The 115,343-nt window shown below is 29.7% G+C and carries 108 protein-coding genes and 2 tRNA genes; 43 read left to right on the top strand and 67 right to left on the bottom strand.

The features are described 5' to 3' along the window. The first annotated feature begins 154 nt into the window (after positions 1–154). Positions 155–484 carry a DUF1456 family protein gene (locus tag Q0997_RS12525; protein ID WP_299889367.1) on the top strand — a complete coding sequence of 110 codons (330 nt, stop codon included), beginning with the start codon at positions 155–157 and terminating at the stop codon, positions 482–484. A gap of 70 nt (positions 485–554) precedes the next feature. On the opposite strand, the gene Q0997_RS12520 is transcribed toward Q0997_RS12525, so the two are convergent. From Q0997_RS12520 to sucC, 3 genes are all read right to left on the bottom strand, one after another. Continuing rightward, positions 555–2,252, bottom strand: a complete 1,698-nt coding sequence (locus tag Q0997_RS12520; protein WP_299889365.1) for a M56 family metallopeptidase — start codon at positions 2,250–2,252, stop codon at positions 555–557. Then, positions 2,252–2,620: a BlaI/MecI/CopY family transcriptional regulator gene (locus tag Q0997_RS12515; protein ID WP_299889363.1), complete on the bottom strand. Its 369-nt coding sequence runs from the start codon at positions 2,618–2,620 to the stop codon at positions 2,252–2,254. Before Q0997_RS12515 ends, Q0997_RS12520 begins: the two co-directional genes overlap by 1 nt. A 195-nt stretch (positions 2,621–2,815) precedes the next feature. After that, positions 2,816–4,009 carry an ADP-forming succinate--CoA ligase subunit beta gene (sucC, locus tag Q0997_RS12510; protein WP_299889361.1) on the bottom strand — a complete coding sequence of 398 codons (1,194 nt, stop codon included), beginning with the start codon at positions 4,007–4,009 and terminating at the stop codon, positions 2,816–2,818. A gap of 202 nt (positions 4,010–4,211) precedes the next feature. On the opposite strand from sucC, the gene lysA reads away from it, so the two are divergent. Together lysA and Q0997_RS12500 are read left to right on the top strand one after the other, a co-directional pair. Beyond that, a complete protein-coding gene (gene lysA / locus Q0997_RS12505) occupies positions 4,212–5,444 on the top strand; it encodes a diaminopimelate decarboxylase (protein ID WP_299889359.1) in 1,233 nt (410 codons plus the stop codon). 217 nt (positions 5,445–5,661) lie between these two features. Continuing rightward, positions 5,662–6,234 carry a nuclear transport factor 2 family protein gene (locus Q0997_RS12500; protein WP_299889357.1) on the top strand — a complete coding sequence of 191 codons (573 nt, stop codon included), beginning with the start codon at positions 5,662–5,664 and terminating at the stop codon, positions 6,232–6,234. A gap of 136 nt (positions 6,235–6,370) precedes the next feature. On the opposite strand, the gene Q0997_RS12495 is transcribed toward Q0997_RS12500, so the two are convergent. The 9 genes from Q0997_RS12495 to Q0997_RS12455 form a co-directional block, all read right to left on the bottom strand. After that, a complete protein-coding gene (locus tag Q0997_RS12495; RefSeq protein WP_299889355.1) occupies positions 6,371–7,924 on the bottom strand; it encodes a carboxypeptidase-like regulatory domain-containing protein in 1,554 nt (517 codons plus the stop codon). After that, a complete protein-coding gene (locus Q0997_RS12490) occupies positions 7,925–10,411 on the bottom strand; it encodes a hypothetical protein (RefSeq protein WP_299889352.1) in 2,487 nt (828 codons plus the stop codon). Positions 10,412–10,413: 2 nt separating this feature from the next. After that, the gene (locus Q0997_RS12485; protein WP_299889350.1) at positions 10,414–12,933 is read right to left on the bottom strand and encodes a hypothetical protein; all 2,520 of its coding nucleotides are present in this window, start codon (positions 12,931–12,933) and stop codon (positions 10,414–10,416) included. Between the two features lie 2 nt (positions 12,934–12,935). Continuing rightward, complete coding sequence (locus Q0997_RS12480; RefSeq protein WP_299889348.1) at positions 12,936–15,332, bottom strand: hypothetical protein; 2,397 nt, start codon at positions 15,330–15,332, stop codon at positions 12,936–12,938. A gap of 242 nt (positions 15,333–15,574) precedes the next feature. Beyond that, positions 15,575–15,952, bottom strand: coding sequence for a VOC family protein (locus Q0997_RS12475; RefSeq protein WP_299889346.1), 378 nt, complete (start codon positions 15,950–15,952; stop codon positions 15,575–15,577). Beyond that, positions 15,952–16,518 carry a hypothetical protein gene (locus Q0997_RS12470; RefSeq protein ID WP_299889345.1) on the bottom strand — a complete coding sequence of 189 codons (567 nt, stop codon included), beginning with the start codon at positions 16,516–16,518 and terminating at the stop codon, positions 15,952–15,954. The genes Q0997_RS12475 and Q0997_RS12470 overlap by 1 nt, the downstream gene beginning before the upstream one ends. A gap of 11 nt (positions 16,519–16,529) precedes the next feature. Further along, on the bottom strand, positions 16,530–17,258 hold the full coding sequence (locus Q0997_RS12465; protein ID WP_299889343.1) for a T9SS type A sorting domain-containing protein: 729 nt from the start codon (positions 17,256–17,258) through the stop codon (positions 16,530–16,532). 124 nt (positions 17,259–17,382) lie between these two features. Then, positions 17,383–18,783: a M20/M25/M40 family metallo-hydrolase gene (locus tag Q0997_RS12460; RefSeq protein WP_299889341.1), complete on the bottom strand. Its 1,401-nt coding sequence runs from the start codon at positions 18,781–18,783 to the stop codon at positions 17,383–17,385. A 203-nt stretch (positions 18,784–18,986) separates the two neighbouring features. Further along, positions 18,987–19,865, bottom strand: a complete 879-nt coding sequence (locus Q0997_RS12455; RefSeq protein WP_299889339.1) for a PPK2 family polyphosphate kinase — start codon at positions 19,863–19,865, stop codon at positions 18,987–18,989. A gap of 448 nt (positions 19,866–20,313) precedes the next feature. On the opposite strand from Q0997_RS12455, the gene Q0997_RS12450 reads away from it, so the two are divergent. Next, the gene (locus tag Q0997_RS12450) at positions 20,314–20,817 is read left to right on the top strand and encodes a hypothetical protein (RefSeq protein WP_299889337.1); all 504 of its coding nucleotides are present in this window, start codon (positions 20,314–20,316) and stop codon (positions 20,815–20,817) included. Between the two features lie 241 nt (positions 20,818–21,058). After that, positions 21,059–21,811: a hypothetical protein gene (locus Q0997_RS12445; RefSeq protein ID WP_299889335.1), complete on the top strand. Its 753-nt coding sequence runs from the start codon at positions 21,059–21,061 to the stop codon at positions 21,809–21,811. 41 nt (positions 21,812–21,852) lie between these two features. Here the strand turns inward: Q0997_RS12445 and Q0997_RS12440 are convergent, their stop codons facing one another. The 7 genes from Q0997_RS12440 to Q0997_RS12410 all read right to left on the bottom strand — a co-directional run bounded on the left by Q0997_RS12440 (position 21,853) and on the right by Q0997_RS12410 (position 29,168). Then, entirely contained in the window at positions 21,853–23,016 is a 1,164-nt protein-coding gene (locus Q0997_RS12440; RefSeq protein ID WP_299889333.1) for a sigma-54 dependent transcriptional regulator, read from the bottom strand. After that, positions 23,017–23,901: a DUF6268 family outer membrane beta-barrel protein gene (locus Q0997_RS12435; protein WP_299889331.1), complete on the bottom strand. Its 885-nt coding sequence runs from the start codon at positions 23,899–23,901 to the stop codon at positions 23,017–23,019. It abuts the gene before it with no gap. Positions 23,902–23,915: 14 nt separating this feature from the next. Next, the gene (locus Q0997_RS12430) at positions 23,916–24,845 is read right to left on the bottom strand and encodes a mechanosensitive ion channel domain-containing protein (RefSeq protein WP_299889329.1); all 930 of its coding nucleotides are present in this window, start codon (positions 24,843–24,845) and stop codon (positions 23,916–23,918) included. A 1-nt stretch (position 24,846) separates the two neighbouring features. Next, entirely contained in the window at positions 24,847–26,163 is a 1,317-nt protein-coding gene (locus tag Q0997_RS12425; protein WP_299889327.1) for an ABC transporter permease, read from the bottom strand. 5 nt (positions 26,164–26,168) lie between these two features. Beyond that, positions 26,169–27,095, bottom strand: coding sequence for an ABC transporter ATP-binding protein (locus Q0997_RS12420; RefSeq protein ID WP_299889325.1), 927 nt, complete (start codon positions 27,093–27,095; stop codon positions 26,169–26,171). Positions 27,096–27,483: 388 nt separating this feature from the next. Continuing rightward, complete coding sequence (dnaJ, locus tag Q0997_RS12415; protein WP_299889323.1) at positions 27,484–28,602, bottom strand: molecular chaperone DnaJ; 1,119 nt, start codon at positions 28,600–28,602, stop codon at positions 27,484–27,486. A gap of 26 nt (positions 28,603–28,628) precedes the next feature. After that, positions 28,629–29,168: a nucleotide exchange factor GrpE gene (locus Q0997_RS12410; RefSeq protein ID WP_299889322.1), complete on the bottom strand. Its 540-nt coding sequence runs from the start codon at positions 29,166–29,168 to the stop codon at positions 28,629–28,631. Positions 29,169–29,327: 159 nt separating this feature from the next. On the opposite strand from Q0997_RS12410, the gene Q0997_RS12405 reads away from it, so the two are divergent. Together Q0997_RS12405 and Q0997_RS12400 are read left to right on the top strand one after the other, a co-directional pair. Then, entirely contained in the window at positions 29,328–29,969 is a 642-nt protein-coding gene (locus tag Q0997_RS12405) for a YceI family protein (RefSeq protein WP_299889320.1), read from the top strand. A 175-nt stretch (positions 29,970–30,144) separates the two neighbouring features. Then, on the top strand, positions 30,145–30,624 hold the full coding sequence (locus tag Q0997_RS12400; protein WP_299889318.1) for a hypothetical protein: 480 nt from the start codon (positions 30,145–30,147) through the stop codon (positions 30,622–30,624). 126 nt (positions 30,625–30,750) lie between these two features. Here Q0997_RS12400 and Q0997_RS12395 read toward each other — a convergent pair whose 3' ends face one another. The 3 genes from Q0997_RS12395 to Q0997_RS12385 form a co-directional block, all read right to left on the bottom strand. Then, complete coding sequence (locus Q0997_RS12395; protein WP_299889316.1) at positions 30,751–31,653, bottom strand: TIGR01777 family oxidoreductase; 903 nt, start codon at positions 31,651–31,653, stop codon at positions 30,751–30,753. A gap of 84 nt (positions 31,654–31,737) precedes the next feature. Then, a complete protein-coding gene (mnmD, locus tag Q0997_RS12390) occupies positions 31,738–32,412 on the bottom strand; it encodes a tRNA (5-methylaminomethyl-2-thiouridine)(34)-methyltransferase MnmD (RefSeq protein ID WP_299889314.1) in 675 nt (224 codons plus the stop codon). Between the two features lies 1 nt (position 32,413). Next, on the bottom strand, positions 32,414–32,911 hold the full coding sequence (locus tag Q0997_RS12385) for a DUF4920 domain-containing protein (protein WP_299889313.1): 498 nt from the start codon (positions 32,909–32,911) through the stop codon (positions 32,414–32,416). A gap of 116 nt (positions 32,912–33,027) precedes the next feature. Here Q0997_RS12385 and Q0997_RS12380 point away from each other — a divergent pair, with 116 nt between their 5' ends. After that, a complete protein-coding gene (locus tag Q0997_RS12380; RefSeq protein WP_299889311.1) occupies positions 33,028–34,095 on the top strand; it encodes a branched-chain amino acid aminotransferase in 1,068 nt (355 codons plus the stop codon). Between the two features lie 60 nt (positions 34,096–34,155). Here the strand turns inward: Q0997_RS12380 and Q0997_RS12375 are convergent, their stop codons facing one another. Beyond that, positions 34,156–34,542, bottom strand: coding sequence for a nucleoside triphosphate pyrophosphohydrolase family protein (locus Q0997_RS12375; protein WP_299889309.1), 387 nt, complete (start codon positions 34,540–34,542; stop codon positions 34,156–34,158). An 18-nt stretch (positions 34,543–34,560) separates the two neighbouring features. After that, positions 34,561–35,283 (bottom strand): SDR family NAD(P)-dependent oxidoreductase, encoded by a 723-nt coding sequence (locus Q0997_RS12370; protein ID WP_299889307.1) that lies wholly within the window; start codon positions 35,281–35,283, stop codon positions 34,561–34,563. 60 nt (positions 35,284–35,343) lie between these two features. Between Q0997_RS12370 and Q0997_RS12365 the strand changes: the two genes are divergently transcribed. The 7 genes from Q0997_RS12365 to Q0997_RS12335 all read left to right on the top strand — a co-directional run bounded on the left by Q0997_RS12365 (position 35,344) and on the right by Q0997_RS12335 (position 40,886). Continuing rightward, a complete protein-coding gene (locus Q0997_RS12365) occupies positions 35,344–35,529 on the top strand; it encodes a hypothetical protein (protein ID WP_299889305.1) in 186 nt (61 codons plus the stop codon). 140 nt (positions 35,530–35,669) lie between these two features. Further along, positions 35,670–36,056: a hypothetical protein gene (locus Q0997_RS12360; RefSeq protein ID WP_299889303.1), complete on the top strand. Its 387-nt coding sequence runs from the start codon at positions 35,670–35,672 to the stop codon at positions 36,054–36,056. Then, the gene (locus Q0997_RS12355; protein ID WP_299889301.1) at positions 36,056–37,228 is read left to right on the top strand and encodes a trypsin-like serine protease; all 1,173 of its coding nucleotides are present in this window, start codon (positions 36,056–36,058) and stop codon (positions 37,226–37,228) included. Before Q0997_RS12360 ends, Q0997_RS12355 begins: the two co-directional genes overlap by 1 nt. 2 nt (positions 37,229–37,230) lie before the next feature. Next, positions 37,231–37,671 (top strand): hypothetical protein, encoded by a 441-nt coding sequence (locus Q0997_RS12350; protein ID WP_299889299.1) that lies wholly within the window; start codon positions 37,231–37,233, stop codon positions 37,669–37,671. Between the two features lie 10 nt (positions 37,672–37,681). Next, a complete protein-coding gene (locus Q0997_RS12345) occupies positions 37,682–39,469 on the top strand; it encodes a sensor histidine kinase (protein ID WP_299889297.1) in 1,788 nt (595 codons plus the stop codon). Beyond that, positions 39,466–40,089 carry a response regulator transcription factor gene (locus Q0997_RS12340; RefSeq protein WP_299889295.1) on the top strand — a complete coding sequence of 208 codons (624 nt, stop codon included), beginning with the start codon at positions 39,466–39,468 and terminating at the stop codon, positions 40,087–40,089. The genes Q0997_RS12345 and Q0997_RS12340 overlap by 4 nt, the downstream gene beginning before the upstream one ends. A gap of 77 nt (positions 40,090–40,166) precedes the next feature. Then, on the top strand, positions 40,167–40,886 hold the full coding sequence (locus Q0997_RS12335; RefSeq protein WP_299889293.1) for a hypothetical protein: 720 nt from the start codon (positions 40,167–40,169) through the stop codon (positions 40,884–40,886). 92 nt (positions 40,887–40,978) lie between these two features. Here Q0997_RS12335 and Q0997_RS12330 read toward each other — a convergent pair whose 3' ends face one another. Continuing rightward, positions 40,979–43,021 (bottom strand): dihydrofolate reductase, encoded by a 2,043-nt coding sequence (locus Q0997_RS12330; RefSeq protein ID WP_299889292.1) that lies wholly within the window; start codon positions 43,019–43,021, stop codon positions 40,979–40,981. A gap of 97 nt (positions 43,022–43,118) precedes the next feature. Between Q0997_RS12330 and Q0997_RS12325 the strand changes: the two genes are divergently transcribed. Then, positions 43,119–44,141, top strand: a complete 1,023-nt coding sequence (locus Q0997_RS12325; RefSeq protein ID WP_299889290.1) for an SRPBCC family protein — start codon at positions 43,119–43,121, stop codon at positions 44,139–44,141. A 74-nt stretch (positions 44,142–44,215) separates the two neighbouring features. Here Q0997_RS12325 and Q0997_RS12320 read toward each other — a convergent pair whose 3' ends face one another. After that, positions 44,216–46,282 (bottom strand): hypothetical protein, encoded by a 2,067-nt coding sequence (locus Q0997_RS12320; protein ID WP_299889288.1) that lies wholly within the window; start codon positions 46,280–46,282, stop codon positions 44,216–44,218. A 220-nt stretch (positions 46,283–46,502) separates the two neighbouring features. Here Q0997_RS12320 and crcB point away from each other — a divergent pair, with 220 nt between their 5' ends. Then, positions 46,503–46,868 (top strand): fluoride efflux transporter CrcB, encoded by a 366-nt coding sequence (gene crcB, locus Q0997_RS12315; protein WP_299889286.1) that lies wholly within the window; start codon positions 46,503–46,505, stop codon positions 46,866–46,868. Between the two features lies 1 nt (position 46,869). Here crcB and Q0997_RS12310 read toward each other — a convergent pair whose 3' ends face one another. Together Q0997_RS12310 and Q0997_RS12305 are read right to left on the bottom strand one after the other, a co-directional pair. Next, complete coding sequence (locus tag Q0997_RS12310; RefSeq protein WP_299889284.1) at positions 46,870–47,475, bottom strand: DUF1684 domain-containing protein; 606 nt, start codon at positions 47,473–47,475, stop codon at positions 46,870–46,872. Positions 47,476–47,504: 29 nt separating this feature from the next. After that, the gene (locus Q0997_RS12305; RefSeq protein ID WP_299889282.1) at positions 47,505–48,920 is read right to left on the bottom strand and encodes a cytochrome P450; all 1,416 of its coding nucleotides are present in this window, start codon (positions 48,918–48,920) and stop codon (positions 47,505–47,507) included. A gap of 320 nt (positions 48,921–49,240) precedes the next feature. On the opposite strand from Q0997_RS12305, the gene Q0997_RS12300 reads away from it, so the two are divergent. Further along, a complete protein-coding gene (locus Q0997_RS12300; RefSeq protein WP_299889280.1) occupies positions 49,241–50,446 on the top strand; it encodes an MFS transporter in 1,206 nt (401 codons plus the stop codon). Beyond that, complete coding sequence (locus Q0997_RS12295; RefSeq protein WP_299889278.1) at positions 50,447–50,824, top strand: VOC family protein; 378 nt, start codon at positions 50,447–50,449, stop codon at positions 50,822–50,824. Here Q0997_RS12295 and Q0997_RS12290 read toward each other — a convergent pair whose 3' ends face one another. After that, positions 50,825–52,753, bottom strand: a complete 1,929-nt coding sequence (locus tag Q0997_RS12290; protein WP_299889276.1) for a CocE/NonD family hydrolase — start codon at positions 52,751–52,753, stop codon at positions 50,825–50,827. 150 nt (positions 52,754–52,903) lie between these two features. On the opposite strand from Q0997_RS12290, the gene Q0997_RS12285 reads away from it, so the two are divergent. Together Q0997_RS12285 and Q0997_RS12280 are read left to right on the top strand one after the other, a co-directional pair. Next, positions 52,904–53,527 (top strand): hypothetical protein, encoded by a 624-nt coding sequence (locus Q0997_RS12285; RefSeq protein ID WP_299889274.1) that lies wholly within the window; start codon positions 52,904–52,906, stop codon positions 53,525–53,527. A 2-nt stretch (positions 53,528–53,529) separates the two neighbouring features. Beyond that, positions 53,530–54,288, top strand: coding sequence for a DJ-1/PfpI family protein (locus tag Q0997_RS12280; RefSeq protein ID WP_299889272.1), 759 nt, complete (start codon positions 53,530–53,532; stop codon positions 54,286–54,288). Positions 54,289–54,372: 84 nt separating this feature from the next. On the opposite strand, the gene Q0997_RS12275 is transcribed toward Q0997_RS12280, so the two are convergent. The 4 genes from Q0997_RS12275 to Q0997_RS12260 all read right to left on the bottom strand — a co-directional run bounded on the left by Q0997_RS12275 (position 54,373) and on the right by Q0997_RS12260 (position 57,583). Continuing rightward, on the bottom strand, positions 54,373–54,912 hold the full coding sequence (locus tag Q0997_RS12275; RefSeq protein ID WP_299889270.1) for a sigma-70 family RNA polymerase sigma factor: 540 nt from the start codon (positions 54,910–54,912) through the stop codon (positions 54,373–54,375). A 282-nt stretch (positions 54,913–55,194) separates the two neighbouring features. Next, positions 55,195–55,659 (bottom strand): RES family NAD+ phosphorylase, encoded by a 465-nt coding sequence (locus tag Q0997_RS12270; RefSeq protein WP_299889268.1) that lies wholly within the window; start codon positions 55,657–55,659, stop codon positions 55,195–55,197. 3 nt (positions 55,660–55,662) lie between these two features. Beyond that, positions 55,663–56,166 (bottom strand): antitoxin Xre-like helix-turn-helix domain-containing protein, encoded by a 504-nt coding sequence (locus Q0997_RS12265; RefSeq protein ID WP_299889266.1) that lies wholly within the window; start codon positions 56,164–56,166, stop codon positions 55,663–55,665. Between the two features lie 136 nt (positions 56,167–56,302). Then, a complete protein-coding gene (locus Q0997_RS12260) occupies positions 56,303–57,583 on the bottom strand; it encodes a hypothetical protein (RefSeq protein WP_299889264.1) in 1,281 nt (426 codons plus the stop codon). 645 nt (positions 57,584–58,228) lie between these two features. Here Q0997_RS12260 and Q0997_RS12255 point away from each other — a divergent pair. Further along, positions 58,229–59,338: an AraC family transcriptional regulator gene (locus Q0997_RS12255; RefSeq protein WP_299889262.1), complete on the top strand. Its 1,110-nt coding sequence runs from the start codon at positions 58,229–58,231 to the stop codon at positions 59,336–59,338. Positions 59,339–59,423: 85 nt separating this feature from the next. Further along, positions 59,424–60,557 (top strand): T9SS type A sorting domain-containing protein, encoded by a 1,134-nt coding sequence (locus Q0997_RS12250; RefSeq protein WP_299889260.1) that lies wholly within the window; start codon positions 59,424–59,426, stop codon positions 60,555–60,557. Between the two features lie 142 nt (positions 60,558–60,699). Here Q0997_RS12250 and Q0997_RS12245 read toward each other — a convergent pair whose 3' ends face one another. Continuing rightward, positions 60,700–64,113, bottom strand: a complete 3,414-nt coding sequence (locus Q0997_RS12245; RefSeq protein ID WP_299889258.1) for a methylmalonyl-CoA mutase family protein — start codon at positions 64,111–64,113, stop codon at positions 60,700–60,702. 145 nt (positions 64,114–64,258) lie between these two features. Here Q0997_RS12245 and purU point away from each other — a divergent pair, with 145 nt between their 5' ends. Continuing rightward, positions 64,259–65,107, top strand: a complete 849-nt coding sequence (gene purU / locus Q0997_RS12240) for a formyltetrahydrofolate deformylase (RefSeq protein WP_299889256.1) — start codon at positions 64,259–64,261, stop codon at positions 65,105–65,107. Here purU and Q0997_RS12235 read toward each other — a convergent pair. Continuing rightward, on the bottom strand, positions 65,102–66,046 hold the full coding sequence (locus Q0997_RS12235) for an MBL fold metallo-hydrolase (RefSeq protein WP_299889254.1): 945 nt from the start codon (positions 66,044–66,046) through the stop codon (positions 65,102–65,104). The genes purU and Q0997_RS12235 overlap by 6 nt on opposite strands. Positions 66,047–66,086: 40 nt before the next feature. Between Q0997_RS12235 and Q0997_RS12230 the strand changes: the two genes are divergently transcribed. After that, entirely contained in the window at positions 66,087–66,797 is a 711-nt protein-coding gene (locus tag Q0997_RS12230; protein WP_299889253.1) for a DUF4197 domain-containing protein, read from the top strand. Positions 66,798–66,867: 70 nt separating this feature from the next. Here the strand turns inward: Q0997_RS12230 and Q0997_RS12225 are convergent, their stop codons facing one another. Then, positions 66,868–67,371 (bottom strand): hypothetical protein, encoded by a 504-nt coding sequence (locus Q0997_RS12225; RefSeq protein ID WP_299889251.1) that lies wholly within the window; start codon positions 67,369–67,371, stop codon positions 66,868–66,870. A 376-nt stretch (positions 67,372–67,747) separates the two neighbouring features. On the opposite strand from Q0997_RS12225, the gene Q0997_RS12220 reads away from it, so the two are divergent. Next, positions 67,748–67,945 (top strand): Lacal_2735 family protein, encoded by a 198-nt coding sequence (locus Q0997_RS12220; protein WP_299889249.1) that lies wholly within the window; start codon positions 67,748–67,750, stop codon positions 67,943–67,945. On the opposite strand, the gene Q0997_RS12215 is transcribed toward Q0997_RS12220, so the two are convergent. The 15 genes from Q0997_RS12215 to Q0997_RS12145 all read right to left on the bottom strand — a co-directional run bounded on the left by Q0997_RS12215 (position 67,928) and on the right by Q0997_RS12145 (position 85,044). Beyond that, positions 67,928–68,719, bottom strand: a complete 792-nt coding sequence (locus Q0997_RS12215; RefSeq protein ID WP_299889247.1) for an ABC transporter substrate-binding protein — start codon at positions 68,717–68,719, stop codon at positions 67,928–67,930. The two genes, Q0997_RS12220 and Q0997_RS12215, sit on opposite strands and share 18 nt — an antisense overlap. 38 nt (positions 68,720–68,757) lie before the next feature. After that, positions 68,758–69,573, bottom strand: a complete 816-nt coding sequence (gene pyrF, locus Q0997_RS12210; protein ID WP_299889245.1) for an orotidine-5'-phosphate decarboxylase — start codon at positions 69,571–69,573, stop codon at positions 68,758–68,760. A gap of 13 nt (positions 69,574–69,586) precedes the next feature. Further along, a complete protein-coding gene (locus Q0997_RS12205; protein ID WP_299889243.1) occupies positions 69,587–70,174 on the bottom strand; it encodes a hypothetical protein in 588 nt (195 codons plus the stop codon). Between the two features lie 84 nt (positions 70,175–70,258). Then, complete coding sequence (gene prfA / locus Q0997_RS12200) at positions 70,259–71,335, bottom strand: peptide chain release factor 1 (RefSeq protein ID WP_299889241.1); 1,077 nt, start codon at positions 71,333–71,335, stop codon at positions 70,259–70,261. 413 nt (positions 71,336–71,748) lie between these two features. Continuing rightward, the gene (locus tag Q0997_RS12195) at positions 71,749–72,456 is read right to left on the bottom strand and encodes a hypothetical protein (RefSeq protein ID WP_299889240.1); all 708 of its coding nucleotides are present in this window, start codon (positions 72,454–72,456) and stop codon (positions 71,749–71,751) included. Between the two features lie 44 nt (positions 72,457–72,500). Next, positions 72,501–73,196 (bottom strand): hypothetical protein, encoded by a 696-nt coding sequence (locus Q0997_RS12190; protein ID WP_299889238.1) that lies wholly within the window; start codon positions 73,194–73,196, stop codon positions 72,501–72,503. Between the two features lie 45 nt (positions 73,197–73,241). After that, on the bottom strand, positions 73,242–74,420 hold the full coding sequence (locus Q0997_RS12185; protein WP_299889237.1) for an AIR synthase related protein: 1,179 nt from the start codon (positions 74,418–74,420) through the stop codon (positions 73,242–73,244). An 88-nt stretch (positions 74,421–74,508) separates the two neighbouring features. Beyond that, positions 74,509–76,035, bottom strand: coding sequence for a carboxypeptidase regulatory-like domain-containing protein (locus tag Q0997_RS12180; RefSeq protein ID WP_299889235.1), 1,527 nt, complete (start codon positions 76,033–76,035; stop codon positions 74,509–74,511). A 16-nt stretch (positions 76,036–76,051) separates the two neighbouring features. Further along, positions 76,052–77,557 (bottom strand): CsgG/HfaB family protein, encoded by a 1,506-nt coding sequence (locus Q0997_RS12175; protein WP_299889234.1) that lies wholly within the window; start codon positions 77,555–77,557, stop codon positions 76,052–76,054. Between the two features lie 9 nt (positions 77,558–77,566). After that, positions 77,567–77,983, bottom strand: a complete 417-nt coding sequence (locus tag Q0997_RS12170; RefSeq protein ID WP_299889232.1) for a curli production assembly/transport component CsgF — start codon at positions 77,981–77,983, stop codon at positions 77,567–77,569. Positions 77,984–77,985: 2 nt separating this feature from the next. Further along, positions 77,986–78,792 (bottom strand): CsgE family curli-type amyloid fiber assembly protein, encoded by an 807-nt coding sequence (locus Q0997_RS12165; RefSeq protein ID WP_299889230.1) that lies wholly within the window; start codon positions 78,790–78,792, stop codon positions 77,986–77,988. Between the two features lie 2 nt (positions 78,793–78,794). After that, positions 78,795–79,325 carry a hypothetical protein gene (locus Q0997_RS12160; RefSeq protein ID WP_299889228.1) on the bottom strand — a complete coding sequence of 177 codons (531 nt, stop codon included), beginning with the start codon at positions 79,323–79,325 and terminating at the stop codon, positions 78,795–78,797. A gap of 178 nt (positions 79,326–79,503) precedes the next feature. Continuing rightward, positions 79,504–80,772, bottom strand: a complete 1,269-nt coding sequence (locus tag Q0997_RS12155) for a hypothetical protein (RefSeq protein WP_299889226.1) — start codon at positions 80,770–80,772, stop codon at positions 79,504–79,506. A gap of 647 nt (positions 80,773–81,419) precedes the next feature. Continuing rightward, positions 81,420–82,661 (bottom strand): hypothetical protein, encoded by a 1,242-nt coding sequence (locus tag Q0997_RS12150; protein WP_299889224.1) that lies wholly within the window; start codon positions 82,659–82,661, stop codon positions 81,420–81,422. Between the two features lie 196 nt (positions 82,662–82,857). After that, positions 82,858–85,044 carry a glutamine synthetase III gene (locus tag Q0997_RS12145; RefSeq protein WP_299889222.1) on the bottom strand — a complete coding sequence of 729 codons (2,187 nt, stop codon included), beginning with the start codon at positions 85,042–85,044 and terminating at the stop codon, positions 82,858–82,860. A gap of 192 nt (positions 85,045–85,236) precedes the next feature. Between Q0997_RS12145 and Q0997_RS12140 the strand changes: the two genes are divergently transcribed. Further along, the gene (locus Q0997_RS12140; protein ID WP_299889220.1) at positions 85,237–86,250 is read left to right on the top strand and encodes a glutamine synthetase beta-grasp domain-containing protein; all 1,014 of its coding nucleotides are present in this window, start codon (positions 85,237–85,239) and stop codon (positions 86,248–86,250) included. A 72-nt stretch (positions 86,251–86,322) separates the two neighbouring features. On the opposite strand, the gene Q0997_RS12135 is transcribed toward Q0997_RS12140, so the two are convergent. Next, complete coding sequence (locus tag Q0997_RS12135; RefSeq protein WP_299889218.1) at positions 86,323–87,261, bottom strand: calcium/sodium antiporter; 939 nt, start codon at positions 87,259–87,261, stop codon at positions 86,323–86,325. A gap of 156 nt (positions 87,262–87,417) precedes the next feature. On the opposite strand from Q0997_RS12135, the gene Q0997_RS12130 reads away from it, so the two are divergent. The 3 genes from Q0997_RS12130 to Q0997_RS12120 are packed head-to-tail and all read left to right on the top strand — an operon-like array spanning position 87,418 to position 89,578. Beyond that, entirely contained in the window at positions 87,418–87,777 is a 360-nt protein-coding gene (locus Q0997_RS12130; RefSeq protein WP_299889216.1) for a BlaI/MecI/CopY family transcriptional regulator, read from the top strand. Positions 87,778–87,779: 2 nt separating this feature from the next. Then, positions 87,780–88,595, top strand: coding sequence for a M56 family metallopeptidase (locus Q0997_RS12125; protein WP_299889214.1), 816 nt, complete (start codon positions 87,780–87,782; stop codon positions 88,593–88,595). Beyond that, entirely contained in the window at positions 88,595–89,578 is a 984-nt protein-coding gene (locus Q0997_RS12120) for a hypothetical protein (RefSeq protein ID WP_299889212.1), read from the top strand. Before Q0997_RS12125 ends, Q0997_RS12120 begins: the two co-directional genes overlap by 1 nt. A 58-nt stretch (positions 89,579–89,636) precedes the next feature. Here Q0997_RS12120 and Q0997_RS12115 read toward each other — a convergent pair whose 3' ends face one another. Next, on the bottom strand, positions 89,637–91,619 hold the full coding sequence (locus tag Q0997_RS12115; protein WP_299889210.1) for an endonuclease: 1,983 nt from the start codon (positions 91,617–91,619) through the stop codon (positions 89,637–89,639). Positions 91,620–92,206: 587 nt separating this feature from the next. On the opposite strand from Q0997_RS12115, the gene Q0997_RS12110 reads away from it, so the two are divergent. The 3 genes from Q0997_RS12110 to Q0997_RS12100 all read left to right on the top strand — a co-directional run bounded on the left by Q0997_RS12110 (position 92,207) and on the right by Q0997_RS12100 (position 93,601). After that, positions 92,207–92,359 carry an SsrA-binding protein gene (locus Q0997_RS12110; RefSeq protein ID WP_299889209.1) on the top strand — a complete coding sequence of 51 codons (153 nt, stop codon included), beginning with the start codon at positions 92,207–92,209 and terminating at the stop codon, positions 92,357–92,359. A 68-nt stretch (positions 92,360–92,427) separates the two neighbouring features. Continuing rightward, positions 92,428–92,501 (top strand) — tRNA-Arg (locus tag Q0997_RS12105). A 167-nt stretch (positions 92,502–92,668) separates the two neighbouring features. Then, positions 92,669–93,601, top strand: a complete 933-nt coding sequence (locus tag Q0997_RS12100) for an ROK family protein (protein ID WP_299889207.1) — start codon at positions 92,669–92,671, stop codon at positions 93,599–93,601. Positions 93,602–93,604: 3 nt separating this feature from the next. Here the strand turns inward: Q0997_RS12100 and Q0997_RS12095 are convergent, their stop codons facing one another. Further along, on the bottom strand, positions 93,605–93,880 hold the full coding sequence (locus Q0997_RS12095; protein ID WP_299889205.1) for an ATP-dependent Clp protease adaptor ClpS: 276 nt from the start codon (positions 93,878–93,880) through the stop codon (positions 93,605–93,607). A 266-nt stretch (positions 93,881–94,146) separates the two neighbouring features. Then, complete coding sequence (locus tag Q0997_RS12090) at positions 94,147–95,181, bottom strand: M57 family metalloprotease (protein WP_299889203.1); 1,035 nt, start codon at positions 95,179–95,181, stop codon at positions 94,147–94,149. 539 nt (positions 95,182–95,720) lie between these two features. Here Q0997_RS12090 and Q0997_RS12085 point away from each other — a divergent pair. Together Q0997_RS12085 and Q0997_RS12080 are read left to right on the top strand one after the other, a co-directional pair. Beyond that, positions 95,721–96,227: a hypothetical protein gene (locus tag Q0997_RS12085; protein ID WP_299889201.1), complete on the top strand. Its 507-nt coding sequence runs from the start codon at positions 95,721–95,723 to the stop codon at positions 96,225–96,227. Between the two features lie 4 nt (positions 96,228–96,231). Then, positions 96,232–96,888 carry a hypothetical protein gene (locus tag Q0997_RS12080; RefSeq protein ID WP_299889200.1) on the top strand — a complete coding sequence of 219 codons (657 nt, stop codon included), beginning with the start codon at positions 96,232–96,234 and terminating at the stop codon, positions 96,886–96,888. Between the two features lie 18 nt (positions 96,889–96,906). On the opposite strand, the gene prmA is transcribed toward Q0997_RS12080, so the two are convergent. The 6 genes from prmA to Q0997_RS12050 are packed head-to-tail and all read right to left on the bottom strand — an operon-like array spanning position 96,907 to position 101,955. Further along, complete coding sequence (gene prmA / locus Q0997_RS12075; protein WP_299889199.1) at positions 96,907–97,743, bottom strand: 50S ribosomal protein L11 methyltransferase; 837 nt, start codon at positions 97,741–97,743, stop codon at positions 96,907–96,909. 18 nt (positions 97,744–97,761) lie between these two features. Next, positions 97,762–98,511: a triose-phosphate isomerase gene (gene tpiA, locus Q0997_RS12070; RefSeq protein ID WP_299889198.1), complete on the bottom strand. Its 750-nt coding sequence runs from the start codon at positions 98,509–98,511 to the stop codon at positions 97,762–97,764. Further along, positions 98,508–98,999, bottom strand: coding sequence for a thioredoxin-like domain-containing protein (locus Q0997_RS12065; RefSeq protein WP_299889197.1), 492 nt, complete (start codon positions 98,997–98,999; stop codon positions 98,508–98,510). The genes tpiA and Q0997_RS12065 overlap by 4 nt, the downstream gene beginning before the upstream one ends. 19 nt (positions 99,000–99,018) lie before the next feature. Continuing rightward, positions 99,019–100,095, bottom strand: coding sequence for an ABC transporter permease (locus Q0997_RS12060; protein ID WP_299889379.1), 1,077 nt, complete (start codon positions 100,093–100,095; stop codon positions 99,019–99,021). A gap of 6 nt (positions 100,096–100,101) precedes the next feature. Beyond that, positions 100,102–101,409, bottom strand: a complete 1,308-nt coding sequence (locus tag Q0997_RS12055; RefSeq protein ID WP_367180217.1) for a BT_3928 family protein — start codon at positions 101,407–101,409, stop codon at positions 100,102–100,104. A 6-nt stretch (positions 101,410–101,415) separates the two neighbouring features. After that, on the bottom strand, positions 101,416–101,955 hold the full coding sequence (locus Q0997_RS12050) for a DUF1599 domain-containing protein (RefSeq protein ID WP_299889378.1): 540 nt from the start codon (positions 101,953–101,955) through the stop codon (positions 101,416–101,418). Between the two features lie 106 nt (positions 101,956–102,061). Here Q0997_RS12050 and folP point away from each other — a divergent pair, with 106 nt between their 5' ends. The 3 genes from folP to Q0997_RS12035 are packed head-to-tail and all read left to right on the top strand — an operon-like array spanning position 102,062 to position 104,536. Continuing rightward, positions 102,062–102,886: a dihydropteroate synthase gene (gene folP, locus Q0997_RS12045; RefSeq protein WP_299889196.1), complete on the top strand. Its 825-nt coding sequence runs from the start codon at positions 102,062–102,064 to the stop codon at positions 102,884–102,886. Between the two features lie 38 nt (positions 102,887–102,924). Further along, positions 102,925–103,716 (top strand): diadenylate cyclase CdaA, encoded by a 792-nt coding sequence (gene cdaA / locus Q0997_RS12040; RefSeq protein ID WP_299889194.1) that lies wholly within the window; start codon positions 102,925–102,927, stop codon positions 103,714–103,716. 1 nt (position 103,717) lies between these two features. Next, positions 103,718–104,536 carry a DUF3667 domain-containing protein gene (locus Q0997_RS12035; RefSeq protein WP_299889192.1) on the top strand — a complete coding sequence of 273 codons (819 nt, stop codon included), beginning with the start codon at positions 103,718–103,720 and terminating at the stop codon, positions 104,534–104,536. Here the strand turns inward: Q0997_RS12035 and Q0997_RS12030 are convergent. Together Q0997_RS12030 and truA are read right to left on the bottom strand one after the other, a co-directional pair. Further along, positions 104,533–106,299, bottom strand: a complete 1,767-nt coding sequence (locus Q0997_RS12030; RefSeq protein ID WP_299889190.1) for an ABC transporter ATP-binding protein — start codon at positions 106,297–106,299, stop codon at positions 104,533–104,535. The two genes, Q0997_RS12035 and Q0997_RS12030, sit on opposite strands and share 4 nt — an antisense overlap. Next, positions 106,289–107,050 carry a tRNA pseudouridine(38-40) synthase TruA gene (gene truA / locus Q0997_RS12025; protein WP_299889188.1) on the bottom strand — a complete coding sequence of 254 codons (762 nt, stop codon included), beginning with the start codon at positions 107,048–107,050 and terminating at the stop codon, positions 106,289–106,291. Before truA ends, Q0997_RS12030 begins: the two co-directional genes overlap by 11 nt. Before the next feature lie 135 nt (positions 107,051–107,185). On the opposite strand from truA, the gene Q0997_RS12020 reads away from it, so the two are divergent. Further along, the gene (locus Q0997_RS12020) at positions 107,186–107,683 is read left to right on the top strand and encodes a metallophosphoesterase family protein (protein WP_299889187.1); all 498 of its coding nucleotides are present in this window, start codon (positions 107,186–107,188) and stop codon (positions 107,681–107,683) included. 60 nt (positions 107,684–107,743) lie between these two features. Here Q0997_RS12020 and Q0997_RS12015 read toward each other — a convergent pair whose 3' ends face one another. Continuing rightward, a complete protein-coding gene (locus Q0997_RS12015) occupies positions 107,744–108,154 on the bottom strand; it encodes a DUF4293 domain-containing protein (protein ID WP_299889184.1) in 411 nt (136 codons plus the stop codon). Positions 108,155–108,358: 204 nt separating this feature from the next. On the opposite strand from Q0997_RS12015, the gene rho reads away from it, so the two are divergent. Continuing rightward, the gene (rho, locus tag Q0997_RS12010) at positions 108,359–110,029 is read left to right on the top strand and encodes a transcription termination factor Rho (protein WP_299889183.1); all 1,671 of its coding nucleotides are present in this window, start codon (positions 108,359–108,361) and stop codon (positions 110,027–110,029) included. A 208-nt stretch (positions 110,030–110,237) separates the two neighbouring features. On the opposite strand, the gene rpsT is transcribed toward rho, so the two are convergent. The 3 genes from rpsT to proS form a co-directional block, all read right to left on the bottom strand. Continuing rightward, entirely contained in the window at positions 110,238–110,489 is a 252-nt protein-coding gene (gene rpsT / locus Q0997_RS12005; protein WP_299889181.1) for a 30S ribosomal protein S20, read from the bottom strand. Positions 110,490–110,518: 29 nt separating this feature from the next. Then, positions 110,519–110,590, bottom strand: a tRNA-Glu gene (locus tag Q0997_RS12000). A 150-nt stretch (positions 110,591–110,740) separates the two neighbouring features. Then, on the bottom strand, positions 110,741–112,219 hold the full coding sequence (gene proS / locus Q0997_RS11995) for a proline--tRNA ligase (protein WP_299889179.1): 1,479 nt from the start codon (positions 112,217–112,219) through the stop codon (positions 110,741–110,743). A 100-nt stretch (positions 112,220–112,319) separates the two neighbouring features. Between proS and Q0997_RS11990 the strand changes: the two genes are divergently transcribed. The 3 genes from Q0997_RS11990 to Q0997_RS11980 all read left to right on the top strand — a co-directional run bounded on the left by Q0997_RS11990 (position 112,320) and on the right by Q0997_RS11980 (position 115,220). Beyond that, a complete protein-coding gene (locus Q0997_RS11990; protein WP_299889178.1) occupies positions 112,320–113,288 on the top strand; it encodes a hypothetical protein in 969 nt (322 codons plus the stop codon). A gap of 25 nt (positions 113,289–113,313) precedes the next feature. Continuing rightward, positions 113,314–114,849, top strand: a complete 1,536-nt coding sequence (locus tag Q0997_RS11985; RefSeq protein ID WP_299889176.1) for an OmpP1/FadL family transporter — start codon at positions 113,314–113,316, stop codon at positions 114,847–114,849. Between the two features lie 185 nt (positions 114,850–115,034). Beyond that, entirely contained in the window at positions 115,035–115,220 is a 186-nt protein-coding gene (locus Q0997_RS11980) for a dodecin family protein (protein WP_299889175.1), read from the top strand. Positions 115,221–115,343 lie beyond the last annotated feature (123 nt).

Below are 115,343 nucleotides of genomic sequence, written 5' to 3'. Positions count from 1 at the left end.
AATTAAGGATAAATGTTAATTAATAATCGTAGAAAGCACGTCACTTGTCGAAAAATGACTAGTTTTACATCGATTTTAAGTGCTCTTTATCAATACTTTAGCCTTATAAAAAGCAATAAACACAGTTAAAAAACTAATTTTCAACATATTACACATGACTAATAACGATATATTTAAAAAACTAAGAGTTGCTCATAAGCTTCGTGACGATGATATTATTAAAATATTAATGCTTGTAGATTTTAGAGTTTCTAAAAGCGAATTAAATGCTTTTTTTAGACGAGAAGATCATCCCAATTATGTAGAATGTGGAGATCAGATTTTACGTAATTTTTTAAATGGTTTAATTATTCATCTTAGAGGTCCAATGCCTAAAAAAGGTGAAGAACCCCAAAAAAAGGCTTCAAGAAAAGTAAAACCTAATCCTTACGGTAATAAAAAGAATTTTAATAAACCTAAAAACAATAAAAAGAGCAACGATTAAAGTTGCTCTTTTTATTTAGGGCTATTCAGATAAGTAATTAAACTTTATCTCCGATTTTTAGACTTCTTATTTATTTTCCAGCTATAAAAACCGATTTTGGTGCTTCTTTTCCAATCGAAATATATTCTTCTTTCTTTAAATCACTAAAATCTTTACCATATAATTCCTGAGCACGAACTTTATACACAGTCTCAAAACCTTGATATACTTCAGCTAGATTAGTTAAATAGTTTTTAAAGTTATCTGTATCATTATATTCTACTCTTATTAAATAAGCTGTAGATTGTCTGGCAATATGATTTTTTACAAAATTATAAACAGTCTCTCTATAATTTCCTCCCTCACTTATATTAATATTAAGGTATTCTATACCATCTAGTGTCGCTACATTTCCATTATGCGTTGCTTTACTTAAATCTGGTTTTACAGGAATAGAATCATCATGAGAAGGATTAGCCCAATGCATTGGTGGCACTAGAAACGGCTGAATCATTTGTTTTCCAGAGTCTGTCTCTCCATTATATAACACTTTCCTCCTATCTATATTTCTCAACTCTGCTTGTACTTCACTTAGTGTTCTCATACTCTGGTTTCCTTCTATTTTAAATCGCACTAAATAATGTCTCCCTATACCAACTTCTGTAAGAATAGGTTCAATATCCTTGATATTGATAGTTTTGCCATTTACAGATATTATATTATTTGATATGGAAAACACAAGTTCTGCTTGCCTCCTTAATTGTTCTTTTGATTCTTTAGATAAGTTATTATAATTATTCTTAGCCATTTCTCTTAGTTCATCAGAAATATCATCTGTTTTTTCCGAATTACATTGAAATAGTACTAGACTAAATAATACTGTACATGTTACTGTTAGTGCCATTTTTACTTTGCCACTAAATCCTGATTTATTGTTTGTCATCATGGTTATTCTCTTTTTTATAAATGATAAATTAAAATTGTTTACCAACCCGTATGAGTTGTTGCTGACTAACTCGCTTAAAAGTAAGGTTTGGTAATCTACTAAGGAATAACCCGTATTTATTATTTTTTGATCTACTATATATTCATGTGTTGTCTTTAAAGATTTTATAAGCGTCCATAGTAATGGATTAAACCACAAAAATGAAGCTATGAATTGTACAAAAATTAAGTCTATTGAATGTCGTTGCTCTATATGAACTTTTTCATGAGCAACAATTTGATTCAGTTCTGGAGTATCAATTTTTCCTTCATAAATGAAAGCATATCCAAAAAATGAAAATGAAGCGATTTCACTTGGTAATTTTACTACCGTTACATCATTAATTTTAGTTTTGGGATATAAAAAAACCATTCGTTTTAATCGCCAAAGTGCCCAAAGTAACTTAGATAAACAGACACAAACACCAATACCATATATACCTAATAATAACTTGATCAAAACAGAGCTCCAATCTACTGGTACTCCAGCTATTTCTTTAGAGTTTGCAGATACTTCTTTAGATATTGGTACACTAAAAGCGTTCGATTCCCAATCCTGTATAGCATCATAATAAGACATTCTAAAATCGTTAAACTCTTCAATAGAATGATCTACTGCTGCTATTTTACCTTTGCTAAAATTAAAACTCATTAAAGGCAACAACAATGAAAAAACAACTATTCCTATAAGGTAAAACCTATTAAAATTAAAGCATGTTTCTTTTTTCATAATAAATTCATAAAGCAAGTAGAATACTAAAAAGATAATACTAGACTCTAATAAATATATTCCGAATTTTATCATTACCTCTTAGTTTTTAGTTCTTCTAGCATTCTCATAGCTTCATCCAATTCACTCTGTTTTAACTGTTTACTTTCTGTAAAAAAACTAACAACTTGAGATAACGAATTATTATAATAATCGGTAACAAGTCGCTTCATTTGCCCCTTACTATACTCTTCTTTACTAATTAACGGATAATATTGATGAGACTTACCATATGCTTTATAGCCTATAATTTCTTTCTGCACCAATACTCTCACAATTGTAGAGACTGAATTATAAGGAGGTTTCGGGTTAGGATATTCTTCGATTATATCTTTGATAAACCCTTTTTCTATATCCCAAAGAATCTTCATTATCTTCTCTTCTACCTTAGTTAGCGTTACCATTACTTTATGAGTTTTATTAATCAGCAATACAAACATATAACTTATTTTTAAGTTACACAACTTATTAATAAGTTATAGAACTTAAAAATAAGTTAATATATTATCCTTAGAGTTAAAAGCACAAAATATAACGCACAAAAAAGAGCAGTGTTAAAAACACTGCTCTTTCAATATAGTTTAAAATAAATTTATTGCTTACGCTAAAACAGCTTGCACTTTATCTGCTGCTTCTTGAAATTCTGTTGCACTCATTACATCTAAACCAGAACTATCTATAAGTTCTTTGGCAATGTCTGCGTTTGTTCCTTGTAAACGTACAATAATTGGTACATTAATAGCGTCTCCCATATTCTTATAGGCATCTACAACACCTTGTGCTACACGATCACAACGTACAATTCCTCCAAAAATATTAATTAATATCGCTTTTACTGCTGGATCTTTTAATATAATTCTAAATGCAGCTTCTACACGTTTAGCATCTGCAGTACCACCAACATCTAAAAAGTTAGCTGGCTCACCACCTGCTTGCTTTATTAAATCCATAGTTGCCATTGCTAAACCAGCACCATTTACCATACAACCAACGTTTCCATCAAGATCAACATAGTTTAATCCTAATTCACCAGCTTCAACTTCTATAGGGCTTTCTTCACGTAAATCACGCAATGCAGCTAAATCTTTATGACGGTATAGTGCATTATCATCTAAAGATACTTTTGCATCAACAGCCATTATTTTATCGTCACTCGTTTTTAAAACTGGATTGATTTCAAATAAAGAAGAATCAGACTTTACATAGGCAGTATATAAAGACGTTACAAATTTTGTCATATCTTTAAATGCTGCACCAGATAAACCTAAATTAAAAGCTACTTTTCTAGCTTGAAAAGGTAAAATTCCTGTTGCAGGATCTATTTCTTCAGTAAATATTAAATGAGGAGTCTCTTCTGCTACTGTTTCTATATCCATTCCACCTTCTGTAGAATACATAATCATGTTGCGACCATTACCTCTATTTAAAAGTACTGACATATAATATTCTTCAGGTTCAGAATCCCCAGGATAATAAACATCTTCTGCAACTAAAACTTGATGTACACGCTTTCCTTCTGCAGAAGTTTGAGGTGTAACCAAATCCATTCCAATAATCTGTCCTGCAATAGTTTGTACTTCGTCTAAGCTTTTAGCTAGCTTAACTCCACCACCTTTTCCACGACCACCTGCGTGAACTTGTGCTTTAATAACATGCCACCCAGTACCTGTATCTTCAGTTAATTTCTTAGCTGCAGCAACTGCTTCATCAGCATTTTGAGCAACAATACCACGTTGGATACGTACGCCAAAGCTGCTTAATAATTCTTTTCCTTGATATTCGTGTAAATTCATCTTTTTTGAAAGTAAAATTTTAGAGTCACAAAAGTAAATAATCACAATAACTTACCCTAATATTTAATTATGAAAAAAAAGCATAGCAAAATAGACTTATTTAAATTGTTAAATAATTAACAAAATGTTTAAAATGTGTAATATTAAGTGATATAAATTTTTTTAACCTTCAGAAAAAATAACTTTGAAAAAAAATTAACTCATGCATAATAATCAATTATTAAAAATAGCTAAAGATTTTGGGAGTCCAGTTTATATATATAACTCTGAAACGATTATAAAACAATATAAACGTTTAAATACTGCTTTTAACAAAGTTAAAAAAGTGAAAATTAATTATGCAGTAAAAGCACTCTCAAATATTTCTATTTTAAAATTGATGGATTCTTTAGGAGCTGGCTTAGATACTGTTTCAATTCAAGAAGTAAAACTTGGTATAATTGCAGGGTTTCCTGCTGAGCGTATTATTTTCACTCCAAACGGAGTGTCTTTAGAAGAAATTGAAGCTGTTGCAAAACTCGGTTGTCAAATTAATATAGATAATCTATCAATTTTAGAACAATTTGGAACCAAATACCCAGATATTCCAGTTTGTATTCGTATTAACCCACATGTCATGGCTGGTGGTAATACAAATATTTCTGTGGGGCATATTGACAGTAAATTTGGAATTTCAATACATCAAATCCCACATATTCTTCGTATTGTAAACAATACAAAGATGACTATTAACGGTATTCATATGCATACAGGAAGTGATATTTTAGACATTGATGTTTTTCTTTATGCGAGTGAAATATTATTTGAAACAGCTAAAAATTTTAAAACTCTAGAGTTTATAGATTTTGGATCTGGTTTTAAAGTACCATACAAACCTGGAGATATAGAGACCAATATTGAAGAGTTTGGAGAAAAATTAAGTGCAAGATTTAATGAATTTTGTAAAGATTATGGAAAACAATTAACATTAGCATTCGAGCCTGGAAAATTTTTAGTGAGTGAAGCTGGTCAATTTTTGGCGAAGGTTAATGTAGTTAAACAAACAACTTCTACAGTTTTTGCACAGATAGATTCTGGATTTAACCATCTTATTCGTCCAATGCTTTATGGAGCTCAACATGAAATAGAAAACATCTCTAATCCAAAAGGCAAAGAACGCTTTTATAGCGTTGTTGGTTATATATGTGAGACCGATACTTTTGCAAACAATAGACGCATTAATGAAATAAATGAAGGCGATATTTTAGCTTTTAAAAATGCTGGCGCCTATTGTTATTCTATGGCTAGTAATTATAATTCTCGTTATCGTCCAGCAGAAGTTTTATGGCATGAAGGCAAGGCTCATTTAATTAGAAAGCGAGAAACTTTTGATGATATCTTGAAAAATCAAATAGAAATAGATTTGAAACCAAAAATAAAAGCTGTCAAAGTATAACTTAAAAAGCACTTCAATTGAAGTGCTTTTTTTTATTTACATTTTTAAAATCTCCTTTTTTTTAACTACCTTTAATAATACGCTAAAAAACAGAGTTTTAACTGTTTTATTTATGCAAATTAATTTTTGCCCTACTTTCTCTATCTAGACTACACTTATAATATAAAAACAGCCTATTTATATAGGTTCCAATTATATATTAACTAAAACCACAATTATGAAAAAACTTATTGTATTTCTAAGTATTGTAGTCTTATTTACAAATTGCAAAAACAATTCTCATCGCTACACACAAAATTCTAAAGAAATTGAAACTGTAAAAACTACCATTAATTATTACGACTATCACCAATGGGATAGTTTAGCATTTAGCTATGCGGATACAGCTAAAATTTATTATAATTCTAGAAAACATATTTTAGCTCCTAGTGATTTAAAAACATATTTCACAAGAAATAGTGAAAGTTTTTCCACTCGTGCTTTTGAAGATGAAAGCCGCGAATATGAAATGATTGAAGATAATAATGGTAAAAGATGGGTGAATTTCTGGGGCCTATGGAAAGGACATTTAAAAGCTAACAATAAAGAAATTATAATTCCCGTACATATTACTTATCAATTTGAAAAAGGTAAAATAGTTACTGAATTTGGTTATTGGAATACCGGAGAACTTGAGGAAGAATTAAAAATTATAGCTTCTCAAAAAAAAGTGGTTGAAGACACTAAAGAAGATGTAAATAAAGTTATTGAAGAAATTGAAAAGATAGAAGATATAGAAGAAACAGATTAAAATACTGTCTTCTTAGATACACCAATTTAAAAGTCAATGTATTTTTATAAAATCAAAAAAAGCACACTAATCACATAGATTAGTGTGCTTTTACACATAGATATAATATAAGTTCCTCAGTAAGCATTTATACTAACTAATCCTTAGTACTTTTTAAGGGTGTGTTAATCCAGTATGCTGAAGCATCTGTAAAATTTTCATTAATTATAGATTCGCTCAAAACATCTCTTTTGTTTACAAAAACAACGTGCTCTGTACTTGGTCTTTGTTTACTTTCAAACACTTCTTGAACAAACAACTCTCTATATTGATTAGCTTTTACATATGTAACTTTCCCTAATTTTCTACCTACAGCATCTTGTACACGTTTTATTTTATATGTTAAATCTTTCATAGAATCTTCATCAAAATCCCCTCCATTTTTCAATGTTCCTTTTACCAAAGTTATCTTAACTATATTGTCTTTTGTAGCAGTAATTTTATTAATTTTTAGCTTTTTCTTTTTATAAATAAATCTAAAATTCTTCTTATTCTCTATTGTTTTTTTATTTAGCTTATTATTAAATGTTACAAAAAAAGCATTTTCAGATTTATCAAAAGTAACATCATCTATTTTAAAATTATCTTCACTTTTAACATCAAAACGATTATTAAATGATATATAATTTAGATACATTTTATCTCCTTTAGGTTTATACTCTATCTTCACAGAGTAAAACGGAGATAAATCATTAGCTTCATACCCATAGTATTCTAATTTATGAATAGCAAAAGTATTATAGTTAATATATATTATTCCATCTGCAGTATTTTTAACACCTGTAACTTTTTCCTTAGCAAAAAACTTAATTTCATAAATAGGTTCATCATTTAGATATAATTTTTTTGACAATCTAAACTCATGATTTAATAAAAAGTTTTGCTTAAAAACATCTATAAAAGAAAATGATTGCTTTGCATAATTTCTAATCACATTATGGATATTTAAAATACTAAGTTCGTTTCCACCAGATCCTCCAATTGTAGCACCTTTAATAAACTTCTGTCCTTTTTCACTATAAGCTATCGCTAATAAAGAATCTCTAGGAAACTCAAGATTACTCTTAAAATCACAGAGCACTGTTTGGTTATCTTTATAGAGTAGAGCATTTGTATGAAACCCAGCATCAAAGACTTCCATAATTCCTTCATTTAAATTAAAAAACTTTTTATTCAAAATTTGATAATCTCTATAATAGGCTATATAAGAGTGTGGTATCTTAGGATAGTTATCATTAATTTTTTTTATTGCCCTATCTACAATTTTACGAGCAGGAATAAACTCTTTTTTCTTTTTTGATCCTTGAATAACAACATTGTCTAAGGATTCTGTTTTTGATTCTAATCCTATAATATTTACAATATTATCTTCTAAGGTGTTTACTTCTATTTCTAATGTCGCATAACCAATAGATGAGATAATTAATACATCATTTGACGCCTTATATATGTACGGTAATCTAAAATAGCCATCTTCATCTGCAACAACACCTTTATCTTTACCCTTAATACTTACAGTAGCATACACAACACCTTCTTGGGTGACTTCGTTTATTATTTGTCCTAATATTTCTTTGTTTTCTTGAGCGATTATTACATTGGTTGATACAAGCGAAAAATATGTAATAAAAATTAATAAGCGTAATTTCATTTAGTTGATTTTTATGTCTTTGATTTCTGAGATAAATGTTTTGTTATTTGTAGCGCCTTCAATAAATAATTTAATGTCTTTTAATTCACTACTTGGTATTTTAATATTTAAATTCCCTTTAGAATCTATAGTTAGATTAGTGTGCCAGCTAATCGTACCGTATTTATTAAAAAAGTCATTTTGTTTTGAAACGTAATTAGGAATATAGAATGACTTAGTAACACTAAATTTTAAAGGAATATCGTACTTAATATATACATCTTCTTTTTCTACTATTTCTTCTTCAACGAGATAATCTACTTTTGTCTTTATTCTTATTAAACCAGCTGTACCTGCTCTCATTCCTCCACCAATACCGGCTTTATTAATTTCTATATATTCAATTTGATTCATTCTTAAATTTGCTAAAACTTCTAAATTTTGATGTAGAAGCATTCCATTAAAATAAACCAATGGAATTGAGCTTGAGTTTTGTTCATAAGTGCTATGCTCATCCAATCGAGATAATGAACTATGTTTACCTCCGCTTTGAACTACAGAGGAAACTCCATTATTATTATCATCTATTGTTCGTACAGAATTATCTCTATGATGATTAACACTATTATTCGTAATAATAAATTTCCCAGGAGAGTCATTTACAGTAAAGCCTTTATCTCTTAGGTAACGTACTAATGTTTGATATTTAGTACTTGTTGTTTCATCTATAGCCTCAACTTTACCTAAACTTCTATTTTGTAACTTTTCTAATTTAGTATATGCTTTCTTTTTTTCTATGAACACCTCTTCTAAATCTTCGACTCTTTTCCATGTTATAATATTGTTTGATAAATCTTCAGTAACAGATAAGAAACCTACATCTAGAGGCTTAATAACACTCTGTATTCCTGGTATTTTAGATGGACTAAAACTTAATTTCAATTTTGGTTTTAATATCTGCCCTGTTGCAGTAATTTCACCTATTTGTATTTGCTCGTCATTTACCGGAAACAATTCAGATTTAACAAAAGATCTATTTTGAGAATCCAATCTTGCAAATTCTAAAGGGCTATTTAATATTGGATATAAAATTAATCTCGCATTATTTTCTGTTAAAGCAGCTGCTGTATAACTAACACCTATTTCAGAATCAAAATCGTATTCTGGAGGATTTTCAAAGATTGCTTCCCAATCATAACTACTCCAACCTTGTGTAATTAATAAATTATCTAAATCATATTTTTTTTGATTAGAAATATTTGAAAAATAGTAATGGGCTTGTTCTACATATCCTTTTACATAAGGTTGCAATAAAACATATGAAGCTATATTATGGTGTCTAGAATTTGACACTGTTTTTGAAGGTAAAACCGAAACACTAAAACGATTTAAATCATTGACTTTAATACCTTGGTAGGGTATTTTAATTAATGTTGAGTCATTTCTACTTTCTGTTTTTACAGTTTCAGAATTTAGAAAATTAAGTCCATTGTAGTTAAAATATTGACGCTCTAATATTGGAGTATTGTCTTTATCAAAAACAGTTAATATATTAATACCACTATATAAATCTTTTTTAGGTAATTCTACTCTTAAATCTTTTTTACCCTTAAAAGCGAAAAAAGTTTCTTTTAACTCTGTACCATTATGTATTGCCAATTTATATACTTGTTTACTAATATTTGGCAAGGTTTTAAGATTAGTTTTAAGGTTTAAAACTAATTTGCCATTTGCATCTTGTAGGCTTAAAACAATACCTAAATTTTTAATATTATCAATGGCAATATTATAATCTTTGTTTTCGTAATTGAATATTGCTTTATATGTTTTGTTTGCCTCAGGTTTAAAAATAAATTTACCTATACCCAATTGATTTACTTTAAATGTTGATACTGTTATATTACTAGCATCAACAATTTTTCCTTCTATAAACGGTACCCCAAAACCTAATTTATTTTTAATAATAACACCTACTGTATTATCAACAGCAGCTAATACATGTCCACTTTCACCTAAAAACTGTGCGTCTAAATCAGTTTCTACAACATTACTATCTTCTTTATTATCTACTTTAGGGTCTAGAATTTTTACTGTTTCTGTAAAGAAGTTTTGCTCTTCAAAATTACGCATCCAATTAGTATAAACTTTTACTATATAATTACCAGAAGTAAATGAGTCATTAATTTCGAAATCACTAATTGCAATACCATTATTAGTCATTACAAGTTTACTATTAATGATTTTTCCTTTAGCGTCTGAAATAGTAAAGTATGCATTAGATGTTTCTGTTGATAATTCTTTTGTTGTTTTATCAAAAAAGTAAGCTTGAAGCCCTATAGATTCACCTTTTATAAAAGTAGATTTATTAATATGTGTATAGACTAGCTCTCTATCCATCTCTGCATAATCACTATATGATTCTATTAAATCATAATCTGCATAAGGAGATTGAGCATTTATATTTTGATTAAAAAAAACTAATACTAATACTAAAATAACTTTTCTCATATCTAATTTATTTTAATGTTTTTAATTTCTGAAACAAATGTGCTATTGTTAGTTACGCCTTCTATAAATAACTTTACACTAGAAAGTCCTTTACTAGGTATTTTTATAATTAATTCGCCATTAGCATCTAATGTTAAATTTGTATACCAACCAATAGTTCCAAACTCATTAAAAAAATCATTTTGCTTTGACACATAATTAGGAATATAAAAGGACTTAGCAACACTAAATTTTAAAGGAATATTATATTTAGTTGAGATTTCTTTCTTTTCTATTTCTTTAGTTATTTCTGAAGGTATTTTAGTTTTAATCCTTATCAATCCAGCACCGGCTCCTCCACGCATTCCTGTACCTGCTCCAGTTTTATTAATTTCTATATATTCAATTTGATTCATTCTTAAGTTTGCCAACACTTCTAAATTTTGATGTAACATCATACCATTAAAATATACAATTGGAATTGAGCTTGCGTTTTGTGCATAATCAACATATTCTCCATTTCTTCCAGCCAATCTTGAATTATTATTATCTCTTAGAGAACTATGTTGATCTAATTGAATAGCTTGCTGTCCTCCTGTAGCAACAGGAGTATAGTTTGTTAACCTAACAGACTTATCTCTATGATCATTAACCAAATTGTTAGTTATAATAAATCTCCCAGGAGAATCATTTACTGCAAACCCTTTTTCTCTTAAATATCGCACCAATGTTTGGTACTTAGTACTCTTTGCTTCATCAATAGCTTCTACTTTACCTAAGCTTCTATTTTGCAACTTTTCTATTTTTGTATATTCTTTTTTCTTTTCAACAAAGACCTCTTCTAAACTCTCTACTGCTTTCCATGCTAAAATATTATTAGATATATTTTTTTCATCAGTTACATTTACCAAAACATTTCCTGGTTTTATTATATTATCTATTTCGGGTACCGAAGAAGGATTAAAACTTAATTTTAATTTTGGTTTTAATATTTGTCCTGTAGCAGTAATTTCTCCAATTTGTATTTGCTCATCATTTACTGGAAATAACCCAGATTTAATAAATGATCTATTTTCTGAATCTATTTTTGCAAATTCCATTTGACTATTAAGTATAGGATATAACATCAACCGTGCATTACTATCTGTTAAAGAAGTTGCTGTATATGCAATCCCTTTTTCTGCATCATAATCATATTCTGGAGCGTCTTCAAAAATAGTTTTCCAATCATAACTACTCCAACCTTGAGTAATTAAAAGGTTATCTAGATCATATTTTTTTTTGTTAGATATGTTTGAAAAATAATAATTAGCTTCTTCTATATATCCTTTAACATATGGTTGTAATAGCGTATACGAAGCTAAATTATGATGCCTTGAATTAGCCTTTGTTTTAGCAGGTAATACAGATATACTAAATTGATTTAAAACCTCAGAATCTATAGCATTATATGGAATTTTAACTGTAGTAGTATCTTGGCTAGTTATTACTTTAGGCTCTAGAGAATTTGTAAAACTCAAACCATCATAGTTAAAATACTGACGCTCTAATATTGGGTTATTATCTTTATCAAAAACTGTAAAAATATTAATACCTGTATATAGGTCCTTTTTTGGCAACTCTATTCTTATATCCTTTTTATTTTTAAATGAGAAAAAAGATTCTTTTAACTCACTACCATTATGAATTACTAGTTTATATACATATTTACTAATAGCGGGTAACGTTTTTGAATTAGTTTTAAAATTTAAAACCAAATTTTCACTTGCATCTTTAACATTTAATACAATACCTGTATTTTGTATTGTACTTATAGCTACTTCATAGTCTTTATTTTCGTAATTATATTTTGCCTTGTACGATTTATTTAATTCTGGTTTAAAAATAAATTTACCTATTCCAAATTGATTGACTTTAAAAGTTGCAACTGTGGCATTATTTGATTCTACTATTTCTCCTTTAACAAAAGGTACACCTATACCATATTCATTTTTTAAGACAACACCAATGGTATTATCAACATCTATTAATATATGCCCGCTTTCTCCCAAAAATTGAGCATCTATTTCTGGTTTATTTACTATATCTTTATTTACATTATCTAATACAGGATCTAATATTCTAATAGTTTCGGTAAAAAAGTTTTGCTCATTAAAATTTCGCATCCAGTTGGTAAAAACCTTAACGTTATAATTTCCAGAAGTAAACAAACTATCTATTTGAAAATCACTAACCGCTATACCTGCATTTGCCATTACTAATTTACTCTTAATTACTTTTCCTTTATCATTAGAAATAGTAAAGTAAGCATTAGACGTTTCGGTTGATAGTTGCTTCGTTTCTTTATTAAAAAAATAGGCCTGAAGACCAATAGCTTCTCCCTTTACAAAAACAGATTTATTAATATGAGCATAAGCAACCTCTCGTTCCATTTCAACATACTCCATATAGGACTCCAATACATCTAAATCAACATAATCTGTTTGCGCAATGTTATTTTTTGAATAAAAAATAACGACTAATAGTAAAATAATTTTTTTCATAACTAATCTATTTTAATAGTTTTTACTTCAGAAATAAAAGTGCCATCGTTAGATACGCCTTCTATATATAAATTAATATTTGAGGATTTATTATTGAAAACTTTAAGGTTAAGAGTTCCGTTTTCATCTGTACTTACATTAGAGAACCAATCGATAATACCATATTCATTAAAAAACGGACTATCGTATGTACTATACTTGGGGATATAAAATCGTTTGGCTACATCAAACTTTAAAGGAATCTCAAAAGCTCTAGATACTATTTTTTTAGGTTTTTTCTTTGTTGTTTTAAAAGGGTTAGTTTTTATCTTAATAACACCTGCTCCACCGCGCATTCCTGCTCCAATTCCAGCTTTATTAATTTCAATATAATCTATCTCTCTCATACTAAAATCTCTTAAAACACTTAAGTCTCCATGTAGTATAATCCCATCTAAATATATTACAGGAATATTATCAGGCGCCGTTACTCCTCTATGTGATGCAGCTCTACGGTTATAAATTTGAAAACCTCCAAATGAACCTGCTTTGTTTTCTAAAACCACAAATCCTTTGTTGCTTAAGTACCTTCCTAATGTTTGATATTTGATTTTCTTCTCTTCATCAAAAAATTCAACCTTACCTATTGTTCTCTTTCTTATTTTTTCAACTTCTGTATATTTCTTTTTGCCGCTAATTTCTACTTCCTCTAATTGCTCTACCTTTTTCCATCCTTTTAAATTAAAATCTTTAAAAACATTATTTGTAGTTGTATTAAAATTATTAACACTTAAAAGAGTTTCTTTTTTATCTATAATTAAATCTGGAATTTTATCTGGACTAAATTTTATAAATACCTTTGGCTGTGTAGGTTTACCTCTAGAGTTTACTGCTCCTATTTCGATTTTCTCATTACTTATTGGTAAGAATCCAGATTTTTCAAAGGATTTATCCTCTTCTTCAATTGTTACAATCTCTAAAGGGCTATTTAATGTTGGATAAATTATTAATTGCTTATTATCATCATTACTAAAATTAGCCACATAACTTACTCCATCTTCAAAATCATAAACATAATCTGGTGGATTATTAAATATGTTTTCCCAATCATAACTACTCCAACCTTGTGTGAGTAGTAAATTATCTAAATCATATGCCTTTCGTTCGTCTACTTCTGTAAAATAATAATGAGCTTTTTCTATAGTGTTTTTAACATAGGGTTTTAATAAATTATAAGATGCTATATTGTGATGGTGATTATATGCTTTAGTATTTTCTGGCAAAACAGAAATACTTAAACTATTAAATAACGACTTATTTATATTAGAAATAGGAATTGAAACTTTAATAGAATCTTTTATTTTATCAACTATTGGCTCTTCTAACCTAGCGACTTTAATTCCTTCATAATTAAATATTAACCTTTCGAGGATTGGTTTATTATTTTCGTTAAAAACTGTAATAATATTTATACCTGAATATAAATTTCTAAATGGTATGGCTTTAACCAATTCATTTTTATCTGTAAATGCTATAGTAGTTTCCTTTACATTTTTACCATTATGTATAATTAGCTTGTATGGCTTGTTTTTTATTTTAGATAACGTTTTCTCATTAGTTTTAAATGTGATTGATAAATTATCTTTTAATTTATTGGTAGTAAAAATGACTCCTTCTTTTTCAATACCTTCGATATTGAAACTATAATCTTTATCTTCATTATTTATTTTAACTCTATAACTTTCATTTTCTAATGGTGTAAAGCTCATTTTACCAATTCCAAATTGATTTAGTTTAAAAGTTGTAACCACATTATTGCTTTTATCTAAAAGACTTCCTTCTAATGATGTTACACCTAATCCTAAATTATTTTTTGCGATTACACCTATAGTGTTATTTACTCCTAATAATAAATGACCTCCTTCTGGTAAAAGCTGAAGATCTAATGTCCCATCTGCTTCTTTTGGTTTTATTTTATTCTCTATTTCTGGATCTATTACTTTTATTTTTTGAGCATAGAAATTTTGTTCTTCAAAATTTCGCATCCAATTTGTATAAGCCTTAATAGTATATTCTCCAGAAGTATATACATCATCCAAAATAAAATCATTAATGGCAGTACCATTACCTACCATAACCATTTTTTTTGCAATTACTTTATCATCCTTATCACTAATCGTACAATACAAATTAGTTGTCTCATTAACCAAAAGTTTGGTGTTTTTATCTAACACGTAAGCCTTAAAACCTATAGATTCTCCTTTTATATAGGTTGATTTGTTAAGATGTAGATAGACTATTTCTCTATCCATCTCTGCATAATCATCGAAAGCAGAAATAAGATCTTCTTGATATGAGTTTTTTTGAGAAAATGATAATTGGAAACAAATAAGTAATACTAGAAAGAAGTAGTTTTTCATGTGTGAGTTTTTTGATTGTTAGCATTAAGTCTTGGTCAAAGACAAATTTTTCACGAAATAGAAAGCCTAATTAAAACCTTGTTTTCTAAATTCAATTCTTATTTAAGTACTATAAATTGACTTAAATAAAAAGTAAATATTTCATAAAAAATTCACATAATAAATCACAAAAATCACACCAAAAACTACTTTATGTTAAATTTTTCTAAAAAAAAAGCTAAATAAAATTAGATAGTGATTTTTTATAAATCCTGATAAAAAGTTAATCCATTATTATACAGGTCATAAAATGCAAACTCTCTAGTTTGCCATTCTGTATCTCTAACTTTAGTATCCTTATGAAACACATCTCTATCTTTAAGTTCATTAAATAAACTCTCAACATTTTGAGTTACTATACGTAACATTGGAGTATTAAAACCTAACTCCCATTCTTTAGAATCATGCCATTGTAAATGTATCTCTATATGATCTCGGCGTATACCTGCGTATGTTGGTTTTTTAGAATCGTCTGCAAATGCAATTTTAAAACCTAACTTATTTACATAATATTTTAAAGCTTCCACTACATCTTGCACTGGCAGTATTGGATGAATTTGATGTAATAATGGTTTTTGCATTATTTCTTAACTGTTCCCGTAAAGTGATTTACTTTTGGGTTAATAGGATTTCCTGTTATACGTCTGTATGAAGCTAACTGTCCGCAATGCCATATTGCATCACTTATTGGTCCATTAATATTATTCCAATAAGGAATTTTATTATCACCAAAAATAATCTTGTATTGAGAAATATCTGTACTTGTCCTTAAAATATTTGCAGCTTGTTTTAAATTTAAAAGTGTTTGTTTTCTTAATTCCTGAAAATTCATTTCAATTTTCTCGTTTCTAGAATTTGCCTTTTTTAAAGTTGAATTTAAAACAATTAGTGATAAATCATATATATGCTTAACAGTTTCCATTGATGTTCTAACAGAATCGGTTGGCCTATAAGCTAAATCTTTATCACTTAAACCTTCACTAGCCCAATAAAAACGAAAACCAAGAGCATCTACTTGTTTAGCTGCAACAGTTCCTGCTGTAAATTTTTCTGCATTTTCTGGAAGTTGGTAATATGGTAATTTTTCTTCTTGAGCAGCAACAACTGTTGTTAATATAATAGCGAAAATAAAAAAGTATTTTTTCATGAATTTTTAATTTAATTTTTAGTCTTAATTATTCTTTTAATTTCAACATTACCTTTCTTAGTTTCAAAAATAAAAAAATAAGCCCCTGGTTTAAAATCTTCTATATCTACAATAGTTATAGCAACTGTATCAATCTTTTTTGACTTTATTAATTTTCCATTTAAATCGTAAATATGGAGTTTTAGATTACTTTCCTGCCTTTTATTATTAATATAAACCTTGCTTACTGTAGGATTTGGGTATAGTTTAACTTCAAAATCCTCATATTCTTGAACACTTAAAACAGCACTTCCATATATAACTTGATCTCCATTCGCAGCAGTAACTATTAATGTCTTACTATTTACGTTTTGGATAATAGAATAAGTAAATGGAGTGCCTTGATTATCAAAATAAAATGAAAAATAAATGCTTTCGAAATTAATATTCTCTATAAAACTACAACCACCACCAAGTGTTGCGTTTAATTCTGTAAATGAAAAATTAGACAAAGTATCGTCAAAAGTTAAAACACCTCCTAGAGAGTCACAAATAGTAGACCCAAAATTAATAAAGCTATTAAAATCTGTAAACTCTAACGACCTTGATATATTCTCATTAACTGAATTTGGCGGAGTTGTACTTACGCCAGAGATAACAATATCTTCTATATACCATACATTATCAAATAGTTGAGAATCTTGTGCATTAATATTAATTGAAAATATAACAGTAATTATAAATAGTAGTACTTTTTTCATTTTTTATTTTTTTCTAACAAACTTAATGAAATAACAGTATTTTTTTTATAGTCATTTCATATTTGAATGAAGACGATTCATATTCGTGATTTTATTAAATTTTCAGCAATTCATTAGATAATTATTAATCTTTAATTTCTTTAATATCTGCAATATTTGATGTTCCATATTTATCGAACAAATACACTAAACTTGTCATAGTTGCAGCTCCTAATTCTAATTCTCTTTTATTTACTGCATCAAAAGTATCATTACTTGCATGGTGATAATCAAAGTAGCGTTGAGAATCTGGACGCAAACCAACCAATACAATATTATCATTCTTTAACGGACCGATATCAGCACCACTATAACCTTTCTCAAAATAGTGTATTAAATAAGGCTTAAATAAGGCTTCCCAGCTTAACACTTTATTTAAATTGGCTTCACTACAATCAAAGCTAAAGCCTCTTGGTGTAAATCCGCCAGAGTCACTTTCTAAAGCAAAGACATGATTTTCATTTTTTCTTTTAGCTTCTTCAGCATACTTTTTCCCTCCTCTTAACCCATTCTCTTCATTCATAAATAATACTACTCTAATAGTTCTTTTGGGTTTAATTCCACTTTGCTTTAATAATCTAACAACGTCCATAGATTGTACCACTCCAGCACCATCATCATGCGAGCCATCACCTAAATCCCAAGAATCAAGATGACCTCCAACAATCATATATTCATTAGGAAACTCACTACCAGTAATTTCTCCTATAACATTATACGACTTAACATCTTCGAACTGTTTACAATTTTGCTTGAAATAGAATTTTAAATTTTTATCATTCTTTAACGCTTCAGATAATTTATTAGCATCATTAGTACTTATAGCTGCAGAAGGAATACGCTGCTCATTCGGTAAATCAAGATAACTCATACTTCCTGTATGTGGAAAATCGTCTTGACGCAGATTTAAAGAACGCACAATAACTCCAACAGCTCCTAGTTTCACAGCTTCGTAAGCTCCAGCATAACGCTGTTTTGAACATCCTCCATAGGCTTCAAATGTGTGAATTAAATCAGGTTGCATAGCTCCATTAAAAAATACTATTTTACCTTTTATGTTATTTTCTCCCAATACTTTTAATTCTTCAAAACCACTAACTTCTATAATATTTGCTATTAATCCAGATTTTGCTGTCGCTATAGAACCGCCTAAAGCACAAATATTGACATTGGTTTTTTTATTGTTTGTTTCATAATATGCTACTTCTTTATCTCCTCTTTCCCATTTAGGAACCATAACATCCTGAAGCCACACTTTATCTAAACCTAATTTCTCTAATTCAGCTTTAGTATATTTTACAGCTTTTTCTGCATTAATTGAACCAGACAATCTTCCGCCAATTTGGTTTGACAAATAATCTAACCAGCTATAAGCCTGACCATTAGTTAAGGACTGTGTATATATTGTTTTTAATACAGCTTCATCAGATTGAGAAAAAATTAATGAACTAAAAAGAAGAGAAAATGCTACGAATATTGTTTTCATTATTTACTATAATTTTAAAAGATAAATATACTATATAATAATTTTAAAAGTAGTAGCATTAACACAATATAAAGATCAAACTAAACTCTAATGTATTAGGTATTACTATATAATTTATATTGAGTAAGATTACCTACTTAAAACATACTAATAAAAAAGCGAAAGTGTTACTTTCGCTTTACTTTAAATTATTTAGATATAATTTACTCATTATTTAGCTCTTGCTTATACAAATCTAAATTTGCCTTTGTTTTATCATCTAATTCTGGTTCATCTATATCTTTATAACCTTTTAGAGTTTGATATAAAATATTAGCTACAATTAAACGTGCTATTGGCTTATTATCTGCAGGAATATTATACCATGGTGCATGTTCTTTAGAAGTACGATTTATTGCATCTTCATAACACTCCATATATTTACCCCATAATTTTCGTTCCTTTAAATCGCCAGAAGAGAACTTCCAATTCTTTTCTTTTAAATCCAAACGTCTTAACAATCTATACTTTTGCTCTTCTTTAGAAAGATTCAAAAAGAACTTAAAAATAATTGTACCATTTTCGGTTAAATGCTTTTCGAAATTATTTATTTGATTAAAACGCTTATCCCAAAAGGCTTCATTTACGTCTTCTACATTATTTACTCCTGGGATATTTTCACCCATTATATAATAAGGATGTACCCTTGTTACCAATACATTTTCATAATGCGTTCTATTATGTACACCAAATTTACCTCGAGATGGTAATTTTAAATAATGCCTCCATAAATAATCGTGTTTTAACTCTAATTCTGTTGGTACTTTAAAACTTTCTACTTCAACACCGCGAACGTTAAAATCTTTAAACACTTCTCGAATCAAACTATCCTTACCAGAAGTATCCATACCTTGTAAACATACTAAAACAGAATATTTACCATGTGCATACATAGTATCCTGAAGCTTACCTAGTTTTCGTCTTACTTTTTTTAACTCATCCTTTACATCATTATCATCTACTCCTGAATCTACTCTAGTATTAAGGTTAGAAATTTCTATTCTAGAAGTTATTTTGTAGTCTTTAATCTTTATTTCTTTCATAATATTATATAATAACTAAATATACATAATGTTACTTTAATATTTACTTTCAAAAAACGTGAAACTTAAAATTCATTAATTCATGAAACGTTATTCTACTTTTTTATTTACATAAAAACAGTAGACTGATTTAGAGCCTTTTATTATAAATAACATATTAAAATACAAACAAATCATACATTTTTACTAATCGACAAAATGCAAAAAATAACGATATTTTGCATTTTTAATGATTTTATAAAAAATCAAAAAATAGTATACAACAAAACCCGAAAACCCCTATTAAACATACAATAAACGAGCATTTTCCTTATTAAAAACTAATTAATAATTAAATATAAAATCATTCAACAGCATGTATTTCATCGATTAAGTGCAAAAAATTACGATATAATGTATTTACTTTTATTATATTAGTCCTAGCTAATTAATAATTAACTCTCAAGTCATGAAAAAAAGCAACCTACTATTATTCGTATTTATTGTATTTATACAATTTCATATACAAGGACAATCTAACGATGTTTATGCTAATGTATCAGATGTAAATTCTAATACTGTGACTAATAATGATGCCACAGAATCATCTGCAGTACAAGATAATGGAGAAGCTACTTCGACTTCGGCTAAATCTGGAAGTACTTTATCTGCAAAAGAACAGGAGGAAAAAGAACAATTAGAAAGAGAAGCTAGATTATATGCAGCAGAGCAAGCGCTTCAAAGAAAATTAGCTTTTATAGATTTAAATAAAGCAGCGGTTGTTTCTAAAATAGCAACTTATAACGAATCATTAGAAGCTTGTAGATGTGGAAAAGCTATTACTGATGACACAGATGATGAAAGTATAGAGTTTAAAGCACTATCTATGGTGCAAATACGAGCGCATTTTATAGACAAGAATATTAGCTTTGCAAAAAAATACATGGAAAGTCTAAATAATTGCAAAAAATAAATTATAAATCTTATAATAAAAAAACCTCAAATTAAAATTTGAGGTTTTTTTATGGTTGATAAAATAATCTACTATTATACTCAACTTATTACAAATTCCGTCTACCTCCACCCTTTTTAAATCTAAAAATATAAAATCACTCAAATCACAACATTTCATCGATTAAATGTATTTTTACTTCGTTTAAATGTTTCTTTTTAATATTTTTGAAGCACCTACTTAACTTTTTCACTCCCCAATTATGAAAAAAAACTACTTCTTATTTTTTCTATTTATTTTCCTTATTATTAATATTACTTTCGGTCAACATTCTAATGCTAAAGATGTAAGCTTAAACTTAAGTAAGGTTAGCAAAAATGTAACTGAAGGTATTAAGTCTTACAACTTAGAAGACTTAAAATATCACGCAAAAATTTCAAAAAAAGCAATACATATTGTTGAAAGACTATTAGAAAAAGAACAATGCTACAATGCAGCCGATCTTTCTAATAGTATCTCAATTTACTTAGAGACCGCAATATTAGCTGAAGAATTAGTAAATGCCAGAACATATTTAACTAAAACTGAAGATTTAATTATTAAAGCTTTTTACGAATATGATATCTGTAGCACTGAAGAAAGTGATAATAATAATAATAATAATAATAATAACACCACTGCTTTAAGTGACTTAGAACAACAACAGTTAGATTTAAAAACACAGCAAGCTGCATTAGAGCAAAAAGCAAAAGAGATTAAACTTCAATTAGCAAACCAAGAAGTTAAAAAGAAAGACCTGTTTATAGCAGAAAACACAAAAGCAATTTCGGAAAACATAAAAGCCTATAATAACTTATTAAAATCATGTAATTGTGAAGAATCTATATCTACAGTTGGAATTAATAAGGCTAATTTAATTACAAAAAGCCTAGAACAAATTAGAACATATTATTTAGATGAGATTATAAATATATCGGAAATCTACTTAACAAAATTAAAATCATGTAAACAGTAAAATAAAAAAGCCTTAAATTAAAATTTAAGGCTTTTTTATTTCTATTTACTTGCAAATAGCTTCACATCTTGTTCACTAACTTCAATGTCTCCAAGTATAATTAATCGCTCAATTACATTTCGTAATTCACGAATATTTCCTGTCCAATCATATTCTTGTAACAATTTGATAGCTTTTGCTGAAAAACTTTTTTCGGCAGTACCTTGTTCTGCAGAGATTTTCTTGGCAAAATGATTTATTAATAGCGGAATATCTTCTCGACGTTCATTCAAAGCAGGTACTTTTACTAAGATTACAGCCAATCTATGATATAAATCTTCTCGAAATTTACCATCTTCAATTTCCTTTTTTAAATTTTTATTAGTAGCTGCTACAACACGAACATCTACTTTAATATCCTTATCACTACCAACACGTTGAATACGACTTTCTTGTAAAGCTCGTAACACTTTTGCCTGCGCAGACAAGCTCATGTCTCCAATTTCATCAAGAAAAATAGTTCCTCCATTTGCGGCCTCAAATTTTCCTGCTCTATCTTTAGCTGCACTAGTAAAAGCTCCTTTTACGTGACCAAAAAGCTCACTCTCAATTAACTCGCTAGGTATTGCAGCACAATTAACCTCTATCATTGGACCTTTAGCTCTTTCACTTTTTTCATGTAACCAATGCGCAACCAATTCTTTTCCTGTTCCATTTGGGCCAGTAATTAATACTCTAGCATCTGTAGGTGCAACTTTATCTATCATTTCTTTGATTTTAGAAATGGCATCACTTTCACCTATCATTTCATATTTTTTACTTACCTTTTTCTTAAGAATTTTATTCTCAACTACAAGCTCTTTTCTATCTAAGGCATTACGTACTGTATTTAGTAATCGATTTAAATCTGGTGGCTTAGAAATATAATCGAAAGCACCTAAACGCATAGTATTAACAGCTGTATCTAGATCACCATGACCAGATATCATTACCATTGGTATTTCTGGTTTAATTTTCCTGACAGCTTCAAGTACTTCAACACCATCCATTTTTGGCATCTTAATATCACAAAGTACAAGATCGTAGTCTTCTTTTTTAATTTTTTCTATTCCTACTAATCCATCTTCAGCTTCTTCAACTTGGTATTTATCATTCTCTTCAGAAAGAATTTTTATTAAAACTCTTCTAATCGCTGCTTCGTCTTCTATTACTAATATTTTTGACATTTATATCTTGAATTTAATTCCTGTTCTTATGTAAAAAGCGTTTACATTATCTAATTTATATACTTCATTTCTATTACTATCCCTCAACATATTATTCATTCTCAATGTATGACCTACGTAACCGTAATATACCAAATGTTTTGTAAAATAATATTCATATCCTAATCCTGCTAAAACAACTGAAAGAGACACACTTTCTGCTTGTCTATTCTCAATAACAATAGAATCTTGAATATTAGCAAAATATCCATCAATTCCAACAAAACTTTGTATAATACTGTGTTCATTAAAAAAATATTTCACATTCGTTTTTGGTATGCCCAGATTATAAGACCAGTTTTTATTTACTCTTCGGTAATAACTTATAAAAGGCAAAGGTAATGGTATTCCAGTAGTACTATTATATGTTAATCCTAAAACTAAACGATATGGCCGATTTAAAGATTTATCTTTAGTTCTGTCTTTTATAGCATATATACCTCCATTTAAAAAAAGATCATCATTGCTTAATTTCCGACCTAATGTTGATGCTATTCTAGGTGAGATTTTTGCTCCCAAACGCCATTTATCTGAAACTTTAAACGTATAGCCTAAATTAAAATCAATAACTTGTAATGTATTTAACTTAGAAACTTCAAAAGGGTTTCTATCATCTAAAGTTAATGCTATTCGACTATATTCTGCGCCAAGAATTAAATAACAATCTTCTTTTGTTTTTAATGGTACATTTATAAGGGCACGAAATCTTTCAAACCGTTCGTCTGATTGGCTTTTTGGTATTGTTGAATATTCTATACGTGCTAAATCTGTTAATTGTGCTTGTACATCTATAGCTATAAAAAAGAAAAGTAAAGGTGCAATAATTTTGAATAGCGTATAGTTCAAATTAATATGTGTTTTTAATCTTGTTTTGATACAATATGGATATCGCGTTGAGGAAATGGAATACTAATATTATGTTCTCTAAACAATCTATCAATCTCAAACCTCAAATCACTTTTGGGTATAGATTCAATAAAACTATCGTTTAAAGTAAATATTAGTTTAAACTCTAACGCACTATCTCCAAAATTATTGAATAAGACTAAAGGTTCAGGCTTTTTTATTATCGACTCATGATTATTTGCAGCTTGTAATAGTAGTTTTTTCACTAACTGTACATCACTACCATAAGCAACACCTATACTAATATTTTCTCGTGTTGTTGTACCATTTTGAGTCCAATTATATAAACTTTTAGTTAAATATAAATGGTTTGGTATAATAAGTACTTTATTATCAATTGTTACTGCTCGAGTTGTTCTAAGTTTTATTTCTTCAACACGCCCTACTTTTCCTTCTATTTCTATTATATCACCAACATGCACAGATTGGTCTATAAGAATAAAAACACCCGAAATAATATCTTGAAATAAGGTTTGCAACGCTAAACCTATACCTATTAACAAAGCTGCAGAAGCTGCAAAAATAGCCGTAACATTTATACCTATTAAATCGAAAACTACGAGTAATACTATAGCATATATTATCCATTTAGCAAATGAAAAAACAGTATTAAATTTTGCTTTATCATCAGCTGGCATGTGCTTGGTCACAAGTTTTTTTACCCATCTTAAAATATAAGTAGTAGCTATAACAATAGCAATAACTAATAAAACATATTTAACTTTTAGCACTATAGTATGAGCATCTTCTCCTTGACCATAATTAAAGTCAATAAGCTTAAATTCTAAAAAGTTCATTAGTTTTTCCCAAATAGAGCTTTCGGAAATTACATCCCCAACTTTTTCTACCTCTTTCTCTATTTTATCAGTTACTTTTTCTTGCATTCTAATATTTAACCCATTTAATTAATTCTTTATAACTAGGTTTTTTGCCATACATTAAAATACCTATACGATATATTTTTGCTGCAAACCAAACTGTTCCCATAAATGTACCTATTAATATTAACAATGATAATATTTGTTGCCATATAGGCACACCAAATGGTATTCGCATTAACATGACTACAGGTGAAGTAAACGGTATAAATGAAAATATTGTTGAAATTGTTCCATGAGGATCTTCAATTACAGTAAATCCACCAACATAAACTGCTAATATTAAAGGCAAAATAATTGGCATCATAAATTGTTGCGTATCTGTTTCGTTATCTACGGCAGCTCCAATTGCGGCATATAAAGAACTATATAACAAATAACCACTAATAAAAAACAAAATAAATGCTATGATCAAATTAGTTAAGGGAAGTTTAAAAAAAGCATTCATAAATCCCTGTATATCTTTCATTTTATCACCTGAACCTTGTATAGCATGTTGTATTGTTTCTTGCTGAGACATGTTCATTTGCGTTATATCTATGTCAAAAATTAAAGATACTACTACAATTAACACACTTCCTAAAATAATCCAAATAACAAACTGAGTAATACCAACAAGTGAGGTCCCTATAATTTTACCTAACATTAATTGGACTGGTTTTACAGAAGAAATAATAACTTCAATAATACGGCTAGTTTTTTCTTCAATTACCGATCTCATAATCATATTACCATAAATAATAATAAACATAAATAACAAGTAACCAGCTATAACTCCAAAAACAATCTTTGCTCCACTATCAATTTCGGATGTTTTCTCTCCATCAAAGCTCTCTTGAGCTATATCTATATTAATTTTTGAAGATTCTATAATTTCTGGATTAACATCCATCCTATACATATTAATATTGGTGAGCTCTTTTTCAATTTTATCATCTAAACTAGAAATTAAAGATATTGAAGGAGAATCTTCAGAATAAAACCGGATACTTTTTGAAGCTTCATTGAGGTTATCTATTTTTAATATATGAAGTAAGCCATAATCTCCTTTTTCTTTAACTATTTCTTTAGCATTTTCTAGCGATATGCCATCTAAAATATTATACTTTGTGTTTTCCGTATCCTTAAAAATTTGTTTGACCAAACCAGATTCATCTAAAATTGAAATTTGACGCACTTTACTGGTATTCATTTGTATTAAATAAACAACAATCGAAATTAATGCAATCATAATTAATGGACTTAAAAAAGTCATTAAGATAAAAGCCTTATTTTTCACTTTAGTTAAATACTCTCTTTTTATAATAAGTGGTAAATGGTTCATAATTCTTAATTATTCTTTACAGTTTGAATAAAAATATCATTTGCGCTTGGCACAACTTCTACAAAATGAGATAACTGCCCTTTAGTGGTTAAATAATTTAACAAATCGTTAGCGGTGTCTTTTTCTGAAAGCTTAATATTTAATTTTAATTCATCTCCTAATGATTTAAAATTTGCTGCTGATACATGAAAACGTTCATTTAATTGTTGCTCTACATCTTTAGCATTAGAAACATTAATCCCAATTTCAAACGTATTTGTTTTATACTCTCTTTTTATAGCATTTAAGTTTCCATCTAACACTTTATTAGATTTATGAATAAGCGCAATATGATCACACAATTCTTCAACAGATTCCATTCTATGTGTTGAGAAAATAACCGTAGCTCCTTCTTCTCGTAATCTTAAAATTTCATTTTTAATAATATTAGCATTAATAGGATCAAAACCTGAGAATGGCTCATCGAAAATAAGTAATTTAGGTTGATGTAAAACAGTTACTACAAATTGTATTTTTTGAGCCATTCCTTTAGACAGCTCTTGAATTTTTTTATTCCACCAATCTCCAATTTCTAGCCTTTCAAACCAATCTAACAAACGTTTTTTTGCTTCTGTTTTGTGCATTCCTTTTAACTTTGCTAAATATAAAGCTTGCTCTCCAACTTTCATTGATTTATACAACCCTCTTTCTTCAGGTAAATAACCAATATTTTGAATATGATGCCTCTGCAATGGTTCTCCATCAAGTAATACATGACCTGTATCTGGCATTGTTATTTGATTAATAACACGTATTAATGTTGTCTTTCCTGCACCATTAGGACCAAGCAGTCCAAATATGCTTCCTTTTGGCACAGCAATAGATACATTATTTAAAGCTGTAAAATTTCCGAAGTTTTTAGAAACTGAATGTGCTTCTAATAAATTGTTCATATATGAGTTTTGGCTATTAGTAGCGTAAATATAAAAAATGTAACACGAGCAGCTTAATGCTTTATATTAATTTTAATACAACCCATAGTAAATCCTTTTATTTACATTAACATCTTTAATAAAATTATCTCCTTAGCCTATATAAACTAGGCATATTTATACAACTCAAAAAATAAAATCCCTCTTAAAAAACAAAACCCACCCTTAGTAAACTAAGGATGGGAAAAAATTGCTATGAAAAAGAAAAATTACCACCAGCTTACGCCAGTGATAAATCAAATATACTATTTTTTGCTTAACTATTACTTAAATGAACGAATTAGTTACATTTTTAACTAAAAAAACCGCAACTAACATTGCGGTTCTTGTATATAATAAACTGTGAGTTCTATGAAAACATATCTTTCACTTTTTCAAAAAAGGACTTATCTGACTGTTCTGGTTTAGGCGAAAAGTGTTCGTCATCTTTCATATTTTCGAAAAATTCTTTTTGCTGTTTACTTAGTGTTTTTGGTGTCCATACATTTACATGCACTAGTAAATCTCCTTTTCCATAGCCATTAATACTTGGTATTCCTTTTCCACGTAGACGTAAAATTTTACCTGATTGTAAACCTGCTTCAATTTTAATACGCACCTTACCAGTTACAGTATCTATTTCTTTAGAAGTACCTAAAACTGCATCGCTAATACTTACGTATAGATCATAATGTAGGTTATCGCCTTCACGCTGCAGCGTATCATGGTTTTGTTCTTCAATGGCAACTAGTAAATCTCCAGCAATACCATTTCCTGGTGCGTCATTACCTTTTCCAGAAACTTTAAGTTGCATACCATCTACAACTCCAGCAGGAATTTTAACAGATATTGTTTCTTCGCTAACTTTTAGACCTTGGTTATCTGCCCCAGATGGTTTTTTATCGATTGTTTCTCCAGCACCACCACAAGTTGTACATGGTGAAGCCGTTTGCATACGACCTAAAATTGTATTTGTAACTCGCGTTACTTGACCAGATCCATTACATGTACTGCAGGTTTTATAAGTAGTGCCTTCAGCTTGAATTTTACGTTTTACCTTAATTTTCTTTTCAACACCATTAGCAATTTCTTCTAGAGTTAATTTAACACGAATACGTAAATTACTACCTTTTACACGACGTTGTCTTTGACCGCCACCAAAACCAGAAAAACCGCCGCCGCCAAAACCGCCGCCAAAAATATCTCCAAACTGGCTGAATATGTCATCCATATTCATTCCGCCGCCGCCAAAACCGCCGCCACCTTCAAAGGCTTGATGACCAAATTGATCGTAACGTGCTTTTTTATTCTCGTCGCTTAATACTTCGTAAGCTTCAGCAGCTTCCTTAAATTTTGCTTCGGCAGTTGCATCATCTGGATTTTTATCTGGATGAAATTCTATTGCTTTTTTTCTATAAGCTTTTTTAATTTCACTCGCAGATGCGCCTTTGCTAAGTCCTAGCGTTTCGTAATAATCTTTTTTTGCCATAATATCTTAAATAAATCGAACTAAAATTATTGTCCGATAACCACTTTTGGGAAACGAATTACAGTTTCTCCTAATGTATATCCTTTCTCTACTACGTCTATAATTTTACCTTTTAAATCATCACTTGGTGCTGGCACTTGGGTGATGGCTTGATGCACTTCAGAATCGAAAGTATCACCTTGCTTTACTTCCATAGCGACTAAGCCTTTTTGCCCTAATGTTGTTAATAGTTTTTGATAAATTAAAACAACCCCTTTTCTTAATTCTTCGGCTTCTTTGTCGTCTTCAATGTGCATTAAGGCACGTTCAAAATCGTCTAAAACGGGCAACATAGACACCATGACATCTTTACTTGCTGTTTTAAATAATTCTACTCGTTCTTTAGACGTTCTTTTTTTATAGTTTTCAAATTCTGCAAACAAACGCAGAAACTTATCTTTTTCTTGACCAAGCTCTTCTTGCAACTTCTCTTCTACCGTTAACTCTTCTGTTTCAACGGTTTCAGTTTGAGTCTCTTCTACTTGTTGGTCTTCTATTTCTTCTTTTATATCTTTTGCTTTACTCATTTTGTATTCTAAATTTTAAACACAGTTTAAGGTTGGCAAAAGTACTGCCAATATTATAAAAATGCCATAATGTCATCAAATACTTTTTAAGAAAAAATTAAGTATATACCATGGAATCTTTTTTATCTTTGCGCCTTAACCATGATAAAAAACATAAAAATGAAAAAACAAGTATTAAATATTTTTACAATAGCTGCTTTAGGCCTTGCTATTGTAGGTTGTAAAAACGAAAAAGAAGCTCAAACTACAGAAGCTAAAGAAGTAGAAAAAGTAGTAGCAGAAGCAACTTTTAAAGCCGTTCCTGCAGAATCTATGATTATGTGGAAAGCTAACAAAGTTGTTGGTGGTCATGAAGGTACTATTAACGTATCTAATGGCGTTGCAAAAATGAAAGGTGATGCTTTAGTTGGTGGAAATTTTGTTTTTGATATTGCAACATTAAAGAACACAGATATTGAAGATGCAGAAGGTAATGGTAAATTAGTTGGGCATTTAAAAAGTGCTGACTTTTTTGATGCTGAAAAATTCCCTAGTGCTGCCTTTGAAATTACTGCGGTAGAAGGTAACAAAGTAAGTGGAAACTTGATGATGAAAGGTATTAAGAAAAATGTAACTTTTGATGCTACAGTATCTACTACTGGTAACGAAATGACAATTACAAGTGATACATTTACTATTGACAGAACAGAATGGAATATTATGTACAACTCTGGTAAAGTGATGGATGCAGCTAAACTTGGTGACTACATGATTAATGATAATGTAGAAATTAAAATTTCTGTAAAAGCGAATAAAGCTTAAGACACATTTTAAATATAAATTATAGTAAAGCCATATCGAAAGATGTGGCTTTTTTGTTTTATTTATAATTATTGGTTTAAAAAAAAATTCAATTTACTACGTTTAATACTATATAAAACATTAAAACGTTTTTTATCAACAAATCATAGTAAACAATTTAAATCAAAATAATAAAATGAATCTACAAAAAATATTATTTGTAATATTTACCCTTTTTGTTTTTAATATATCTTTTTGCCAAAACAATAATAATTATCAGGAAAAGCTAAAAACTATTGAAACCCTTGGATTTAATATTACAGTTCCTGAAACATGGAAATACAATAGATTAATTGGTCTTGATAGTTTTGTTGGCGAATTTATAGGAACAAATATTCACTTAAAATTTGACATGAGTACTAATGGCTATGCCAGTAATTTGAATGGTTATAAAAAAGATTTAAAAAATTACACTGTTGAATTTGATACAATAGGAGATTATGCTCGCAAAATAATTATCCCAAAAAATAATAATTCTAAAAATATTATTGGCATGTATATATCAAATATTACATCTAAATTTGACTTCAAAATAAGTGGATATAATTTAGACATTAATCAAGTAAAAACTATTATAACAGCATTTAAATCTATTGAAATCACCATAGACCAATAATAACTTTTATAGATAATTTACAGTGTTTTTTTGGATACTTTAAAAACCCTACTCTTTCCTCTAACTAAGTTTATTTTACAAAAAAACAGTTCTTCTCTAATTATGAATACGCTAAATGAAACTTATCTAAATCAAATCATCTAAAGCCATTTCTAAATTATTATACTGAAAGTAAAAACCTGTATTTTCTATTTTCTTAGCACTTACGCGTTGGCTTTCGAATAAGATAATATGCATCTCTCCTAACACTATTTTCATCGCAAACTTTGGAATATTTGGTAGAATTAAAGGACTATTTAGATGTTTCGCTATAGCCCTTGTAATCGTTTTATTGGTTTCAGAATTAGGAGCTACGGCATTGTAAATGCCTTCTAATTTATTATTAATGATATGCATAAAAATAGAAGTCAAATCATGTAAATGAATCCATGACATCCATTGTTCTCCAGATCCCATTATTGCACCTACTCCATATTTAATTGGTTTTAACAACTCAACAAATGCGCCTCCTTTTTTAGAAAACACAACTCCAATACGTACTTTAGAAACTTTAATATTTAAAGCTTTAAAAGCATCTATTGCTTCTTCCCAAGCATTTACCACTTTACCCAAGAACGAGGCATTTACTTGCAGCTCTTCTTCGGTATAGTAATTAGTTTTAGAATCTGGGTAAATACCAATCGCACTTGCAGATACTATTTGCGTAATGTTATTGGGATTGCTTTCTAAAGTTTTATAAAGTAAAGCTGTTGTTTTTAATCGGCTATCTAAGATAGCTTGTTTTTGTGCTCTTGTCCAACGTTTAGAAATACTTGCTCCAACTAAATGTATAATAATATCAACATTTTCAATACAATTTACATCTATAGCATCTGCATCAGGATTCCAATAAAAACCTTTATAATCTGGAGTATTTACTATTTTAGATTTACGCGTTGTTAAATAATTAATTGCAATGTTATTTTCCTGACATTGCTTAACAATATCGTTTCCAATTAATCCTGTTGCTCCTGTAATTAAAACACGCATTAGCTTTTTTTATAAAAATACAATTTCATTATTACTATAATCTTGAGTTTAAGCTCGATTTAACAGTATTAACTTTTTTTAACTCTATCCTTTAATGGCTCTAAGCATATGTCGTTTTCCAGGTGGACCTTCAACTTTACTAACTGTAAATCCAACGGCCATCATAGCACGTCTTGCATCACCTTGCGCACAATAAGTAACAAGAACTCCTTTAGACTTCAACGCATCATACATAATTTTAAATATAGACTCTATCCATAATTCTGGTTGGACTCTGGGGCCAAAAGCATCAAAATAGATAACATCAAAAGTATTTATAGTCTGTATTTTAGAAAATTGTTTTTCTTCTTTTTTAAGCTGAAATCTTTTAGAGACATTAGTTTTTTCTTCCCATAGAGTATTATGAATTGCTTTAAACAAATCTCTATTTTTTAATACTTCAGAATAATTAAGTGCTTCGATTTCCGCTTTAGTTACAGGAAAACCTTCTACTCCAACGTAATTACAATTAACATTTAATTTTTCAGCTTCTATAGCAGTTAAAAAAGCATTTAAGCCTGTGCCAAATCCTATTTCTAGAATTGAAACTTCTGAAGCTTTAGAATACATTTCAGAAGCTAAAAAAAAAGCTAAACCGTGTTTAATATACACATGTTTAGCTTCTTGTATTGCACCATGTATAGAATGATATTGCTCATTCCATTCTGGTATATGAATGGTTTTAGAACCATCATTAGTTATAATAATCTCACGCTTCAAACTACTCTATCAAAAGTACGCCGTCTGCTTCAAAAGAATAAGTACGTTTTGGTTCTGTAATTGCTGCTATAGCTTCTTTAGTTTCTCCACCATCTTCAGCATAGTGCCTTTGCTCATCTACAGAGACTTCTTTTACATAAGCTTTTCCATTTATTATGACTTCTTTACCCTTAATATCTTTTGGCATAAAGAATCCGTAATCTTTAAACTTAACCATTACTTGTTCGCCATTGTCTAAATTAAGTTTCATCCAACAACCTTTTGCTTGACATACCTCATCAACTTTAGCAATCATCTTACTATTTATACTATCGCCTAAATTCATGGTTTTGTATTGCGTAGCCATTGATTTTGCTGCAATAGCATCATCTGCAATAATCTCTTTTCCAAAAGATTTATAGGCAATTTCAACTTTAGGCTCTTCGATTACTGTCTTTTTTTCTTTTTTACAAGAAACTGCAGCAAAAAATAACATAATTACTATTAAAGCATTTTTCATTTTGTTGTTTTTTATTATTTTAATAATTACTTCGTCAAAGATACTATTTTAAGCTTAATTTGTAATTTCTTAATTCTTTATTCTCTATTTTTGCAGTATAAAATTAACCATAAGTAATGGCAAGTATTACCAAAAATGTAATTGATATAACTAAAGTAAAAACGTCTAAAATTGAGAGTATTGATTTTAACAATTTAGCTTTTGGACAAGTGTTTTCTGATCACATGTTAACATGTGACTATAAAGACGGCAAATGGCATATGCCAAAAATTGAGCCTTTTGCTCCTATTAGTTTAATCCCTTCTGCAAAGATTTTTCATTACGGGCAGTCTATTTTTGAAGGAATGAAAGCTTACAAAGACTGTGATGACAATGTGTTTTTATTTCGCCCTATGGAGAATATTAAACGCATGAATATTTCTGCAAAGCGTTTATCTATACCTGAACTTCCTGAAGATTATTTTCAAGATGGTTTAAATGCTCTTTTAAATCTTGAAAAAGACTGGATTCCTACAAGCGAAGGCAGTTCTCTATATATTAGACCATTTATTTTTGCTTCTGGAGAAGGTTTTCGTGCCACGCCAGCAGACGAATACAAGTTTATAATTGCCTGTGCGCCTTCTGGATCTTATTTTGCTGGAGAAGTAAAAGTATTAATTGAAGAAAAATATTCGCGCTCTGCAAATGGTGGTGTTGGCTATGCTAAAGCTGGTGGTAATTACGCAGGACAATTTTATCCTACGCAGTTAGCTAAAGACAAAGGTTACCAGCAAGTTATTTGGACAGACGATACATCTCATGAATATATTGAGGAAGCTGGTGCTATGAATATTTTTGCTCGTATAAACGACACTTTAATTACTGCTCCTGTAAGCGATCGTATTTTAGACGGTATTACAAGAAAAAGTATTATAGATATAGCTAAAGCTGAAGGTATAAATACTGAAGTAAGAAAGGTAAAAGTGAGTGAGCTTATTGAAGCTTCAAAAAACGGAAGTTTAAAAGAATTATTTGGAGCAGGAACTGCAGCAGTAATTTCACCAATTGCTGGTTTTGGTTTTAGAGGTGAGGATTTTGATTTACCCGAAATAGAAAATCCTTTTGCTACTCGATTAAAAAAACGTATTGTAGATATACAAACAAATAAAGCAGACGATCCATTTGGATGGAGAGTTAAAGTATAGAAAATATAAAAGCAGCCAGTAAGGCTGCTTTTTTTTTATTAATAGTATTAACAAAGTAATCTATTTATTTAATATCTCTGCAATATTTGGTTTAAAATAATTAGGTCCTTTTAAAACTTTGCCATCTTCCCTATAAATAGGCTCTCCATTCTCACCTAATTTACTCATATTACTACGTTGTATCTCATTAAAAACTTCTTCAATTTTATGTTGCATACCATGTTCTATAATTGTACCGCATAATATATATAGCATATCTCCTAGTGCATCTGCAACTTCAACTAAATCATTATTATTTGCTGCTTCAAAATACTCTTCATTTTCCTCTTTCATTAAATTAAAACGTAGTGTGTTTTTGTCTATGCCTAAATCTGCTTTTGGAGCTTCTAAATGTCCTATTTTAAATGCTGTGTGAAATGCTTTTACAGCTTCAATTTTGTTTTTCATTAGTTAGTTTTATTTATTTTACATTACTTTTTTCATGAGCCATGAAGGCACTACTTTTAATACCCAAGCAATTACATTCCAGCGTCTAGAAATATACACTCGTCTTTTCTTTCTTTTAATCGCTCTGTAAATTTGCTTGGTTGCTTTTTCTAATGGAGCCATCCAGAATATGCCGTCTCCAAGTGCCATTTTAGTATCTATAAAGCCAGGACGAATGTCTGTAATATATATTTTTCCTCCTTTAATTTCTTTGGTTTTCAAATATAAGGATTCCAGATAGTTTACTTGAAAGGCTTTTGATGCGAAATATGCTGGAGCACCACGATTACCACGAAGCGAAGCTATAGAAGAAATAGCAGCTAGATGTCCAAATTTTTGTTTTATAAATTGATTAAATACTAAATCGTAAATTTTAGTTGCACCAATTACATTAGTTTTCAAGGTATCGTACTCTTTTTCCCATTCCAAGTTAGGGTTTTCATAGCCAACACCAGAACTATGCACTACTAAATCGATTGTTTTAAATTGCTTTAAAATAGTTTTAAATACAACATCTGACGCTTCAATATCTTGCACATCATGTTGGTATATAAATATCTTATCTGGATGTTTGGTTTTAATCTCTTGTAATAACTGTAATCGTCTTCCCGTAATTGCTAATGTATAACCATCTTTTATAAGATGATGTATTAGTGTTTTTCCAATCCCAGAAGTGGCACCAAAAATTATGGCATTTGGCATATTAGTCGTATTTTTGAAATGTTAATTCTTCAACAGTTTTTAAAATTTAAAAATAAGTATATGTTTAGTACAGGACAATTAATTTTTGCTATTTGTTTTGCTATGGTGTTTATCTCATCATTAATCTATACTTATAGAAAAGATATTAATATTCACAAACAACATTACAGAGGTACGCTATGGGTATTATTAGCCTTTATAGGCTTTATAGGATTAATTGCTGCCATAAAGTTTATTTTTAAGTAAGTAAACAGCTTCAAATAAGAGTTTTTTCTTAACTTCATATAAAAATTACAACATTTTATCAAGAATACCTTGTATTGGGTATTTTTCTACTTTGCTATTTTGTTGAATTTTACGCTAATAATTCTTAATTAAACTCTATTATGAGAAAAACAGTACCTCCTTTGGCTATGTTTATTGTAGCTGTAGTTGCTTTTGGAATATCTGCAATTTACTTAAACTCATTAACAACTAATGAAACATTCGATCCTGACAATCAAAAATTTATTCTTTGGTTTTTTAGAGTTATAACCGCGTTAGCTGCTAGTGCTGTTAGTATATCTATACCGGGTATGCTAAAAATTGAATACAATAAAGAAGGTCAACCTCTAGAAAATTCTATCAAAACTTTTAATGCTGATGGTAAACCTATAGACAAACCTGTAAGTGCGCCAATGTCTTTAGCAGAAAAAGAATCTACTATTACTGCTGGTGGTGCTTTAGCTGTTTTTGTTTTAGTGTATTTATTTAACCCTATAAATGGATTGTGATGACAGAGCAAGAAGCTAATGAATATTTAAAAACCCATCATGATGAAATTTTTATAGAGCAAATTCACGGGAAAGCAGTTTATGCTGCTGTTATACTTCATCCCAATAATCCATTTAAATATGCTATTGAAGTAGGCCTTTTAAGAAAAACAGACCACACCAGATTAATTGAAGGCTTTTTAAAATCTAGAAAAATTAAATACTTAAAAAAAATTCTAAAAAACAATTTATTAATTGAAAAGCTAAAAAACATAGATATCAATGCTATTGAAAATAGTAGTTTATATAGTAAGAAACAAAATAATTTTGGTTTATCAAATTCGGAATTAGAAGAATTGAAGCTTAATAATTATTCTATAAATGAGTTTAAAAAAGATACATTATTAAATTTAGGTTATTCGCTAGAAGATTCAAAAATAATAAAAGAAAAAGAGTTGAATCTTAAAATATCTGGGGAAATAAAACTACTATGCTGTGGAAATACTAATAATGCTTCATATAGTAGTCAAAAATTCTTAGAAGGAGGAATCAGTATTTCTAGCAAAAAACTTTCAGGATTATCTGGAACTTTAGGAGCTGTTTTTAAAATGCGTAATGATAAAAACAAATATATTATTACAAATAAACATGTTCTCAGAGGAGGTATATGTAAAAATAATAAAAAAAATATAGTAACACATCCCTCTAGAGAAGACAATTCTATAATTAGAGATATAGGAACAATACATTGGGAACTGGAAAATGAAGAAGTAGACGCAGCTATTGTCAAGCTATATGAAAAACAAGAAATAGGAAATCATACAAGGTGTAATAATATTTCTTTTCAACTTCCTATTCCTGCTGCAATTGGGATGTTTGTAAAAAAATGTGGAAAGAGTACAGGATATACAGAAGGAATAGTTAGATCTATTAATTCAACTTTATATATCCATGAAGAAGACAAATATTTCAAAAACCAAATACTAACTTCTTGTATGGCTAGTCCAGGAGACTCTGGCTCTCTATTAGTTAGTAAATCTAATCACGCTTTAGGTTTAATTTTTGCAAAAAATGATAACAATACTGCTACCTTCTCCAATCATTTTCAAAAAATATTCAATCAAAAGGTAGACGAAACTGAATGTTTACCTAAAATCACTTTTAAAGAATTTATCACTTTTAAAAACATCTAATTATGAAAACATCTAGCGAAGAACCTGTAGAAATAGGTAATCCAAAAAAGGAATATTTTTTATTCCATAACAAAGCTAATAACACCTACATTAAAGGAAAATTCACTAAATGGCAAGGAAGAATAGCGACAGAATTAACTATAACTAATAATAATATAAATGGCTATCAAATAGGTAGCATTGAAGCCATAACTGGAAAAAACTGTGACGATTCAAATAATTGTCACGAACTACAAATTAAAGGATTTGACAACTCTACAACAACAAATATTCCCTTTCCAATAAAAAATGGTTGTGATTTTAAAAAAGTTCAAGTTTCTAGAATTATTTTTTTCCCTGACGAACTTTTTAAAGGAGAACATCTTAAGGAAGTATGCTCTGATTGTTATGACACCGCAACAATTCCAGACGTAAAAAAAGGAAACATTTTAGTAGGAGGTTAATATAAATTTAGTGAATAAACTCAAGCAATATAATTTATTAATACAAGTAAGCATATTTATGCTTACTTGTTCCTGTTTTTCTCAAAACATAAATTTAGATAAAGTTTATAGTGAATTAAATAATTACAAAGCTAATAAAGCCATAAGCCTTTTAGAAAAAATAGACACACTTAAAGCTACAACTTATGATAAAGCTTTAGTCTATTATTTTTTAGGAGAAGCACATTTGATGAATGATAATCATGGAATTGCCTACAAACAAACGCTCAAAGCAAAAGTACTTTTTATTAAAACAGATAGTATTAAAAATGTAGCCAATTGTAATATTAATATTCTAAAGATCTTAAGTCATCAAAATGATATTAAAATTGAAACTGAGTCCATTTTAGATGAGTTAAAACAATATGCTTCTTTAAAAAATGATTATAAAGCTTTAAGATCAATTTATTATAGAATTGCATCTAATTATATGGATGAAGAAAAAGGCAACTTAGCGAATGAGTATTTTGACAGGTACATTAAACTTTCTCAAAAGAACAAAGACACTTTGTACATCGCTTATGGACTTATGAATAAAGGAAGTGTATTTAATGATTATATAAAAAACCCTGATTCTGCGCTTTATTATTTTAAAAAATCTTTACCTGTCTTTTTTAAATATAATGACACGCAAACCATTGCATATAACTATAATAATCAAGGTAAAGCTCATTATAATTTAAAAGATTATAATAATGCCTTGAAGTATTATCTAAAAGCAGATTCTATTCAAATAAAAAAAAACATTCCTAAATCTGAATTAGTTTTTTCTAAAAACTTATATGAAGCATACAAAGGAAAAAAAGATTATAGAAACTTTAGCAAATATTTAGAACGCTATATTCAACTTAAAGACAGTATTAATGATATCAATCAAAATATAGCTATTTCAGAAATAAAAGAACAATATGATAATGCAACATTACGTGCTGAAAAAGCAGAAGATGAAAAACAAATTTTAATTGAACAAAGAAAAAAAGAAAAGAATAAAAATGTAGCTTTATTATTAGGTACTTTATTACTTTTTGGGACCATACTATTTTTTCTACTTCAAAAAAACACTAAACGAAAACAAAAACTAGCTGAGCAAGAAAAAGAATTAGAAACTCAAAAGTTAGCAACTATTCTTAAGGAACAGGAACTAAGTGCCATTGATGCCATGATTGAAGGTCAAGAAAAAGAACGACAACGTATTGCTAATGACTTACATGATGATTTAGGCGGGCTTATGGCTACTGTTAAACTCCATTTTAATACGCTAAAAGAAAAACAAACACCTGAACTATATGCAAAAACCAACCAATTAATAGACGAAGCTTATAATAAAATAAGAACTGTTGCCCATGCAAAAAACTCTGGTGTAATAGCCAAACAAGGCCTTTTAAAAGCTATAAACGAAATGGCTAATAAAATTTCAATAGCAAATAAAATCACCATTGATGTTATAGATCATGGTTTAGAAAAGCGATTAGAAAACAGCCTAGAGCTTACTATTTTTAGAATTATACAAGAACTCATTGCGAATATTGTTAAACATGCTAAAGCTTCTGAAGCTACTATTAATATAACCAATCATGAAGACAGTTTAAATATTATGATAGAAGATAATGGTAAAGGTTTTGATACTAGTAAGATTCTAAAAAATAACGGCATGGGATTGCATAGTATAGAGAAAAGAATAGAGCATTTAGAAGGCGACATTAAAATAGAATCTCAAATTAACCAAGGTACTACCATAATAATAGATATCCCATTATGATACGATTAGCTATTGCAGAAGATCATCAATCGTTAATTGACGGTATTAAACTCCTTCTTGAATATGAAGATAATTTATCTATAGTTGGTACTGCAAATAATGGCGAAGAGTTATTAGATATTGTTAGACTTAAACGTCCAAATATTGTAATTACTGATATTAGAATGCCAAAAATGGATGGTATTACAGCTACAAAACAGATAAAAAAAGAATTCCCTGAAATAAAAGTATTAGCGTTTACTATGTTTGACCAGTTAGATGCTATTGAACAAATGGTTGCCGCAGGTGCTTCTGGGTATTTATTAAAAAACTCATCTCTAAATGAAGTTAAAGATGCCATTGAAGCCATAAAAAGAGGAGAAACCTATTACGACGCTAATATTGATACAAATTCATTACAGTCTAATGCTAAATCTTCTAAAAAAGGAGTCTTAACGAAACGCCAAATCCAAATTCTAGAATTGATTGCCCAAGGTAAAACTTCTCGTGAAATTGGTGAGTTACTTTTTATAGGAATACATACCGTGGATACGCATAGAAAAAACATGGTTCGTATACTTGGTCTTAAAGGCAAAGGTGAATTAATGCGTTATGCTTTAGAAAAAAAATATAAGTTTTAGATATACCTTTTATTGGGTATGTTATTACATACACTAGATTTCTATGTTTGAATCACTAATAATCAAAACTAGAAATCATGAAAAAATATTATTTATTTTTAGTATTATTTACTGTTCATACAACTTTTTTTGCTCAAGAATTAAAAGGAAGCTACAGATTTAATACTCTTTACGAAGATGAAAGTAATCTCCAATTTAAAGAAGGATACGCTATAAGAGTAATTGATACAACAAATACTGGAAAGGTTATTTTTAGAGTATACCCATTTGGAAACAACGATTTAAATAAAAAATTTGTAGAAAAAGACAGTACTTTACTAACCCATTCAATTGAAAAATCAAAATTTAATAAATATACAACTCAAGTTTATTCTAATTTTAAAGGAGTAAGAGCTGGATTTTATACTATCCCATTCAAAATTAGAATTGATGATTTTGATTTTGAACAAAACATAAATTTTGGGATGAACATTGGTTTTCAATTTAGATTCAATAGAGAAATCAAAGAAAAATGGCTATATGAACCAGCAATTGGAATAGGGCTCTCAACCATTAATTTAAACAATAAAAATAGTGATGTTGAAAAAGATAGAACCGCTAGTGCCTTTTCTATATCAAGTGGTGTAATACTGCATTTTGACAAAAACATAAATCTTGGACTTTTTTATGGTTTAGATTTATTAGGAAACAATGATAAAGAAACCAATTGGAAATATAATAAAAAACCGTGGTTAGGTATAGGCATTAATATTGGATTTTCTATTTCAGAAAGCAAAGGGACAGAATTAAAAAACTAATTACAAGTTAAATGTCGTTGATGAATTATTTATATAACAAAAAGCCTTAATCTTATGGATTAAGGCTTTTTAAATACAAGATATATTCTATACTAGTTCACTTCAGGCAAGAAACTATAGTTCTTACTATACTCTAACATTTGCCCATCAAACGTATCTGGTTGCGTGACGTTAATTTTAGTAATTTCTCCAGCATCATTAGTTTCTGGCACTAAAACTGGGTTTACAAAACCACTGTAAGGTGGCGATGGAAACTGTTCATTACGTTTTAATACCTCTTCATGTATAGCCTGATCTACTTTTACACCATAACCTTCTACCAAGGCTTCTACTGCTTTGTAATCACCTTCAGATTTTATACGTTGTGTTTCTCGTAATAATTGTCCGAATAACTCATGTAACTTATCATAATCGTTAATATTAAAATACGTTTTCCCGTCTTTAGTTACTTTTTCAATAACATTATCTGCTAAGCCTTTTTCGAATACCCAAGCAGAAACCCATTGTCTGTTAACCATATGAGCTTCTTCTACATCATCTCCTAATTTTAATCTAATAAGCTGTGTTATTAAACCGTTTCTAATGTAACCATCGTAAGCAGCCATTCCAACCGCTTTCCAATCTTTTACTAGACCTAACTCTTGTAATTTAGAATCGTATAAATAATACAGTCCAACTAAATCTGCACGACCTTCTTCTAAAGTTGATGCGTACTTTTTAAGCGTTTCTTTAGTTTCTCCAACACCAGGATTTAATTGTCCAGAAGCATGCCCAATAACTTCATGTAATGCTGTATGTAATTTATCTGCCAACTGTCCATGTTTTTCTTCTAATTTTAATTCCTCTTCATCATGCACAAACTCTTTTAAGCGTCCACTACTTCCTGCATTGTTATAAGCATGAATAATATTTCCTAAAGACACTGATTTACTTCCAACAGCTGCACGAATCCAATTTGCATTAGGTAAATTTACACCTATTGGTGTACTTGGTGAAGCATCACCGGCTTCTCCTGCAACATTAACAACTTTATAGGTTACACCTACAACATTTTTCTTTTTATGCGCATCCATTAAAGGTGAATTATCTTCAAACCATTGCGCATTTGCAGAAAGAACAGACATTTTTTCAGACATGTCAAAATCCTTTATTTGTACAATCGTTTCATAAGATCCTCTATAACCTGCTGGATCATTATATACTTCAATAAAACTATTAATATAGTCTATGTTTCCATCTGTTGCTGCAGTCCAAGCAACATTATAATCATCCCAAGTTTGTAAGTCTCCTGTCTTATAATAATTAATTAATAAACCTAGTGCATTAACTTGTTCTTGATTTTCACCAACTCCTTTTGCTAACTCCAGCCATTTTACAATCTCATCAATAGCAGCACCATATAATCCTCCAGATTTATAAACACGCTCTTTAAGAACACCATTTTCTTTTATTAATTGAGAGTTTAAACCAAATGACAATGGCTTATCTGCATTAGGTGATATCTTAGTTTTATAAAAATTTTCAACATCTTTAGTAGTTACATCCGGCCCATAAAAATTAACTGCAGATAATAATACGTTATCGACATCTTTTGTTAGATTAACTTTTTTTGGATCTTTATCATTAAAGATCACATCAAAAGCCTCGCCTTCTAATGTAACATTAGTAGCTGTCAATAATTCTTTTAAATAATCTGAAGAAAACTCTGGTTTTATTTTATCATTAGAATAATGATGGTGAATACCATTAGAGAACCAAACACGCTTTAAATAAATAGTAAAGGCATTCCAATTATCAGACTTTTTATCACCTTTATAATTCTTATAAATAGCTTCTAAGGCTTTTCTAATTTTTAGGTTATGCCTGTAATTTTGATCCCACATAATATCTCGTCCGGCTAAACCTGCCTGTGTAAGATAATATACTAGTTTCTGCTCTTTCAAGCTTAAATTTTCCCAACCAGGTATTTTATAACGTAATACTTTAATATCTGCAAATTCTTCTACATTAAAATTAAAGTCCTTAACTACTGTTGGTTCTTTTTTACTTTCAACTTCAGCTTTATTAGTATCATTTCCACAAGAAAATAAAAAGGCTGTTACTAAAGCAATTCCAATTATGGGTCTAAATTTCATTATTATACATTTTAATTAGTTTCTAACAAAAGTAAGGTTATTTATAAAAACATTAAAAAATTGTATTTTTGGTAATACCTAATCAAAAACACCACTTATGAAAGCATTAAAATATATTTTCTTCTTGTTACTTATTGCTATTATAGCGTTAGCTATATATATAGCAGTGCAACCTAATGAGTTTAAAGTTACAAGAACCAAAACAATACAAGCACCCGCAGCCGTAGTATACAATAATGTTGTAGATTTTAAAAACTGGTCTACTTGGTCTTCTTGGGTTGAAAAAGATCCGAATATGACCATAACTCTTCCTGAAAAAACTGAAGGTATTGGTGGCTCTTATTCTTGGGAAGACAAAGATGGCATTGGTACTATGAAAACTATAAAAACTACTCCTAATAAGTCTATAACTCAAGAAATGCAATTTGCTGAATTCCCAAAGTCTGATGTATCATGGACCTTTAAACCTAATACTGATGGTTCTACAGAAGTCACTTGGGATATAGCAGGTAAAGATTTACCATTTGCTTTTAAAGCTTTTTCGGCTTTAATGGGTGGCATGGAAAAACAAATTGGACCAGAATATGAACGCAGTCTTGAAAAACTAGATAGCATAGTACAAGTTAATATGAAAAAATATAGTATTGTAGTAGATAAAGAAACAACACAACATAGTGGAGGTTTTTATATTTACAATACTACAGCAACAAACTTTCAAGATTTTCAAAATAAAATGGGGCAAATGTATCAAGAAGTAATTGGTTATGCTCAAAAAAACAACATTACTAAAGCTGGAGCTCCTTATGTTTTATATCATAAATGGGATGAAACAAATAACTCAGTTATGTTTTCTTGTTGTGTTCCTACGACTGCAAAAGTTATAACTACAGACAGTAATATACTTACTGGTCAACTTGAACCGTTTAAAGCAGTTAAAACAACTCTAAATGGAAGTTATGATAATCTAAAAGAAGCATGGGAAACTGCTACTAAAAAAATAAAGGATAGTGGACTAGAACAAATTGAAACTGGTCCAAATTTGGAATCTTATCTTAATTCTCCAATGAATACTCCTAATCCTGCAGATTTAAAAACTGAAATTTATATAGCTGTAAAATAAGTTATATACAGTTACTTAATAAAAAAAGCAGTTCTAAATTTAGAACTGCTTTTTGTTTCCTCTAGAAAGAGATATTAACTAGGATCTTTTAAACATATAATCCTTCTTTTTGGTACTGAAGAGTGCATGCTAACACTATTAACAACTGTTCTAGGTCTAGCAGACAATACAATATCACCGCAATTTTTAGAAGACGATGTAACAATTGAGAAGTTTCCAGCATTTGAAGCTACACCACTAGCAACAATTAAATTTGCAGGATCTGCTACTGTTGTACTTAATGTAAAAGCATCTAAGTATGTTTCTTCAACTTCATAATTTCCAGTAATAATACTTCCTTTTACAAAATGCGAGCAGTCTCCATAATTATCTATATTAAGTGTTAATTTTGGAGAGATATTATCCATTTGAATAACCTTACTATAAGATGTTAAGTCTGAATGTTCAATAGTAACTCTAATTCTATTGTTTGCATATCTTGGTCTAAATCTTGCTACAATATTGAGTGAATTATTTGTAGCGTCTCCATAATAAGTATATTCTTTAGTAACTGGATCTGCATAAGACCAATCAAAAATATCATCTTTTCTAAATGCAGTATCTTCATAATAACTTTCTCCAGTATCTAAATTATCTACTCTTATTTTATAAGATTGTCCATCAAATTTGTTAGTCTCAGCTTCTACTACTACAACTCCAGCAAAAGCGCTATCTAGAGTAACTGGTAATCCTGAATATCTAAAGTGAGCATTTAACATAGAGAATCCCATGTTATTAATATAATCTACATGAATACCACCTATCGCTTTCATTTCTGGACCTACGCCAATCGAAACTTCTTCTGGTTGTAATTGCACATAAGACTCTAAAATATCTCCCCATCTTGGGCATCCCATATCTTCTGGGGCAACGTTCCATGATAAAACTGCTTTTACCTTAAGCACCTGAGGTTGTTGACAGTCTTTTTTAAGACCGTTAAATTTATAAGGTAATACAGCTGAATAAAACAGTCCATCATCTGGCACATCTGGAATATCGTAAACATTTACAGAGGTCGTTCCTGCATGTACCCATTCGCAATTTTCTTCGGTTTGCACCCAGAAAGATACGTACTCTTTACTTCCGTCACTACATAAATCACCACTGTATCCTGAGCTTTTTTTAACTTTAAATGTCCCTACTAAAGCTTCACGATTATAATCTGCTCCAACGCAAACCAATTCTTCATATTCATTATTACATTCTATATTATACAATTGTTCTAAACTTTCTGCTAAACTCCAATTGTTAAGTTCAAATAAATTTGAAATGCTAGCAATATCTGATGAATATGGTGTATTTATTACTTTTTGTAATTCTTTATACCCAAAACGATGTGGCTCAATTTTCTCATTATTATATAGTAATGATAGCTCATTAAAATTTAATGCTTTTGGTGTAATTGTGGTCTTTACTTTATCAAGTTCAAGTTTTTTTTCAGGTTGACCTAAAGTTAATTGGTTTAAAGACAAATTAGGATTTAAAATAGCTGTATTTAGTATGTCGTCTATTTCAAATACTGTAAAATCTGGGATAAAAAATTTGTATGGCTCAATTTGAATTTGAGCATCTTTAGTATCACTCCATACATAAGTCCCTAAAGCTAAATCTGGATCATTAGGTTCTGGTATAGAATTCCATGATAAAACAGCTCTTACAATAGGTAAATTAGGAACAGAGCAATATTTCCTTTTAGAACTTATATCTAATCTAGCAACATAAGTAATAGGTTTTTCATCTTTCTGTACACAATCTTTCTCGGTAGGAATATCATGTACATTTACACCAACTACTCCCATATCTTCCCAACCATTACCATCTTGGTAGTCCATATAAAACCTTACATATTCGTAAGATCCATTTGTACACAATCCACCTAAATAGCCTGTTTCACGTTTAATATTAATGGTAGCAGTTAGTTGTTGTTTAGCCGAATTATAGCCCACACAACCTAAAGACTCGAAAGTGGTATTCAATTTTTGACTAAAAAAGTTCATTTCTGTGTTTAACTTAAGCTTTGATAGCTTTTTTTCTCCTAAAGACAAGTAAGGTTTATACTCCTGTCTCGCAACTATTAGTTGCTTTTCGTTTAATTTTTTCATAATAATTATAGAAATTAAATAGCGTACCTACTCTATTTTGGCTTTTCGGTTTTCGCCAAAGTGAGACTAATAATCAAGTATTCACTCAACCACTTTATAGTCTATTTGTAAAAAGATTAACATCTTAAATGTTAAAATTTTAAAAATGATTTATTTTAGGTAATAATAGAATAAGACTAAAAAAAAAGATAATATTGTAGACTTAACAGTATAAACAACTATGAAAAACCTTTTACTTGTTTTTGTTGGCGGTGGATTTGGTAGTGTATTACGTTATCTTATAGGTAAATATTTAAATAGCACTGAAACTGGAATTCCATATGGCACTTTCGCTGCTAATATTTTAGGCAGTTTTCTAATAGGAATTATATTAGGGTTAGCCTTAAAAAATAATACGCTAACAGAGAACCATACGCTACTTTTAGCTACAGGTTTTTGTGGAGGTTTTACAACCTTTTCTACTTTTGCTTATGAAAATCATGCTTTTCTAAAGACTGGCGATTTTACAAGCTTTGCTATCTATACTATAGCTAGTTTCGCTATAGGTTTTTTAGCTGTTTTTGCAGGCATGCATTTAGTAAAATAAATTAATGCTTGTCGTATTTTTTCACACCTGCTTCTACTCTAACATCTAATGAATTTTCTAAAGGAACAATAGGACAGGAATATTTTGGGTTATAGGCGCAATATGGATTATACGCTTTATTAAAATCTAATTCTATGGTATCTACATTAGGTATTCTTAAATCCATATATCTTCCACCTCCATATGTTTCTTCACCATTTGTAGCATCAGAAAAAGGTAAAAACAAATAATCTTCATATCCTTCAGTCTTCATTAAATCTTCCCCTTGATATACGTTAAGGCTAAAAGTTTCTCCTACTAATTCGAAAGATAAGACGCCATATATACGCTCCATAGAAACTCTATTTGTAGTTGTCTCCATGGGATGAAAATCTGAATCTGGTGTTCTCTTAAGCTTAGCTACAACCACAAAAGTAGAATCAAATTTAAAAAAATCTAACCCATTGAAATTTTTTAAATCTTTAGCTAATAAAGGTGACTTGGTAGCATCTTTATACTCTGCATTTAATTCTTTTTGAAAGTCAGTTTCACCTAATAAAGGCTTTTTCTCTTGCGCACAACTTAATAACGAAACACTAAGACATAATAGACAGAAAATATTTTTCATTTTACTTTTTATTTAATTCAAAAATACAACTAAATCTTGTTAGCTGGCTTAAGGGTTACTTTTAAGTTTTCTGGATACATTGTAAACTCAAATCGCTCTCTTATATCTTCCAATTTAGATTCTAATTTAAAATCAAAATGTTTACACAGTGCAGAAACTAAAACAACCATTTCACTTTTTGCTAGAAACATTCCTGGACAAAAACGAGCGCCGCCACCAAAAGCCCTCATTATATTAGGCGAATGGTTTTTATGCATTGGACATTCACTAACAATCCACCTTTGGGGCTCAAAAGCATTAGCATTAGAGAAGTATTCGTCTTGATTTTGTGCCACTTTATTCTGAAGAATAATACTTGTCCCTTTGGGAAAAGACACATTATTAATAATAACATCTTCATTAGACTCAAGATACAATTGAGGTGTTGTTGGCTTTAAACGCATTGCTTCTTGAACTACTGCATTGGCATATTTTAATGATTCAATGGTCTCATATTTACTTGGTATGTCTAGATTATTATATTCAGTAAAAGCTTCTTCTCTAACTTTATTTACAATTTCTGGATGCTGTGCTAAATAAAAAACAGCCCATGACAATGAGTTTGATGTAGTATCTTCTCCTGCCAATAGCATTGTAAAAATGTTTCCATAAATTTCTTTATCGTTAAATTTCTCTTCATCACTTTCTACTAATAAAGCTTCTAAAAAATTAGTTGGTTGTGCTTTTAATTTAGGATTATCTACTATTCTACTTTTTGCTTCTTCAATAAACTCAAAAATTATTTTCTCTATAGATTTTAAAGAATAATCTAGTGTTTTACCTTTTTCCTTCTTAAAATATCGCCATATTGGTATCGGCGCTGTGATTCTAGAATTAATCATTGGAAAGATAACTTCTAAATGTTTTTGAAAGCCATCAGACTTGTTATTTATAGTATCTAATTTGTGACCAAAAGCTATTTCTGTCGTAATATCTATTGTAAAAGCCATGAATTCTTTTTGAACATCTACAATGCTTTTTTTAGTTGCATATGCTTTAAATTTTTTAAGAATTTCATTGGTCTTGTCTAAAATGATAGGGTAATATGCTTTTACATTTTTCACATTTAAAGCTTCTGCTATTGGCTTTCTATGTCGTTTCCATGACGCTCCTTCGGCATTAAAAACACCATCAACACCCATTTCTTTTAAAATTTCATCAATCTTAGAAAAGCGTTTAAATTGTTCTGGTCTTTGTCTTAGCATTTTATTATTAATATCTGGATTAGCAGATACTACAAATTCCTTTCCTACAAAATGTATTTTAAATAAATCACCAGATTCTTCTACCCAACGTTCAAGCACTTGATGTTTATTATAAGTATTAAATTGTGGCAAATGGCCAAGTAAAAAAGTGCCTTTTGGAGATTTTAAATCTTTTATTGTAATTAGCTTGTCATCATGCATAAACTATATAATAATTGCCTTTTAAAAGGCTTATATTTTAAATTAGTTTTAAAAATATTTACTAATCAAAAATACAACTTAATACTTTTTTGTTTAGCTTTGAACCATCAAAAGATAAAAAAATGTATTTAGTCATTAAAAATTATAAGCAACAATGGACCTCTTGTAGAGATACAGGTTGGGCTTCTTATATTTTATGATGATGTAAATATCAATTAATACAATATTAAAAGTCCAACTTCGTAGTTGGACTTTTTTATTTTAGGTCTATCAACGAATTAAACTTTTAGCAAATGACATAAACCAAAACAACCAAACCAATGAAAACGCTATTTAAAAATTACATGGATTCTTTTAGTGGATTATCAAAAGAAATATGGTGGCTCGCTCTTATTACATTAATTAATAGAGCTGGCACTATGGTTATCCCTTTTTTATCAATTTACTTAACAGAGGATTTAGATATATCTAAATCTAATGTAGGTTGGATTATGACATGTTTTGGTTTAGGTTCTTTAGTTGGAACATGGTTTGGAGGTAAACTTACAGATATAATAGGGTACTATAAAATCATGGTATTTAGTCTTCTTGCTACTGGCTTTCTTTTTATAGGCCTGCAGTATTTAACTACGTTTAAATCACTTTGTATTGGTATATTCTTTACCATGTGTGTTGCAGACATGTTTAGACCTGCATCTTTTGTTGCTATGAGTGCTTATAGTAAACCTGAAAACAAAACACGTAGTGTTACACTAATTCGTTTAGCCATTAATCTAGGTTTCTCTGCTGGACCTGCAGTTGGAGGATTAATAATTACTCATTTAAGTTACGGTGGGTTATTTTGGGTTGATGGTATTACTTGTATTTTAGCAACTTTGGTGTTGTTTAATGTACTAAACCCTAAAACTGCAAAAATTCAAGACGATATAATTGTAAAGAACCCTAAATCTGCATATAGAGATATTCCTTTTCTAATATTTTTTGGAGCAATGGTATTATTTGCAATTGTATTTTTTCAATATTTTTCTGCCATGCCAATTTACTATAGAGAAGCACATGAGTTAAGTGAATTACAAGTTGGTCTACTTTTAGGAGCTAATGGTTTATTTATTTTTCTATTTGAAATGCCACTAATTAAATGGTTAGAAAAAACTAAAAACACAAAAGTTGGACTCATTTTATTTGGAGCTTTTCTAACTGGTTTAAGTTTAATTGTACTAAACATTACTGAATGGTCTGGAATATTGATAATAGGGATGCTACTAATGACTATAGGAGAAATGATTGCCTTTCCTTTTGCAAACGGATTTGCTTTAGATAGAGCAAAACGTGGAAATCAAGGAGAATTTATGGCTATGTACGCTATGGCCTTTTCTGTTGGAAGTATTTTTGGTCATAATGTTGGTCTACAACTAGCTGAAAAATTAGGTTTTGACAACACATGGTATATTATGACAGTTTTAGCCATATTATGTGTGTTATTATTATTTATTTTAAAATTATATATGAAGAAAAAAACCGCATAAATGAATTTAAATCAAGTCACTATAACCACAGAAAACACAAGACCATTAGTGTCTTTTTATAAAAAACTAGGTTTAAAGTTAATTGTAGATGCTTTGCCTCGTTATGCTAGACTAGAATGTCCAGATGGTGAGGCAACTCTATCTATTCATTATACAGATGATGTTTTACTAAAAAACAATACGACACTATATTTTGAAGATGATAATTTAGATATTTTGGTTAAAGAATTACAATTAAAAGGAATTACTTTTATACAACTACCCAAAGATGAATCTTGGCTTTGGCGCGAGGCTAAAGTTCAAGATCCTGATGGTAATATCGTTATATTATTTAAAGCTGGAGAGAATAGAAAAAATCCACCATGGCGTATTAAATAATTATTTTAATATTGAAAATTCTATACTAGAATCACTAAACACAGTATGCGTTTGGTTTTTAAAATCTGCTTCTTTTGCTTTATAAATATTGGGCACAAAAGTTTGCGGATTTAAATCTATTAATGGAAACCATGTGCTTTGTACTTGTATTTGTAATTTATGCCCCGCTTTGATAGTATGAAATACATCTTGTAATTTAATAGTTACATTGGTTTTCTCGTTAGGAGTAAATGGTTCGGGATTCTCAAAACTATTTCTAAAACGACCTCTCATAACTTCGCTACGAACCATCATATGGTAATTACTTAATTTTAAATGGTCTTGCATACCTTCTTCTTGCTCTTCAATATCTGATGGATGTACATCTATAACTTTAACTATCCAATCGGCATCTGTTCCTGTAGTTGCTACTTTTAAATGCGCAAAAATATCTCCAGCTAAAGTTAAATCTTCTTCTAAAGCATCTGTTTCATATACCAATACATCTGGACGTCTTGCAGTAAACCGCTGATCGTCTGTCATATATTTTCTTGGTGTAAAAACCGTTTTAATATCTTCAGAATATGGTACAGGTCTTTTTAAATCACTAATAAATACTTCTTTAGTTATTCCTCTTTTAGACACAGATAATTCCTGATTTTCATTCAAAAACATTTTTTGTTTTACAATAGATTTTGGAGGCCAGGCATCAAAACTACTCCATGTTTTCTTTCCCGAATCAAAAACATAAGCTTCTGGCAATCCAGATTTTCCATTACCTTCGCCTTTTAAAAAGTGATTAAAAAATTTAGTTTCTACATCTTTTTGAAATCTTAAAGAAATAGAGTCTCCAAAAAAGTAATTCCCTACATAGTTTTTTTCTTCAGATTTTGCCCATCGCCCATGATCCCATGGTCCAAACACTATCGTATTATAATTATTAGGGTTATATTTTTCAATTGTTTTATATGTTTCTAAAGGCCCATATAAATCTTCGGCATCAAAAAAACCGCCGACTACCATTGTTGCTACAGACGACTTTATAGTTTTTAAATTCTGAATCAACCCTTTAGGTTTCCATACACTATCGTAATTGGGATGATCTATTATTTCTTTCCAAAATACATCATCAATTTTATCTGATTTAGAAACAGAGTTATCATCCGGTTTTTCATATTGAAAATAACTATTCAAATTACTTAATGGTCCAGCATCTAAAAAGAATTGGTATTGATCTTCTGTTCCTAATTCTGGCAATTTATACCAAGTCGAATCTGTAGGTTTACTTTTTTCTGTTCCAAATAGAGAAACTGCTCTAAAATAGCTCAATAAAAAGGCGCCGTTATGATGAAAATCATCAAAAAAGAAATCACCAATACATGCTTGAGGCGAAGCCGCTTTTAATGCTGGATGAGCATCTATTGTTGAATAGGTTGCGTAAAACCCTGGATAACTAATTCCCCAAGTGCCAACACGACCATTATTATTTTCTACATTATTAACTAACCAGTCAATTGTATCATACGTATCTGAAGATTCATCAATATCTTTTTCATTTTTTTTATTAGGAATATAAGCTCTCATATTGTCATAAACACCTTCGCTCATCCAACGACCGCGAACATCTTGATAGACTATTATATTCCCTTCTTTCATTAAATGACTATTTGGCCCTATTTTTTCTTTAAACTCATTATCACCATAGGGCTTGCAACTGTATGGTGTTCTCATCATTAAAATTGGGTATGCTTTGCTTTTATCTTTTGGAGAATAAATAGTAGTATGCAATTTTATGCCATCACGCATAACTATGTTTACCTCTTGTTTATTATAATGGTCCTGAACATATGTATCAACCTCTTCTATTACAGTTATTTCAGCTTTTTTGCCTTTTTTACATCCAGAAAAAAGTAATAGCATAATTAATAATAATTTATAAAGAAGTTTCATATGGGTAGTTAATAATTTTGATTGTCTAAATTACAAAAACAATTGTCTTATTTATTATTATAAGAATTATTATATCTATATAAAAAAAACAATTACAACCGTTTTTCGCTGTAATTCTTCATTATATTTGAACTAAAATAAAATTATTACATGAGATTATTACTGACAATTTTATTAATAACTGCTAGTTATACATTTGCTTTTGCTCAACATATTAAAATTAATAAAGAGCAACTTTTATTTTTAAAAAATGAAGATTCTATTCAAGTCATTTTTAATTATGAAAAGCAAGAAAGAGGAGGAAAAAGAATTTCTGAAGCTAAGTATATTGATAATAGAAAAAAGAAAATTCAATCTAAAAAAAAGGATACTATTGTTTGGTTAAAAGATTATAAAAACTCCAAACACTTGCTTTGGCCTAAAGCTTATATCTCTAAATTTAATGAAAGACTATCGAAGTATAAATCACCCGAATTAATAATAAATAACACGACTAAAACTAATTATACAATGCAGGTAAATGTGCTTTGGATATATTCTGGTTATGAATTTGCTGGTTCAACTTCTCCTTCTAAAGTAAAATTAGACATACTGCTTATTAATAATAAAACTAAAAAAATTGCGGCTACATTAAATATAGACGAGTCTAGAGCTAACAATAGTGATGATGATAATGACAGTACTTGGCCAAATTTAAGACGTGTAGAAAATGCTTTTGCAAATTCTGGCTATAAACTTGCAATTGCTCTAAAAAGAATATTTGACAAAAATTAATTATGAAACATATAGTATCACTTATAATCGTTATCCTTTTATTTAGTTGTAAAACAGATAAAGAAAAACAAATAGAGACATGGGAAAACAAAATAGAAGAACGCAAGAGTGAAAAAACATTCCCTAAACTAGAACCAAACCGTTATAATGTAGCGTTTTTAATAATGGATGGCACTTTTAATACTGAATTGACTGCCCCTTTCGATATTTTCCAACATACTATTTTTAGAGAGAACATAAAGGCAATGAATGTTTTTACTGTAGCTAATACAGATGCTGCTATTACTTCTTTTGAAGGTATGCGTATTCTACCTGACTATAATTATTTAAAAGATGAATTACCAAAAATTGATATTCTAGTTGTGCCTAGTGCAGAACACCATTTAGATAGTGATCTTAATGATACAGCAATGATTGATTTTGTAAAAAAAATAGATAAAGAAGCACTATTTGTAACATCTCATTGTGATGGTGCTTTTGTACTTGCTAAAGCTGGCTTATTAGATAATTCTGTTTCTACAACATTTCCTAGCGATATAGATTTTATGCGAGAAATGTTCCCCGAATTAGATATTAGAAAAAATGTCTTATTTGTACACGATGGGAAATATATTACTTCTGCTGGTGGTGCAAAAAGCTTTGAAGCTGCTTTATATTTATGCGAACATCTTTACGGAAAAGAAATTACTAAATCTCTTGCAGGCGGATTAGTAATTGATTGGGACATAGAAACAGTAGACCATTTAATTATTAAAAAGTAACTTTTAATTTATTAGGAAACATAAAAAACCTATCTCCTTTTTCTGTATGGCAAAACCGTTTTATAAATAATATCATACATTATATTAACTACAGACTTTACATTCTTCTTTAGCTTTTACTTCTCCTACTAAAACTCCTTTTTCATTTATAGTATAACCACAGCAATCTATAAATCCTTGAGCTACCATTTTTCTAGCTCTCTGTATTTGAGATTTTACAGTTGGAAGACTAATCTTTAACTGCTTAGAAACCTCAGCTTGCTTTAACCCTTTTATATCTGATAGAAAGAGTGGTTCTCTATATTTTTTAGGCAAACCTTTTAGAATACCTCTTAAACATTCTTTTTCTGTATGAATAGTCTCTTCTATTTTAACTTCTGTTTCAAAATCAGCAATTTCAAAAATTTGATTTTTTGTTTTAAAATAATCTATTATAGAATATCTAGCTATAGAAAAGATCCAAGCTTTTATTTTAGATACATCTTTTAGGGTGTCCAGTTTTGTATGGATTTTAATAAAAGTATCTTGCAAAATATCATCTGTAATAGTATTATCTTTTACTTTACTATTGATAAAGCGTTTTAAATCTCCAGAATAACTTTGCCAAACTTGTTTTGTAGTCATAATAAAAAAAGTTAGTTCGAGTAATTAGTAATTACTCGAACTGTTTTTAGTTTAACAATTACAATTAGTACAATTACAATTCTCACATGTACAAGAAGTACATTGTCCTTTGTTACAGTTTTCGCAGTTACAAGTGCATTCTATATTTTTCATAATATCTAAATTTTAAATTCATATAATAGACTTAGAATTTATAAAAAAGATGCATTATTTGCAGTTTATTTTTTTAACCTTTCTTCTTTACATAATTTCAAAGATAAAAAAGGTCTGTGTACTTATTATTTAATTATTACTAAGTACTCTATCGTCAACATCTAAAATTTCAGATGTAATAATCTTAATTGATGACGCTAATTTATGTCTTGGATTTATTAATATATTATTATTAATTGGTAAAATAGCAGAAGGTACTTGCATTGCAAGACTTTTCTCAGATTTTAACCAATTTGTCCCCAAAGATTTTGTGTAAGTGTGTGGTGGATTATCTCTCCAATGTGCATCTAATTTAGATGCTTTTAATATAGGTTTTATTAATTCATCAGGGATTTCAATTTCTAAATAACCATAATCTTCCGGTAAATATTTAAAATCTAAATGTACAAGAATCTCTAAAAGACATAGTGATAGGCTTTCTGAAAAATAAAGCATACTATATCCCTTTTTGTTCCAACGTCCTCCATATAATCGTGCGCCTTCACCACTTAAGTCTTCTAAATACTGCTTTCTAGCAATTCTAAATGCTCTCATAAATTAAGAATAGATACCAAATTCTATTCTACCTAAAACATCTAACACTAGAGACGTACCAAAACTAGTATCTAATAGACTAATAGGTTTACTGTAATTTAAAACGCGAATATCACTATGTAACCAAGATGTAAAATTATCTATACTACCTAATACTTCTATTCCTCGAGAAACAACTTGAGCAATTTCAAGAATTTGCTCTGTGCTATATATATTTAATAAATCACTATCACTTTTACGCTGTATAGTTCTATGCGATATATGAATTAAATCGCTCATTTTCTCCATAGAAACACCCAACAAACTACTTAAAGTTGACACTACAGACTTAGGTAAACCTCTACGCGTAATTTGAATTAAATCAAAATCGCTATTTATAGTTTGATCAAATGTTAAACTCCCACCTAGGACACTAATAATCCTATCGTATTTATTATCTAGATTATAAAATGCTTCAGGTTCATTCACTAAATTTTTAATGTGATGCTCTTGCTTGTGCTGCTTCATAATAGCGTCATTTTTCACAAATATACGTACTTTTGTCGTGAAATCAAATTAACTATTCGTTTTATTTTTATGTTTTACACAAATAAAATACTGTTAATTAATTGTTTATCAATAATCTAATTAATATAGGACAAATCTAATTTCCTACTATATTTTTCATATCATTTTCAAAACTTATATGTCTAAAATCTGGAGAATATTTCAAATCTGGATTAATAAAAAAATCTTCAATCTTATCATCTGTTATTTTCACTCTATTTAATATGTAGTTATATTTTATATCTAAATCCATTATTTCATCTTTAAAATTAGTACTAAAATCATTTTTACAATGACTTATCCTAACATTATTTAGCGCTATAACTTCTTCAAATTCTTCTATAATTAATACATCATCTACAACAACAAAATCCCTAAAACCATATACAACACTATTATTCAGAATTAAATAGCTGTCTTTTTTTAAATTAATAGCTTCTTTTACTAAGCCTTGCTCATTATCTTCAACATTAACTAAAGTTATATTATTAGCTTTTACAATGGTTTTATCTTTTGAAGGGTCAAAATTTTCAATTTTATCATAGGTATCAATTTCAATACTTCTAGAAGTCTTAACCCCTGAAGAATAAGGATTTCTAATAGCTATACTATTATTGATGATAGATTGTGTCCCTTTGGTAAAATCAAAATCATTACCTATTGCTCTATATGAAATTAAATTATTCATTTTTAAATTACCACCAATAAACTCAAAAGAATTATCATTAGAATAACTTACTTGAACATTTTCTATTATTGTTTTATCACCTACTCCAGCAAATGAAATTGCATTTAATTCTTTTGCAGAACTTAATTTCCCTCCTGAATATTCTATTCTTATATACTTTAAAATACCTGATGAACTCTGTATATTGTCTCCTCCATAAGTTGAAAACCTCGATTCTAAATCAAAACCTATACTACTAACACCTCCAAAAGTATTTACTGGAGCGTCTCCTAAAATTATAATTCCTCCCCAATCTCCTGGTTTTCTAGCAGAACGTTTTTTATTAGATGTAAAAACAATTGGGTTTAACGCTGTTCCTTCTGCAATTATTTTTGCTCCTTTTGTTACAACTAATGTTCCATTAGACTCATGATCACCTCTTATAATTGTTCCTGGTTCTATGGTCAAGGTCGCATTATCTGTTACGTAAACTACTCCTTGTAATAAGTATGTATATCTATTTGACAATGTAGTATCATCTGTTATCAAACCTATAATTGATTTGTTCGTTTTTTTATACTCTTGGTCTATAGGCTTAAAATTAGTCCAGTTTTCAAGCCAGTTATCTATTCCCAGTATTCCTGAATCTATCTGAGAATAACCGAAAAAACTTACAAGGACAACGCTAAATAATAAAATACTTTTTTTCATAATTATTAATTTAATTTGTTAGTAGAATAATATTTTAATTTATAGATTAATCTTCTTTTTAAATAGAAGGTTATACTATAATTATTAGATGTTTGATTAAAAATCAACATCTAACAAACACTCTTTGTGCTCTATGTAAATCGAATATAGATTGACATAAAACCTCTTAATTATATTTTCGTAATATATAATTGAGTAAAATAAGAATAGTGTAGATTGAGGGATTCTTATTTTTTAATTACTGTATCGCTTTAGGTATATACTAAAACTATAATTAGTAGCAACTTAACTTTATTTGCTATGTATTATTTAATTACACAAAATCAATTCTGCTTAAAAAGTAGAATTTATATTATGCTTAAATGAAAAAGTAAGAAAATAGCGGAGTTTGGACTTTAATAAGATAGGATTAATCATAATTTAAGGGCTTTTGATTACAATAAATATACGAAATCAATAATTACTTCGGATCTTTTTAAGAAAAAAAATACATTTTTTTATAAACTTATTTAATTCTACATAAAACAAAAACAATTTATATTTTCAATTCATCAAAAATCAATCTAAAAGATTATTAATTAGTCCTAATGTACCCAAAACGCCCCTAGAGATTATTCTTTATATTTACTTTAGCTAAAAAAAGAAATGCCATTAAGTTTAGTAGATATAATATTAGTTATAGGTATGAGTCAAGGTCTCTTTCTTGCTCTGGCAATCCAACTACTTCCTAATAAAAATAAAAAAGCAAATAGAACTTTATCTATTATTTTACTAATTGCATCTTTAACTCTTTTTGTTAGAGCTGTCCCTTTTATTATTACTGGTAATATAAAACTAGGTATCATTGCAGATACTACAATTTATATCTTTGGACCTCTTCTATATAGCTACATAAGACAACTTACTTTTAATGAAAAGCCAGCTTTTAGACTTAATTGGTACCACTATACTCCAATATTCTTAAACATTATTTATTTTATTTGGTCTTTATTTTATAGTGTAACAGAGCTAAATGAACTAATAAAGCTAGGAAAATTAAACATCATGTTTTTTATAGTCGAATTAGGAGGCTTATTGTCTATAGCATTCTACTGGATTCAATCTTTTTTAATTCTTAAAAAGTTTAAACAGATTCAAAAAAACCAGTTATCATTTAATCAAAATATAATACGTTATTTAACTTTTGTATTAAGCGCTTTGGCCTTTTTTCTTATTTTATGGTTGTTGACTTTTGTATGCTTGTATAGTTTTGGTTACTATTCAAATTATATAAACTATACAACAATGTGGCTTTCTGCTCCGGTATTTATATATTTTATTGGTTTTTTTAGCTTAACACAACCTAACATTTTTAGATTACCATTAGAAAATAAATTAGCAGCTAAAAAAACGATTGTAAGATTAAAACCTGAAGAAATAGAACTTTTAAAAAATAGACTTAACGAGCTAATAACTGAAGATAATATACATACAACACCGCATTTAAGTTTGAAATCTTTATCTGAAGCATTAAACACTTCTTCTAATAATTTATCTTGGTTACTTAATCAAGTTTACAAGAAAACATTTTACGAGTATATAAATCACTTTAGAATTGAAGATTTTTTACAAAAAATACAAGAAAACCAGCACCAATCTAAAACATTATTAGCCATAGCTATGGATTCTGGTTTTAACTCTAAATCAACGTTTAATAAAGCTTTTAAAGCTATAATGAACGATACACCTAGTAATTATATAAAACAAAATCTATAACTAAAAGGAACGAACGTATACACACGGTCGATTAACATGTTTTACAAATATATTTTTGGCTTATAATTTTTAAATCCAAAATATCATGTTAAAAACTATTACTTTTTTATTTCTTCAATTATTAATTACAAACATATACGCCCAAACAGTTTCTACTATAATTGAAGGGTCTTTTTCTGATGGTTTAGCCATAGACTCTCAAGGTAATATTTACGGTTCTGATTGGAATGGAAATACAGTATATAAATACGATACTACAGGGAATGTTTCGATTTTTAAAAATGGTTTCTCAAATCCTAATGGAATCGCTGCTAATTCCTTAGATGAAATATACATATGTGACCATACAGCAAATTCAATTTACAAATACGATACTAATGCAAATTTATTGGCAAGCTATACTGCAGGACTAATAACTCCTGCTGGTATAAAACGTATTCCAAATACTGAAGATTTCATAATAGTTGAGTATGGCACTTTTACATCTTCTAGTAAAATAAAAAAATTAGAATCTAACGGTACAATAACTACGCTATATGATGGTGCTCCATTAAATGGACCTGCAGGAATAGCTTTTATAAATAACATACCATACATAGCCAATTTTAATGATAGAAAAATATTTAAGTTTGAAAATAACACACTTACGCTAATTGCCCAATTATCTGCAAATGGACCTTCAAATTCAAATTTTTTAGGTTTTTTAAGTACTATAGGAAATCAACTTATTGCCACTCAAATTGGAGAAAATAAAATATATACTATAAACCCTAATAATGGAACGATAACATTATATGCAGGATCTATAATTGGAGATAGTGATGGAAATATTAATGATGCAACTTTTAGTGCTCCAAATGGTATTCTTGGTGATGATATAAATAATAAAATCTATATTTCTGATGCCACCACTAAAAACCTAAGAATTATTGATAATGCCTTTTTAAGTGTTGACGAATTTGAAAATACTATATCTAATATAAAGCTATTTCCAAATCCAACCGCAGATAGTTTACATATTAAAATTGATACATTAAAAGAAAAAAAAGTATCCATTAGTATTATTGACATTAATGGAAAAGAAGTTTTTAATAAAAACTTCTATACTGAAAACTCAACATTCAATACCAAAATAAACACTAAAAACTATCCTTCGGGACTATATACTGTTTTAATTACTAGTAATAAACAACGTGTTTCAAAAAAAATTCTTTTTTAAACAGAAGCTAAAAAGGAAACTATCTTATATAAATAAGCGAGAGCATCCATATAGATGCTCTCGCTTTTATTAACAAAAATTAAACTATTTTAAATATATAGTTTTCGATGAAATAGATTGTTAATCTATTTAAATTTTCATTTTACATGTTTCTTCGATATTGACCTCCAACCTCAAATAAAGAGCTTGTAATTTCTCCTAAAGAACAGACCTTACAAACTTCCATTAATTCTTCAAATATATTTTCATTATTGATTGCTTTTTTCTGAAGCATTTTTAACAACGCTTTTGTGTCATTAGCTTTATGTAAATTCTCTAACGTTTTTATTTGAAATTGTTTTTCTTCTTCAGTAGCTCTAATCACCTCTGCTGGTACTACAGTTGGAGAACCTTTAGAACTTAAGAATGTATTTACACCAATTATTGGAAATTTACCATTGTGTTTTAATGTCTCATAGTATAAACTTTCTTCTTGAATTTTACTACGTTGATACATAGTTTCCATGGCTCCTAAAACACCGCCTCGTTCTGTTATTCTATCAAATTCCTGAAGTACAGCTTCTTCAACTAAATCGGTTAGCTCTTCAATAATAAAAGAGCCTTGAATTGGATTCTCATTTTTAGCTAATCCTAATTCTTTATTTATAATTAACTGTATTGCCATTGCACGACGAACAGATTCTTCTGTTGGCGTGGTAATAGCTTCATCATATGCATTTGTATGCAATGAATTACAATTATCGTAAATAGCATATAATGCTTGTAATGTAGTACGAATGTCGTTGAAATCTATTTCTTGAGCATGTAAACTACGTCCTGAAGTTTGAATATGATACTTTAACATTTGCGCACGAGCATTAGCTCCATATTTATGCTTTAATGCTTTAGACCATATTTTACGAGCAACACGACCAATAACAGAATATTCTGGATCAATTCCATTTGAAAAAAAGAACGATAAGTTTGGACCAAACTTATTAATATCCATGCCTCGAGATAAGTAATATTCTACATAAGTAAATCCATTAGATAATGTTAGAGCCAATTGCGTAATTGGATTTGCTCCAGCTTCTGCAATATGATATCCAGAAATAGATACCGAATAGAAGTTACGTACATTGTTTTCAATAAAATACTCCTGAACATCACCCATTAAACGTAATGCAAATTCTGTAGAAAAAATACATGTATTTTGAGCCTGATCTTCTTTTAATATATCTGCTTGAACTGTTCCTCTTACCTGAGCTATGGTATTCTTTTTTATTTCTGCATAAATATCTGCTGGTAACACTTGATCACCAGTTACACCTAATAAAAATAAACCTAATCCATTATTACCTTCTGGTAATTCTCCATTATAACTAGGTCTTTCTTTTCCTTTATATAGTTTAGCAATTTTTGCTTCTACTTCTTTTTCTAATCCATTTTCTTTTATGTAAAACTCACACTGCTGATCAATTGCAGCATTCATAAAGAAACCTAACAACATTGGAGCCGGACCATTAATGGTCATACTTACCGAAGTCATAACATTTGCTAAATCAAAACCAGAGTATAATTTTTTAGCATCATCCAAACAACAAATGCTAACACCTGCATTTCCAATTTTCCCATAAATATCTGGGCGTAAATCTGGATCGTTACCATAAAGCGTTACACTATCAAAAGCCGTAGATAAACGTTTAGCTGGTAAACCTGCACTTACATAATGAAAACGTCTATTAGTACGTTCTGGTCCGCCTTCTCCAGCAAACATACGTGCTGGATCTTCACCTGTTCTTTTAAAAGGATATAATCCAGATGTATAAGGAAATTCACCAGGAACATTCTCTTGTAAACACCATCTTAAAATATCTCCCCAAGCTTGATACTTTGGCAAAGCAACTTTTGCTATTTGCAAATGAGATAACGACTCTGTATGCGTTTCTATTTTTATTTCTTTATCTCTTACCTTAAAAGTATATATAGGATTTTTATATTTATTTACTTTTTCGTCCCAACCAATAATAACTTCCCAATTGTAAGGATTTAAATTTAATTTTACGCGATCAAATTCTGATATCAATAATCTAACAAAATCTTTATTTTCTTCGTTAGTTTCAATCGATTCTAAATCTATACCAGATTTATCTAATTTAGGAGTAGTTTCAATTACCGACTCTATAGTTTTATAAATACCATATAATTTTTGAGCAACTTCAACTTGAGTATTTGCTGTTTTATCGTATGCGCGATTATTTTCTGCAATTTCAGATAGATAACGTGTTCTATTTGGTGGAATTACAAAAATCTTTTCACTCATCTCTTCAGATATTTCAAAAGAAGATTTTAAATCACTATCTGTCTTTTCAACAAGTTTATCCATTATCGCTTTATAAAGCGTATTCATTCCTGGATCATTAAATTGAGATGCTATTGTACCGTAAACTGGTAATTTATCTTGCGGCGTATCCCATAAATTATTATTACGCATGTATTGTTTTTTCACATCGCGTAAAGCATCTAAAGAACCTCTTTTATCAAATTTGTTAATCGCTACTAGATCTGCAAAATCAAGCATATCAATTTTTTCTAATTGAGTTGCCGCTCCAAATTCAGGCGTCATAACATACAAAGCAACATCACTGTGCTCCATAATTTCTGTATCACTTTGTCCAATACCAGAAGTTTCTAAAATAATTATATCGTATTCAGCCGCTTTTAAAACTTCTACAGCCTCATTAACGTATTTTGATAATGCTAAATTAGACTGACGTGTAGCTAAACTACGCATATAAACTCTTGGCGAGTTAATAGCATTCATTCTAATTCTATCTCCTAATAAAGCACCTCCAGTTTTTCGTTTTGACGGATCTACAGACACCAAACCAATCGTTTTTTCTGGAAAATCTATTAAAAAACGACGAACCAACTCATCAACTAATGACGATTTCCCTGCTCCACCGGTACCGGTTATTCCTAAAACTGGTGTTTTAGATTTTTTATTTTTAGCATGAATTTTATCTAAAGCTTGCTTAGCTACTTCAGGAAAATTTTCTGCTGAAGATATGACACGAGCAATTGCTTTAGGGTTTTTCTTAGATAGAATTTCTACTTCTCCATTTAATGAATCACCAATTGCAAAATCTGATTTTTCAACTAAATCGTTAATCATACCTTGTAATCCCATTTCACGACCATCATCTGGTGAGTAAATTCGTGAAATTCCATAATCCATTAAATCTTTAATCTCTGATGGTAAAATAACGCCGCCGCCGCCGCCAAAAATTTTAATATGTCCAGCTCCTCTCTCTTTTAAAAGATCGTACATATATTTAAAATACTCATTATGCCCTCCTTGATATGATGTTAAACAAATAGCATTAGCGTCTTCTTGAATAGCAGTATTTACAACTTCATCTACACTTCTATCATGTCCTAAATGGATAACCTCAACACCTGTAGACTGTATAATACGTCTCATAATATTTATGGATGCATCATGGCCATCAAATAAGGCCGCAGCAGTTACTATTCTAACTTTATGTTTTGGTTTGTATGGTGTTGTTTGTATCATTCGGAAAAAATAATCTGTTTTAGGCATGCAATTTACGGAATATTCAAAAAAATAGCGCTTAAATCTGGAATTATCTAAAAGTTTTAACTCATAAAAAACCACTTCTTTTTTAAAGTAATTTAGTATCAACTAGATTCTAACTAAAATGAAAAAGATTACTATACTTATAAATTGTAAAGATCAATCTGGAATTATAGCTAATGTTACTAACTTCATAGCTAATAATAATGGAAATATAGTCTACATTGATCAACATGTAGATAGAGAACAAAATATATTCTTTATGAGGCTAGAAAGTGAATTCTACTCTTTTTCTATGAAAACATTTAAGGCCAATTTCAAATCGGTTTTAGCAGAAAAATTTGATATGAAATGGCGAATTTATGATGCGGAAAACAAACCCAAAATGGCTCTTTTTGTTTCAAAATACGATCATTGTTTATATGATATTCTAGGACGTTATAGCTCTGGTGAACTACATGTTAATATTCCTTTTATTGTTAGTAATCATAATGATTTAAAATCAATTGCAGACAATTTTAACATTCCATTTTACCATATACCCGTTACCAGAGAAACTAAAACTGCAGCTGAAAATGCCCAATTAAAACTATTAAAAGAACATCAAATCGATTTTATTGTTTTAGCTAGGTATATGCAAATAATATCTGGAAATTTAATTGAAGAATATCCTAACAAAATTATAAATATTCATCATTCTTTTTTACCAGCTTTTGTAGGTGCTAAACCTTATCATTCAGCTTTTAAACGAGGTGTTAAGATTATTGGAGCAACAAGCCATTACGTAACAGAAGAACTCGATGCAGGTCCAATTATTGAACAGGATGTAGCAAGAGTATCTCACACACATGCTATACCCGATTTAATAGCTAAAGGTCGTGATTTAGAAAAAATAGTATTATCTACAGCTATTAAGCACCATATTAATAGAAAAGTAATGGTTTATAATAATAAAACTGTGATTTTCTCATAAGGGAAAATTCATTCCTTTTTTTGCAAACCTGAAACCTAGTTTTTGAATACTATCTTTTAACCTGTGCTTTTTTAAAAGAGCTGGGTTTGAATGGTTAAAATGAATAAAAACAATCTTACTTTTAAGATTTTTAGATTCTTTATCAAATAGTGCAACTGTTTCTTCAATAAAAGGATGTGGTACTTCGCTCATTGGCCTTGGTATTTCACCTTCTTTAAAAAAAGTTGCATCTAAAAAGGCATAATCTACTTTCTTCACCTCTTCCACTATGTTTTTTTTCCACAATTTCCATTTATTAATATCAGGAATAAATAAAGCCGATTTACTTTCTCCTTGAATTTTATAACCTACAGTTTCTGAAAACTCATCACGATGTGGCACCAAAAAAGGAGTAACCTTAAGTTTTGAACTAAGGTGTACAGTAGAGTCTGATTTTAAAGTATGTATTTTAATATTTTTTAAAGTTACCAATTGACTCCAAGGCCCATTTTGTTTTAAAAAAGATTCCATTTTTGGCATTGTATATATAGGTATTCCAGTTCCTCCTAAAGCTTCTCTACCAAAATGCATTAGACCAGTATAGTGACCAATATGCGCGTGTGTTAAAAAAACACCATCTATTATTCTACCATTATCTATATGATTTGATTTTAATAACTGCGTTTGCTCAATAATATCAGGAGTAGCATCAAACAAATACTTCTTATTAATGTTTTTATCCACTAAACCCAAGCAAGACACTAATTTCTTATCTTCCTTTCCATTGTAATAATTAATACAACACGATTTATTACAATCTATTTGCGGATAACCTGCATCTTGAGCGACTCCCAAAACGGTAAGATACTGTGTATTAAATTCGGCTTTATTATGTTCTTTATTTAGACAACTAAAAAATATAACAAAAGAAAACAGGCATGATAATTGACTTAATTTCATCTGTAAAATATATATTTGTTAAATATAAAAAATCTTGATTATGACACGTAAATTAATAGCTTTCATTTTAATTTTAAATTTCACAGCTTGTGCAGAGTTACAAGATGTTGTTAACCAATTACCTCAAGGTACTGGAGGTGGTATTTCTCAAATAGATATTGGAAATGGTTTACGAGAAGCATTAGATTTAGGGATAGACAAACAAGTAAGCAAACTTACTCAGAAAGATGGTTTTTTCAGAAATGAACTAGTAAAAATATTATTACCTGAAGAATTAAAAAAAGTAGATAAAGGTTTACGTGATATTGGACTAGGAAGTTTAGCAGACGATGGATTAAAAGTACTAAATCGCGCAGCAGAAGATGCCGTTGGGGAAGCAACACCAATATTTATTGATGCTGTAAAAGGTATTACTTTTAATGACGCTAAAACAATTCTATTAGGCAACAAAGATGCTGCAACGCAATATTTAAGTGGAAGAACCAAAACAGCTTTATATGGTAAATTTAATCCTGTGATTAAAAATAGTTTTGCTAAGGTTGGTGCAGATCAAATTTGGACAAATTTAATTAATAAGTACAATGCCATTCCATTTACTAAAAAAGTAAATCCAGATTTAACAGACTATGTTACTAATGAAGCTCTAAAAGGTGTCTATAAAATGATAGCTGTTGAAGAACTAGAAATACGTAATAAAGTATCTTCTAGAACTACTAGTCTTTTACAAAAGGTTTTTGCCTTACAAGATTAAGTATTACAACATAAAAAAAAGCCGCTTATGTAAATATTTACATAAGCGGCTTTTTTATTATAAATTAATTTTATTTTTTCTTTTTATACAAACCATCAAAAGCTATAACAACTTCAGTTTTATTCGTAATAGTTTCCCATAATTGGCGAACCGTACCATCTTTATTTAATGTCCAAGTCACACGATGAATAAATGGTTTATCATCTTTATTCTTAGACATATCTGTTTGAAGAATCATTTGATTGCCTACTCTTTCGCCTTTTAAATGTAAGCTACCGCCTTGATTATCTATCCAAAGTTGCTCCCATTGTTTCGTTTGTTTATTATAAAAATTAGAGCTTGTACCTGTATAATTTCCTTTACTACTTGTCCAGTTTTCACGTAAAATACAATTATCTTGAATTTTATCTATAACATTAATCCCAGCAGCAGTTCCATCTGGGTTAGTAACAGTCCATGTCCCAATCCAAAAATCAAATTCGCTATTTTTTTCTGTACAGCATTTACATTTATTTTGAGCCATAATAGTTAAAGAAAATAAACAGATAGTAAAAAAAATAAAAGTACGTTTCATGACTATTTTATTTTAGGATATTTATAAAAATAATATTTTAAATTAATACAACGCTAATATTAAGATAACATTAATAAGCTACTTTCTTCTTAGTTTTGTACCTCAAGTAGTTTTCTTCATATTACTTGAGTTAGTTAGTTTAGATATAAAAAACCAACCTTAAGTTAAGGTTGGTTTTTATCTTTCTTTTTTAACTTTAATAAGTTACATGTAACTATTGATTAATTAGGTTAAATACCATATAATTACACTATAAAAACAACTCCTTCGGTTAAAACAAAATAAATATTTTTTAATATTAACAAAAAACAATCAATTATAAGTTGCTAATTATCAATTATTAACGTATCTTAATAGGACTAAAACCGACAGTTAGATGAACCGTAAGGACGTTTTAAAATCTCATCAGCAAAAATTAAATAGGCGCTACAAACAACTTGTTGAGCAAGCTTATAATTTAAGACAGACAGATCATGCTCTTAGTGATGACTCTGAATTTAAAGCGTTAAAATTACTTAATAAATTAAATCAGTTGAAATTTCTAGCTAGAGAGAACTCAAAGCCTGTTTCTTAATAATTTAAAATAATCAAACGCTTTTATAAGCCTAGATCCATACCAAGAAAACATTTCCCCATCAACAAATATTGTTTTAGCATGATGAGAAACACGACCAATTTCGAACGCATGTTCATCTTTAAATGGATAAGGCTCGCTTGATAGTAATACAATTTCTGGATCTCCTTCTTTTTGAATATTTTCAATATTTACTTCTGGATAGCGTTCTTTGTTTTGATAAATATTTTCAAATTTATTAAGTACTAATAAATAATTTATAAAAGTATTATTTCCTGCAACCATCCATGGTTTTCTCCAAATAAAATAAGCAACTTTTAATATAGCTTTATCTTCGATATACTCTTGAAAGTCCTTTAAATTATACTTTATCTTATCAGATATTTTTAGAGCATTTGTTCTTTTATTAAAAATTTCTCCATATTGATAGATGAGCTCTAAACAATCTTTTATTGTATATATATCTGAAATATGCGTTGCACAAATTAGTTCACAGGCCTCTACAATTTCCTTAGTATTTTCTTCTTTATTACAAAGAATAATGTCTGGATGTAGTGCTTTTATTCTTTCAATTTTAATGCTTTTTGTACCTCCAACAACTTGCTTTGTACTTTTAAAATGAAAGGGATGTACACAAAACTTAGTAATACCAACAATAGAATCTTCTAGCCCTAAATCATATAACAACTCTGTTTGGGACGGCACTAAAGAAATTATTCTTTTAGGTACTCCTTTTAGTTTTAAGCGTCTATCTAATTGGTCCTTAATTTCCATTAAAATATTACAAGAATTATTACTTCTTGATTAGCGAACTATTTATTTAAGATTGTTTCCATTTGCTGTTGCAATTCTAGAGCTTTAACTGCTGCTGCTTTAGCAAAATCTTCTTCTTTAGAAGCATATATTATGCCTCTAGAAGAATTTATTAATAACCCAATATTCTCACTCATTCCATATTTACATACATCTTGTAAGTTTCCGCCTTGAGCTCCAACGCCAGGAACTAATAAAAAGTTATTAGGTATTATTTTCCTAATATCTGCTAAGTATTCAGCTTTAGTAGCACCTACAACATACATTAGATTTTGAGCATTATTCCAAGATTTAGACGTTTGCAATACTTGCTTATACAACTCTTTTCCTTCTACAGCTTTTGTTTGAAAATCGAACGCTCCTTTATTAGAAGTTAATGCCAACATAATAGTGTGCTTGTCTTTAAATGCTAAGAATGGTTCTACTGAATCTTTCCCCATATATGGTGCTACAGTAACACTATCGAAAGCTAAATCTTCAAAAAAAGCTTTAGCATACATTGTACTTGTATTTCCTATATCTCCTCTTTTAGCGTCTGCTATTGTGAAAATCTCTGGATGCTTCTCATTTAGGTACTTAATTGTTTTTTCTAATGATTTCCATCCTTTAATTCCATAAGCTTCATAAAATGCTGTATTAGGCTTGTAGGCTACACATAAATGGTGTGTAGCATCAATAATGGCTTTATTAAACTCAAAGATTGGATCTTCAGTTTCTAATAAATATTGTGGAATCTTATTTAAATCAACATCCAATCCTATACACAGGAAAGAGTTTTTCTTTTTGATTTGGTTTGTAAGTTCTTGTGTTGTCATTTTTTGGAACTAATTAATCGATATGATATGAAATATTAAAATTTGTTACTTCATTAATACTACTAAATTTAAAATTATACAATTCATATATTTCTGGGTTCATAAAATGGACATATATAAAATCTTCTTCTTTTGTTATAGTAATTTTACCTTCTACAATTGTCTCTTTAATAAGGTCACTATTAAATTCATTGTTTAGCAAATTAGTACCCCAAATAATTTGATTGAATATCATTTCTTTATTTTCATCAAAATTAAGGGCTCTATCATATAAAAAATCCATTGACATACTAAAACTATCACAGCCTCCTCGAGTTATACTTAAAAACCAATGATCATTTAAGATTATTTCAGCAGTTTTAGCTTCATCATCCCAAGTATAACCTTCTAATTCTTTAATCCCTTTTAAAAAATCATCTGTTTGAGTTGCTTGATCAAAAATACAGTCTTCAATTATTTTAGAAACTTTACTTTCTGCTTCTACTTTTGTTTGTTTAACTGCCTCAGTTTTTAAAACAGAATGTTTATTGGGGTTTTTATTTTCATTTTTTTCACAACCAAAAAGCATGATAATTAATGTGCAGAATATTACGTTTTTCATTTTGTCACATATTTCACAAAATAACTACTAAGCTATTTTTAAAGTTTTGATTTATAAAAAAGCCTCTAAAAAAGAGGCTTGCATTTACATAACATCATTATTAGCCTTTAGTTTTTCAGTATTTTCAGCTAACATTAGTTCGTCTATTATTTTTTGAATATCACCATTTACAATATTTGACAGATCGTAAAGGGTTAGCCCTATTCTATGATCTGTTACACGGCCTTGAGGATAATTATAAGTTCTAATTTTAGCACTTCTATCGCCACTAGTAACCATTGTTCCTCTTAAAGCAGCATCTTCTTCCATTTTCTTTGCCAACTCTAAATCATATAAACGAGAGCGTAATACTTTAAAGGCTTTTTCCTTATTTTTATGTTGAGATTTTTGATCTTGACATTGGGCTACTAAACCAGTTGGAACGTGTGTTAAACGCACAGCAGAATATGTGGTATTTACCGATTGCCCTCCAGGTCCAGATGAACAGAAAAAATCAATTCTTACATCTTTAGGATTAATTTCCACATCAAATTCTTCCGCTTCTGGAAATACCATAACAGTAGCTGCACTAGTATGCACACGACCTTGAGTCTCTGTTTGAGGTACACGTTGTACTCGATGTACTCCTGCTTCGAACTTTAATGTTCCATATACATCTTCTCCTGAAACTTCAAATTGAATTTCCTTGAATCCTCCATTTGTACCTTCAGAAAAATCTACTGTATCTACTTTCCAACCTCTTCCTTCACAATATTTTGTATACATCCTAAACAAATCGCCTGCAAAAATACTAGCTTCATCTCCACCAGTTCCTGCTCGTAACTCGACCACAGCATTCTTTGCATCTTGAGGATCTTTTGGTATCAATAACACTTTAATTTCTTCTTCTAAAGCAGGAATACCTTCTTTAGCTTCATCATATTGCATTTTAGCCATATCAACCATTTCAGCATCACTTCCATCTGCAATGATTTCTTCAGCTTCAGCTAGGTTATTTGTAAGCTCTATATATAGTTCCCGTTTATCCATTAATAAACGTAAATCTTTGTATTCTCTATTTAGTTCAACATAACGTTTTTGATCTGTAATAATATCTGGTTGAATGATTAAATCACTAACCTCATCAAAACGTTGTTTTACTATTTGTAATTTCTCTAACATCTATCTTAAAATTGTGCTGCTAAAGTACAATAATTTATGTATTTGTGCTATTTAATAAACTTAGTAATAAAGTATAAAAAAATGAAGTCTATAAAAATATATAACATCTTTTTACGTTAGTATAATTATTATGCTAAACCGATTTCGCGCTATATTATTATATTACAGGCCTCTTGCTATTTGGTCTTTTGCTGTAACAATATTACTAACTATATATAGTCCAGATATAATTAGCGCCTTACTTACTAAATTATTCTTAGTTATTCTTTTTTGGTTAATGATTAACGATAAAAGTATGCGTAAAAAATTACGGTTTTATAAAATGGTTGGTGTCTCGAATTTTAAGCTAGTAACAATACTTTATTTATTTGACTGCTTTATTACATGCTGCTTTTTAATGCTTATTAAAGGTTTTATTTAAATTCGTTATCTGATTCCAAAAGCACATCATCTTTTTCTTCTGTTTCTACTGCATACCTCACCATAAACATTAAAGCTATAATATATGCTACTGTATCTAAGTAACTAGAAAACGTTTGTTCAATAAAAGAAGCAATAAACCAAGCAACATCTGCTATAATGAAAGCGAAAATAAAATACAAAAAGTATAATGATCTTTTGCTATTATACCTAAAATTATAATTAACAGACATACTACTCATAGCAATAAGTAAAATTCCAAAGAAAAAGAACAATAGTTGGTCTGTATTATCTATTAAAGGTGTGGAGTTTCCTAAAATTATATTATACAGCAATAATACATTTAAAGTGATAACTATAAAAAAGAAAAATAATATGTATTTATTTCCTTTTAACAACTCAAACTTATTCATTATTCGCCTAGCAAATATTAAATAAGCTAAAACTCTAATTATTGGTATTATTTTACTAACAATATTTTCTGAATAAAAAAGCCCCAATATATCGGTGACCATAAAAAGAATAAATGCATAAAAAATCATCTTATCTCTTACTTTACTATAATATAGAAAGATTAAAAGATAAACACACACAGCTATTAACTCTACCATTTCTTTAATTTGAATAGAAGAGTTAGCTATAACATAAATACTTAGAAGTATTAAAATTACAGTAATTGAATACAATACTTTTTTATACACTAAAAAATTTATTTATGGTTAGAAACAATTACTTTAATTAAAGATCAATCTTCAATTAACAAAACATCATCTTGATTTTTAGTATCCAATGCATATAAAATAATAAAACATAATGCTACTAAATAAAATAAGATATCAAAATAAAATGCAGAATTGGAATCTAAGTAATATGCAATAAACCAACATGCATCTGATAGAACTAATGCAAAAACAAAATAGAGATAATAAATTGAGCGATTAGTGCCATATCTAAAATTATAATTTAATGCAGCAATACATACCGCAACATTTATTGAGCCATAAACAATATAAACGGCACTTTCTATATAATTATTAATTTTTAAAAACGTAGACCATACTGTTTGATAGACGAGTAATAAGTTTAGTAAAATTACTACTCCTAAGAAAAAGTATATTGGTTTGTTAATCTTTTTAAACTTTATTTTTTTTATAACTTCTTTAATTATAAAAAAATAAGAAATTAATTTTATTAAGGGGCCAATTATACTTACTAATCCTTTTTCAAAAAACAACCCAAGAATATCTACAGATATGAGAAGACTAAAAACCAACAAGATATTCTTATTCTTAGCCCCACTATAATATATAAAAACTAAAAAATAAGCACCTATAGAGATAAGCCTTATTAATCGCCTTTCATAATACCCGTAAGTATTAATTAAAAAGATATTAATAAGAACAAGTACTATGGTTAGGGTAATTAGTACTTTCTTTAACAAAAGATTGGTTTAACTATTGGTTAAACTAAATATAGTGAAATAAAATTAATATTCAAAAATACCGTATTCACTTTTAATTGTTAGTTTTTTAGAAATTGAAGCTTCTACCTTACCAATTATTTGTGCTTTAACATTATAGCTTTGAGAAATTGTTATAATTTCTTCTGCTATTTCTGGCGAAACATATAACTCCATTCTATGACCACAGTTAAAAACTTGATACATCTCTTTCCAATCTGTTTTAGATTGCTCTTGTATTAATTTAAATAATGGAGGGATTGGAAATAAATTATCTTTTACTATATGCAAATCATTAATAAAATGAAGAATTTTTGTTTGCGCTCCTCCAGAACAATGCACCATACCATGAATGGTTCCCGAGTTATATTTAGACAGTATTTCTTTTATAATAGGAGCATAAGTTCTTGTAGGTGACAACACTAATTTCCCCGCATCTATAGGACTATTTTCTACAGTATCTGTTAACTTCATACGTCCTGAATACACCAAATCTTCTGGCACAGCAGCATCAAAGCTTTCTGGGTATTTTTTTGCTAAATAATTATCAAAAACATCATGTCTAGCTGAAGTTAAACCATTACTTCCCATACCGCCATTGTATTCTTTTTCATAGGTAGCTTGTCCAAAACTTTCTAATCCAACAATAACATCACCTGCTTTAATATTTGCATTATCAATAACATCTTTTCGCTTCATTCTTGCCGTTACTGTAGAGTCTACAATAATAGTACGAACCAAATCACCTACGTCTGCAGTTTCTCCTCCAGTAGAATGAATGGTAACTCCATGTGATTTTAAATCGGAAATTAATTCTTCAGTACCATTAATAATAGCAGCGATAACATCACCTGTAATTAGATTTTTATTTCTTCCTATAGTAGATGACAACATAATATTATCTGTTGCTCCAACACACAATAAGTCATCAATATTCATTATCAAAGCATCTTGAGCAATACCTTTCCAAACAGAAATATCTCCAGTTTCTTTCCAGTACATGTATGCTAATGCGCTTTTAGTTCCTGCACCATCTGCATGCATTATCAAACAATAGTCATCATCATTAGTAAGATAGTCTGGAACAATCTTACAAAAAGCTTTAGGAAACAAACCTTTATCTATAGTTTTGATCGCATTATGCACATCTTCTTTTGATGCTGATACTCCTCTTTGACTGTAACGCTTACTTATATCTTGACTCATAGTTGTGTATTGAACTGCAAAGATATTTATAAATAAAAAGCACACAAATTATATTGCGTGCTTCTTTTCAATTAAGTTTATTAAATTATCAATCCCAGTCTGGCATTGATCCAGCACTAAATTGTTGACTTTCTTCATTAGAAACTCCAAATTGATATGTCATTACAATTGGTATCGCAGAAATATTATTCAAAACCCTAGTAAAAATAAGAGAACCTTCATCTGGTGAATACTTTACATCTAAATCATTTTCTCCTGAAACTGTTCCTGATGGCAATTGCGTGCTAACTAAACTCGCTACATCAAAAAGAAATATTCTACTTTCAAACTGACGATAATTTGCATTTTCTGAACCCGAAACATCTCTTGTATATACTATTTCATTTCCATTAGCAGTAATATCGATACCTCCTAAAGCTCCTGAAAGGTTTTCAACAACAACTGTCTCTTCCATCCCTGTAGATAATCTTACGGTAAAAATTCTTGCGTTATATCCATCTGACGTATTGGTTTTTAATAGTAATAAATCACTATCTAATAACGTTTCTTGCACTTCAGAAATAAAAGAACCATCTGTTGTTTGGTATATTTGAGAAACACCGCTTCCGTTAGGATTTATTTGATACAATTTATCAAAATTAGGATAATATAATTTACTTCCATTTTGTGCCCAACAAAAATCTAAATGATCTGCTCGAAACCCTGCAACTGGAATAGAAGAAGTTGCTTGTGTTTTATTAGATCCATCACTATTCATGACAAAAAGATGCGTGTTACCTCCAACTGTTCTAAAATATGCTATTTTATTAAGCGTTGTATTTGCTCTAGGTCTAAAGCTATTATTGGTCTCACTTGTAAGTTTTAATAAATCAACATCTATTATTATTCCTGTACCATCATTAGTACTTTTTTTACCTGAATAAATAACACTATTCCCATTCTCCTCTTTAACAAACACTAATGGATTATCTGGCACAGTAATAGTTGTAAATTGACTAACTGGAGATACAACCTCATCATTAATACCATCACTTACTTTTACTTGCCAAAAATAAGTAGTAGATAACTCTAGATTTGTTGCTAGATAAAAAGTATCTTGAGCTGTTTCAAATAATTCAACATCATTTGTAATACCATTTCTCAACTCTAAAACATATGTTAATTCATCATTAGAATCTGGATCTGAAGCTTCCCAAGTAAATTCTACATCCAATGATACTTCTGTAGATAAATCTTCAGGAAATACTAAATTAGGAGTTGTTGGTGGTTGATTATTTGCGTTAGATGTAATTAATTCAAAAGCAACTGTAGCTGCAGCATCTTCTATAACCGTAGCAGACTCAAAAGAGGTTACATAACCTCCCAATTCTGCTTGAACTGAATAGGTTTGAACTTCTACATTATTTAAAACAAAGTTACCCTCATCATCTGTAAAAGTAGTACTAGAAGAAGGATTTGTAGATATTTTTACGTTTTCCAATGGTGTATTCGTGCCTTCACTTACCACTTTACCATTTATAGAACCAACTTTAACACCGTCAATCTGATTTTCACTACATGCTGTAAAAAACAGTATGGTAGCAAAAAACAAGACTATATTTTTAATCGTTTTCATTTTCAATTTTTTTATATTAATTCTGGCCATCTTCTTCTTGTTTCTCTTCTGCTTTTTTAGCCTTATCATTATACAAGGCTTTTTCTATATTCTGCCTTTTTATTTTTTTTAGTTCTTTTCTTCTCTCTCGCTCTTTTGCTCTTTCAATATCTTTTTTAGTATTATAATTTCCTATATAAAAATTTAATCCTAAACCAACTTTAAAATACATATCATCTCTTTCTCCTCTTTCTAAACCATCAACAAGATCACTAAAAACCATATTATTTTCTGCAAAAAGAGCAATTCCTATTCTATCGGTAACTAAATACTCTAAGCCTCCACCAAATTGAATTTTTGGATCAATATTATTAAAATCGTTAGAAATATTAGTTCCTCCGCCTATATATATATATGGCGATAGTTTATCAAATGGAATAATATTATACTCCAAATTAGCATCTATAGACACAAAACTTTTATTAAATAAATTCTCATTTGCTAAATTAAATTTGTTAACGCTAAGATTTAAATTAAAATGTTTATTAATGTATCTTTTATACCCTATACTTGTATTTAATTTATATTGCGAATTCACATAATCACCATTTATTTTTGTAGCTCCTATTGATCCGCTTATAACATTTTCTGTTCTTCTTTTAAAAGTAAATCTATTGAACAAATGTGTTGAATTAGCCTCTTCTAACTCTTTATTATAATTATCTATAATTAAATTATCAACTTCTTCTCCAGCTTTTGTTTTCCAATATCCATCTTTTATACCTTCAACAATAAGATCATGAACAGCTTTTTCTATAGCATCTTTTACAGCTAGTTGTACTGGTTCGTTTTGAGTGAACCCTGTTTCTGCTTCTAGCAACCTTTGAAACTTAACAAAACGAAATAGACTAACATCAACAGCTTGAGACAATATTGTTTTAGACACATAAATCGTCTTCAAAATCTCACCACTACTTGTAGATACAGCTCTTAGATAAACCGTAATTCTATCTTGCCTATATCTTGCAGATCCTCCAACCCCAAAATATCTTGCTCCTGCTCCACCAGTAACAATATTGGTATCATAAGATATAATACCACCTTCAAGCATTAATCCGGCATATAATAATGGTGGCAGTGGTGGTTCATTAGGGTTTAATCCTTTAATATATTCTTGTTTTGTATTTCTTATAATATTCCGTTCTGTAGAAAGGTTATTAAAATTTTCTCTCTCTACAGGAACAAACCATCCAGAGTCTCCTAGAGCTTTTATAAGTATAGTTGTTGCACCTTGAGTTACAGCTGTACTAAAAGTACTACCAGATTCAACCGCTTTATACTGTCCAGTTTGATCACTAAAATTATATACAGCAATTTCTACTGGGTCTTTAGCAGGTGGTAAATCTAAAAGAATATTTGTGGATTTTGAATACTCTCCAATTCTAGAAGGTTCTTGTGTAAATGGTTGATTAAAATATGTACCACAAGAGCTAATAAACAAGCATACAAAAACGTAGGTTGCAGATTTAAGGTAATTATTCATATAATCTAATTAGGGGTTAGGAACAATAACTTGAGTTTCTTCTCCATTAGAAGTATCCAGAATATTAATCACTAAGCCTTCTTCCGAATCAAATATTTCAACATTAAGAGAACCAAAAGTAAATGTTCCTTCTTGATTAAAGTCTCCAACAGCCTGAAGCTGTTGAGATAATAAAGATCTCGAAATTTGGTTTAAAACTTGTTGATTTAAACTTGCCCCAAACCTGTCTAAAGCTGACTGTTGTGTTCTCGCTGTTGTTGGTTCTTCAAATCCGTTTTGAGCAGTTGCAGAACTCAATAACCAATTGTAATTAAATGTTTCTCCTCCAAAAGCAGGATTTAATGGTTTATAACTAAACTGCTGTGCTACAGCTATAGTTGTAGTTGTAGTTATAAAAAATAACATAAAAAATAACTTAAGTTTCATTTTTAATAGCGTGTTAAGGTTTGTTTTTGTCTTTGTAATTGTTGTAAATATATAAGGCATCTTTTTAAACTAGTAAAGGCCATTTCTTTTAAATAATCCTTTTTGGGTCTTGCAAAAAATTGCCATACTAATTGCCCATCTACTTTTACAGATATTCTAGTGCTTCTTCTTTGCCCTGGCACTTCTTCAATTACTATATTTTTAGGGCTTTTAATCTGTCTATTATAATATTCTGAGTAAAAGTAACGATAAAAATCTCTACCTGATTTAGTTAATGTTTTTTGTATAACAAGACCTTCTAGAAACACTCCGTCCTTAGCAGATGTATCTTGGTCTTGAGAATTCTTTTTACTTTCTATTTCTTTTACTCTTTCTTTACTTAATTCTATATTTAGTCCAACTTCATTTTTTTTACCAGTTATTACTATCCGGTCTTTTCCAATGGCTCCTTGAGTTTTATCATTACTAATTGGATATATTAATAATAATATTATTATTTTATCCTTAGAGCTTACATTTACATTTACTGAAGATAATACTTTTTTATCACTACCATTAAAAAAAAAGCGGTTGTCCTGTTTAGAATTAGATGTATTACCATTACTATCTGTTTTATAAACAGTAAATTCATATCTCAAACTAAGATCAGAAGGTGTTAAATTTTCTGCCGTAGCAGTAAAGGTAAAAAACTCACTTGTTTTATCTATTTTAATAACTGCTTTAACCTCTTTATTAAAGTATTTTTGCGCAGATATATTTATACACACATTTAGAAATACAATAAGTAAAACAGTTTCTTTTAGTTTCATTTTTATTTAAAACTCCTTATAATAATTGTTGGAGATGCTGCTGTTTGAGTGAATTTAATATTTTTAGACATTTGATTAGTCCCAAATCTTTCAAAATTCAAATTATCTCCATTTTGCTGTAAATCTAAAGACACATCTTGATTTGTATCAATAGCATAATCTAATACATAATTGTTATCGCCATTTTGCTGTAAATCTGTAAATACAGATTTCACTTGATATATTAAATTTGCATCATTATCATTTCCATTTTGTAAAACATTAATATCTGATGTTTGTGCTGCTACAGCTACAGTTGCCTGATTAGACTCACCTATTTGCGTTAAAAACACAGAGCTTCCCTGAGGAGCGGTTGTGATACTTTGTGGTGCATTAAAAAAAGAGTTAAATACTCCAGCTGAAACATTTGTACCATTAACAGTTACAGATTCATTATCATTTACATCATCAGAATAAGTTTGGCTTACACTAATTTGAGCACATAAAAAGCAAATTACAAAAAGACATCTTAATTTATTTTTAATCTGATTCATTTTGTTATAATTTATTATTTATACAAAACATTATTATTAAATTCCAGTAATAATGTTCTCTAATTTATATTTTTTTATTTAAATAAAAAAGGAGAGTGCTTGCTATATAGTCACTCTCCTTTTATATTTTATGTATAAGATTTATTAAAAACCCTATCACTTATCCTATACTAGTATCCTAGATACATGGAGCTGGACATGGATCGTCAATAACGATATCATCCAAAGGACTAGGACAGTTTAAGTCTTTTGGCGCTTGGAAATCACAATTTTCACCATCAGCAGCAAAATCTCCATCAGGACCTAACTGTAATACATTAGCCATGTTACCCATTCCATTTTGAGTAATGTTAGCCATATGACCAGCACCACCTTGAGACTTCTGTACTAATAACGCTTGGTTACCATCTCCTGTTTGAGAAGTGAAACCTGTATTTAAATCATCTTGGTAAGTACTAACTAAGTTATTACTACCTCCATACTGACCTGAGAATACAGTGTTACCGCTTCCCATTTGTCTTTGATACACTATGTTTCCTGTACCAGGAGCATATTGATTAACTGTAGCGTTATTATCACTACCATATTGATCTTGACGAACGATACCACCATCTCCATCTTGATCAGAGAAAGCTGTGTTATCATCTCCATATTGATTTTGCTCAACATAGTTATTTACACCAGGTCCAGTAATAGCATGCTGTACTGCTGTTGCATTGTTACCACCTCCAACTTGACGTTGTCTCGCTTTATTATCAGAAGATGATTGATCTACAGTAGCAGTGTTACCAGCATAAGCTCCTATAGAGTTTTGCTTTTGGTCAGCCTTGTTATTGTAATCTGTTTGTGTAGCATATATTGTGTTACCATCACCATCTTGCTTAGCCCAACTTTGGTTATTAGTACCAGTTTGGCTAATTGTAGCACTGTTACCAGTATCTGTATATCTACCAAGGTTTTGTATAACTTCAGACTTATTAGCCGAACCTGCTTGATCAATGTCTACAGAACCTGCTATTCCATCTTGATGAGAACTAGCTTCGTTTGCATCGCCATCTTGATCAATTGTAGTAGCACTACCAGATCCACCATGTTGCTCAACTCTAGCTTTGTTATCATAACTACCATCATCATTTTTTCCTTGATTAATAGTAACAGAATTACCAGTTGGTGCTGGCCAGCTAATACCTTGCTCTACATAAGCTTGGTTATTAGTTCCTTCTTGATCAACTGCAGAGCTATTAGCGTCTCCTTGTTGCCATATTTGAGCTTTGTTTGAACCTAAACCAGAGCCATTACCTTGTGTAACATCGGAAGTTAAGTTTGTACCAGCTTGTCTTACGTATACTCTTTGATCATCACCAGATTGTGTAGAGTTAGAAGAGTTTTGCGCGAATATTGCGCCCGAGAATAATAGTGCCGCAGCACCGAAAAATAATTTTTTCATGTTAAATATATATTGATTAATAGCATTCCAAATATATAGAATTTAATCAATACAAAAATTAATATAACATTAAAATAAAGCCACTTCAACTGTTTTTTCGATTAGTTATTTACTAACATCGATGAAACGCACTTAGATGTAAGAAAAAACTTATTTTTAAAAAAATAAACATTCAGTTTTTTTAGCTCTTTTTATACGTAGAACTACGTATAAAATAAGAGTTTACAGTACTTTTCAAGCAACTACAATTCATCTCACAATTACAACAAAAATCTTATAAAAACGATAATAATTTAACACCATAATACACAGCCACTCTTCTATCTAAAAATCTATTTACCTACCTTTTCTTTCGTCTATTATTGTTAATTATATTCAAAACTAATTAAAATAAATATATTTTAATATTTAATCGTATTCGATACAATATGATATAGATTTATAAACAAAATCTGATATAATAAAAAACATGTTCATAGTAAATCGCAATTGTTTGATTATAATTAATCTCTAATCAAATCCTTGTAAAAAGAAAAAAGGCAGTAATTTAAAATTACTGCCTTTAATTTATCAATTCTGTAACGCTATTTATCTAGGACGTCACATTTATTAGTTAAATTCCCTTTCTGCTAAAGCACTCTCTTAAATTAAATACATGGTGCTGGACATGGGTCATCAATAACCACATCATTTAAAGGAGACGGACAATTTAATGTCTCTGGCTGTTGGAAATCACAGTTCTCTGCATCATTAACAAAATCTCCACCTGGTCCTAATTGCAACACATTTGCCATATTACCAGTACCATTTTGAACAATAGCTGCATTATGACCTAAACCACCTTGAGATTTTTGAACTAATAATGCTTGATTATTATCTCCTCCTGTTTGATGCACTGTACCATAATTGTTATCATCTTGATATGTGCTAGCTATATTTCCATCTCCATTGGTTTGGTCAGTAAATATTGTATTACCATCTCCAATTTGTCTTTGATACGACTTAGAATTTGTAGCTCCTCCATATTGCCAGTTAGTTGCCGAGTTACCATCACCTTCCTGATCTGTACGAGCATAATTAAAACTATTTTGATTTGAAACATAACCAAAGTTATTATTTCCAGTTTGGTTTAACTCAGAAATATTATCGTTACCTGTTTGCCAAAAGACACCATTATTATTATCTCCAGTTTGTCTCATCCTACCATTTTGTCTCTCACCAAATTGATTAACAAGTGCATTATTTCCAACACCTGTAAGCGGAGAAGTTTGAACAACATCAGATTTATTATCTACACCATCTTGATTAGCTGTTAAGACATTTCCATTACCAAGCTGATAACTATATTCTTGATTACCAGAACCTAATTGAGTTACAGTAGCTATATTATTACTTCCACTATCCAATTCATATGCTTGAAAAGTAGCAGAACTATTTCCTGTACCATCTTGGGTAACAGTAGCAGTATTAGTCTCATTATCTTGATGAACATAAGCTTCATTCAAATTCCCATCTTGATTTATTGTCGACATATTACCAGCTCCATTATGTTGAACAGTTCTTGCCTTATTATCTGCACTTGCAGTATTATTAAGTCCCTGATTTACATTTGAGGTTTGACTATCGCCTTCTTGATACCCCCAAGACTGATTATTAGTCCCCATTTGATTAACATTAGCAATACTTCCATCTCCGTATTGCCATATTGCAGCCTTATTTGAACCCAACCCAGAGCCGTTACTTTGTGTAACATCAGAAGTTAAGTTAGTACCAGCCTGTCTTACGTATACTCTTTGGTCGTCGCCAGATTGATTAGAGTTTGAAGTGTTTTGCGCGAATATTGCGCCCGAGAATAATAGTGCCGCAGCACCGAAAAATAGTTTTTTCATGTTAAATATATATTGATTAATAGCATTCCAAATATATAGAATTTAATCAATACAAAGTTTAATAAAACATTAAAACAAAGTCAATTCAACTGTTTTTTCGATTAGCTATTTACTAACATCGATGAAATGCATTTAAATTTAAAAAAAACGTAATCACAAAAAAACCTTCTATTACAAAGTTGTCTGCCACGTGTAACTACTTAGTAAACAGCAGCTCACGGTACTTTGTAAGCGGCCACAACTCATCATCTACTAACAATTCTAACTTATCGCAATCGTAACGAATAGTATCTAAAAACGGTTTCACTTTATCACAATACACAATAGCTTTCGTTTCTACGTCATCTATTTTATTTGCTTTTTTTCTAGTTTCCGTCATTTTAGTAACATTTGTATTTATTGAAACTATATGTTTAGAAATATCTTCAATTAAAACCAACTGTGCTTTAGCGAATTCTTTAAATTTTTCTCCATATATAACCTTTAGACCTTTAACATTTTCTATCAATATATTTTGATACTTAACTGCTGTTGGCACAATATGATTTCTCGCAATATCCCCAAGCACACGTCCTTCTATTTGAAGCCTCATAATATACTCTTCCATTTCAATCTCGTAACGTGCTTCTATTTCAACCTCATTCATTATATCCAAATCTTTATATAATGCAATAGCTTTTTTAGACACTTTAGCTTTTAAAGCTTCAGGTGTTGTTTTATTATTACTTAAACCTCTTTTTTTAGCTTCTTTCTCCCAAGCTTCACCATAACCATTGCCTTCAAACAAAATACGCTTCGATTGCTTAATATACTCTCTTAAGATATTGAACACCGCTTCATCTTTCTTTAAATCCTTTTTATCTATAAGCGTATCTACCTCTATTTTAAAATCAATTAATTGTTTTGCTACAATTGCATTTAACAGCGTCATTGGATTTGCACAGTTTGCTTTTGACCCAACAGCTCTAAACTCAAATTTATTACCTGTAAAAGCAAAAGGAGATGTTCTATTCCTATCGGTGTTATCTAAAAGTATTTCAGGAATCTTGCCTACTACATTTAATTTGAGATCTGTTTTTTCCTGAGGAGATAATTTCCCTGTGGTCACATTTTCAAGTTCATTTAAAACACCTGTTAATTGCTCACCTATAAAAACAGAAATAATTGCAGGTGGCGCTTCATTTGCTCCTAAACGATGATCATTACTAGCAGAAGCTATGGCAGCACGAAGTAATTCTTCATTATCATAAACAGCCTTGATAGTATTAATAAAAAACGTTAGAAACTGAAGATTACTCATTGGTGTTTTTCCAGGACTCAACAAATTAACTCCGGTATCTGTACTTAAACTCCAATTATTATGCTTACCAGACCCATTTATTCCTTTAAAAGGTTTTTCATGAAACAATACTTTAAAACTATGGCGCTCTGCTACTTTATCCATAACATCCATTAATAATGCATTATGGTCTACTGCTAAATTAGCCTCCTCGTATATAGGCGCTAATTCAAATTGATTTGGAGCAACCTCATTATGCCTTGTCTTAACTGGAATCCCTAACAACATGCACTCGGTTTCTAAATCCCTCATATATGCCATTGCCCTGTTGGGGATAGTACCAAAATAATGATCATCTAACTGCTGACCTTTAGCGGACGCATGCCCCAACAAAGTTCTTCCTGTTAACAATATATCTGGACGTGATGACACTAAAGCACTATCGATTAAAAAATATTCTTGTTCCCAACCCAAAGAGGCATTTACTTTCTTTACATTTTTATCAAAATATTTACAAACCGCTACTGCTGCAGAATCAACAGCATGTAATGCTCTTAACAAAGGAGTCTTATAATCTAAAGCTTCTCCTGTATAGGCAACAAAAACTGTAGGGATACACAACGTTGTACCATATATAAATGCTGGAGATGTTGGATCCCATGCCGTGTAACCTCTTGCTTCAAAAGTATTACGAATGCCTCCATTAGGGAAACTAGACGCATCTGGTTCCTGCTGCACTAGTTGACTTCCTCCAAATTTTTCAATAGCATCATTATTTTCGATAGTTTCGAAAAAAGCATCATGCTTTTCTGCTGTAGCTCCTGTTAATGGCTGAAACCAATGTGTATAATGCGTTACACCTTTAGACAAAGCCCAATCCTTCATTGCAGATGCAATTTGATCTGCTATCCCTCTTTCTATTTTTGCTCCTTTTTCAATAGCATTAATAAGACTAACATAGGCATCATTAGTTAATGTTTGACGCATTTTTTTATAATCGTAAACATTTTGTCCAAACAATTCTGAACGCTTTTCTTCTTCATTAACCACAACTGGCTTTCTATTTAATGTTTCTTTTAAAGCAAAAAATCTAAGAGTCGACATATTTTTGGTGTTTTTTTTACAAATATATCAATTTAACTCTATTTTTTTAACTTAAAAACATCATACCCTAAAAAAAACAGGGTTATTAACACTCATTTGATAATTTTTATTTTTTTTACCTCTATTTTTTATGGGTTAATTAAATTTCATTTTATATTTGCACCTTAATTATTAATATTATCTGTAATTATTATGAGTAAATCTAAATTAGAGTATATCTGGTTAGATGGTTACAAACCAACACAGAATATGAGAAGCAAAACTAAAGTTGAAGAAAACTTTAGTGGCAAATTAGAAGATTGTCCAATTTGGTCTTTTGATGGATCTTCAACAAAACAAGCTTCAGGAGGCGCTTCTGACTGCTTATTAAAACCTGTTGCTATTTATCCAGACCCTGCAAGAAAGGATGGCTTTTTAGTAATGACAGAAGTATTAAATGCTGATGGTACACCACATGAAACAAATGCAAGAGCTACTATTGAAGATGATGACAACGACTTTTGGTTTGGTTTTGAACAAGAGTATTTTATTATGGACAAGGAAACCCAATTACCTTTAGGTTTCCCTATTGGTGGTTATCCTGGACCTCAAGGAATGTACTATTGCTCTGTTGGCGGAAGAAATACACACGGAAGAGATTTTGTTGAAGAACATGCCGATCTTTGTATTGCTGCAGGATTAAATTTTGAAGGCATAAATCAAGAAGTAGCTTCTGGACAATGGGAATACCAATTATTTGCAAAAGGCGCTAAAATTGCTGGTGACGAGATTTGGATCTCTAGATACTTATTAGACCGCTTAACAGAACAATATGGCTATTACATTGAATACCACCCAAAACCTGTAAAAGGAGATTGGAATGGCTCTGGTATGCATGCTAATTTCTCAAATACAGTTTTAAGAACTTGTGGTTCTCAAGAAACATACGAGAAAATCTGTGAAGCATTTAGACCTGTTGTAAAAGAACATATGGCTGTATATGGCGAATTTAACAATGAGCGTTTAACTGGTTTACACGAAACTGCACACGTAGATGATTTTTCTTATGGTGTTTCAGATCGTGGCGCATCTATAAGAATTCCAATTATTACAGTAGAAAAAGGCTGGAAAGGCTGGTTAGAAGATCGTCGTCCAGCATCTAATGGTGATCCATACAAAATTGCTGGTCGTATTATAAAAACGGTTAAATCTGCTAATATTAGCTAGATAATTAATACTGTTAAATCCAAAAAAAAGCGTTTGAAAATTTCAAACGCTTTTTTTATTTATATATTTTTTTTAAAGAAATGCAGTATATATAAACACACAGTATCCTATTACTAACAATAACCCTTTGTAACGACTTATCTGCATTCTTTTTGGTATTAATATTAATAGAATCAAAATAGCAGCGAATGATATCATCCAAAAAATATCGTTATCTAAAATCTTAGTATCTGTCACAGGTATTGTTTTTACAATAGAAGTTAAACCCAACACAGACCCTATATTAAAAATATTAGATCCTATTAAATTACCCAAAGACAATGCCTTTTCCTGTTTTGCCGCCGCAATAACTGAAGCAGCTAATTCTGGCACACTAGTTCCAATAGCAATAACAGTAACTGCTATAACCGCATCACTAACTCCTATAGCTTTTGCTAAATCTTTTGCACCATCTACCAACCAAACTGATCCAAAATACAATGCAGCAGCTCCTATAACTAACCATAACAATATTTTAGCATTTGACACAATCGCTAAAGCATCATCAACTTCCTCTGTAACATCTTCACTTTTAGCATTTTTTAATAAAATAACTATAAAGAGTATTAAACTACAAAACAGAATAACACCTTCAATCTGAGTTAAAAACCCATCATTATTTAAAAAATAATATAGCATAAATGAAAAAATCATCATTGCTGGCCAATTCAAAATATAAAATGATTTATCTACTGCAATTGCCCCAATCAAAGCAGTTATACCCAATACCAAACCTATATTTGCAATATTAGATCCAACAACATTATTTATTGCTATAGCTGGAGAACCACTTAACGCGGCTTGCAAACTGACTAATAATTCTGGTGCCGAAGTAGCAAAAGAAACAACAGTCATACCAATAACCATCTTAGATATATTAAATTTTAAAGACAATCCCACTGATGCTTTCACCAAAAAGTCTCCACCAACAACTAGTAAGATTAACCCTAAAATAACCCAAAGAATACTCATGAATTTTGATTTTTATTTTTGCGAAGATACCATAAGATTATAAATAAGTAAAGAATGATTTCGTGTTAAAAAAACTATAAAAATAGTTACATAACTATTAAAATAGTTGTATAACTACAAAAATAGTTATAGGTTTGTTGTAGATTAAAATATATTATGGAAAAGTTAACAAACAAAGAAGAAGAGATAATGCATATTCTATGGAAGCTCGAAAAAGCTTTTGTAAAAGATATTTTAGCAGAAATTGATGGTGAAAAACCACACTACAACACACTTTCTACAATGGTTAGAAACCTAGAAGAAAAAGGTTTTGTAAGCTATAATGCATATGGAAAAACACACCAGTACTACCCTATTATAGAAAAAGACATTTATAGAAAGCGTTTTTTAAACACCACTATTGAAAATTACTTTAACAATTCTTATAAAAATATGGTGTCCTTTTTCGCTAAAGAAGAAAAGATAAGTGTAGATGAATTGAAAGAGATAATAGATTTAATTGAAAAAAGGAAATAATTATGGACTATTTATTAAAAGCAAACGCAATTATAATTCTATTCTATTTATGCTATAAATTGTTTCTACAAAAAGAAACCTTTTTTGAGTCTAATCGTTATTTTTTATTAGCTGGTATTGCAGCAGCCTCAATAACGCCATTTATTGTCATCCCTATTTATATTGAAAAGAATTTAAATACAAACTTCAACATAGAATCTATTCAAACTATAACGCAAACAGAAACTATAGAAACATTCTCTTTCTTAAATGCTATTACATGGGTTTATTTTATTGGAGTTGGACTTTTTACTATTAAGTTTTTGATTGAATTAATATCCCTACTAAATATTATAATTAAAAACAAAAGAGAAAAACAAGGTAAGTATACCTTTATAGAGACCAATAAAGAACACTCTCCTTTCTCTTTTTTTAAATTTATTGTTTATAATCCTGAGCATTTCACTGTCAATGAATTAAATCACATTATTCTTCATGAAAAAATACACGCAAAGCAATACCATTCTATAGATATATTAATAACAAAAATAGCTACAATACTATTTTGGTTTAACCCATTTATATGGTTATACAACAAGTCTTTAAAACAAAATCTAGAATTTATTGCAGACGAGAAGACTCAAAATAAAGTTGAAAACTCAAAAACATACCAAACCCTTTTACTAAAAACGCTTGTACCAAAGCACCAATTGGTACTTGTAAACAATTTTTACAATTCATTAATAAAAAAACGAATCATTATGTTACACAAATCAAAATCAAACAAATTAAACACCTGGAAGTATTCTCTAATCCTTCCTTTACTAGCGCTCTTTTAATGAGCTTTAATACAAGAGAGGTTATTATCCCTATAGAAAATGAAATAGCTTCTATAAACCAGGTTGGCGAAGTAGAAATTGTCATAATATCTAAAGATGCATCAGATGCAGAATTAGAAAAGATAAAAAAGCAATTCAAAAAACAAGGTTTTTCTTTAGAATTTAAAGGTTTAAAAAGAAATAAAAACAATGAAATTACTAAAATTAAAATTTCTGCAAAATCTAAAAATTCAAAAGCCAAATATGAAGCCGATAGCAAGGAACCCATTCCAAATATTAGCATAAAATTTGACAGTAATGATGATAGTATTTCTATTGGGAGCGACTCTAAATCATCTAACGAATTTCATTTTTCATCAAAACATGGTAACGGGCATACAAAACACACAACTCACATAAAACACTCAAATTACGAAAAACATGATGTAAACGAAGAGCACGAAGAACATCAAGAAAGCGAAGAGCATGAAGAACATGAAATAAAAGAATCAAAATCTAATGTTTTCGTGTTTTCAAGTAATGATAATAATAGCGGCAACAATGAAGACATAGAAGTAATTATTGAAAACGGTAAGCATAAGGTTAAAAGATCAAAAAATGATGGTAATGTTTTTATTATCAAAGAAACTGATAAACATAAAGGAAAACATACAGAAGATATTACCATTATAAAAGAACAAAATGGAAACACTGTAAAAAAAGAGGTCATTATTAATGGTGATTCAGGTGGAAAAACGATTATTGAAGATGACCATATTATTAATATTAATTCTAATGGAAACAAAGGCAATATAATGTTCACCTCTGATACTAACAAAAACCCACTTATAATTTATGACGGCAAGCAAATAAGTAAAGACAAATTAAAAGATCTAGACTCAAAAAAAATTAAAAGTATTAATGTACTAAAAGGTGAAAGCGCTACAAGTCTTCATGGAGAAAAAGGAAAAGACGGTGTAATTATTATCTCCTCAAAAGAATAATGAATAACTCTAAAAAAAGCCCAAGTTAAAACTTGGGTTTTTTAATTTTCAAAAACTCTTATTCGATTACTAATTTTTTTGTAGTTATTTTTCCTTCAGATTTTATTCTTACCAGATATAACCCACTACTTAAATCTAGGTTTATCGCTTTTTTATTTTTCAAAACTCCTGAATACAATTCTCTTCCGTCTGAAGAAATAATTACAAGTTCGCTTTCTTCTTTTAAACCAGACACAAAAAACTGATTACTAGCAGGATTAGGATACAATTTCAAATTATCAAACACAAAATCTTCAAACCCCAAAGTATTACTCCATACATCACCTACATTATTTCCCCATATATATTCTACCAAATCTGGCATATCAATTAAGGGGTTTCTATTAAATTGCCATGTATACACAACGTTATTTCTATTCATCTCGAAATCGTCTGGCGGATCATTTCTATGCCAATCTAACAACGTTGCTAAATCACCCATTTGCCCTGTAGTACTTGGAAAACCATTAACAACCTCCAACCCATTATAACGTAATTGCATATATAGAACACTACGCGCAACATCTCCTTTAAAACTTTGCAGGTTTCCAGATGGTCCATTATATTGACCATAGTGTTGATTACTTCTTACACTATTTTCTGGTCCATCGGCAGCTCTTAAAGCATGAGCATCAGAATTTCCATGTCGTAAAGAGTCTGCTGTAGTATTCCAATATACATCAATTCCGTCTGCATCATCATCCTCATCAATACTATTGTAACCAGCTAATGACCTAGGAAAAGTATGTTCTCTATTCCATTTCCCAGTACTATTTGAAGTCGTTTGAAAATCTAATTTTGCTCTACCTTGCTCAGTATAAACCAACCAAACTTGATTGCTATTTGCTGGGTTTTGATCTGCTTCTTTTAAAATATTAATTGCGTCTGCATATGTTTGCGCTCTAACCACACCTTCTTCTGCTATTATATCTTGTATTGCTTGTTCTAAATTAGCTCCAGACTGACCTTCTAAACTATCATAATAACCATTTGGTTGTGTACTCTGTACAATTAATGGCGACGGATTTGGGTTTGGATAAGGACTACTTGTTGGTATACCGTAAGGTGCAACTACGAAATCATTATCCACAGCACGTAACTTTAAAAAATTGTTAAAAGGAATATAAGGAGATTGTAAATTTGTAAATTTTATTATTAGCTCCTCATCTCCTTCATCAAGAGCATCGTCTACTATTGTGATATTTGTTGTTACTGAGTTTTGACCAGATGGAATAGTAACTGTTGTATTTCCAGTAAAATCTGAAGTAGTAAATCCAAAATTATTTAAAGTAAAGCTAAAAGTAGCATCTGTTACTACATTAGTTTGCGAAGTAAATGTAATTGTGAATGTATCGCCTTCATTATATTGTTCTTGAGTAGTAGAAATTTCAATGGCATTAAAAACAATACCACTACCATCATTTAATGCTCTTGGAGTTGGTGTTGTAGAAGTATAAGTAATATTTCCCATACCATCATCAAACCGCTGAATTGAATTGGAATTATTTCCAGACCCTTCATTTATTTGATTGGTTTCGCCTAAGAGCATTAATAAATTTGCATCATCAGCATCACTAGTATCATAAACTAATGCATCTATCAAATTTGTGGTTGTTGCTAGTGTACCTCCAGGGAAAAGAGAAATATCAGCCTGATAAATTGCAACAGCATCTGCACCATTTTGAATAACATTAGCAGGAATTAATAATTGAGGAAACGGAGTTACAGTTGTACTACCAATAAGTAACAATCCGTTTTCATCTGAAACACTTCCATTTAAATCTACTACATAGTAACTAGAATCCATACCAGATGTAGAGCCATTAAAGAAAACTAAAAGATAGCCATCTAAAGACATATTAGGAGTGCTGGTTAATAACTCAACAAACTCTTTTTCATCTAATCCAGGATTATCACAATCCAATTCATTAATTACAACATTTTGGGCAATAGTTATTTTACATAAGAATAAAACAACAATAAAAACTAGGGGCTTTTTCATCTATTTGCTTTTTGCAAAGGTACACAATTATTAAAGCTTATCAATTTTACTTCATTTTCGCTCAAATTTTTTTTCAAAAAATTGAAATAAAAACAATAATAAAAAAAATGAAAACTGGTTTTTATATCATTTTTTTAATGAAAACGCCCTTGAAAAAATAAAACCAACAAAAAAAGCCCCTACAATTGTTAATAATTAAAACAATAATCATGTTTTTAAGTTACATATTAACACTTCATTGAAGCTTAAAGTTTAAATATCAAAATACATCTTATTTTTTTACTTATAAATCTAAAGTCAAATGTATTAATTCTATCGTTTTCATTTGGATAATAATTCTCAAAAAATATATATTGGTTGAACAATCAAAAAACACAATCAATTATTAACCCTTAAAACCAAAAAATTATGATGACACTAGCTAAATTAATTATTGATACCATTTTATCAATAGGACTGTAATCAAATAAAAGAAGTAAAACTTAGTCTAGAATAAGTTTTACTATTTTAACAAAAAAACAGTATTTGGCTAACGATTTAAAAAACTATAATTTTGTCATTATTATGTATTGTAATTAAAGTTAATCTTGAAAAAACTATTATTTAAAACACTCTCTAAAATAAACAAAGCAGTTTTACCTAGTTACAGTAAACAACGCTTAGATTTAACTAAAGCCACTAAACTACAGTTGGCTATTTTTGGTTGGAAACTCTTCGTTACCAAAAATGCTTTAGATTAAAGTTGATTTTTTTTATTTTTATTTTGACCTTTATATAAAAAAGAGATATATTTGCACCCACAAAAATTGGCCTCGTGGCGCAACTGAATAGCGCACTTGATTACGGCTCAAGAGGTTACAGGTTTGAATCCTGTCGAGGTCACAAAAAAATCCACTTAATTATTAAATAATTATTGTGGATTTTTGCTTTTATAACATGTTGCATTTAACAAATACTTCTAATTGCATATGTTGTTTATCTAAAAACCAATCCTATATTCATATAAATCAGTATATTGTAAATCTACAAGAACCCCATAATCTAAAAAAATGAATATAGCTATTGGTATTGATATTGGCGGCAATCATATTTCTGCGCTAGCAATCAATCTAGATACTAAAACTGTTATTGAAAATTCTTTCGCAACAAACATAATAAACACTAAAGTAGATAAAGACACAATAATTAATAAATGGGTAGCCACAATAAATAAAACAATTAGCACCATTAACAAAAAAGACATTACTGGTATAGGCATTGCTACTCCTGGTCCTTTTGATTACGAAAATGGAATTAGCTTAATAAAGGGTTTGCAAAAGCTAGATAGTTTATACAATACAAACATCAAAGAAACACTATATAATGCATTAAACCTTCCTAAATCTACCTCTATCCGGTTCGTAAATGATGCTTTTTCATTTGGTATTGGTGAAGCATGGATAGGTAAGGCTATATTTAAAAATAAAGCGGCAACATTTACTTTTGGAACTGGTTTTGGGTCTGCTTTTATGAAAAATGGAATCCCTATTGTAAATAGTAATTCTGTACCAAAAGATGGCTTTATATACAATACGCCTTTTAAAGGTAAAATTGCAGATGAGTTTATTTCAACTAGATGGTTTATAAAAACATACTATGAAAAGACCGGCAATAAAATTAAAGGTGTTAAAGAATTAGCAGACCTAGCAAAAGACAATACACAGGTTGAAAACATATTCAAGACATTTGGTAAACATTTTGTTGAAATCATTTTGCCGTATATAAAAAGTTTTAATCCTGAAGTAATTGTATTAGGAGGTAATATCACTAGCGGTAAACACCTTTTTCTACCAACTATAAATGAAGAATTAAAAAAACATAAAATAGAAATTCCAGTTGAAGTTTCTTATTTAAAAGAAAAAGCGTCTATATTAGGCGCTTGTAGACTAACAGATGATGATTTCTACTTGTCTTTGAAAGAGAAGTTATATACAAGAAGTTAAAAACTATATTATTTCTGCATTAATACCCGCTTGTAATATTTTAGAACATCTAGGCTTTAAGTCTCGAAGCTCTCCGGTCTTAACTGTGCACTTTCCTTTATAGTGCACTAGTATAGTACATTGTTCAGCTTGTTCTGGAGTATGATCACAAGCTTTTATTAAGGTTTCTATTACATGATCGAAGGTGTTAACGTCATCATTATAGACAACAATTTCATTTTGCCTTATAACTTCTTCTTTTAAAAGAACATCTTCCTCTATTTTTGTTTTACCACTCATATATCTTTACATATTATAGCTAATTTATATAATATTATACAAAGATAAAAACAAAAAGAGTGCCATTAAGCCTCTCTCTTCTTAAAATAACAAGAAAAAATTCAACATATAAAACCTATAATCATAACGTTTTTTATCTAATAGATAGACCAAAACTATGTAAATACAAATGGGTCATTTAAATTATATTAAATGACCCACTTAATGAATTTATGTTTAAGATTAGTGCTTTACTCTAAAGTAAAAACATAATCATAATTTGCGACTTAACAAGGTCCTAATAAATTCCATCCGCTATTTGTACGCTGATAAAGATTACCAAAGTAAGTAACCTGTTCTCCTGGAGAATAACTTACTCCACTTTGCCACTCAGACACACCATCACAGATACTTCCTGAAGCAGCTGGATACATAGAACGTAAAGACGACACATCATTACCGTTAAAATTACCACTTACACTTGTAGAAAAACAAGCTTGCATAACAGAAGATAAATCTCTTCCTGTAGGAGTTCCAGAAATATGGATAGCTCCATCAGATCCTGTTCCTTCATTACCTTGAGCTTGAGGTGGACAGCTTAAACGATCAAACCAATCTGAATGTCTAAAACCTACAGAGTGTCCAATCTCATGTGTAATAACATGCTCATTAACATTGGTAGAAAACTGATCTATACCATAAATTTGTACAAATTTATGAGGCTCTCCGTTAGATTTTGGAAAACCTGCAACTCCACCAGTTCCTCCAGGTGTATTAACTGAATTATCATACACAACCATATCAGCAGCTTGGTAATTAGTACCAAACGTTAAATTAAATTGTAGTGTCATATTACTAATATTATTATAATTAGCAACTGCTCTTGTTAAAGCCGTTTGCGCCTTGTTCGACAATGCTTGACTACCACCTGTATAACCTAAGATATTTATAGTTCTATTAGATCCAGTTACCAAATTAGCTGTTCTATATTGACGTCCAGTCTCTGAATAAGCATTATTTAATGCTTCAATTTCTCCTCTAGTAATAACAATATCATTACCTATATAGATTCTTTCTTCTATAGTACCATCTGGTAAATAAAATTCTCCTTTGGTAACAACTCCAACATCTAAGTCGAGAGATTTAATTGAATTAAGTACCTCTGTGTCTGTAACTAAAGTTCTTCCTTGAGTTCCATTAGTATTAATTATTACATCTTCATTTAAAGTTGAAGCCTCCTCATTAACCTCATCTTTTTGACAAGATTGAATGAAGAATGACAATGAAAGTATTGCTATTAAAAATATTCTAAAATTTTTCATTTTTGTTTGGATTATAATTAATGGTTAAATATGTTCACGTAAACAAATATGCATAGATTATTAGTTTCGAGTAGCTATTATTAACTAACTCGACTTAATCTATAGACTTAAAATAAATTTATTTTCTGTCACAAATATAATTAATATAAAATAAAGTTTTTACGGTTTTTACCGTAAAAATGCATTATTTTAACGATTTTTATGTTAAATTTTGAATTATTATCAAAAAACAATAAACGATAACTGTATTCATATTAATGTAATATTTCAGTGTTTTTTTGTTTTCATTCCAATTAAGTCCTATAGATTGTATAATATTTGTATTGTATACTAAAAAATGATTCCGCCATAAAAATTAAATCAAATAGCGTTTTAAATTTCCTAAAAAACCACTAAACCTATACTTACACAAAACATAAACAAAAAGAAAAAAAAGAATCTATTCTTATTAATTAGTAATTAATAAATTAGTAAATTCATATTGGCAAAAAAACTAGTCCAGTTATGGGATTTTCAATATCAAAAAGCTTAAACATAAAATGCATAAAGTCACTATTACGGTAACCAATACTAAAATTGGACTAGCAAAATTAACTAGTTTCCCACATAGACCAGATGGGATTAAATACCAAGTTCCCCTATACACTGTTACAGTAAAAGGAAAAGACAAATTAGGTAATTCAGTAGAAAAAAACTTTAAGGCAATAAGATTTGGGGTTAAAAGGACAAAAACTCTTAATGCTCATATGGTTGGATTACAGCAAGCCCAATCTTATATATTATCATGGTCTTGGATAACTACTATGAAAGAAATGGCATGGAGAGTTTACGATGGTTTTTTTGTACACAGAGGACCTAACAACCCTATGGCAGGAACTTTTGGTTCTATTGGATGTATAGAAATATGTGGATCTGGCGAATGGGATAGATTTAATAACTTAATTAAAGAATTAGCAGATTGTAAAACAGCTAAAGAAGTAAGCACTAAAAGATATGCTAAAATAGTATATATAGCTGCTATTAAACCATCTTTAATAAAACTATAGAAACATGAGTATTTTAAGAAATTTAGGTCTACTATTTTTTTTGTTATTGGGTTGTAAAGAAGTAAAACAAGAAAAGTTACAAGACAACGCTGTTCAAACTAAAGAGATAGTTCCTAAAAAAAACATAGAAAAAGATTCTATTAGAGTATTTAATATCTCTTTTAATGGGAATGAACAAAAAAATAAAACACAAAAAGTTTCTACAATTACCCAAAACTTACTTTCAAAATACATAGAATACCCTTTCACTAATGATGCAAATGAACTAAATGATATTAAGCAAGGGTATAGCTCTAAAAGTTTTCAAAAAACATTAGCTTCAGGCTTCAATAATAAAGATTTTTTAGATGTAGCATCAATTCATTATTCTTATGTTGTACCTAATAACAACAAAAAATCTAGCCATATATCTATAGAAGAATGGCAGTTTAAGGATGCAAAAAAAGCTAGATCTTGTTTTGAAAGCTTAACAAAATATAAAGATGCTGAAATTTATTTTAAAACTATAAATTGGATATGGGTATATCAAGAAGATAAAATATTTCTAGTTTTTGCTACAGATTATATAGTTACTGATCCTGAAATGCAAAATATTAAACAAGAAGTAATTAAAACAATTTCTAAATCTGGAGATTATAAAACTATCCAGTTTTATGAATAATAAATATTTAGGTCTATGCTAATTTTTAAACTGTAGAGCAACCCAACTATTACGTTCTAATTTTGAAATAAGTGATAGATTGTGTTTATTACATTCTTCTTCTATAATAGTAATATCATTATCGTAAAAACCACTAAGAAACAATTGCCCTTTTTTATTTAAACACTTAGTATAAGTTACAATATCTTTCAATAAGATATTACGATTAATATTTGCTATTATAATATCGTACTTTTTATCTACCAATAAACTTGCATCTCCTTCATAAACAGAGATGAATTTACAGTTATTCCTTTCTGCATTTTCAATGCTATTTAAATAACACCAATTATCAATATCTATAGCATCAATAGTATTAGCACCTTTCATTTCTGCTAAAATTGCTAAAACTGCAGTACCACAACCCATATCAAGAACCGATTTGTTGGCAAAATCATTAGACATTATGTGTTGAATCATCATATGTGTTGTTTCATGATGACCAGTACCAAAACTCATTTTTGGCTCTATAACAATATCATACTTAGTATTTGGTTTATCGTGAAAAGGAGCTCGAACAGAACATAAATCATCAACAATTATTGGATTAAAGTTTTTCTCCCACTCTGCATTCCAATTTACTTGTTCTATTTCATCAAATGTATATGTAATCTCAAATTCTTCATTTGATAAAACATAAATATTATCTAGAATACTATCTACCCATTCTTCTTTTTGAATGTAAGCAGTAACACCAGTTTCTGTTTCTACAAAACTTTCAAAGCCTGCATAACCTAACTCAGCGATTAAGATTTCTACTGCAGGTTGCAATGGTTTTACTTTAAAATAATATCCTATATATATAGTATTTGACATTTTTAGTTGTTTTATAATTTAAAACGCATTCACAATAGCAAAAAAGTCTTCAGCTTTTAAAGACGCTCCACCAATAAGTCCACCATCAACATCTGGTTTAGAGAAAATTTCTTTAGCATTAGTAGGTTTTACACTTCCGCCATAAAGAATAGTCATAGCATCTGCCACAGTATTACCATATTTACTTTCTAAAGTTTTTCTAATAAAAGCATGCATATCTTGTGCTTGTTCTGGACTTGCAGTTTCTCCCGTACCAATTGCCCATACTGGTTCGTATGCTAATACAATGCTATTAAAAACTGAAGCATCTAAATGAAATAAAGCTTTCTTAATTTGATTTTCTACTATCTCTTCTTCATTACCAGATTTTCTATCCTCTAGTTCTTCTCCAAAACAAAATATAACTCTCATATTATTAGCTAAAGCTGTGTCAACTTTTTTTGCCAACATCTCATCTGTTTCATTAAAGTAAGCGCGACGTTCACTATGCCCCAAAATTACAGTATTTACTCCAACACTTTTAAGCATAGATGCACTAACTTCTCCAGTATATGCTCCATTTTCTGCAAAATGCATGTTCTGCGCTATAACTTCTATGTTAGATAACCTTGTCGTTTCAAAAGCTTGAAATAAGTTTACCGAAGTTGGAGCAATCATCACCTCTGCATTTGAAGTTTGTTCTTGCTTTAATAAATCTGATATTAATGCTTCGGTTTGAGGCAAATCATTATTCATTTTCCAATTCCCTGCTACTATGTTTTTTCTCATTTTAGTATTGCTTTTATATTTTTATCGTCTGCTTTTATTGCTCTAAAAAGAGTAATATCTCCAGACTTATTAATTATTAAATATCGAGGAATCCAGTCTAAGTCTAAAAATGTAGCAAATTCACCTTTCCAACCAGATTTCATATAATAATGCTCTCCTTCTACTTGATGTTTCTCAATTCCTCTTTTCCAAGATTGCAAACTCTTATCTAATGATAGATATAAAAATACAGTATCAGGATTATTATTTTGTAATTGCTTTACTTTTGGCATTCCTTTTATACAGTCTTTACACCAAGATGCCCATATATCTATAAATATTTGCTTGCCTTCATATTTTTTCAAAATATCTGAAAACATAACATTACTACCTTCTTGATCTATAAAAACATCTGCTAAAGCTTCTTTCGAAAATTTTTCGGCTTCCACTTGAGCTTTACAATTTGTTAGTGATAACATAAACACAAGAAGTAAAACATATTTTTTCATAAAACTCGTTTTATTATTTTTATTCCAACTTAACTTTAGGATCTAACCAAGTATATATTATATCTACAAAAATATTGATTATAATAAACAGAAGCGCTATAATTAATACCGAGCCCATAATTACCGGCAAATCTAATGTATTTAATGCATTTACAATTTCTTTTCCTAAACCATTCCATCCAAAAATATATTCTACAAATACTGCACCAGCCAACATAGAAGCAAACCAGCCAGAAATAGCAGTAACAACTGGATTTAGAGCATTTTTAATAGCATGTTTTTTTATAATTTGAAACTCACTTAATCCTTTTGCTCTTGCCGTACGAATATAGTCCTGGTTAAACACCTCAAGTAATGAATTTCTCATTAACTGTATAACAACTGCCAATGGTCGTATTCCTAATACGATGGCTGGCAATATTAAATTCTTCCATTTAATATTTACTTTTTCACCAAAATCGTCTAATTCATACAAACTTCCTGTCATTTCTAAATTGGTATATTCATGTAATACAAAACCAAACAACCAAGCAAACAAAATAGCACTAAAAAAAGAAGGCACACTCATTCCTATTGTACTAAGAATTTGAATTGATTTGTCTATAAAAGAATCTTTTTTCAAAGCAGAAACCACACCCAAACTAATACCCAATAACAGAGCTATTAAAATGGCTGACACTGCCAAAACAAAAGTATTTGGTATTGTTTCTCTTAAAACAGAACTAACTTTTTTTCCTTGTTTAGTAAATGACTCCCTTAAATAAGGCAGTTTTAATACGGTTATTGTATTTCCAATAGTAAACAAACTTACCTCTGAATATTTATCATTTTTTAAAAAAGTGTAATCATCTTCATTATTAGAATGAAATGAAACTAGAGATAAATCATTTAAATAATATAAATATTGAGTTGCAATTGGTTTATCAAAACCATACTTTTTTTTAACTATTGCTAATTGTTCACTGTCTTCATTTTGACCAAGCATCATTTGAGCTGGATCGCCAGGAAGTACATTAAACAAAAAGAATATTACCGTGACCACTCCAAATAATGTGAGTAGTGCATAGAACGTTTTATTTAATAGGTAACTTATCAGATTATATTATTCTTTAAGTGTAACTTTTATTAATCCAGTGAATGCGCCATTATTATCTAAATTAATTGCTTCTAATTCTTCTCCTTCATTAAACACTTCTGTTTTTAGAATACTTTCAGGATTTAAAGCGTCTATTTCTTCTTTGGTAGATTCCTCTCCATTAATAAAATAAGCTATTAATTCTTCAACCACAACAGGTTCTGGTTTACGCTCAACTTCAGGTAAATCAATAGCATCAACATCATTAAAATGAGCTTTTTGAATAACAGTTCCTTTATTTAATTTCAGTATTCCAGGATTAGAACGTACAACAGTTTTAAGCGCTTTTTCATCACATAAATAAAAATCAAAATTCAAATTATAAGTCTCTTTTGCATATTGTTTATCTTCTTTACCAGATGCAGACAAACCTATAACAGTATATCCCTTTTTAATAGCCAAATCGGTTATTTCTTTCATGGCTTTCATACCTTCGGCGTTTGCCGTTTGCAAGTTATAAGACACTACCATAACCACATTATCTTCTGTTAAAAATCTATCTGTAAAGTCTTCATCTTCAGTCTCAATAGAAAAATCTTTTACTGGTGGATCATATCCTTCTTCAATAACCTTAGTTTCAACTCCTACATACTCACCATCTACTGTAGGATAACTCCCGTTAGTAATATATTCTTTGTTTTCGCCATTTACTTTAAAAGTCCATGTAAATTCCTGTATTGCTTTTGGAGCATTCTCAGGCACTATCATGCCTTCTCCTATATTAGCACCAACTTTATAAGCTCTAAAGTCCCATGTAGGCAAGTGCATTAATACATAATAGCCAAACCATAAGCTACCAATAAACCCTAATAAAGCAAGAAGTGTTGTTGGAAATTTACCAAAAAGTGGCTTAATATGTTTTAATCCTACCACTAGCACTAATATTAAAATAAGCAATATTAGATCTTTATAAAAACTCTCCCATGGATCTAATTTTAAGAAATCGCCAAAGCAACCACAGTCTTTTACTTTTTCAAAATATGCCGCATAAAAGGTTAAAAACGTAAAGAAAATAATCATTGCTAATAAACTCCAAACTGTAAATTTTGGTTTATAACCAATAAGTAAAAACACACCTAATACAACTTCTAAAACAACTACAAAAACCGATATTCCTAATGCATAAGGCTCAAAAACAGGAAGATTTAATACATCTGCACTAAAATACTCTTGTAATTTGTATGAAAAACCAATAGGATCATTAAGTTTTATCATTCCTGAAAAAATGAACAATGCACCTACTAAAAAGCGACAAATGTGTACTAAGTATTTCATAAAATATTATTTTTCGTTTAAATGAATCATTGCAAAAATAGCATAGTTTATCATGTCTTGATAATTAGCATCTATACCTTCACTAACTATTGTTTTTCCCGAATTATCTTCAATTTGCTTAACACGCAATAGTTTTTGCAATATTAAATCGGTTAAAGAGCTTACTCGCATATCTCGCCAAGCTTCACCATAATCGTGATTTTTATCTTGCATTAACTGTTTTGTAATTGCTACTTTTTCATCATATAATGTTGTAGCATCTTTGGTTGACAAATCTGGCTGTTCTACTACACCTTTTTCTAATTGAATTAATGCCATTATACAATAATTAATAATGCCAATAAATTCACTTTGTTCTCCTTCGTCAACCTTTCTTACATCATTTTGCTGTAAACTTCTAATACGTTGTGCTTTAATAAAAATTTGATCTGTAAGTGATGGTAATCTTAAAATTCGCCATGCACTTCCATAATCACTCATTTTATTAATAAATAGACTACGACAGGTTTCTATTACATCGTCGTATTGTTTTGAAGTATCTTGCATATTATTGATTCTATTTTGCGTAAATTTCGCATAAAATTGTTTAAAATTCAAAGTTTAGCGTTTATAGTTTTAAAATGCTTTACAAACAACTAATACAAAGGTATCAATGACGATTAATTGCAAGGGCAAATTAATAGATTTGTCTACTCCAAAAGTAATGGGTATTCTTAATGTAACACCAGATTCTTTTTACGATGGTGGATTTTACAAAGACGAATCTGGCATTCTAAATCAAGTAAAAAAAATGCTCGATGACGGAGCTACTTTTATTGATATTGGTGCTTATAGTTCTAAACCAAACGCGGAGAACGTACCTCAAGAAGAAGAACTTAAACGTATTCTTCCTATAATCGAATTATTACTAAAGCATTTTCCCGATATAATTATTTCGGTTGACACTTTTCGAGCAGAAGTAGCAAGAAAAGGGATAGAAAAAGGTGCCGCTTTGATTAACGACATCTCTGCTGGGCATTTAGACAATAAAATGCTTAAAACAATTGCAAGTTTAAATGTTCCATATATTATGATGCACATGAAAGGCACACCACAAACAATGCAACAACATACAGATTATGATGATATTTTAAAAGATGTCTTATTTTATTTTTCTGAAAGAATTACTTCAGCCAGAGCATTGGGCATTAAAGATATTATTATTGATCCTGGTTTTGGTTTTGCTAAAACCACAGAACAAAATTTTGAATTACTTAACGTTTTAGAAGGTTTTAAAATAACAGGTTTACCTTTACTAGCAGGAGTTTCAAGAAAATCTATGATTTATAAAACATTAAATTCATCTCCAGCGCAAGCGCTTAATGGTACAACAGCCTTAAATATGGTTGCTTTACAAAAAGGCGCAAAAATATTACGTGTCCACGATGTAAAAGAAGCTGTAGAATGTGTAAAATTATTTAACGAACTTAACATGTAATAGTTTTTAATTTTTAAATTTACCAAAACCTATTTTCCTTGGAAATATTTGATACCGTTTTAAATTTTAGCCTAATAGACATTATAGATGTTGTATTAGTTGCGCTATTACTTTACTATGTCTATAAACTAGTTCGTGGTACTGTTGCTATTAATATTTTTATAGGTATTGTAATTATATACTTCATATTTCTTGTTGTTGAAGCCTTACAAATGACATTACTAACTAAAATACTTGGTGGTTTTATGAGTGTTGGTTTTATTGCTTTAATTGTCGTTTTTCAACAAGAAGTTCGTAAGTTTTTATTAATGATTGGCTCTACAAACTTTGGCAATAAAAGAAATTTCCTAAAACATTTAAAGTTCTTAAAAACTGAAGGTATTTCAACTTCTAAAACAGATATAGATACTATTATTGCTGCCTGCAATAAAATGAGTACTTCAAAAACAGGTGCTTTAATAGTCTTAGAACGGAACAATAATCTTGACTTTCTAGTTAACACAGGCGATGAAATGAATATTAAAGTTACCCAACCTATAATAGAAAGTATCTTTTTTAAAAATAGTCCATTACATGATGGCGCTATTATTATAGAAAACAATATAGTAAAAGCTACACGTGTTATTCTACCAGTAAATAACGAAAAAACAATACCGCAACGTTTTGGTCTGCGCCATAGAGCAGCTGTTGGTATTACAGAACGTACAGATGCTATTGCTATTGCTGTAAGTGAAGAAACTGGACAGATTTCATGTTTTAGAAACGGAATGTTTATCGATTTTAAAGATTCTACAGAATTAATTGAAATTATTAAAGATGATTTAGATTAATATGGTTTGTAAAAATTGTAGAAGGTTATTACCACAACAAATAAATTTTTGTAATGGATGTGGCGCAAAAGTTATTAGAAATAGACTAACAATACGTAATCTATTTGAAGATTTTACTTATCGTTATTTAAATTATGACAATCAACTGCTTAGAACATTTAGACATTTATTTTCTAAACCTGAAGAAGTAATAGGTAGTTACATTAATGGTACTAGAAAAAAATATGTAGACGTTATTAGTTATTTTGCTATTGCTATAACTCTAACTGGATTTTACACTTATATTCTTACAAACTTTTTTCCAGATGCAATGACTAATCATTTTCTAAGTGGTTATTCTAATGCGGCAAATAAAGAAATGCAAGCCGGTCAAATTGATTTTATGACCAAATATTCATCTTTAGTCATGATGTCTTATATTCCTATATATGCCTTAATGGCCAAAATTGTCTTTTTTAATAAGAGGAACTACAATTTTACCGAACTACTAGTTGTCTTCCTTTATATTCAAGCTCAAATATCTATAATAACTTCTGTTTTAATGGTTGTACTACTAGCCCTTAAAGTAGATTTTATTTTAATAAGTCTTTTATTATTTCCTTTAATGGTATTATACAATGCTTATTGTTTAAAACGACTATACAAATTATCATTAGAAGGTATAATACTTAGAACTCTTGGTTTTGGAGCCATTTTTATCGCTTTTATAATAATTTCTTCTATAGGTTTTGCTACTTGGATGTTTCTTACAGATACTGGCCAAGAAATGATTGAAGCTCAAAAAGCAGCAATAGAAGCTGCCAAAAGAGCAAAAAACTAAGCCACTTCAGCTTTTAGAAATTGAACTTCATATAGATTGCGGTAATAACCATCTTTCTTTTTTAATAACTCTTTATGAGTCCCTTGCTCTACAATTTCACCAGCATCCATAACAATGATTTGATCTGCTTTTTGAATTGTAGCTAATCTATGAGCAATAACTATAGATGTTCTACCTTTAGTTATTTTATCTGTTGCATTTTGTATTAATTGCTCAGAATATGAATCTACAGAAGATGTAGCTTCATCTAAAATTAAAATACTTGGGTTGGTTACATAAGCTCGTAGAAACGAAATTAATTGACGTTGCCCAGAACTTAACATGACACCTCTTTCTTTTACATTATAATGATAACCATTTGGCAAACTACTAATAAAGTCATGTATCCCTATATCTTTTGCTGCTTGAATAACTTCTTCTTCAGTAATTTTAGGATTATTTAGTGTTATGTTATTCATAATGGTATCTGCAAATAGAAAAACATCTTGTAACACAACTGCTATCTGAGCTCTTAAGGAAGCTAGCGTTACAGATTTCACATCTATGTTATCTATACAAATAGTACCACTATTAATTTCATAAAAACGATTTAACAAATTAATAATTGTAGATTTTCCAGCTCCAGTAGATCCTACAATAGCAACTGTTTGTCCAGCTTCAACATTAAATGAAATGCCTTTTAAGACCGCTTCATCCTCAACATAACTAAAATGTACGTTTTTAAAAGTTATATTTCCTTTAAATTGATTGGCTTGATTAACTCCAGTGTCATCAATTTGTGATGTTGTATCAATAACTTTAAACACACGTGTAGCTGCAACCATACCCATTTGCAACGTATTAAATTTATCTGCAATTTGTCGTAGTGGTCTAAACAATTTTGGAATCATCATAATAAACATAAATAACTCACCTTCGGTAGCAGTACCATGTAATACAACCATTAACCCACCAAACCACACTATTAAACCTGAAGTAATTGATGATAAAAAATCTGCTATTGGAAAAAATATTGAATTATACCAAATTGTTTTTAACCAACCTTTTTTATGGCGTTCATTTATGGCTTTAAAGTTTTTTTGCTCTGTAACTTCCCTAGTAAACAATTGAAGAATTTTCATTCCAGTGACACGTTCTTGCACAAAAGAATTAAGATTAGAAACCTCTGTTCTAACTTCTTCAAATGCCTTTTTCATATAACGCTGAAAAATCTTAGTCGCATATAATACAATTGGCATTGTCACAAATACAATTAAGCTCAACTTAAAATTTGTAAACAACATCACTACAGAAATAACTAACATCACCATTAAATCTCTAGAAATCATAAACAACCCTTGGCCAAAAATATCGGCAATGCGCTCCATATCTGTAACCGCTCGTGTTATTAAAGTTCCAACCGAAGAATTATCATAATACTTCATTTTAAATTTTAGCATATGATTAAACAACAACACACGCACATCTTTAACAATATTTTGTCCTAACCAAGAGGCATAAAACTGAAATAAGAACTGAAATATAGTTTGAACTAATAATAGTGCAATCATTAAAATAATGTAAAATAAAAAACCTTCTTCTTTTCTTATTTTTACATGATTATCTATTGCGATTTGTAAAAGTTTTGGTATTGAAATACTTAAACCCGCTATTATTAAAACAGATAGTAAAACCCCATAAAAAACAGTTTTATATGGTTTTGTGAATTTAAACAAACGCTTAAATAAGTTGACATCAAATATGTTTTCTTTTTTATTTGCCAATTTTATCTTTAATTTTTATAGTTTCTGGGTAAGCAACTTCTGTTAAATATAAAGCATGTGCAGGAACCGAAAAACCAGCTTCACTCCTATTCTTAGATTTTATAATATTATGCAAATCATCAACTTCAAGTTTACCAATTCCAATATTAATTAATGTACCCACAATAGCTCTAACCATATTCCTTAAAAAACGATCTGCTTTTATAATAAAATGCAATTCATTGTCTATAATATGCCATTCTGCTTTCATTATAGTGCAATTATACGTTTTTACATCTGTATTAGTTTTCGAAAAGCATTGAAAATCTTTATAATCAAATAAAATTTTTGTAGCCTCTTTTAACTTTTCCACATCCAGCCTTGGTTTTAAATAAAAAGCTTGCGTAGTATTAAACGGACTTTTATTTAGTGCGATTCTATATAAATAAGCACGACTTACGGCATCAAATCTAGCATGTGCATCATGCTTAACAGTAAATATATTTTTAACGGCAACATCTTCAGGCAAAAATGAATTTAACTTATAAACAAGTGTGTCCTTATCAAACGCTCCTTCTGTATTAAAATGAGCAAATAATTGTTTAGCATGAACACCTGCATCGGTTCTTCCGGCTCCCATTGTAGAAATGGGTTCTTTTAATAACGTTGACAATGCTTTTTCTAAAACCTCTTGTACAGATATTGCATTAGGTTGTATTTGCCAACCATGATATGCTTTTCCGTTATAAGATAATTCTATAAAATAGCGCAATAATGTAGTATTTTTGTTATTCTAAAAAATAGAATGACAAATATAATTGTTTTTCTTCCTAAAGAAATCCTAAATTATTATTAATAATTCATTTACTTTTCCTAAAAAATATATCTAGAAACAAGTTCTTTATAAATGAAAAAAATACTTTTACTTTCAGATACTCATAGTCATATTGATGATGATATTTTAAAATATGTAAAATTAGCTGACGAAGTATGGCATGCTGGAGATATTGGCGATTTAAAAGTAACAGATGCTATTAAAAATCTAAAACCTTTAAAAGGAGTTTATGGTAACATAGATGGAGATAAAGCACGATTAGAATTCCCAGAGCACAATAGATTTATGTGTGAAGATGTTGATGTCTGGATTACTCATATAGGTGGATATCCAGCAAAATACAATATAAGAGTACGCGATGAAATATATAAAAATCCACCACGTATTTTTATATGTGGGCATTCTCATATTCTAAAAGTGATGCCAGATAAAAAATTAAACTTAATACATATGAACCCTGGCGCTGTAGGAAAGCATGGGTTCCATAAAGTAAGAACAATGCTACGTTTTACGATAGATGGCAAAAAAATTAAAAACTTAGAAGTAATAGAATTCCCCAAAAGATATTAAATAAAAAAGCCCAAGATCTTCACCTTGGGCTCACGCACTAATACTACTAAGATGTTAGGTTTATCGTAATCTATCTACAGATTTTACAAGATCTTCATCCTTTTTAATAGCCTTATTAGCTAATGCTAATAATACAATAGACAGAATAGGAAGAAAAATCCCAATACCTTTCTCAGAAACCAAAGCTTCTCCAGATACATTTAGAGATTGATATACAAGTAATCCTAGTAAAATAAAGTTTAATATGATATTAAGTCGTCCCAACATAAATTGAGACTTCCTATTTTTAAACATAAATATAGATAACAAAGACAAAGCTGCAGAACCAGTAAATAGGCCTAAATACAACAATTCGTCCATCGCAAAAACTTTTATGTTTTCACTGGTTATCCATAAATGAAATACAAAAATCAATCCAGCTGATATTCCAGCTGCTAAAAGTAAATAGATAGATTGTATACGTTGTATCATTTATTTTATTCGAAAAATTGAAGTACAAAAATATAACTTCTTTTATTAATTTTAACTTAAAATCTTAAAATAAAGTTGTATAATTGCAGTAACGTATTGCAACAAACACATTAGCAACACGTTAATTCTTCAGAATTACATATAATTTTCTTCGGAAAAATTTCAACAACATATTTTACACAAAATATTCAATTAAACAATTCAATGTTTGAAATCTCACAATTAAAAGAAATGAAGCTTCCTGAACTACAGGAAATGGCAAAAAAACTTAAAGTGCCTAAGTATCGCTCATTAAAAAAATTAGATTTAGTATACCAAATATTAGACTATCAAGCAGCTAATCCTAAAGCAGTAGCTGAAGTAAAAAAGGAAGAACCAAAAGCTGAAAAGCCTAAAGTGGATAAACCAAAAGCTGAAAAGCCTAAACCACAAAGACAAAAAAGAGAACGTGTACAGCGTCCTGCTCCTGCTAAAAAACAAGAACAACCAACTGCTAAACAAGAGACTCTAGCTTTTAATGCTGATGACAAAAAAGAGCAGAAACAAGAAACAAAAACTGATAATAAACCAGAACAAAAAGCAGAGGTTAAAACACAACAGCCAAAGCCACATCACAAAAAGCCGGTTCATAATCATCAGAATAAAAAAGATAACAATCAAAATCGTAATCAAAAAAATAATCAAAATCGTAACCAAAAAAATGGAAACACCCATGGTAACAAAGATAACCGCAACCGTTATCGAGAACCGGATTTTGAATTTGATGCCATAATAGAAAGCGAAGGCGTTTTAGACATTATGCAGGATGGTTATGGATTTTTACGCTCTTCAGATTACAACTATTTATCATCTCCTGATGATATTTATGTATCACAATCTCAAATTCGTTTATTTGGTTTAAAAACCGGAGATACAGTATTAGGTAATGTAAGACCTCCTAAAGAAGGAGAAAAATACTTTCCGCTAATTAAAGTAAATAAAATAAATGGACAAAGTCCTGATGTTGTAAGAGATCGTGTTTCTTTTGAACATTTAACACCTTTGTTTCCACAAGAAAAATTTAATATTGCCGAAAAACAAGCAACCATTTCAACTCGTATAATGGATTTGTTTGCTCCTATAGGAAAAGGGCAACGTGGTATGATTGTATCACAACCAAAAACTGGTAAAACAATGTTACTTAAGGATGTGGCTAATGCAATTGCTGCTAATCATCCTGAAGTTTATCAAATGATTTTATTAATTGATGAACGCCCTGAAGAAGTAACAGACATGCAACGAAATGTAAGAGGAGAAGTTATCGCTTCTACTTTTGATAAAGAAGCTCACGAACATGTAAAAATTGCAAACATTGTATTAGAAAAAGCAAAACGACTAGTAGAATGTGGTCATGATGTTGTAATTTTATTAGATTCTATAACACGTTTAGCTAGAGCTTATAATACAGTACAACCTGCTTCTGGTAAAATACTTTCTGGTGGTGTAGATGCAAATGCATTACACAAACCTAAACGTTTCTTTGGAGCCGCTCGTAATATAGAAAATGGAGGTTCACTTACTATTATTGCTACAGCGCTTACAGAAACTGGATCTAAAATGGACGAAGTAATCTTTGAAGAATTCAAAGGTACAGGTAATATGGAACTTCAATTAGATAGAAAAATATCTAACCGTCGTATATTCCCTGCTATCGATTTAACATCATCTAGTACTCGTCGCGATGATATCTTACTAGATGCTACCACTATCCAAAGAATGTGGGTAATGCGTAAGTACCTTGCAGATATGAATCCTGTAGAAGCTATGGAATTTATTAATGATCGCTTCAAGCAAACAAGAAGTAATGAAGAATTTTTAATCTCCATGAACGGATAAAAACTCATTTTTAAATATAAAAAAGCCTTGAATTAATAAATTCAAGGCTTTTCTTTTTTATATCTATATAACACTTTCTACACACTACAATGCTATTTATTAGACCTAAGAGACTAGACATACTATATTTTAGTCTTCTTTATTATTAAAAAGCAAAAAGCCTATCGAATTACCGATAGGCTTTTTAAATATTATGTGTTAAATAATATTAGATCGTTGCTACATGCTTAGTTAAACCTGATTTTAGGTTAGCTGCTTTATTAGCGTGAATAACATTATTCTTAGCTAACTTATCTAACATTGAAACTACTGAAGGCAATAATGCTTCCGCTTCTTTCTTATCAGTTAACTCACGTAATTTTTTAATTGCATTACGAGTCGTTTTGTGCTGATACTTATTTCTTAAGCGTTTCGTTTCGTTTTGTCTAATTCTCTTTAACGCTGACTTATGATTTGCCATTTGTTCTTTTTTTCTTTATTAAAAAATTGTAGCCCGTAGGGGAATCGAACCCCTCTTACCAGGATGAAAACCTGGCGTCCTAGCCGATAGACGAACGGGCCATTTATTTTTGAGTGTGCAAATATAAATTATTATTTAATACTTACAAATACTTTTCAAATAACTTTGCTATGTCTCCATTGCGGATGCAAAAATACAACTATTTTCTACTCTTGCAATAGCTAAATAAACTTTTTTTAAAAAAAATTCATTTAATACGCTTTTGCAAACAATACTCTACGCTTTGAAGGGTTTCCAGAATAGACACAAACTCCATTTTCTAATTCCCCATCCAAAGGAAGGCATCTTATTGTTGCTTTTGTAAGCTCTTTTATTTTATCTTCTGTTTCTATTGTACCATCCCAATGCGCTGAAATAAAGCCTCCTTTAGTTTCTAATACTTTTTTAAATTCTTCAAAATTATCTACTTCTGTTGTATGCGTGTTTCTATAATTTAAAGCCTTATTAAAAAGAGCTTCTTGAATTTCTACCATTAGTCCTTCAACTTTTCCTATTAAAGTATCTAAAGCGACTGTCTCCTTAGTTAAAGTATCTCTTCTTGCCAGTTCCACTGTTCCATTTTCCAAATCCCTTGCCCCAATAGCTATACGTAAAGGAACCCCTTGTAATTCATGTTGAGCAAATTTAGCTCCTGGCCTATGTGTTGTTCTATTATCAAACTTCACGGTAATATGCTTAGCTCTTAAATCTTTCATTATCTGATTTACAACTAATGTTATTTCTTCAAGTTGCTCATCTGTTTTGTATATTGGAACAATGACCACTTGATTAGGTGCCAAATTTGGTGGTAAAACCAAACCTTGATCATCACTATGGGTCATAATTAACGCTCCCATTAACCTTGTAGAAACTCCCCAAGATGTTGCCCAAACATAATCTTGCTTCCCTTCTTTAGAAGTAAATTTAACATCAAATGCTTTAGCAAAGTTTTGACCTAAAAAGTGAGATGTCCCAGCTTGTAATGCTTTTCCATCTTGCATTAGTGCTTCAATACAATAAGTTTCAACAGCTCCAGCAAAACGCTCGCTTTCAGATTTTAATCCTTGAACAACTGGAATTGCCATGAAGTTTTCAACAAAAGTAGCATAAACATTATTCATAGTTTCAGCTTCAGTAATAGCCTCTTTTTTTGTTTCATGCGCAGTATGCCCTTCTTGCCATAAAAATTCTGCTGTTCTTAAAAACAAACGTGTACGCATTTCCCAACGTACAACATTAGCCCATTGATTTATTAATAAAGGTAAATCTCTATAAGATTGTATCCAACCCTTATATGTATTCCATATAATAGCCTCACTTGTAGGTCTAACTACTAGTTCTTCTTCTAATCTTGCTTCTGGGTCTACTCTTAACTTCCCTTCATTTTCAGGATCGTTCTGTAACCTATAATGAGTAACAACAGCACATTCTTTTGCAAAGCCTTCAGCGTTTTTTTCTTCTGCTTCAAACAAACTTTTAGGAACAAAAAGAGGGAAATACGCATTTTGATGACCCGTTTCTTTAAACATTCTATCTAATTCTGCTTGCATTTTCTCCCATATAGCATAACCATAAGGTTTAATTACCATACAACCTCTAACAGCCGAATTCTCAGCTAAATCAGCCTTTACAACCAACTCGTTATACCATTTTGAATAATCTTCTGCTCTACTTGTGAGTTTTTTGCTCATACTTAGTGTTTTGGCACAAATATTGTGACTCTGTTAAAAAATAAAATAGTTGGACAAAACTAACTATTTTTGTTATGTTCAACAATTAAATTAAAAAGATATGCGATTAATTAACTACTTACAGACTAAATTACCAGCACTTGCCATTCTAGGCTTAGCTTTAGGAATGACATCTTGCGGTTCATACCAATATGTTGGACAAAATAGTGATGGGATTTATGGAGAGGAAGATAATAGACAAGCTCAAATTGCCACAGAAAAAAAACAAGAAGACAATAACAACAACTACTATAAAAATTATTTTAAAGAAAAGTCTTTAGAAATGGAAGCTGAAGAAGGTGAAGTTTTTGTTGATATAGATTCATACCAAGGTAATTATTCTGATGAAAATACTCAAGAAGAAGGCTATGCTGCTTGGGGAGAAAACAGTAATGAAGTTACCATAAATGTTTATGATAACGGTTGGGGTTTTTACAATAATTGGAATAGACCTTTTTGGGGATGGAATAGATGGGGATGGAACAATTGGGGATGGAACAATTGGGGATGGAATGGAAATTTCGGGTATAATAATGGCCTTTTATGTTATGGATACGGTTGGGGTAATGGATTTAACAACCCTTATTATGGTGTAGGAAACTATTGGGGATATGGTAATGGCTATTATAGAAACTCTGGAAGAGGTATCGCATACAATTCTACACGTAGAGGCAGAATAAATAGTAGATACGCATCAAACAACAGAATTCGCCGATCTACAAGCACTCGTAATAACTCTATTACACGATCAAGAACAAGGTCTAATGTTAACAGATCAAACTTAGCAAGACGCGTTAGAATTAATTCTTCTAATACTACAAGACCAACAAGATCTCAAACAACAAGACCTAGAATAAGAAACAATAATTCTTCAACTGTAAGACCAACAAGGTCTACTCCAAGAACATATACACCTTCAAGAAGTTCAGCACCTAGCAGAAGTTCTACTAGAAGCTCTAGTCCTTCAAGAAGCTCTAGCCCTGCAAGAAGTTCAAGATCATCTTCATCAAGAAGAGGCGGAAGAAGATAAAATTCTACAAAACATAAAATTAAATATGAAAAAGTTAATATTACTTTTCGTAGGTATACTTCTTATGCCTACGATTTACGCCCAAGATATAAATGACGCCTTAAGATATAGTAGTGGAGAAATAACTGGAACAGCAAGATTTAGAGCTTTAAGTGGTGCATTTGGTGCTTTAGGAGGAGATTTAAGTGCTGTAAACATAAACCCTGCTAGTTCTTCTGTATTCGCTAACAGTAATGCATCTTTTACATTAGGTAGTTTAAATATTGATAACGATGTCTCTTTTTTTGAAGGCAGAAACTCAAACTCGGAGTCCGATATCAAGTTACAACAAGGTGGTGGTGCTTTTGTTTTTAAAAATAGAAATGAAAATTCTAAATGGAAAAAATTTGCATTAAGTATTGCTTATGACAATACTAGAAACTATGAAGACAATTGGTTTGCTAAAGGCACCAATGGAACAGACACTTCAAATGGGAACTCTATAGGTGATTATTTTCTTAACATAACTCAGGGTTTAAGGTTGGATGAAATTTCAGCTTTACCTGGAGAAACTGTTAGTCAAGCTTATTCAGAAATTGGAAACATTTTTGGTTATACAAATCAACAAGCATTCTTAGGTTACGATTCCTTTATATTAGAACCAGATACTCCAGATGATGATAATACATCATACACATCAAATATTGCTAACGGAAAATTCAGTCAAGAATACAGCTTAAATTCTACAGGATATAATGGCAAAGTTGCTTTTAATGCTTCTGCTCTATACGGAGACAATTTTTATTTTGGATTAAATCTTAATTCTCATTTCTTAAATTATGAACGCTCTACATTCCTATTCGAAGAAAACGACAATACTGGATCGCTTGTAAACCAAGTTGGTTTTGAAAACAATATTAGTGTAAACGGAAGTGGTTTTTCATTTCAAATAGGAACAATATTTAAAGTTGCACAAGGTTTGAGATTAGGTTTAACTTATGACTCACCTACTTGGATGACTATTGAAGAAGAAACAACTCAATATATTGAAACAGTTAGAAATGAAGGAGGAACAGACATTCTAAGAGTTCTTGATCCTCAAGTCCTAAATGTATTCCCTCAATACAAATTACAATCTCCTGGGAAAATCACTGGTAGTCTAGCATATATTTTTGGAACTAATGGTTTAATAAATTTTGATTATTCAAGAAAAGATTATAGTAATATAAAATTCAAGCCAACTTCAGATGCTTATTTCTCAGATCAAAACCTTATTATTAATAATAATTTAAAAGCAGCTTCAACATATAAAGTTGGCGGAGAATATAAAATTAAAAGATTTAGTTTAAGAGGTGGATACCGTTTTGAAGAAAGTCCTTATAAAAATGAAACAACAATTGGTGATTTAAGAGGTTACTCTCTTGGTCTTGGTTATAAATTTGGAAATACCACCATTGATTTAACCTACGATCAATCAAAACAATCTAGAAATCATCAGCTATTTAATACCGGTTTAGTTGATGCAGTAACAATTGATAATGTTAATTCAAATATCACTCTATCTCTTGGCTTTCAATTATAAAGTTATCCAAATAATAAATAAAAAGCCTTAAGTAGCAAACACTTAAGGCTTTTTATTGTTAAAATGGTAAACATAGTACTTAATAAAACTTTATCTCTACAAAATAGTATTTAACTTTCGTTTAATTTATTATAGAATAGCATTAAAAATCTAATCAACCTTTAGCTATTTTCATCTTTATACGTTTGGCTATTGAAGTATTATCAAACTCTGATAAAAGCTGGGAAGATGCAAAAAAAGCAGTAAAACACGCTTCTAAAAGTGTTAAAAACATTCGCTCTGTGTATGTTCAAGATCAAAGTGCTAGTGTTACTGATGGTGAAGTATCAGACTTTAGAGTTAATTTAAAAATTACTTTTGAAGTAAAATAAAATCATTTTATTAGTTAATAAAAAACCTGAACAGATTTGTTCAGGTTTTTTTTATGCTTTAAAGTATTTTCTCTTCTAACGTTTAAGCGTAAAGTGAGCTTTAAAGTTCTTTTTAATAGTGGT

Source organism: uncultured Lacinutrix sp. (genome assembly GCF_947500325.1).
GTDB lineage: Bacteria > Bacteroidota > Bacteroidia > Flavobacteriales > Flavobacteriaceae > Lacinutrix.
The sequence above is the reverse complement of the archived record's forward strand: the minus strand, read 5'-3'. Positions and strand labels throughout refer to the sequence as shown.

Coding starts and splice junctions, on each gene's coding strand:
- Q0997_RS12525 (WP_299889367.1), top strand. CDS start 155: ATGACTAATAACGATATATTTAAAAAACTAAGAGTTGCTCATAAGCTT.
- Q0997_RS12520 (WP_299889365.1), bottom strand. CDS start 2,252: ATGATAAAATTCGGAATATATTTATTAGAGTCTAGTATTATCTTTTTA.
- Q0997_RS12515 (WP_299889363.1), bottom strand. CDS start 2,620: ATGGTAACGCTAACTAAGGTAGAAGAGAAGATAATGAAGATTCTTTGG.
- sucC (WP_299889361.1), bottom strand. CDS start 4,009: ATGAATTTACACGAATATCAAGGAAAAGAATTATTAAGCAGCTTTGGC.
- lysA (WP_299889359.1), top strand. CDS start 4,212: ATGCATAATAATCAATTATTAAAAATAGCTAAAGATTTTGGGAGTCCA.
- Q0997_RS12500 (WP_299889357.1), top strand. CDS start 5,662: ATGAAAAAACTTATTGTATTTCTAAGTATTGTAGTCTTATTTACAAAT.
- Q0997_RS12495 (WP_299889355.1), bottom strand. CDS start 7,924: ATGAAATTACGCTTATTAATTTTTATTACATATTTTTCGCTTGTATCA.
- Q0997_RS12490 (WP_299889352.1), bottom strand. CDS start 10,411: ATGAGAAAAGTTATTTTAGTATTAGTATTAGTTTTTTTTAATCAAAAT.
- Q0997_RS12485 (WP_299889350.1), bottom strand. CDS start 12,933: ATGAAAAAAATTATTTTACTATTAGTCGTTATTTTTTATTCAAAAAAT.
- Q0997_RS12480 (WP_299889348.1), bottom strand. CDS start 15,332: ATGAAAAACTACTTCTTTCTAGTATTACTTATTTGTTTCCAATTATCA.
- Q0997_RS12475 (WP_299889346.1), bottom strand. CDS start 15,952: ATGCAAAAACCATTATTACATCAAATTCATCCAATACTGCCAGTGCAA.
- Q0997_RS12470 (WP_299889345.1), bottom strand. CDS start 16,518: ATGAAAAAATACTTTTTTATTTTCGCTATTATATTAACAACAGTTGTT.
- Q0997_RS12465 (WP_299889343.1), bottom strand. CDS start 17,258: ATGAAAAAAGTACTACTATTTATAATTACTGTTATATTTTCAATTAAT.
- Q0997_RS12460 (WP_299889341.1), bottom strand. CDS start 18,783: ATGAAAACAATATTCGTAGCATTTTCTCTTCTTTTTAGTTCATTAATT.
- Q0997_RS12455 (WP_299889339.1), bottom strand. CDS start 19,865: ATGAAAGAAATAAAGATTAAAGACTACAAAATAACTTCTAGAATAGAA.
- Q0997_RS12450 (WP_299889337.1), top strand. CDS start 20,314: ATGAAAAAAAGCAACCTACTATTATTCGTATTTATTGTATTTATACAA.
- Q0997_RS12445 (WP_299889335.1), top strand. CDS start 21,059: ATGAAAAAAAACTACTTCTTATTTTTTCTATTTATTTTCCTTATTATT.
- Q0997_RS12440 (WP_299889333.1), bottom strand. CDS start 23,016: ATGTCAAAAATATTAGTAATAGAAGACGAAGCAGCGATTAGAAGAGTT.
- Q0997_RS12430 (WP_299889329.1), bottom strand. CDS start 24,845: ATGCAAGAAAAAGTAACTGATAAAATAGAGAAAGAGGTAGAAAAAGTT.
- Q0997_RS12425 (WP_299889327.1), bottom strand. CDS start 26,163: ATGAACCATTTACCACTTATTATAAAAAGAGAGTATTTAACTAAAGTG.
- Q0997_RS12420 (WP_299889325.1), bottom strand. CDS start 27,095: ATGAACAATTTATTAGAAGCACATTCAGTTTCTAAAAACTTCGGAAAT.
- dnaJ (WP_299889323.1), bottom strand. CDS start 28,602: ATGGCAAAAAAAGATTATTACGAAACGCTAGGACTTAGCAAAGGCGCA.
- Q0997_RS12410 (WP_299889322.1), bottom strand. CDS start 29,168: ATGAGTAAAGCAAAAGATATAAAAGAAGAAATAGAAGACCAACAAGTA.
- Q0997_RS12405 (WP_299889320.1), top strand. CDS start 29,328: ATGAAAAAACAAGTATTAAATATTTTTACAATAGCTGCTTTAGGCCTT.
- Q0997_RS12400 (WP_299889318.1), top strand. CDS start 30,145: ATGAATCTACAAAAAATATTATTTGTAATATTTACCCTTTTTGTTTTT.
- Q0997_RS12395 (WP_299889316.1), bottom strand. CDS start 31,653: ATGCGTGTTTTAATTACAGGAGCAACAGGATTAATTGGAAACGATATT.
- Q0997_RS12385 (WP_299889313.1), bottom strand. CDS start 32,911: ATGAAAAATGCTTTAATAGTAATTATGTTATTTTTTGCTGCAGTTTCT.
- Q0997_RS12380 (WP_299889311.1), top strand. CDS start 33,028: ATGGCAAGTATTACCAAAAATGTAATTGATATAACTAAAGTAAAAACG.
- Q0997_RS12375 (WP_299889309.1), bottom strand. CDS start 34,542: ATGAAAAACAAAATTGAAGCTGTAAAAGCATTTCACACAGCATTTAAA.
- Q0997_RS12370 (WP_299889307.1), bottom strand. CDS start 35,283: ATGCCAAATGCCATAATTTTTGGTGCCACTTCTGGGATTGGAAAAACA.
- Q0997_RS12365 (WP_299889305.1), top strand. CDS start 35,344: ATGTTTAGTACAGGACAATTAATTTTTGCTATTTGTTTTGCTATGGTG.
- Q0997_RS12360 (WP_299889303.1), top strand. CDS start 35,670: ATGAGAAAAACAGTACCTCCTTTGGCTATGTTTATTGTAGCTGTAGTT.
- Q0997_RS12355 (WP_299889301.1), top strand. CDS start 36,056: ATGACAGAGCAAGAAGCTAATGAATATTTAAAAACCCATCATGATGAA.
- Q0997_RS12350 (WP_299889299.1), top strand. CDS start 37,231: ATGAAAACATCTAGCGAAGAACCTGTAGAAATAGGTAATCCAAAAAAG.
- Q0997_RS12340 (WP_299889295.1), top strand. CDS start 39,466: ATGATACGATTAGCTATTGCAGAAGATCATCAATCGTTAATTGACGGT.
- Q0997_RS12335 (WP_299889293.1), top strand. CDS start 40,167: ATGAAAAAATATTATTTATTTTTAGTATTATTTACTGTTCATACAACT.
- Q0997_RS12330 (WP_299889292.1), bottom strand. CDS start 43,021: ATGAAATTTAGACCCATAATTGGAATTGCTTTAGTAACAGCCTTTTTA.
- Q0997_RS12325 (WP_299889290.1), top strand. CDS start 43,119: ATGAAAGCATTAAAATATATTTTCTTCTTGTTACTTATTGCTATTATA.
- Q0997_RS12320 (WP_299889288.1), bottom strand. CDS start 46,282: ATGAAAAAATTAAACGAAAAGCAACTAATAGTTGCGAGACAGGAGTAT.
- crcB (WP_299889286.1), top strand. CDS start 46,503: ATGAAAAACCTTTTACTTGTTTTTGTTGGCGGTGGATTTGGTAGTGTA.
- Q0997_RS12310 (WP_299889284.1), bottom strand. CDS start 47,475: ATGAAAAATATTTTCTGTCTATTATGTCTTAGTGTTTCGTTATTAAGT.
- Q0997_RS12305 (WP_299889282.1), bottom strand. CDS start 48,920: ATGCATGATGACAAGCTAATTACAATAAAAGATTTAAAATCTCCAAAA.
- Q0997_RS12300 (WP_299889280.1), top strand. CDS start 49,241: ATGAAAACGCTATTTAAAAATTACATGGATTCTTTTAGTGGATTATCA.
- Q0997_RS12295 (WP_299889278.1), top strand. CDS start 50,447: ATGAATTTAAATCAAGTCACTATAACCACAGAAAACACAAGACCATTA.
- Q0997_RS12290 (WP_299889276.1), bottom strand. CDS start 52,753: ATGAAACTTCTTTATAAATTATTATTAATTATGCTATTACTTTTTTCT.
- Q0997_RS12285 (WP_299889274.1), top strand. CDS start 52,904: ATGAGATTATTACTGACAATTTTATTAATAACTGCTAGTTATACATTT.
- Q0997_RS12280 (WP_299889272.1), top strand. CDS start 53,530: ATGAAACATATAGTATCACTTATAATCGTTATCCTTTTATTTAGTTGT.
- Q0997_RS12275 (WP_299889270.1), bottom strand. CDS start 54,912: ATGACTACAAAACAAGTTTGGCAAAGTTATTCTGGAGATTTAAAACGC.
- Q0997_RS12270 (WP_299889268.1), bottom strand. CDS start 55,659: ATGAGAGCATTTAGAATTGCTAGAAAGCAGTATTTAGAAGACTTAAGT.
- Q0997_RS12265 (WP_299889266.1), bottom strand. CDS start 56,166: ATGAAGCAGCACAAGCAAGAGCATCACATTAAAAATTTAGTGAATGAA.
- Q0997_RS12260 (WP_299889264.1), bottom strand. CDS start 57,583: ATGAAAAAAAGTATTTTATTATTTAGCGTTGTCCTTGTAAGTTTTTTC.
- Q0997_RS12255 (WP_299889262.1), top strand. CDS start 58,229: ATGCCATTAAGTTTAGTAGATATAATATTAGTTATAGGTATGAGTCAA.
- Q0997_RS12250 (WP_299889260.1), top strand. CDS start 59,424: ATGTTAAAAACTATTACTTTTTTATTTCTTCAATTATTAATTACAAAC.
- Q0997_RS12245 (WP_299889258.1), bottom strand. CDS start 64,113: ATGATACAAACAACACCATACAAACCAAAACATAAAGTTAGAATAGTA.
- purU (WP_299889256.1), top strand. CDS start 64,259: ATGAAAAAGATTACTATACTTATAAATTGTAAAGATCAATCTGGAATT.
- Q0997_RS12235 (WP_299889254.1), bottom strand. CDS start 66,046: ATGAAATTAAGTCAATTATCATGCCTGTTTTCTTTTGTTATATTTTTT.
- Q0997_RS12230 (WP_299889253.1), top strand. CDS start 66,087: ATGACACGTAAATTAATAGCTTTCATTTTAATTTTAAATTTCACAGCT.
- Q0997_RS12225 (WP_299889251.1), bottom strand. CDS start 67,371: ATGAAACGTACTTTTATTTTTTTTACTATCTGTTTATTTTCTTTAACT.
- Q0997_RS12220 (WP_299889249.1), top strand. CDS start 67,748: ATGAACCGTAAGGACGTTTTAAAATCTCATCAGCAAAAATTAAATAGG.
- Q0997_RS12215 (WP_299889247.1), bottom strand. CDS start 68,719: ATGGAAATTAAGGACCAATTAGATAGACGCTTAAAACTAAAAGGAGTA.
- pyrF (WP_299889245.1), bottom strand. CDS start 69,573: ATGACAACACAAGAACTTACAAACCAAATCAAAAAGAAAAACTCTTTC.
- Q0997_RS12205 (WP_299889243.1), bottom strand. CDS start 70,174: ATGAAAAACGTAATATTCTGCACATTAATTATCATGCTTTTTGGTTGT.
- prfA (WP_299889241.1), bottom strand. CDS start 71,335: ATGTTAGAGAAATTACAAATAGTAAAACAACGTTTTGATGAGGTTAGT.
- Q0997_RS12185 (WP_299889237.1), bottom strand. CDS start 74,420: ATGAGTCAAGATATAAGTAAGCGTTACAGTCAAAGAGGAGTATCAGCA.
- Q0997_RS12180 (WP_299889235.1), bottom strand. CDS start 76,035: ATGAAAACGATTAAAAATATAGTCTTGTTTTTTGCTACCATACTGTTT.
- Q0997_RS12175 (WP_299889234.1), bottom strand. CDS start 77,557: ATGAATAATTACCTTAAATCTGCAACCTACGTTTTTGTATGCTTGTTT.
- Q0997_RS12170 (WP_299889232.1), bottom strand. CDS start 77,983: ATGAAACTTAAGTTATTTTTTATGTTATTTTTTATAACTACAACTACA.
- Q0997_RS12165 (WP_299889230.1), bottom strand. CDS start 78,792: ATGAAACTAAAAGAAACTGTTTTACTTATTGTATTTCTAAATGTGTGT.
- Q0997_RS12160 (WP_299889228.1), bottom strand. CDS start 79,325: ATGAATCAGATTAAAAATAAATTAAGATGTCTTTTTGTAATTTGCTTT.
- Q0997_RS12155 (WP_299889226.1), bottom strand. CDS start 80,772: ATGAAAAAATTATTTTTCGGTGCTGCGGCACTATTATTCTCGGGCGCA.
- Q0997_RS12150 (WP_299889224.1), bottom strand. CDS start 82,661: ATGAAAAAACTATTTTTCGGTGCTGCGGCACTATTATTCTCGGGCGCA.
- Q0997_RS12145 (WP_299889222.1), bottom strand. CDS start 85,044: ATGTCGACTCTTAGATTTTTTGCTTTAAAAGAAACATTAAATAGAAAG.
- Q0997_RS12140 (WP_299889220.1), top strand. CDS start 85,237: ATGAGTAAATCTAAATTAGAGTATATCTGGTTAGATGGTTACAAACCA.
- Q0997_RS12135 (WP_299889218.1), bottom strand. CDS start 87,261: ATGAGTATTCTTTGGGTTATTTTAGGGTTAATCTTACTAGTTGTTGGT.
- Q0997_RS12130 (WP_299889216.1), top strand. CDS start 87,418: ATGGAAAAGTTAACAAACAAAGAAGAAGAGATAATGCATATTCTATGG.
- Q0997_RS12125 (WP_299889214.1), top strand. CDS start 87,780: ATGGACTATTTATTAAAAGCAAACGCAATTATAATTCTATTCTATTTA.
- Q0997_RS12120 (WP_299889212.1), top strand. CDS start 88,595: ATGAGCTTTAATACAAGAGAGGTTATTATCCCTATAGAAAATGAAATA.
- Q0997_RS12115 (WP_299889210.1), bottom strand. CDS start 91,619: ATGAAAAAGCCCCTAGTTTTTATTGTTGTTTTATTCTTATGTAAAATA.
- Q0997_RS12100 (WP_299889207.1), top strand. CDS start 92,669: ATGAATATAGCTATTGGTATTGATATTGGCGGCAATCATATTTCTGCG.
- Q0997_RS12095 (WP_299889205.1), bottom strand. CDS start 93,880: ATGAGTGGTAAAACAAAAATAGAGGAAGATGTTCTTTTAAAAGAAGAA.
- Q0997_RS12090 (WP_299889203.1), bottom strand. CDS start 95,181: ATGAAAAATTTTAGAATATTTTTAATAGCAATACTTTCATTGTCATTC.
- Q0997_RS12085 (WP_299889201.1), top strand. CDS start 95,721: ATGCATAAAGTCACTATTACGGTAACCAATACTAAAATTGGACTAGCA.
- Q0997_RS12080 (WP_299889200.1), top strand. CDS start 96,232: ATGAGTATTTTAAGAAATTTAGGTCTACTATTTTTTTTGTTATTGGGT.
- prmA (WP_299889199.1), bottom strand. CDS start 97,743: ATGTCAAATACTATATATATAGGATATTATTTTAAAGTAAAACCATTG.
- tpiA (WP_299889198.1), bottom strand. CDS start 98,511: ATGAGAAAAAACATAGTAGCAGGGAATTGGAAAATGAATAATGATTTG.
- Q0997_RS12065 (WP_299889197.1), bottom strand. CDS start 98,999: ATGAAAAAATATGTTTTACTTCTTGTGTTTATGTTATCACTAACAAAT.
- Q0997_RS12055 (WP_367180217.1), bottom strand. CDS start 101,409: ATGAAATACTTAGTACACATTTGTCGCTTTTTAGTAGGTGCATTGTTC.
- Q0997_RS12050 (WP_299889378.1), bottom strand. CDS start 101,955: ATGCAAGATACTTCAAAACAATACGACGATGTAATAGAAACCTGTCGT.
- folP (WP_299889196.1), top strand. CDS start 102,062: ATGACGATTAATTGCAAGGGCAAATTAATAGATTTGTCTACTCCAAAA.
- Q0997_RS12035 (WP_299889192.1), top strand. CDS start 103,718: ATGGTTTGTAAAAATTGTAGAAGGTTATTACCACAACAAATAAATTTT.
- Q0997_RS12020 (WP_299889187.1), top strand. CDS start 107,186: ATGAAAAAAATACTTTTACTTTCAGATACTCATAGTCATATTGATGAT.
- Q0997_RS12015 (WP_299889184.1), bottom strand. CDS start 108,154: ATGATACAACGTATACAATCTATCTATTTACTTTTAGCAGCTGGAATA.
- rho (WP_299889183.1), top strand. CDS start 108,359: ATGTTTGAAATCTCACAATTAAAAGAAATGAAGCTTCCTGAACTACAG.
- rpsT (WP_299889181.1), bottom strand. CDS start 110,489: ATGGCAAATCATAAGTCAGCGTTAAAGAGAATTAGACAAAACGAAACG.
- proS (WP_299889179.1), bottom strand. CDS start 112,219: ATGAGCAAAAAACTCACAAGTAGAGCAGAAGATTATTCAAAATGGTAT.
- Q0997_RS11990 (WP_299889178.1), top strand. CDS start 112,320: ATGCGATTAATTAACTACTTACAGACTAAATTACCAGCACTTGCCATT.
- Q0997_RS11985 (WP_299889176.1), top strand. CDS start 113,314: ATGAAAAAGTTAATATTACTTTTCGTAGGTATACTTCTTATGCCTACG.